This is a genomic window from Oricola nitratireducens, assembly GCF_014904745.1.
GTDB classification, from domain to species: domain Bacteria; phylum Pseudomonadota; class Alphaproteobacteria; order Rhizobiales; family Rhizobiaceae; genus Oricola; species Oricola nitratireducens.
The window spans coordinates 1-113,102 of record NZ_JACZCS010000009.1 but is presented as its reverse complement, the minus strand read 5'-3'; the positions used below and the strand labels follow the sequence as shown (position 1 = coordinate 113,102).

Annotated in this window: 114 protein-coding genes and 2 pseudogenes (1 of these 116 running past the window's edge); 74 read left to right on the top strand and 42 right to left on the bottom strand. The window is 61.1% G+C overall.

All coding sequences use genetic code 11. The features are described 5' to 3' along the window. The 3 genes from IG169_RS06395 to IG169_RS06385 all read left to right on the top strand — a co-directional run. Positions 1–278, top strand: partial view of a hypothetical protein gene (locus IG169_RS06395; RefSeq protein WP_193175335.1) — the 3' portion only. Its footprint begins 97 nt before the window's first position; the window shows 278 of its 375 coding nt (coding positions 98–375); its start codon lies off the left edge, out of view; the stop codon is at positions 276–278. After that, on the top strand, positions 226–654 hold the full coding sequence (locus IG169_RS06390) for an Ohr family peroxiredoxin (RefSeq protein ID WP_193175334.1): 429 nt from the start codon (positions 226–228) through the stop codon (positions 652–654). Before IG169_RS06395 ends, IG169_RS06390 begins: the two co-directional genes overlap by 53 nt. Before the next feature lie 304 nt (positions 655–958). After that, complete coding sequence (locus IG169_RS06385) at positions 959–2,977, top strand: hydantoinase/oxoprolinase N-terminal domain-containing protein (RefSeq protein ID WP_193175333.1); 2,019 nt, start codon at positions 959–961, stop codon at positions 2,975–2,977. A gap of 183 nt (positions 2,978–3,160) precedes the next feature. Here IG169_RS06385 and IG169_RS06380 read toward each other — a convergent pair. The 6 genes and pseudogenes from IG169_RS06380 to IG169_RS06355 form a co-directional block, all read right to left on the bottom strand. Continuing rightward, positions 3,161–3,313: pseudogene (locus IG169_RS06380) on the bottom strand (IS3 family transposase); the annotation flags it as partial. Between the two features lie 518 nt (positions 3,314–3,831). After that, positions 3,832–4,065 (bottom strand): hypothetical protein, encoded by a 234-nt coding sequence (locus tag IG169_RS06375; RefSeq protein ID WP_193175332.1) that lies wholly within the window; start codon positions 4,063–4,065, stop codon positions 3,832–3,834. Between the two features lie 78 nt (positions 4,066–4,143). Continuing rightward, positions 4,144–5,541 carry a dihydrolipoyl dehydrogenase gene (lpdA, locus tag IG169_RS06370; RefSeq protein ID WP_193175331.1) on the bottom strand — a complete coding sequence of 466 codons (1,398 nt, stop codon included), beginning with the start codon at positions 5,539–5,541 and terminating at the stop codon, positions 4,144–4,146. A 4-nt stretch (positions 5,542–5,545) separates the two neighbouring features. Beyond that, positions 5,546–6,877 carry a dihydrolipoamide acetyltransferase family protein gene (locus tag IG169_RS06365; protein WP_193175330.1) on the bottom strand — a complete coding sequence of 444 codons (1,332 nt, stop codon included), beginning with the start codon at positions 6,875–6,877 and terminating at the stop codon, positions 5,546–5,548. An 8-nt stretch (positions 6,878–6,885) separates the two neighbouring features. Further along, positions 6,886–7,899 (bottom strand): alpha-ketoacid dehydrogenase subunit beta, encoded by a 1,014-nt coding sequence (locus IG169_RS06360; protein WP_193175329.1) that lies wholly within the window; start codon positions 7,897–7,899, stop codon positions 6,886–6,888. A gap of 4 nt (positions 7,900–7,903) precedes the next feature. Continuing rightward, a complete protein-coding gene (locus IG169_RS06355; protein WP_193175328.1) occupies positions 7,904–9,136 on the bottom strand; it encodes a thiamine pyrophosphate-dependent enzyme in 1,233 nt (410 codons plus the stop codon). Positions 9,137–9,593: 457 nt separating this feature from the next. Between IG169_RS06355 and IG169_RS24325 the strand changes: the two genes are divergently transcribed. After that, entirely contained in the window at positions 9,594–10,130 is a 537-nt protein-coding gene (locus tag IG169_RS24325) for a DUF1858 domain-containing protein (protein ID WP_343225601.1), read from the top strand. A gap of 6 nt (positions 10,131–10,136) precedes the next feature. Here the strand turns inward: IG169_RS24325 and IG169_RS06345 are convergent, their stop codons facing one another. Next, positions 10,137–10,838, bottom strand: a complete 702-nt coding sequence (locus IG169_RS06345; protein ID WP_193175327.1) for a Crp/Fnr family transcriptional regulator — start codon at positions 10,836–10,838, stop codon at positions 10,137–10,139. Between the two features lie 145 nt (positions 10,839–10,983). Here IG169_RS06345 and IG169_RS06340 point away from each other — a divergent pair, with 145 nt between their 5' ends. The 9 genes from IG169_RS06340 (at position 10,984) to IG169_RS06300 (ending at position 20,677) form a co-directional block, all read left to right on the top strand. Beyond that, positions 10,984–11,427, top strand: coding sequence for a pseudoazurin (locus IG169_RS06340; protein ID WP_193175326.1), 444 nt, complete (start codon positions 10,984–10,986; stop codon positions 11,425–11,427). Between the two features lie 105 nt (positions 11,428–11,532). After that, on the top strand, positions 11,533–11,862 hold the full coding sequence (locus IG169_RS06335; RefSeq protein ID WP_193175325.1) for a hypothetical protein: 330 nt from the start codon (positions 11,533–11,535) through the stop codon (positions 11,860–11,862). 256 nt (positions 11,863–12,118) lie between these two features. Then, complete coding sequence (locus IG169_RS06330) at positions 12,119–14,311, top strand: NosR/NirI family protein (protein WP_210325888.1); 2,193 nt, start codon at positions 12,119–12,121, stop codon at positions 14,309–14,311. A gap of 16 nt (positions 14,312–14,327) precedes the next feature. Further along, positions 14,328–16,247 carry a TAT-dependent nitrous-oxide reductase gene (nosZ, locus tag IG169_RS06325; RefSeq protein ID WP_193175324.1) on the top strand — a complete coding sequence of 640 codons (1,920 nt, stop codon included), beginning with the start codon at positions 14,328–14,330 and terminating at the stop codon, positions 16,245–16,247. A 13-nt stretch (positions 16,248–16,260) separates the two neighbouring features. Next, positions 16,261–17,508, top strand: a complete 1,248-nt coding sequence (locus IG169_RS06320; protein WP_343225600.1) for a nitrous oxide reductase family maturation protein NosD — start codon at positions 16,261–16,263, stop codon at positions 17,506–17,508. Then, complete coding sequence (locus IG169_RS06315; protein WP_210325887.1) at positions 17,505–18,395, top strand: ABC transporter ATP-binding protein; 891 nt, start codon at positions 17,505–17,507, stop codon at positions 18,393–18,395. Before IG169_RS06320 ends, IG169_RS06315 begins: the two co-directional genes overlap by 4 nt. Then, positions 18,392–19,225, top strand: a complete 834-nt coding sequence (locus IG169_RS06310) for an ABC transporter permease (RefSeq protein ID WP_193175321.1) — start codon at positions 18,392–18,394, stop codon at positions 19,223–19,225. Before IG169_RS06315 ends, IG169_RS06310 begins: the two co-directional genes overlap by 4 nt. Then, entirely contained in the window at positions 19,195–19,740 is a 546-nt protein-coding gene (locus IG169_RS06305; protein ID WP_210325886.1) for a nitrous oxide reductase accessory protein NosL, read from the top strand. Before IG169_RS06310 ends, IG169_RS06305 begins: the two co-directional genes overlap by 31 nt. Before the next feature lies 1 nt (position 19,741). After that, the gene (locus IG169_RS06300) at positions 19,742–20,677 is read left to right on the top strand and encodes an FAD:protein FMN transferase (protein WP_193175320.1); all 936 of its coding nucleotides are present in this window, start codon (positions 19,742–19,744) and stop codon (positions 20,675–20,677) included. A 154-nt stretch (positions 20,678–20,831) separates the two neighbouring features. Here the strand turns inward: IG169_RS06300 and IG169_RS06295 are convergent, their stop codons facing one another. The 4 genes from IG169_RS06295 to nirK all read right to left on the bottom strand — a co-directional run bounded on the left by IG169_RS06295 (position 20,832) and on the right by nirK (position 24,528). After that, the gene (locus IG169_RS06295) at positions 20,832–22,052 is read right to left on the bottom strand and encodes an NnrS family protein (protein ID WP_193175319.1); all 1,221 of its coding nucleotides are present in this window, start codon (positions 22,050–22,052) and stop codon (positions 20,832–20,834) included. Continuing rightward, complete coding sequence (locus IG169_RS06290) at positions 22,049–22,444, bottom strand: hypothetical protein (protein WP_193175318.1); 396 nt, start codon at positions 22,442–22,444, stop codon at positions 22,049–22,051. The genes IG169_RS06295 and IG169_RS06290 overlap by 4 nt, the downstream gene beginning before the upstream one ends. Positions 22,445–22,477: 33 nt before the next feature. After that, positions 22,478–23,359, bottom strand: coding sequence for an SUMF1/EgtB/PvdO family nonheme iron enzyme (locus IG169_RS06285; protein ID WP_193175317.1), 882 nt, complete (start codon positions 23,357–23,359; stop codon positions 22,478–22,480). Positions 23,360–23,424: 65 nt separating this feature from the next. Further along, on the bottom strand, positions 23,425–24,528 hold the full coding sequence (nirK, locus tag IG169_RS06280; RefSeq protein ID WP_193175316.1) for a copper-containing nitrite reductase: 1,104 nt from the start codon (positions 24,526–24,528) through the stop codon (positions 23,425–23,427). 599 nt (positions 24,529–25,127) lie between these two features. Here nirK and IG169_RS24200 point away from each other — a divergent pair. The 6 genes and pseudogenes from IG169_RS24200 to IG169_RS06255 all read left to right on the top strand — a co-directional run. Beyond that, a pseudogene (locus tag IG169_RS24200) lies at positions 25,128–25,292 on the top strand (TetR/AcrR family transcriptional regulator); the annotation flags it as partial. Between the two features lie 18 nt (positions 25,293–25,310). Then, entirely contained in the window at positions 25,311–25,739 is a 429-nt protein-coding gene (locus IG169_RS06275) for a TetR family transcriptional regulator C-terminal domain-containing protein (RefSeq protein ID WP_246717185.1), read from the top strand. Beyond that, positions 25,736–26,899: an efflux RND transporter periplasmic adaptor subunit gene (locus IG169_RS06270; RefSeq protein ID WP_246717176.1), complete on the top strand. Its 1,164-nt coding sequence runs from the start codon at positions 25,736–25,738 to the stop codon at positions 26,897–26,899. The genes IG169_RS06275 and IG169_RS06270 overlap by 4 nt, the downstream gene beginning before the upstream one ends. After that, positions 26,896–28,029 carry an ABC transporter permease gene (locus tag IG169_RS06265; RefSeq protein ID WP_193175314.1) on the top strand — a complete coding sequence of 378 codons (1,134 nt, stop codon included), beginning with the start codon at positions 26,896–26,898 and terminating at the stop codon, positions 28,027–28,029. Before IG169_RS06270 ends, IG169_RS06265 begins: the two co-directional genes overlap by 4 nt. Before the next feature lie 4 nt (positions 28,030–28,033). Then, a complete protein-coding gene (locus tag IG169_RS06260; protein ID WP_193175313.1) occupies positions 28,034–28,747 on the top strand; it encodes an ABC transporter ATP-binding protein in 714 nt (237 codons plus the stop codon). Continuing rightward, positions 28,744–29,139 carry a hypothetical protein gene (locus tag IG169_RS06255; protein ID WP_193175312.1) on the top strand — a complete coding sequence of 132 codons (396 nt, stop codon included), beginning with the start codon at positions 28,744–28,746 and terminating at the stop codon, positions 29,137–29,139. The genes IG169_RS06260 and IG169_RS06255 overlap by 4 nt, the downstream gene beginning before the upstream one ends. 35 nt (positions 29,140–29,174) lie before the next feature. On the opposite strand, the gene IG169_RS06250 is transcribed toward IG169_RS06255, so the two are convergent. Continuing rightward, positions 29,175–29,489 carry a DUF6522 family protein gene (locus IG169_RS06250; RefSeq protein ID WP_193175311.1) on the bottom strand — a complete coding sequence of 105 codons (315 nt, stop codon included), beginning with the start codon at positions 29,487–29,489 and terminating at the stop codon, positions 29,175–29,177. Between the two features lie 182 nt (positions 29,490–29,671). Here IG169_RS06250 and IG169_RS06245 point away from each other — a divergent pair, with 182 nt between their 5' ends. Together IG169_RS06245 and IG169_RS06240 are read left to right on the top strand one after the other, a co-directional pair. Further along, positions 29,672–29,821, top strand: coding sequence for a hypothetical protein (locus tag IG169_RS06245; RefSeq protein WP_193175310.1), 150 nt, complete (start codon positions 29,672–29,674; stop codon positions 29,819–29,821). Between the two features lie 49 nt (positions 29,822–29,870). Next, entirely contained in the window at positions 29,871–30,341 is a 471-nt protein-coding gene (locus tag IG169_RS06240) for an RrF2 family transcriptional regulator (protein WP_193175309.1), read from the top strand. A 155-nt stretch (positions 30,342–30,496) separates the two neighbouring features. Here the strand turns inward: IG169_RS06240 and IG169_RS06235 are convergent, their stop codons facing one another. Genes IG169_RS06235 through IG169_RS06220 form a run of 4 tightly spaced genes read right to left on the bottom strand, consistent with a single transcriptional unit; the run spans position 30,497 to position 32,688 of the window. Beyond that, positions 30,497–31,318, bottom strand: coding sequence for a sulfite exporter TauE/SafE family protein (locus IG169_RS06235; RefSeq protein WP_246717173.1), 822 nt, complete (start codon positions 31,316–31,318; stop codon positions 30,497–30,499). 47 nt (positions 31,319–31,365) lie between these two features. Next, a complete protein-coding gene (locus IG169_RS06230; protein ID WP_193175308.1) occupies positions 31,366–31,581 on the bottom strand; it encodes a hypothetical protein in 216 nt (71 codons plus the stop codon). Beyond that, the gene (locus IG169_RS06225) at positions 31,553–32,029 is read right to left on the bottom strand and encodes a DUF488 family protein, N3 subclade (protein WP_193175307.1); all 477 of its coding nucleotides are present in this window, start codon (positions 32,027–32,029) and stop codon (positions 31,553–31,555) included. Before IG169_RS06225 ends, IG169_RS06230 begins: the two co-directional genes overlap by 29 nt. Continuing rightward, positions 32,026–32,688, bottom strand: a complete 663-nt coding sequence (locus tag IG169_RS06220; RefSeq protein ID WP_193175306.1) for a 5-formyltetrahydrofolate cyclo-ligase — start codon at positions 32,686–32,688, stop codon at positions 32,026–32,028. Before IG169_RS06220 ends, IG169_RS06225 begins: the two co-directional genes overlap by 4 nt. Before the next feature lie 75 nt (positions 32,689–32,763). Between IG169_RS06220 and IG169_RS06215 the strand changes: the two genes are divergently transcribed. The 4 genes from IG169_RS06215 (at position 32,764) to IG169_RS24195 (ending at position 35,068) form a co-directional block, all read left to right on the top strand. Continuing rightward, a complete protein-coding gene (locus tag IG169_RS06215; RefSeq protein ID WP_246717172.1) occupies positions 32,764–33,684 on the top strand; it encodes a LysR family transcriptional regulator in 921 nt (306 codons plus the stop codon). Positions 33,685–33,802: 118 nt separating this feature from the next. Continuing rightward, positions 33,803–34,066, top strand: a complete 264-nt coding sequence (locus IG169_RS06210; RefSeq protein WP_193175305.1) for a DUF6455 family protein — start codon at positions 33,803–33,805, stop codon at positions 34,064–34,066. Positions 34,067–34,376: 310 nt separating this feature from the next. Continuing rightward, positions 34,377–34,799 carry a group III truncated hemoglobin gene (locus IG169_RS06205; protein ID WP_343225597.1) on the top strand — a complete coding sequence of 141 codons (423 nt, stop codon included), beginning with the start codon at positions 34,377–34,379 and terminating at the stop codon, positions 34,797–34,799. 17 nt (positions 34,800–34,816) lie between these two features. Then, positions 34,817–35,068, top strand: coding sequence for an RrF2 family transcriptional regulator (locus IG169_RS24195; RefSeq protein WP_343225596.1), 252 nt, complete (start codon positions 34,817–34,819; stop codon positions 35,066–35,068). A 1,405-nt stretch (positions 35,069–36,473) separates the two neighbouring features. On the opposite strand, the gene IG169_RS06195 is transcribed toward IG169_RS24195, so the two are convergent. The 3 genes from IG169_RS06195 to IG169_RS06185 all read right to left on the bottom strand — a co-directional run bounded on the left by IG169_RS06195 (position 36,474) and on the right by IG169_RS06185 (position 39,896). Further along, positions 36,474–36,824 carry a hypothetical protein gene (locus tag IG169_RS06195; RefSeq protein WP_193175304.1) on the bottom strand — a complete coding sequence of 117 codons (351 nt, stop codon included), beginning with the start codon at positions 36,822–36,824 and terminating at the stop codon, positions 36,474–36,476. 76 nt (positions 36,825–36,900) lie between these two features. After that, on the bottom strand, positions 36,901–37,491 hold the full coding sequence (locus IG169_RS06190) for a hypothetical protein (protein ID WP_193175303.1): 591 nt from the start codon (positions 37,489–37,491) through the stop codon (positions 36,901–36,903). A 758-nt stretch (positions 37,492–38,249) separates the two neighbouring features. Then, positions 38,250–39,896, bottom strand: coding sequence for a thiamine pyrophosphate-binding protein (locus tag IG169_RS06185; protein WP_246717171.1), 1,647 nt, complete (start codon positions 39,894–39,896; stop codon positions 38,250–38,252). A 751-nt stretch (positions 39,897–40,647) separates the two neighbouring features. Between IG169_RS06185 and IG169_RS06180 the strand changes: the two genes are divergently transcribed. Together IG169_RS06180 and IG169_RS06175 are read left to right on the top strand one after the other, a co-directional pair. Continuing rightward, a complete protein-coding gene (locus tag IG169_RS06180) occupies positions 40,648–40,800 on the top strand; it encodes a hypothetical protein (RefSeq protein WP_193175302.1) in 153 nt (50 codons plus the stop codon). Between the two features lie 412 nt (positions 40,801–41,212). Continuing rightward, positions 41,213–41,536 (top strand): hypothetical protein, encoded by a 324-nt coding sequence (locus tag IG169_RS06175; protein ID WP_246717170.1) that lies wholly within the window; start codon positions 41,213–41,215, stop codon positions 41,534–41,536. Between the two features lie 380 nt (positions 41,537–41,916). On the opposite strand, the gene IG169_RS06170 is transcribed toward IG169_RS06175, so the two are convergent. Together IG169_RS06170 and IG169_RS06165 are read right to left on the bottom strand one after the other, a co-directional pair. Then, positions 41,917–42,444 (bottom strand): cupredoxin domain-containing protein, encoded by a 528-nt coding sequence (locus IG169_RS06170; protein WP_193175301.1) that lies wholly within the window; start codon positions 42,442–42,444, stop codon positions 41,917–41,919. Then, positions 42,441–42,860: a hypothetical protein gene (locus IG169_RS06165; protein ID WP_193175300.1), complete on the bottom strand. Its 420-nt coding sequence runs from the start codon at positions 42,858–42,860 to the stop codon at positions 42,441–42,443. Before IG169_RS06165 ends, IG169_RS06170 begins: the two co-directional genes overlap by 4 nt. A 424-nt stretch (positions 42,861–43,284) precedes the next feature. Here IG169_RS06165 and IG169_RS06160 point away from each other — a divergent pair, with 424 nt between their 5' ends. The 5 genes from IG169_RS06160 (at position 43,285) to IG169_RS06140 (ending at position 47,284) form a co-directional block, all read left to right on the top strand. Continuing rightward, positions 43,285–43,623 (top strand): hypothetical protein, encoded by a 339-nt coding sequence (locus tag IG169_RS06160; protein ID WP_193175299.1) that lies wholly within the window; start codon positions 43,285–43,287, stop codon positions 43,621–43,623. 4 nt (positions 43,624–43,627) lie between these two features. After that, complete coding sequence (locus IG169_RS06155) at positions 43,628–44,047, top strand: DUF2231 domain-containing protein (protein ID WP_193175298.1); 420 nt, start codon at positions 43,628–43,630, stop codon at positions 44,045–44,047. After that, on the top strand, positions 43,971–44,855 hold the full coding sequence (folE, locus tag IG169_RS06150; RefSeq protein WP_246717169.1) for a GTP cyclohydrolase I: 885 nt from the start codon (positions 43,971–43,973) through the stop codon (positions 44,853–44,855). The genes IG169_RS06155 and folE overlap by 77 nt, the downstream gene beginning before the upstream one ends. A gap of 128 nt (positions 44,856–44,983) precedes the next feature. Further along, a complete protein-coding gene (locus tag IG169_RS06145; protein ID WP_193175297.1) occupies positions 44,984–45,697 on the top strand; it encodes an RNA polymerase sigma factor in 714 nt (237 codons plus the stop codon). Between the two features lie 63 nt (positions 45,698–45,760). Continuing rightward, positions 45,761–47,284: an FAD-dependent oxidoreductase gene (locus IG169_RS06140; protein WP_193175296.1), complete on the top strand. Its 1,524-nt coding sequence runs from the start codon at positions 45,761–45,763 to the stop codon at positions 47,282–47,284. A 105-nt stretch (positions 47,285–47,389) separates the two neighbouring features. Here the strand turns inward: IG169_RS06140 and IG169_RS06135 are convergent, their stop codons facing one another. The 10 genes from IG169_RS06135 to IG169_RS06090 form a co-directional block, all read right to left on the bottom strand. After that, positions 47,390–47,833 carry a CBS domain-containing protein gene (locus tag IG169_RS06135; RefSeq protein ID WP_193175295.1) on the bottom strand — a complete coding sequence of 148 codons (444 nt, stop codon included), beginning with the start codon at positions 47,831–47,833 and terminating at the stop codon, positions 47,390–47,392. After that, positions 47,830–48,153, bottom strand: coding sequence for a DUF6522 family protein (locus IG169_RS06130; RefSeq protein ID WP_193175294.1), 324 nt, complete (start codon positions 48,151–48,153; stop codon positions 47,830–47,832). Before IG169_RS06130 ends, IG169_RS06135 begins: the two co-directional genes overlap by 4 nt. Further along, complete coding sequence (locus tag IG169_RS06125; RefSeq protein ID WP_193175293.1) at positions 48,150–48,383, bottom strand: hexameric tyrosine-coordinated heme protein; 234 nt, start codon at positions 48,381–48,383, stop codon at positions 48,150–48,152. The genes IG169_RS06130 and IG169_RS06125 overlap by 4 nt, the downstream gene beginning before the upstream one ends. A gap of 3 nt (positions 48,384–48,386) precedes the next feature. Beyond that, positions 48,387–48,554 (bottom strand): cbb3-type cytochrome oxidase assembly protein CcoS, encoded by a 168-nt coding sequence (gene ccoS / locus IG169_RS06120; protein WP_193175292.1) that lies wholly within the window; start codon positions 48,552–48,554, stop codon positions 48,387–48,389. After that, entirely contained in the window at positions 48,551–49,354 is an 804-nt protein-coding gene (locus tag IG169_RS06115; protein WP_193175291.1) for a DUF2189 domain-containing protein, read from the bottom strand. The genes ccoS and IG169_RS06115 overlap by 4 nt, the downstream gene beginning before the upstream one ends. Before the next feature lie 168 nt (positions 49,355–49,522). Next, a complete protein-coding gene (gene ccoP / locus IG169_RS06110) occupies positions 49,523–50,416 on the bottom strand; it encodes a cytochrome-c oxidase, cbb3-type subunit III (RefSeq protein ID WP_193175290.1) in 894 nt (297 codons plus the stop codon). Then, a complete protein-coding gene (locus IG169_RS06105; protein ID WP_193175289.1) occupies positions 50,413–50,589 on the bottom strand; it encodes a cbb3-type cytochrome oxidase subunit 3 in 177 nt (58 codons plus the stop codon). Before IG169_RS06105 ends, ccoP begins: the two co-directional genes overlap by 4 nt. Next, positions 50,586–51,317: a cytochrome-c oxidase, cbb3-type subunit II gene (gene ccoO, locus IG169_RS06100; protein WP_193175288.1), complete on the bottom strand. Its 732-nt coding sequence runs from the start codon at positions 51,315–51,317 to the stop codon at positions 50,586–50,588. Before ccoO ends, IG169_RS06105 begins: the two co-directional genes overlap by 4 nt. Positions 51,318–51,322: 5 nt before the next feature. Further along, the gene (gene ccoN, locus IG169_RS06095; RefSeq protein ID WP_343225604.1) at positions 51,323–52,951 is read right to left on the bottom strand and encodes a cytochrome-c oxidase, cbb3-type subunit I; all 1,629 of its coding nucleotides are present in this window, start codon (positions 52,949–52,951) and stop codon (positions 51,323–51,325) included. Positions 52,952–52,976: 25 nt separating this feature from the next. Beyond that, positions 52,977–53,399: an Rrf2 family transcriptional regulator gene (locus IG169_RS06090; protein ID WP_193175286.1), complete on the bottom strand. Its 423-nt coding sequence runs from the start codon at positions 53,397–53,399 to the stop codon at positions 52,977–52,979. A gap of 154 nt (positions 53,400–53,553) precedes the next feature. Here IG169_RS06090 and IG169_RS06085 point away from each other — a divergent pair, with 154 nt between their 5' ends. From IG169_RS06085 to IG169_RS06035, 12 genes are all read left to right on the top strand, one after another. Then, positions 53,554–53,946 (top strand): group III truncated hemoglobin, encoded by a 393-nt coding sequence (locus IG169_RS06085; protein WP_246717168.1) that lies wholly within the window; start codon positions 53,554–53,556, stop codon positions 53,944–53,946. A 21-nt stretch (positions 53,947–53,967) separates the two neighbouring features. Further along, positions 53,968–54,459 (top strand): hemerythrin domain-containing protein, encoded by a 492-nt coding sequence (locus IG169_RS06080; protein WP_193175284.1) that lies wholly within the window; start codon positions 53,968–53,970, stop codon positions 54,457–54,459. Beyond that, positions 54,456–54,794, top strand: a complete 339-nt coding sequence (locus IG169_RS06075; RefSeq protein ID WP_193175283.1) for a carboxymuconolactone decarboxylase family protein — start codon at positions 54,456–54,458, stop codon at positions 54,792–54,794. Before IG169_RS06080 ends, IG169_RS06075 begins: the two co-directional genes overlap by 4 nt. Next, on the top strand, positions 54,791–55,174 hold the full coding sequence (locus IG169_RS06070; RefSeq protein ID WP_193175282.1) for a DUF488 domain-containing protein: 384 nt from the start codon (positions 54,791–54,793) through the stop codon (positions 55,172–55,174). Before IG169_RS06075 ends, IG169_RS06070 begins: the two co-directional genes overlap by 4 nt. Further along, a complete protein-coding gene (locus tag IG169_RS06065; RefSeq protein WP_193175281.1) occupies positions 55,171–56,211 on the top strand; it encodes an NAD(P)H-dependent flavin oxidoreductase in 1,041 nt (346 codons plus the stop codon). Before IG169_RS06070 ends, IG169_RS06065 begins: the two co-directional genes overlap by 4 nt. Further along, positions 56,208–56,909 carry a 5-formyltetrahydrofolate cyclo-ligase gene (locus IG169_RS06060; RefSeq protein ID WP_193175280.1) on the top strand — a complete coding sequence of 234 codons (702 nt, stop codon included), beginning with the start codon at positions 56,208–56,210 and terminating at the stop codon, positions 56,907–56,909. Before IG169_RS06065 ends, IG169_RS06060 begins: the two co-directional genes overlap by 4 nt. Further along, on the top strand, positions 56,906–58,126 hold the full coding sequence (locus tag IG169_RS06055; protein WP_193175279.1) for an NnrS family protein: 1,221 nt from the start codon (positions 56,906–56,908) through the stop codon (positions 58,124–58,126). The genes IG169_RS06060 and IG169_RS06055 overlap by 4 nt, the downstream gene beginning before the upstream one ends. Then, complete coding sequence (locus IG169_RS24440; RefSeq protein ID WP_210325885.1) at positions 58,083–58,445, top strand: NnrU family protein; 363 nt, start codon at positions 58,083–58,085, stop codon at positions 58,443–58,445. Before IG169_RS06055 ends, IG169_RS24440 begins: the two co-directional genes overlap by 44 nt. After that, the gene (locus IG169_RS23820) at positions 58,369–58,779 is read left to right on the top strand and encodes an NnrU family protein (protein ID WP_210325884.1); all 411 of its coding nucleotides are present in this window, start codon (positions 58,369–58,371) and stop codon (positions 58,777–58,779) included. The genes IG169_RS24440 and IG169_RS23820 overlap by 77 nt, the downstream gene beginning before the upstream one ends. 21 nt (positions 58,780–58,800) lie before the next feature. Beyond that, on the top strand, positions 58,801–59,337 hold the full coding sequence (locus IG169_RS06045) for a hypothetical protein (protein ID WP_193175278.1): 537 nt from the start codon (positions 58,801–58,803) through the stop codon (positions 59,335–59,337). 404 nt (positions 59,338–59,741) lie between these two features. Next, positions 59,742–60,149 carry a hypothetical protein gene (locus IG169_RS06040; RefSeq protein ID WP_193175277.1) on the top strand — a complete coding sequence of 136 codons (408 nt, stop codon included), beginning with the start codon at positions 59,742–59,744 and terminating at the stop codon, positions 60,147–60,149. 53 nt (positions 60,150–60,202) lie between these two features. Further along, positions 60,203–61,549, top strand: coding sequence for a hypothetical protein (locus IG169_RS06035; RefSeq protein ID WP_193175276.1), 1,347 nt, complete (start codon positions 60,203–60,205; stop codon positions 61,547–61,549). A 342-nt stretch (positions 61,550–61,891) separates the two neighbouring features. On the opposite strand, the gene IG169_RS06030 is transcribed toward IG169_RS06035, so the two are convergent. Further along, positions 61,892–62,791, bottom strand: a complete 900-nt coding sequence (locus tag IG169_RS06030; protein WP_193175275.1) for a LysR family transcriptional regulator — start codon at positions 62,789–62,791, stop codon at positions 61,892–61,894. Between the two features lie 163 nt (positions 62,792–62,954). Between IG169_RS06030 and IG169_RS06025 the strand changes: the two genes are divergently transcribed. From IG169_RS06025 to IG169_RS06010, 4 genes are all read left to right on the top strand, one after another. Further along, on the top strand, positions 62,955–63,677 hold the full coding sequence (locus IG169_RS06025) for an isochorismatase family protein (RefSeq protein ID WP_193175274.1): 723 nt from the start codon (positions 62,955–62,957) through the stop codon (positions 63,675–63,677). Between the two features lie 45 nt (positions 63,678–63,722). Beyond that, positions 63,723–65,834, top strand: coding sequence for a hydantoinase/oxoprolinase family protein (locus IG169_RS06020; RefSeq protein ID WP_343225594.1), 2,112 nt, complete (start codon positions 63,723–63,725; stop codon positions 65,832–65,834). A 14-nt stretch (positions 65,835–65,848) separates the two neighbouring features. Further along, positions 65,849–67,642, top strand: a complete 1,794-nt coding sequence (locus tag IG169_RS06015) for a hydantoinase B/oxoprolinase family protein (protein WP_193175273.1) — start codon at positions 65,849–65,851, stop codon at positions 67,640–67,642. A gap of 92 nt (positions 67,643–67,734) precedes the next feature. Continuing rightward, positions 67,735–69,237, top strand: a complete 1,503-nt coding sequence (locus tag IG169_RS06010) for an NCS1 family transporter (protein WP_193175272.1) — start codon at positions 67,735–67,737, stop codon at positions 69,235–69,237. A gap of 18 nt (positions 69,238–69,255) precedes the next feature. On the opposite strand, the gene IG169_RS06005 is transcribed toward IG169_RS06010, so the two are convergent. Continuing rightward, on the bottom strand, positions 69,256–70,272 hold the full coding sequence (locus tag IG169_RS06005) for a GlxA family transcriptional regulator (protein WP_193175271.1): 1,017 nt from the start codon (positions 70,270–70,272) through the stop codon (positions 69,256–69,258). A 125-nt stretch (positions 70,273–70,397) separates the two neighbouring features. Between IG169_RS06005 and IG169_RS06000 the strand changes: the two genes are divergently transcribed. From IG169_RS06000 to IG169_RS05975, 6 genes are all read left to right on the top strand, one after another. Next, a complete protein-coding gene (locus IG169_RS06000; protein WP_193175270.1) occupies positions 70,398–71,651 on the top strand; it encodes a sarcosine oxidase subunit beta family protein in 1,254 nt (417 codons plus the stop codon). A gap of 12 nt (positions 71,652–71,663) precedes the next feature. After that, positions 71,664–71,963 carry a sarcosine oxidase subunit delta gene (locus IG169_RS05995; protein WP_193175269.1) on the top strand — a complete coding sequence of 100 codons (300 nt, stop codon included), beginning with the start codon at positions 71,664–71,666 and terminating at the stop codon, positions 71,961–71,963. After that, positions 71,960–74,953 (top strand): sarcosine oxidase subunit alpha, encoded by a 2,994-nt coding sequence (locus IG169_RS05990; RefSeq protein ID WP_193175268.1) that lies wholly within the window; start codon positions 71,960–71,962, stop codon positions 74,951–74,953. The genes IG169_RS05995 and IG169_RS05990 overlap by 4 nt, the downstream gene beginning before the upstream one ends. 161 nt (positions 74,954–75,114) lie before the next feature. Further along, positions 75,115–75,510, top strand: a complete 396-nt coding sequence (locus IG169_RS05985) for a sarcosine oxidase subunit gamma (protein ID WP_428982237.1) — start codon at positions 75,115–75,117, stop codon at positions 75,508–75,510. Positions 75,511–75,596: 86 nt separating this feature from the next. Further along, positions 75,597–76,862: a serine hydroxymethyltransferase gene (glyA, locus tag IG169_RS05980; protein WP_193175266.1), complete on the top strand. Its 1,266-nt coding sequence runs from the start codon at positions 75,597–75,599 to the stop codon at positions 76,860–76,862. A gap of 5 nt (positions 76,863–76,867) precedes the next feature. Further along, positions 76,868–78,280 carry an L-serine ammonia-lyase gene (locus IG169_RS05975; RefSeq protein WP_193175265.1) on the top strand — a complete coding sequence of 471 codons (1,413 nt, stop codon included), beginning with the start codon at positions 76,868–76,870 and terminating at the stop codon, positions 78,278–78,280. 380 nt (positions 78,281–78,660) lie between these two features. Here the strand turns inward: IG169_RS05975 and IG169_RS05970 are convergent, their stop codons facing one another. Beyond that, on the bottom strand, positions 78,661–79,887 hold the full coding sequence (locus IG169_RS05970) for a M24 family metallopeptidase (protein ID WP_193175264.1): 1,227 nt from the start codon (positions 79,885–79,887) through the stop codon (positions 78,661–78,663). Between the two features lie 124 nt (positions 79,888–80,011). Next, entirely contained in the window at positions 80,012–80,905 is an 894-nt protein-coding gene (locus IG169_RS05965; protein WP_210325883.1) for a LysR substrate-binding domain-containing protein, read from the bottom strand. 90 nt (positions 80,906–80,995) lie between these two features. Here IG169_RS05965 and IG169_RS05960 point away from each other — a divergent pair, with 90 nt between their 5' ends. The 7 genes from IG169_RS05960 (at position 80,996) to IG169_RS05930 (ending at position 88,103) form a co-directional block, all read left to right on the top strand. Further along, entirely contained in the window at positions 80,996–81,799 is an 804-nt protein-coding gene (locus tag IG169_RS05960; RefSeq protein ID WP_193175263.1) for a creatininase, read from the top strand. Positions 81,800–81,842: 43 nt separating this feature from the next. Then, positions 81,843–82,961: a polyamine ABC transporter substrate-binding protein gene (locus tag IG169_RS05955; protein ID WP_193175262.1), complete on the top strand. Its 1,119-nt coding sequence runs from the start codon at positions 81,843–81,845 to the stop codon at positions 82,959–82,961. Between the two features lie 66 nt (positions 82,962–83,027). Further along, the gene (locus IG169_RS05950) at positions 83,028–83,873 is read left to right on the top strand and encodes an ABC transporter permease (RefSeq protein ID WP_193175261.1); all 846 of its coding nucleotides are present in this window, start codon (positions 83,028–83,030) and stop codon (positions 83,871–83,873) included. Then, entirely contained in the window at positions 83,870–84,676 is an 807-nt protein-coding gene (locus tag IG169_RS05945; protein ID WP_193175260.1) for an ABC transporter permease, read from the top strand. The genes IG169_RS05950 and IG169_RS05945 overlap by 4 nt, the downstream gene beginning before the upstream one ends. Beyond that, positions 84,676–85,776 carry an ABC transporter ATP-binding protein gene (locus tag IG169_RS05940; RefSeq protein ID WP_193175259.1) on the top strand — a complete coding sequence of 367 codons (1,101 nt, stop codon included), beginning with the start codon at positions 84,676–84,678 and terminating at the stop codon, positions 85,774–85,776. Before IG169_RS05945 ends, IG169_RS05940 begins: the two co-directional genes overlap by 1 nt. A gap of 84 nt (positions 85,777–85,860) precedes the next feature. Next, positions 85,861–86,181: a DUF2478 domain-containing protein gene (locus tag IG169_RS24435; protein WP_428982236.1), complete on the top strand. Its 321-nt coding sequence runs from the start codon at positions 85,861–85,863 to the stop codon at positions 86,179–86,181. A 548-nt stretch (positions 86,182–86,729) separates the two neighbouring features. After that, positions 86,730–88,103: a DNA cytosine methyltransferase gene (locus IG169_RS05930; protein WP_193175257.1), complete on the top strand. Its 1,374-nt coding sequence runs from the start codon at positions 86,730–86,732 to the stop codon at positions 88,101–88,103. A 162-nt stretch (positions 88,104–88,265) separates the two neighbouring features. Here the strand turns inward: IG169_RS05930 and IG169_RS05925 are convergent, their stop codons facing one another. Further along, complete coding sequence (locus tag IG169_RS05925) at positions 88,266–88,631, bottom strand: hypothetical protein (protein ID WP_193175256.1); 366 nt, start codon at positions 88,629–88,631, stop codon at positions 88,266–88,268. A gap of 618 nt (positions 88,632–89,249) precedes the next feature. On the opposite strand from IG169_RS05925, the gene IG169_RS05920 reads away from it, so the two are divergent. Genes IG169_RS05920 through IG169_RS05910 form a run of 3 tightly spaced genes read left to right on the top strand, consistent with a single transcriptional unit; the run spans position 89,250 to position 91,816 of the window. Next, positions 89,250–90,422 (top strand): DNA cytosine methyltransferase, encoded by a 1,173-nt coding sequence (locus tag IG169_RS05920; RefSeq protein ID WP_193175255.1) that lies wholly within the window; start codon positions 89,250–89,252, stop codon positions 90,420–90,422. Next, positions 90,422–91,345, top strand: coding sequence for an Eco29kI family restriction endonuclease (locus tag IG169_RS05915; protein ID WP_193175254.1), 924 nt, complete (start codon positions 90,422–90,424; stop codon positions 91,343–91,345). The genes IG169_RS05920 and IG169_RS05915 overlap by 1 nt, the downstream gene beginning before the upstream one ends. Before the next feature lie 42 nt (positions 91,346–91,387). Continuing rightward, the gene (locus IG169_RS05910; RefSeq protein WP_343225592.1) at positions 91,388–91,816 is read left to right on the top strand and encodes a very short patch repair endonuclease; all 429 of its coding nucleotides are present in this window, start codon (positions 91,388–91,390) and stop codon (positions 91,814–91,816) included. Positions 91,817–92,073: 257 nt separating this feature from the next. Here IG169_RS05910 and IG169_RS05905 read toward each other — a convergent pair whose 3' ends face one another. Next, a complete protein-coding gene (locus IG169_RS05905) occupies positions 92,074–93,072 on the bottom strand; it encodes a DUF4238 domain-containing protein (protein ID WP_193175253.1) in 999 nt (332 codons plus the stop codon). 261 nt (positions 93,073–93,333) lie between these two features. Continuing rightward, a complete protein-coding gene (locus tag IG169_RS05900) occupies positions 93,334–95,760 on the bottom strand; it encodes a DUF4238 domain-containing protein (RefSeq protein ID WP_193175252.1) in 2,427 nt (808 codons plus the stop codon). A gap of 325 nt (positions 95,761–96,085) precedes the next feature. Between IG169_RS05900 and IG169_RS05895 the strand changes: the two genes are divergently transcribed. Then, on the top strand, positions 96,086–97,447 hold the full coding sequence (locus tag IG169_RS05895) for an IS1182 family transposase (protein ID WP_193175251.1): 1,362 nt from the start codon (positions 96,086–96,088) through the stop codon (positions 97,445–97,447). A gap of 282 nt (positions 97,448–97,729) precedes the next feature. On the opposite strand, the gene IG169_RS05890 is transcribed toward IG169_RS05895, so the two are convergent. Continuing rightward, on the bottom strand, positions 97,730–98,173 hold the full coding sequence (locus IG169_RS05890; protein ID WP_193175250.1) for a hypothetical protein: 444 nt from the start codon (positions 98,171–98,173) through the stop codon (positions 97,730–97,732). 225 nt (positions 98,174–98,398) lie between these two features. Between IG169_RS05890 and IG169_RS05885 the strand changes: the two genes are divergently transcribed. Next, a complete protein-coding gene (locus IG169_RS05885) occupies positions 98,399–99,163 on the top strand; it encodes a hypothetical protein (RefSeq protein WP_193175249.1) in 765 nt (254 codons plus the stop codon). A gap of 190 nt (positions 99,164–99,353) precedes the next feature. Beyond that, complete coding sequence (locus IG169_RS05880; protein WP_193175248.1) at positions 99,354–99,737, top strand: hypothetical protein; 384 nt, start codon at positions 99,354–99,356, stop codon at positions 99,735–99,737. 402 nt (positions 99,738–100,139) lie between these two features. On the opposite strand, the gene IG169_RS05875 is transcribed toward IG169_RS05880, so the two are convergent. Next, positions 100,140–100,772, bottom strand: coding sequence for a GNAT family N-acetyltransferase (locus IG169_RS05875; RefSeq protein ID WP_210325882.1), 633 nt, complete (start codon positions 100,770–100,772; stop codon positions 100,140–100,142). 21 nt (positions 100,773–100,793) lie between these two features. Next, entirely contained in the window at positions 100,794–102,077 is a 1,284-nt protein-coding gene (locus IG169_RS05870; RefSeq protein WP_193175247.1) for an MFS transporter, read from the bottom strand. Positions 102,078–102,133: 56 nt separating this feature from the next. On the opposite strand from IG169_RS05870, the gene IG169_RS05865 reads away from it, so the two are divergent. Continuing rightward, positions 102,134–102,505, top strand: coding sequence for a hypothetical protein (locus tag IG169_RS05865; protein WP_193175246.1), 372 nt, complete (start codon positions 102,134–102,136; stop codon positions 102,503–102,505). Between the two features lie 459 nt (positions 102,506–102,964). Here the strand turns inward: IG169_RS05865 and metH are convergent, their stop codons facing one another. Continuing rightward, on the bottom strand, positions 102,965–106,759 hold the full coding sequence (gene metH / locus IG169_RS05860; RefSeq protein WP_343225591.1) for a methionine synthase: 3,795 nt from the start codon (positions 106,757–106,759) through the stop codon (positions 102,965–102,967). Between the two features lie 427 nt (positions 106,760–107,186). Between metH and rnk the strand changes: the two genes are divergently transcribed. From rnk to IG169_RS05830, 6 genes are all read left to right on the top strand, one after another. Next, complete coding sequence (gene rnk, locus IG169_RS05855; RefSeq protein WP_193175244.1) at positions 107,187–107,609, top strand: nucleoside diphosphate kinase regulator; 423 nt, start codon at positions 107,187–107,189, stop codon at positions 107,607–107,609. Between the two features lie 140 nt (positions 107,610–107,749). Further along, positions 107,750–108,295, top strand: a complete 546-nt coding sequence (locus IG169_RS05850; RefSeq protein WP_193175243.1) for a GreA/GreB family elongation factor — start codon at positions 107,750–107,752, stop codon at positions 108,293–108,295. A gap of 93 nt (positions 108,296–108,388) precedes the next feature. After that, a complete protein-coding gene (locus IG169_RS05845; protein WP_343225603.1) occupies positions 108,389–109,822 on the top strand; it encodes a D-amino acid dehydrogenase in 1,434 nt (477 codons plus the stop codon). After that, positions 109,819–110,925, top strand: coding sequence for an alanine racemase (gene alr / locus IG169_RS05840; protein WP_193175241.1), 1,107 nt, complete (start codon positions 109,819–109,821; stop codon positions 110,923–110,925). Before IG169_RS05845 ends, alr begins: the two co-directional genes overlap by 4 nt. A gap of 455 nt (positions 110,926–111,380) precedes the next feature. Continuing rightward, entirely contained in the window at positions 111,381–112,058 is a 678-nt protein-coding gene (locus IG169_RS05835; protein ID WP_428982235.1) for a trimeric intracellular cation channel family protein, read from the top strand. A gap of 492 nt (positions 112,059–112,550) precedes the next feature. Then, positions 112,551–112,691 (top strand): hypothetical protein, encoded by a 141-nt coding sequence (locus IG169_RS05830; RefSeq protein WP_193175240.1) that lies wholly within the window; start codon positions 112,551–112,553, stop codon positions 112,689–112,691. Positions 112,692–113,102 lie beyond the last annotated feature (411 nt).

Sequence of the window (113,102 nt, the reverse complement as noted above, 5' to 3'; positions counted from 1 at the left end):
CGCTTATCCGGGACGACTTTGACCGATGCCACCCCGGCGACTCTTTCGACAATCTGAAGAACCGTGCGCGCTTTTCGAAAGAAGATCAGGGTCTGCTGCGTGACTGGATGGCAATAGCCGCAGGGAGAGCCAGGCGATCTTTGCAGGATCCGAGAGCTCGAGGAATTCATGGGCGCGCCGACCGGCGACGGTGTCCGGATACATACGCGCCGAAAGGGAAAAGGAATGCCAAAGAAGATCTCGTACACCGCAACGGCGAGCGCAAAGGGCGGACGTGAGGGCCAGGTGCGCAGTGACGACGGCATACTGGACGAAAAACTGGCGGTCCTGGTGCAAATGGGTAGGCCGGGAGGCACGCTGACAAATCCGGAGCAGTTGTTCGTAGCGGCTTATGCCGCCTGTTTCGAGGGAGCGGTGCGGCTCATTGCCAGGACGACTAATGTGGCAATTGGGCCGGATTCGAGAGTAACGGCGAATGTCGGGGTCGGCGTGCGGGAAAAGGGCGGGTTTGAACTAGCAGTTACGCTTGAGGTTTTCCTCGACGGTGTCGACGAAGAAATCCAATGGCTGCTCGCACAAAAAGCCCACGAAGAAATTTGCCCGTGTTCGCACACGACGCGAGGGAACGTGGAGGTGACGATTAAGGCCGCTTGACTGTTGTCGCCCGAGCGACAGGACATTCACCGTAGACCAATTCGAGGCGGGCGTAGATCTCTCCATCTCCCACCCCGCCCGCCCGAAGTCAGGGCGCCTGGACACATGACCCTCTCCCGGCGCCCTGACAACCTTTTTCAGTCACGCGGTCCTGCAAACGGTCAGCGTAGGGACGAATATGCATCACTTTTCCCGAACATTGCGATCAAGCGGGACCCACCAGCCGAAGTCAGGACGTACGATGGCGAAATCGACAAGTTGACAAGGTGTTTCTCGCGCAATCCCGGACAAGGTGGCTGAGTAGATGAACTCACGGATGGCGATGTCTTCGGCACTGTATCTCGGCATAGACACCGGCGGCACTTATACCGATGCCGTGTTGTGGTCCGAAGCCCTTGGTATAGTGGCCAAGGCCAAATCACTGACCACGCGCCACGATCTGGCCGAAGGTATCGCAGGTTCTGTCGAGGCGGTCCTGCGGCAAGCGCTCATTGAACCCGGCGAAATAAAGCTCGTGTCGATGTCGACGACGCTGGCGACAAACGCTCTGGTCGAAGGCCAGGGCGGGCGCGTAGCGCTGGTGATGATTGGCTTTGATCAAGCCGATTTCTTCCGTGACGGTCTGTCCCAGGCACTTGGTTCCGATCCGGTTTTTTTCTGCCCGGGGGGGCATGATGTTCACGGCGAACCCAATGAACTTGTGCTGGAAGATTTTGCGGCGGAATTGCCAACGCTCGAAGCCCGGGTAACCGGTGTCGCCGTGGCCTCCTATTTCGCCATCCGCAACCCCGAACATGAGATCGCTGTGCGCGAATTGATCCACTCGCGCACCCGACTACCGGTGACCTGTTCGCATGAGCTCTCATCGAAACTGGGAGGGCCGCGAAGAGCGCTGACCACGCTCCTGAATGCCCGTTTGCTCTCTATGATCGACCGATTGATCATCTCCACGGAGGGATTTCTGGAAAAGCGGGGAATTCTGGCGCCTCTGATGGTGGTGCGGGGTGACGGCGCGCTGGTCACAGCAGAATTTGCCCGAACACGGCCGATCGAGACAGTCCTTTCCGGACCGGCAGCCAGTCTGGTGGGGGCCCGGCACATGACCGGCCTGGATGATGCTGTGGCATCCGACATCGGCGGGACTACGACCGACATCGCCGTTCTCGATGGCGGACGTCTGCGGCTTGATCCGGATGGTGCCACCGTCGGCGGCATGCGCACCATGGTTGAGGCCGTAGCCATACACACATTTGGCCTCGGCGGGGATTCGGAAGTCTCGCTCAATGAACGCTCGTTGGCCTCGGATTTTATCCTTGGTCCGCGGCGGCTTATACCGTTGGCGCTCGCTGCAATGAAGCATATCGATGTCATCCACAGCGACCTGACCAGACAGCTGCTTAACCCAAACGCAAGCAGGCTGGATGGCCGGTTCGTGCTGCGCACAGGTGTGCCAGACAGCCTGGCCGTTGGTTTGACGTTGACCGAGACACGGCTCTATGCGGTAATTTCGGAAGTTCCAATCGCCCTTGATCGACTTGTCGTGTCAACTTCGCAGATCGCCACGATCAATCGCCTGGTTATGCGCGGACTGGTGCATATCGTTGGGCTGACGCCATCAGATGCCGCCCACGCGCTCGGACGACAGGACAATTGGGAGCCTGTTGCTGCAAAGATGGGAGCTGAATTATTCGCGCGCAAACGGAACGGGGAGGGGCATCGTATCGCGGAAGATAGCACCGCCCTGTCAGTAGCTATTCTTGAGGCGGTCACCCGACGTTCTGCGGAAGCCGTTCTTGAAACCGTCTTTACCGAAGACGGACTGGATGGCAGTGCCTGCGTCTCGCATCACTTGGTTCAGCGCGCGGTTGACAGGACTGGAGGCATGGCCGGATTGGTCGTCGCGCTCGACCGACCGGTGATCGGCCTCGGCGCATCGGCATCACTCCACTATGCCGGCCTGTCTCGCTTGATTGGCAATGAGTGCCTTAGCACCGAGCACGCTGACGTAGCCAACGCATTGGGAGCGGTTGTCGGGCAAGTGCAAATGGCGGCGGAAGCTCGTGTCAGTCAGCCCGAGATTGGGCTTTTCCGTCTCAATTCCGGTGCGCGCATTAATGACTTCGAGACGGAAGGCGAAGCTATCGCTGCCGCCGAAGCCCATGTAAAGTCTGTTGCTATTGGCCTCGCCGAGCGCGCGGGAACCGATCAGGCAAGGATTGAGATCGTTCGCGCCATCAAAGTTGCCACAATTGATGGCGAGCGCAGTTTCATCGAAGCTACCATCCTGGCAACAGCTACAGGGCGACCGCGCATCGCTTCCTGATGCGGCTCGCTGTTGCTGCCCGGCAACGATACGGAAATCCGTTCCGCATTTTTTTGGAAACGACAGCGCTGGTGCATGCCGGGATAAACATTCGGCCCGGCTTTGTCAGAGGAAATTTCTGGGTGGGGCAGGGCAGGCGCCTACTGCGCCGCACCGGGATTTCCGGAGGCTGGTTGAGATAAGCTACGCGGTCATGTCCCAGGTTTCCAGAGCTGCGTAGAAGTTCGCTTCGACCCCTGCGGGCGGGATGCTTCCAATGGGTTCCAGCAGTCGGCGGTTGTTCAACCAGTCGACCCATTCGAGTGTGGCATACTCCGCGGTGTCGAAGCTACGCCAGCCGACCTTGGTCCAGCCGTGGAGTGCCCCGAGGTCCGCGAGATAGGAGGCGAACGCCCTCAGGATATCCCGGGCTCTGGCCTCGGCCAGAAAGCCCGTGGGATCGTAATCTTCAAAGGGTCCGCGCATCCGCTCGGCTGCGAGCGAAACCGCGTTCTCGAAGGTTTCTTCGAACCAGGAGCCGCGTTCGCCGCGTGGCGGAATGCTGATTTCCAGTTCTTCGTGCATGGGCCTTCCTTGTCGTTTTCGTTAGCTGTTGCGGAATGGTTTCGACCTGACGGAGGAACGGTCGACCGGAAGCCGGATGCCGCCAATGCCGGATATCGTCGTGAATTCAGGATTGGCGGGAGAGTGCTCCTTGTCGCGGCACACGGGTGCGCCAGGAGAGGACGCGGGACCATTCGCAATAGTACATGCCGAATTCCGCCCAAGGGGAGGAGCTTGAATCGGCACAGCCGCTGGCCGCTACCACAATGAGTTCGTGAACGATCAGTCGGAGGCGATCGCCGCGCGTTGCGCTACAGGCCTCCGGCATAGATCCCCTCCGGCAGCAGCTGCTCGAGCAATCCCTCGGCACGCTTCACCAGGACCCGCTTGGCTTCCATCAGACTGGAATACTTGATCCGCAGGACGAGTTCGCGGACGCGGACGTAGCCAAGATACTGTCCCGGGTCGATCGCGACGATGGCGCATCGCGCGGCGTGCTCAGTTTCGCGGGGATGATCTTGGCGGGTGATGTCAGTCCAAGGCATCGTGCTCTCCATCGAATTTTCGCAAATCGGACGGAATTACAACCTCCTGATATCACCTAATTCTTTTAGGTCAGGCCCTCAATTGTGCAGTGCGTGGCCCAGTGCGCTGAGCGCGGCTTCCTGGAAGCCTTCGCCCTGCGTCGGGTGAGCGTGCATGGTGCCGGCGATATCTTCCAGCCGCGCGCCCATCTCGATTGCCAGCGAGAAAGCGGTCGACAGTTCCGAGACGCCGGAACCGACTGCCTGGATGCCGAGAACGAGATGGTTGTCCGTGCGCGCCACCACCCGGACGAAACCGCTTTCGCCGCCTAGCGTCATCGCGCGGCCGTTTGCGCTGAACGGGAACTGGCCAATCCTGACTTCGCGGCCTGCGGCACGAGCCTCGTCGGGCGAGAGCCCCACCGTGACCAGTTCCGGATCAGTGAAACACACGGCGGGAATGCACCGCTTGTCCCATATCCGATTATTGCCGGCAACGATTTCGGCGACCATCTCGCCCTGCGCCATCGCGCGGTGTGCCAGCATCGGCTCGCCGGTGACATCGCCTATGGCGTAGACCCCCCGCATCGCGGTGCGGCACTGTTCGTCGATGCGGATGAAGCGGCCGTCCATGTCGAGCACCAGTTCCTCGCGGCCCCAGCCTTCTGTGACCGGCTTGCGCCCGACCGTCACCAGCACCTTGTCTGTCTCGACACGCGCCTCCTTGCCGTCGCTGGTTTCGACGAGCAACGCGTCGCCGCTGGCAGCCAGTCCCTTTGCCTTGGCCGACAGCATCACATCGACGCCGAGATCCTTCAGTCGGCGAGCGACAGGCTTTGTCAGTTCGGCATCGTATTGGGGAAGAATGCGGTCGAGCACCTCCACAACCGTGACCTTCGCGCCGAGCTTGGCGAAAGCGGTGCCGAGTTCGAGCCCGATATAGCCGCCGCCGATGACGGCAAGCTTTTCCGGGACCATCGAGAATGAAAGGGCCTCGGTCGACGAAATGACGGATTTACCGAACGGAAGCCCCGGAATCTCCACGGGTGCCGATCCGGTGGCGATGACGACGTTCTCGGTGTGGATGATCTGGTCGCCTGTCTCTGTCTTCACCGCGATCGTCTTGCCGTCGCGAAATACCGCGCGCCCCGCGACGATCTTTACCCCGGCCTTTTTCAGCAGGCCGGCAACACCGTTGGTGAGCCGCCCGACGATGCCGTCCTTCCATGCGACCGATCCGGCGAGATCGACCTTCGGGTTCGAGACGGAAATGCCGAGATGCCCCCTGTCGGCAGCCATGGCGCTGGCGTAGGTGAATTCGTTCGCCACATGGATCAGCGCCTTGGAAGGTATGCAGCCGATATTGAGGCAAGTGCCGCCGGGCTTTGCCATTTCGACAATCACCGTGTCTACGCCAAGCTGCCCGGCGCGGATTGCGCAGACATAGCCGCCGGGCCCGGCACCAATAATAAGGAGCTTGCAGGAGATTTCCTTCATGGCTTCAATCCTCTACGAAGATCATTGCCGGGTTTTCAAGCAGCGTCTTCAGGCGCTGGACGAAGACTGCCGCATCCCATCCGTCGATAACGCGGTGATCAAACGAAGAGGAGAGGTTCATCATCTTTCGCGGCAGAAATTGCGTACCGTTCCAGACGGGCCGCACCATGATCTTGTTCACTCCGATGATCGCCACTTCCGGATGATTGATGACTGGGGTCGTGACGATGCCACCCATTGCCCCAAGCGATGTAATGGTGATGGTCGAACCTGACAGGTCCTCGCGCGTCGCGGTGCCGTCGCGGGCGGCCTCGGTGACGCGTGCAAGTTCGGTGGCGCATGACCATATATCTCGTGCCTCGGCATGGTGTACTACCGGCACCATCAGTCCAGGCGGTGTTTGCGTGGCGATGCCGATATGCACGCCGCCATGCTGATGGATGATGCCTGCCTCGTCGTCGTAAACGGCGTTGAATCCCGGTTGTTTGGCGATCGCATTGACAATAGCGCGCATCAGAAATGGCAGTAGGGTGAGCTTAGGGCGGTTGCCTGCTTTCGCCTGGTTGAGGGCGTTGCGCAAATCCTCCAGCGCCTCGATGTCGACTTCCTCGACATAGGTGATATGGGGAATGCGCGACTTGGCAAGCGCCATCTTCTCGGAGATGCGTCGGCGCAAACCGACAACCTTGATATCCGAGACGGACGTTTCGCGAGCCAGCATCGGGGCACTCGTGGACTGCCCGACCGACAGAAACGCGTTTAGATCCTCATGCGTGATGCGACCTGCCGGACCGGTGCCGGCAACCTGTTTGAGATCGATACCGGATTCGCGCGCCCGCAGTCGGATTGCGGGCGATGCAACCGGCTTTTCGCCAGCGGCGCGTGGCGCTCCGTTCGCGCTGGGGCGAGATGCCCCCTTCGAGCTTACGGGCGGCCGGAGAGCCGCTTCACCCTTCGCCGCCCCTTGCTCATCGTGTTTGGTGGCTGGTTCAGAGGAGCGTGTGTCTTCCGGTACCACTTTCACATTCCGGGCGGGGGCAGTGGGCGGGTTATTCCGTTGGGCCGCCTCGGCCGGCGCTTCCTGCACGTCGTCACTCGCCGTCTTCAGCCGGATCAGCGGCGATCCGACAGCGACGGTGTCGCCAATTTCGGCGCCGAGCCACGCCACTTCGCCATCGACGGGAGAGGGAATCTCGACGGTCGTCTTGTCGGTCATGACGGCGGCGAGCACCATGTCCTCGCGCACTTGATCGCCGACCTCGACATGCCACTCCACGAGTTCGGCCTCGGCGACACCTTCGCCCACATCGGGCAGCTTGATCGTGTGTTCGCCCATGGCGGGTACTACGCCTCCATCGTTTCGACAAGCGCCTGGCCTACGCGGGCGGCACCAGGGAAATAGTCCCATTCCTGCGCATGCGGGTAGGGCGTATCCCACCCGGCGACGCGGGCGATCGGCGCTTCGAGATGGTAGAAACAGTGTTCCTGGACCAGGGCGACAAGCTCCGCGCCGAAGCCCGATGTCAGCGTCGCCTCGTGCACGACAACGCAACGCCCGGTCTTCTTCACCGAGGTCGTGATGGTGTCCAGATCGAGCGGCAGTAGTGTGCGTAGATCGATCACTTCCGCGTCGATGCCGGTGTCCTTGGCCGCGGCCTCGGCGACATGAACCATGGTGCCGTAGCCGAGCACGGTGACGGCGGTGCCTTCTCGGCGCACGACGGCCTGGCCGAGCGGAATGGTGAAATGCCCCTCGGGAACATCACCCAGCGGATGCTTCGACCATGGTGTTACCGGCTGGTCGGGGTGTCCCTCGAAGGGACCGTTATAGAGCCGTTTCGGCTCCAGGAAGATTACTGGATCCGGATCCTCGATCGCCGCCATCAGGAGTCCCTTGGCGTCGTGCGGATTGGAGGGCACGACCACTTTCAGGCCCGATACATGCGTGAACAGCGCTTCCGGGCTCTGGCTGTGGGTCTGGCCGCCGAAGATGCCTCCGCCGGTCGGCATGCGCACGACGATCGGGCAGGTGAAGCCGCCGGCCGAGCGGTAGCGTAGCCTGGCTGCTTCCGACACGATCTGGTCGTAGGCGGGGTAGACATAGTCGGCGAATTGCACCTCGACGCAGGGGCGCAAACCATAGGCCGCCATGCCGATCGCCGTGCCGACGATGCCGAGTTCGGAGATCGGAGCGTCGAAGCAACGGCTATTGCCGTATTTCTGTTGCAATCCCTGTGTGACACGGAAGACACCGCCGAAGTATCCGACATCCTCGCCATAGACGATGACATTCTCGTCGCGCTCCATGGATATGTCGATGGCATTGCGGAGCGCCTCGATCATGGTCATGCGCGGCATGCGGCTAGACCCCCGCCTTCTGGCGTTGGCGCCTGAGATGCGGTGGCATCTCCGCATAGACGCCTTCGAACATGTCGCGCGTCGATGGCTTGCCGCCCGAATGGAGCGTGCCGTGCTTCTCGGCCTCCTTTTGCGCCTGTATCACGGTGTCGAGCACTTCGGCTTCCGCCTGCTTGTGGCGTTCCTTTGTCCATTTGCCGATCCTGATCAAATGGTTTTTCAGCCGTATTACCGGATCGCCCAATGGCCAGGCATCGGATTCGGTCTTGGGGCGATAAGCCGAAGGATCGTCGGAGGTCGAATGCGCGCCGACCCGATAGGTGACATATTCGACCAGCGTCGGACCGAAATTGGAACGCGCCCGCTGGGCCGCCCACTTGGCCACAGCATGAACGGCCAGATAGTCATTGCCGTCGACGCGCAGCGAGGGAATGCCGAAGCCGTGGCCGCGCGCCGCGAAGGTGCCCGAGCCGCCGCGCGCAATGCCTTGGAACGTCGAGATTGCCCATTGATTGTTGACGATGTTGAGGACGACCGGCGCGCGGTAGGTCGAGGCGAATACCAAGGCGGCATGGAAATCGCTTTCGGCTGTCGAGCCGTCGCCGATCCAGCCCGCCGCGATCCTGGTGTCTCTCTTGATGGCCGAGGCCATGGCCCAGCCGACTGCCTGCACAAATTGTGTGCCGAGATTACCGGAGACCGAGAAGAAGCCATGTTCCTTCGAGGAATACATGATTGGCAGTTGCCGGCCCTTGAGCGGGTCGGCTTCATTGGAATAGATCTGGTTCATCATTTCGACCATCGGATAACCGCCGGCAATCAGCAGGCCGGCCTGGCGATAGGTCGGGAAGTTCATGTCGCCGGGCTCCAACGCGCGGCGAAAGGCGCAACTCACAGCTTCCTCGCCCATATGCTGCATGTAAAACGAGGTCTTGCCCTGGCGCTGAGCCATCTGCATGCGTGCGTCGAAGGCCCGCAGCGTCATCATGTGGCGCAGGCCTTCGAGCAGTTCGTCCCCGGTCAGCGAACCCGCCCATGGGCCGACGGCTTCGCCATCGCGATTGAGCACGCGGATGATCGAGTAGGCGAGGTCGCGGATTTCCCGCGGGTCGATGTCGACCGCAGGTCGCTGCACCGAGCCGGCCTTGGGGATTGTTACCTTCGAGAAATCCGGCATGCCGCCCGGCCTGACCTCCGGTTCCGGCACGTGAAACGACAGTGGGCGACTGTTTTTCATCCTATCTCCTCAGGTTGAGGATCTCCTGGCAATCCATCGAGGTGACAAACAGTGCGGTTATCGATGTAGAAAACATCTCTCAACATCGCCGATTTCGAAAGCTTTAGCATAAAAAGCGGCAATTGATCGCCAAGTTCTTTTCAAAAGGCCTTTGGAATCAAACTCCTCATATTCGGTATATGCAAGGAAATTTGCCGCGGGCCGAGAGCTTCATGAAGTGCCCGAAGGCACCAATCCATGAGCTTCGCGAACATGTTCTCGACCCTATGGCGTTGCCTATATAGCGATGCGCAGTTGGTTGTAGGCAGCCGGCGCGCGGTGGGATGTGCGGCTCGCCGCAATATGGCGAGCGTCTCGGGATTGCGCCTGTAGCGTATCTGAGAGTTCAGTTACTTGCCGTCTTGGTCAATCCTTTCAGAGAACGCACCCGAACCCGCGTCATCCGGAACAGACGCGAATGCAGTTCTATGGGGACGTGCCAAGCAGTCCTGGACGAGATTCGAAATCAGGCCGCTACTGTTCTAGCGGCGGCTTCGCGCCCCAGGTCGGAAGTTCGCGTTCTAAATTAAATATCCCGAAAGCGGTCATTGGCTATGCCCAGTCGGAAGTCGAGGAAGGGCGGGAAGGGGACATTCGCTGCAGGCCGAACCAAGGCTGGCAATTTGCCAAGAAGCCGACTTTCGGATTGCAGCAGCCACAGCCCGATCTGTTATTTCTTTGTCCCCGCACAAAGTCTGCGACTCGCACTTCCTGCATGTTCAAACAGGAAGGCGAGGAGAACGTGATGAAAAGCAAGCAGACGATCGATCCCGACATGTTCATGGACGACATCATGCGGCAGTGGCCGGAGACCATCGGCGTGCTTATCCGGAATCGGATGCTGTGTGTCGGCTGTCCAATCGCCCTCTTTCATACCGTAACGGAAGCCTGTGAAGAGCATGGCGTAAACGAAGAGACCTTCGTACGGGAACTGGTGGCAGTCATTCCCGCCTGACAAGTGTCATTTCCGATGGTGGTTTTCCGCGATGAGTAGAAGCTTGTGCGGGTTTCTTACAATCACTTTCTGACGTCCGCCGCGCACGATACCCTCGTCTTCCCATGCGCTGAGAAGCCGGCTGACCGTGTGGAGCGTCGTTCCGGTCATTTCGGCAATGTCCTGGCGCGTTATCGGGAAGTCGATCTCGATGCCGTCCACCGTCTTCCTGCCAGCCTGCTTGACCAGTTTCAAAAGCGCGTTGGCGATGCGCTGCTCCACCTGTGCCGTCGACATCTCCATAACGCGTGCCTGTGTATCCTGCAGCCGGTTGCCGATCGTCTCGTAGGCGCTCGAACCGATCGAGGGGAAGCGGGATAGAAGTTCGGTCCATTCCCGATTCGGCCAGCAGAGCACTACGCAATCGATTGCCGCTATCGCACTGGCCGGAAACGTCTTTCGACCCATGGCGACCGCGATTCCGAACAATTCGCCCTCGTTGATGTATCGTGCGATGACTTGGTGTCCGTCCGGCGCGGTCCTGACAACCCGGATATGCCCCGAGAGCAGGAAATAGAATGAATGCGCCTCCTCTTCCTGTTCGAACACCGCCGCGTTCTTGGCGTATCGCGACGAACGCGCGTCTCTCAGGATGCGGTCAAGCGCCTCGCCATCGAGATCCTGAAACGGTGGCATTCCCGAAATCAACGATCTGTCGAGCATCGGCATGGGTTTCCTGCGCCTCGCGGGTCCATCATTTCATTCGGTGCTTTTTGTTTCCAGTTTGCGCCAGCACAAATAGCGCCAATCAGGTTTGAGGTAACCCCATGTCAACGACCTAGGCGGTGAAAACAAGCACTGAAAGGAAAGAACGATGAAACGGACGATCGCAATAGTTGCGTTGGGAGCTGCATTGGCGCTGGCCGGAAACGCGAACGCGGCGGAGCACGAGGTCCAGATGCTGAACAAGGGCGAGAAGGGGACGATGGTTTTCCAACCCGACTTCGTAAAGGCGGAGGTCGGCGACACGATCCGTTTCGTGCCCACCGACAAGGGTCACAACGTTGAATCCATCAAGGGGATGCTTCCGGATGGAGTGCAGCCGTTTAAGGGCAAGTTCGGCAAGGAAGTGGTCGTGACCGTCGACAAGGAAGGCGTTTACGGGGTGAAGTGTTCGCCGCACTACGCAATGGGCATGGTCGCTCTGATCGAGGTGGGTCAGCCGCCCAACGCCGAACAGGCGGCCGCCGTCAAGCATCCGGGCAAGGCCGGAAAAACCTTCGCCGAACTGTTCGGCCAGGTCGTCGTTTCCAACTAGGGGCATCACGGATGGCGGCGCGAGGCCACGGGCTGGAGGGCCGATTCCTCCGACTTTTTCTGATCTAGGCTGCATGTGCCTGGTCACGGCGATGGAGGCAATTCCATGCTCGAAAACTACATAAACTCCCTTCTCGGGACAGCTGGTCGGATCATCGCTGGGGCGGACGAAGTCGAGGCGGCGGCCATGCTGTTCGAGGCAGCGCTGGTGTTGGATCATGACTGGCATCCGTCGGCGATCCTGCGGTGCGTGCGCTCGCAATTGGTGGCCGACGGCCTTAGTCGCGGAACGGCGGAGGCAATGCTCCTCCAGGCAACCCGCAAACGCTTGGATTTACTCGACTTGACCTTCGCTCGGAGCCGTAAGGCGCGGCTTGGCCGACAGTCGTGCAGCCTTTGTCCGGGCGGTGCTGCACACCCGGGGAATTGGTCATGACAGTACGCAGAAAGGCCATCGTTGCGGGCTTGCTGATGTCACATCCAATCGGATCCGAGGCGCGCGCGAGGTGAGGGCCGAAGCCCGCGCGAAGTAGTGTCAATAGGGCAGGGTTCAAACCAAATGACCTTGGGCAGTCCATGTGCGGTTCAGTAAGGGATTGTGTAAGCTGGTTTGCTTCCTTTCGGGACTTGACTAAGGTCAAAGTCGGCCAAGTTTCGAATTGTGATGTCCTTGCGAATTTAGCAGAGAACCGATGAGCGTCATGTTTGTTTTCTCAACTGCAAGATGCAAGCGGTGGTTTGCAGAGTGCGTGCTGGCCTGCTTTGTTGTGGCTTTTGCCGCCATACCGGGACAGGCGGCGCAGATTTCGCGTTTCCTGCAGAACCTGTCGCCGGCCGAACTGACGGAGGGTGCTACCGGGTTCGGTGCCCTGCGTGACGACATTCCGGCCGTCCCCATACTCAAGGGTTCCGAGGTGGTCGGTTACGCGTTCCTGACATCCGATTTCGTGGGAACGACCGGTTATTCTGGCAAACCAATTCATATCGTCGCCGCTGTTTCCAACGATGCGGTGATCACTGGCGCCGTACTTGTGGAACATTCCGAGCCAATCGTTCTGGTCGGCATCCCGGAATCGAAGGTCCGCGCGCATATCGCCGGATATACCGGGCTAGACCTGCAGGCCGAACTGGCCGCTGGCGGCAGCGCGCATGATCTCGACATCATTTCGGGCGCGACCGTCACGGTCATGGTGATAGACGATTCGATCGTCCGCGCCGGCATCATCGTCTCACGCACTCTTGGCCTTGGGGGGCTGGCGCCTGAACAGAAGGCGGCCGGACTAAAGTACGAGATCGTGCAGGAAGCAGGCGAGGCGCGGGACTGGGAGGCGCTTGCCGGGGATGGTTCGATCCGGAGCCTCAGCCTCGACATTGGCCAGATCAATGCCGCGTTCGAAGCGACAGGCGACAAGAAAGCGATCGCGCGGCCAGAATCGGGCGACGCTTCAGATACGTTCATCGATATGCGGGCCGCCCTCGTCAGCATACCAACGGTCGGTCTCAGCCTGCTGGGTCCCAAGGAATACGCCAACCTCCAGAAATGGTTGCAGCCGGGCGAACACGCGATCCTGCTGATGGGACGCGGACGTTACTCCTTCAAGGGGTCGGGTTATGTTCGCGGCGGGATTTTCGACCGGATACACCTGATCCAGGGTGATGCGGCGGTGCGCTTCAGGGATCGCCTACATCGGCGCGTGGGTCATATCGCGGCCGCGGGCGCGCCCAGCTTCAGCGAAATCGACCTGTTCAAGATTCCGTCCGATGCGGGTTTCGATCCGACCGAGCCGTGGCGGCTGCAACTTCTGGTGCAGCGCCAGATTGGCGCAATCAAGAAATCGTTCCTGACCTTCGATCTCGGTTATCAACCGCCAAAGAAATACCTCCACAATGTCACCGCGCAGACACAGCCGGTTGTTCCCGTCACGGACAGTTCGAGGGAAAGTGCCGCGAAGGCGGCATTGTGGAAACGCATCTGGCGCGACAAGGCGCCGGAGATCGCGGTGCTTCTCGCAATGCTGGGTATACTGACCGCGGTATTCTTCTTCCAGATGTTTGTCACCAAGTCGGAACGGTTCGTATTCTGGTTCCGGATCGGCTTCCTGTTGATGACCCTGGTGTTCCTGGGATGGTATGCCAATGCGCAGCTCTCGGTGGTGAACCTGATGGCGCTCGGCAATTCGCTCGCGACCGGGTTCAGCTGGGATGCTTTCCTGATGGACCCGCTAACGTTCATCCTCTGGTTCTCGGTGGCGGCGGCGCTGCTGTTCTGGGGTCGCGGTGCCTATTGCGGCTGGTTGTGTCCGTTCGGTGCCTTGCAGGAACTGCTAAACCGCGTGGCGAAGCTCCTGCATATCCCGCAATTGACGCTGCCGTGGGGGCTGCATGAAAGGCTTTGGGCGGTCAAGTACATGATCTTCCTCGGCCTGTTCGCGCTTTCGCTCGTATCGCTTCCCCTGGCTGAACATTATGCGGAGATCGAGCCGTTCAAGACCGCGATCATCCTGAAGTTCGACCGCGCGTGGCCGTTTGTGGTTTTTGCCTTGGCGCTGCTCGGCGCAGGGTTGTTCATCGAGCGTTTCTACTGCCGCTATCTGTGCCCACTGGGCGCGGCGTTGGCGATACCGGGTCGCTTGCGGATGTTCGACTGGCTCAAACGCTATCCCGAATGCGGACGCCCCTGCCAGACCTGCGCAAACGAGTGCTTTGTTCAGGCAATCAATCCGATCGGTGAAATACAACCGAACGAATGCCTCAACTGCATGCACTGCCAGGTGCTCTACCAGAGCACCACCAGATGTCCCGTCGTTATGAAAAAAATGAAGAGACGCGAGGTGATCAAGAAGAGCAACGAACAGTACGAACGGGCTCTCGAAAAACGGCAATGAGCAAAGGAGAAATGCCATGTCGACGAACGAAAAACCATCTGGTCTAAACCGGCGCGAACTTATGAGCACACCGGCCAAGCTGGCCTTGCTAGCCGGAACAGGCGTGGCAATGGGCGGTGTGGGTGCGTTGTTGCAGCCGGTGTCGGCGCACGCGTCCGAGGGGCCGAGTCTCGCCCCCGGTGAACTGGACGACTATTACGGTTTCTGGTCATCGGGCCAAACCGGCGAACTGCGCATATTAGGTTTCCCGTCAATGCGTGAGCTGATGCGGGTACCGGTGTTCAACCGTTGCTCTGCAACCGGATGGGGCCTCACAAACGAAAGCCTGAAGGTTCTGACAGAGGGTCTGCTGCCTGAAACGAAGGAGTTTCTCGCCAAGCGCGGCAAGGTGACATACGACAATGGCGATCTGCACCACCCGCACATGTCATTTACCGACGGCACTTATGACGGGCGCTATCTGTTCATGAACGACAAGGCAAATACCCGCGTGGCGCGGGTGCGCTGCGACGTGATGAAGTGCGACAAGATCCTTGAGGTGCCGAATGCCCACGACATCCACGGCCTACGTCCACAGAAATATCCGCGCACCGGTTACGTATTTGCCAATAGCGAACATGAGGCGCCTCTGATCAATGACGGCAAGATCCTCGACGATCCGTCACAATATGTGAACGTCTTCACGGCGATCGACGGCGACGCGATGGAGGTTGCTTGGCAGGTGCTCGTATCGGGCAACCTCGACAATTGCGATGCCGACTACCAGGGTAAATACGCCTTTTCGACCAGCTATAATTCGGAAATGGGTATGAACCTGGCGGAAATGACGGCAAGCGAATTGGACCACGTCGTGGTTTTCAACATCAAGGCGATCGAAGCCGGCATCGCTGCGGGCGACTATCAGGACCTCAACGGTGTCAAGGTTCTCGACGGACGCAAGGAAGCCAAGTCGAAATATACCCGCTATGTTCCGATCCCGAACAGCCCGCATGGTATCAACACTGCGCCGGATGGCGTGCATGTCGTTGTCGCCGGCAAGCTGTCACCGACTTGTTCGCTGATCGACGTGCGCAAGCTCGACGCGCTGTTTGACGAGGATGCCGACCCGCGGTCCTGTATAGTCGCCGAGCCGGAGCTTGGTCTCGGACCGCTTCACACCGCCTTTGACGGCAAGGGCTTTGCTTATACGACGCTTTTCATCGACAGCCAGATTGTCAAATGGGACATGGCCAAGGCGGCGCGGGCCTACGCCGGAGAGGATATTGACCCGATCGTCTCCAAGGTGGATGTGCACTACCAGCCTGGCCACAACCACACGACCATGGGCGAGACCAAGGAAGCAGACGGCAAGTGGCTGATCTCGCTGAACAAGTTCTCGAAAGACCGATTTATCAATGTCGGCCCGCTGAAGCCGGAGAACGAACAGTTGATCGACATCTCGACCGACGATTTGAAGGTGGTGCATGACGGTCCGACATTTGCGGAACCACATGACGTGGTGTTGGTGCGCCGCGACATCGTCAACCCGCTTCAAATCTGGAGCCGCGATGACCCGATGTGGGAAGACGCGCGCAAGCAGGCCGAGGCAGATGGCGTCGTGCTGGAGGACGGTGCCGAAGAGCCGATCCGCGACGGTAATAAAGTACGCGTCTATATGTACTCGACGGCACCGATTTTCAGCTTGGAAAAGTTCACGGTGAGGCAGGGCGACGAGGTGACGGTCTATGTTACCAATATCGATGATGTCGATGATCTGACCCACGGGTTCACGATTAGCAATTACGGTGTCGCGATGGAGATTGGGCCGCAGGCCACCGCGTCGGTAACGTTCGTCGCGGACCGTCCCGGCGTTCACTGGTTCTACTGCCAATGGTTCTGCCACGCGCTGCACATGGAGATGCGCGGCCGTATGCTGGTCGAGCCTAGGGACGCTTGAGTTGATACGCTGCGTGACTCTGCTGCTGCTGGTCCTTTTTGCCGCTCCGGCCTGGAGCGCTGAAAGGCTGGTGCTGGCAAAGCCGGGCGCGCTTCCTGAAGCCGTGGCGGCGGCCGAGGCGGGGGATACCCTCCGTCTCGCTCCGGGCTTCCACGATGGGTCGGTCGTTATCGATCGGCCCCTCACGATTGAAGGCGAGAGTGGTGCCCGTGTCGATGGCGGCGGGCAGGGTTCGGTCTTTCTGGTCATAGCGCCGGACGTGACGATCCGCGGGCTGGAATTAACCGGTTCCGGTTCTTCTCACGAGAACATCGACAGTGGTGTCAGGCTTCTGAAAGGTGCTGACAGGGCCCGTATCGAGGACAACCGCCTGGAAGGCAACCTCTACGGTGTCGACATTCACGGCGCACACGACGCATTGGTCCGGGGCAACGTGATCCTGGGACGGCGCGATCAACGCATGAACAGCCGTGGCAACGGCGTTTATGTCTGGAACGCGCCGGGCTCGAAGGTAATCGGCAACGACATCCGCTGGGGGCGCGACGGGATATTCGCCAACACGTCGCTCGACAACGAGTTTACGGGCAACCGGTTTCGCGACCTGCGTTTCGCCGTCCACTACATGTACACGCATGACAGCGTTGTTGCCGACAATGTCAGCATCGGCAATCACCTCGGCTATGCGGTCATGTACTCACACAATGTGACCATCACCGGGAATGCATCACTCAACGACCGCGATCACGGGATCATGCTCAATTATGCCAATGACGGGTTGGTCGAGGGCAACCTCGTTCGTGGTGTTCAGGATCGCTGCCTGTTCGTTTACAACGCACACAAGAACACGATCAGGGACAATCGTTTCGAGGAGTGCGGGATCGGAATTCATTTCACCGCCGGGTCCGAACGCAATGAGATTCTTGGGAATGCATTCGTCCGCAACAGAACTCAGGTCAAATATGTCGGCAGCAAATGGGTCGAGTGGAGCGATTCGAAGGGCGGCAACTATTGGTCGGACAACGCCGCGTTCGATTTCGACGGCGACGGAATCGCGGATGCCCCCTACCGGCCCAACGACACCATGGATCATGTCTTGTGGACCCAGCCGGCTGCGAAACTGCTGCTTGGCGCACCGGCGGTGCAACTGGTTCGCTGGGCGCAGCGGGCCTTTCCGGCGCTCCTTCCTGGTGGCGTGATCGACAAGCATCCGCTGGCGGAGGCGCCGGATATCAGAATACGAGAATGGGAGCTCGGCGGATGAGCCTCGAGATCACCAACGTGACGCGCCGATACGGTGAGGTGACGGCCGTATCCGATATCAGCCTTTCCATGGCTCCGGGTGAACGGGTGGCGCTGCTCGGCCACAATGGCGCGGGCAAGACCACGTTGATGAAGATGATCCTGGGGCTGACGCATCTGGACGAGGGATCAATCAGTGTGTTCGGGGCGACCCCCGGCAGTCATGCCGCTCGCTCGGCATCTTCCTACCTCCCCGAGAACGTGGCGTTTCATCGGTCATTGACCGGCCGGGAGCAATTGCTGTTGCTGGCCCGCCTGCGCGGTGTCGGGCGCAGACCTGCGGACGAATTGTTGGAGCGCGTCGGACTTCACCGCGCCGCGGACCGGAGGATAGCGACCTATTCCAAGGGAATGCGCCAGCGCCTGGGTCTGGCCCAGGCACTACTTGGCAAACCGCGTGTGGCTGTTCTGGACGAACCAACCTCTGGGCTCGATCCCATTTCGCGCGGCGATTTCTACAATCTGGTCAATGAACTGTCGTCGAACGGAACAGCCGTACTGCTCTCCTCCCACGCCCTCACGGAACTCGAAGCGCGGACCGATCGGATCGCCATATTGCTAGAGGGCCGCTTGGTAGCTAACGCGCCGCTTGCCATGCTGCGTTCACAGGCCCGCCTGCCGATCCGGCTTCGCGTGGCCGCGCGGCCCGAAAAGTCGGACGAAGTGGCAGACCGGCTGGGCGCGGTGCGAACCAGCGGCCGATCAATTGAAATCTCCTGTCTGCAGGACGAAAAGCTCGGCCATCTGGGGCGCATCGCGGCACTGGAATCGCTGATCGAGGATGTCGAGGTCGCACCTCCAAGCCTGGAGGACCTCTACCGATACTACAGCGGCGGTGGTTCGATATGAGAGCGGTATTTGCCATTGCCGGTGCGGAGCTGAAGATCGCACTACGTAACTTTTGGGTCGCGCTCGCGGTCGGACTGACTGCCCTTTTCGCGGCGGTGCTGACATTCGCCGGTTCGGGTCCAACAGGCACGCTGGGTGTCGACCTGCTGACCGTTGCGGTTGCCAGCCTCACGACGCTGACCGTTTATCTGGCGCCACTTATCGCTCTGCTTCTTGCCTTCGATGCCATTGCGGGCGAAGCCGATCGCGGAACGCTCGCCCTGATGTTGAGCTATCCCGTCTCGCGTTTCGCCATTTTAGCCGGAAAACTTTCGGCCCATCTGAGCGTGCTTGCCTTTGCGCTGGCGATCGGTTTCAGCCTGGCCGGAATCATGGCCTGGGGGATCGACGGTAAGGCGGGGGGCGTGTCGGAAACAAGCCTGTACGCCCTGCTCCGGCTGTGGTGGACCGCAGTGTTGCTGGGTGCGGCATTTCTCGGTCTCGGCTACGCCATCTCCAGTCTGGCGCGGCAGCCCGGGGTCGCGGCGGGGCTGGCGATCGGGCTCTGGCTGGTGTTTGTCGTGCTCTACGATCTTGGCATGCTGGGCGCGCTCGTGGTCGACAATGGCGGATTCTTCACTCGGCAGGTCTTCCCCTGGATGCTGGTCGGCAATCCCGCAGATGCGTTCAGGGTAGTCAACATGCCGACGGGCGAGGCCGTCGCGTTGGCCTCGGGGGTGGGCGGCGCGTCCAAAGCAGTTTCACATGTTGTCGCCCTTGCGGCCCTGGTGACTTGGTCGTTTGGTGCATTGGGCCTCAGTTGGGCGGCTTTCAGGAGGATCGAGTCATGAGAATTCCCGTTGCGATCCTTCTTTTCGGATTTGCACTTTCCGGATGCCGTGACACAAACGGGACCGAAACGCCGGACCCGGTTAAGCTCAGCGAGGATGCGGTCGGCCATTACTGCCAGATGTACGTGCTCGACCATTCCGGGCCAAAGGCGCAGATACATCTCGCCGGCCAGCCGGCACCGCTTTGGTTTGCCCAGGTGCGTGATGCTGTCGCGTTTATCCGGGAGCCGGAAAAAACGGCAGAAATCACTGCGGTTTATGTCAACGACATGGCGCGCGCGGCCAGCTGGGAGGATCCCGGTATCGACAACTGGATAGTGGCGGGCAAGGCGACATACGTGGTCGGTTCCGACGCGACCGGTGGGATGGGTGCACCCGAAGTCGTGCCTTTCGGTACCGAGGATGCGGCGAAGGAGTTCGCAGCCAGGCATGGCGGCGATCTCATGCGGTTGAACGACATTCCAGACGACGCGGTGTTGGGTGCGGTCGACATGGAACACGAGGAGGGCAGTTAGGATGAGCACCAGTTTTAATCGACGCCGGTTTCTCCAGATTGCTGCCGCGGCGACGCTTATGCCCGAGACCGCCTTCGCTGCGGGCAAGGCCTTTCGCTGGCACGGGACATCACTCGGTGCGCGGTCTTCAATGTTTCTCGTCGGCGTTGACCAGATACGTGGGCGGGAGATCGCTGTGCGCGTGCAGGCGGAAATCGATCGGCTCGAATCGATCTTCAGCCTTTACCGGGCGGACTCCGCGGTTCGTACGCTCAACGAACGTGGCCGGCTGGAGCATCCGCCGAGCGAATTGCTCGAGGTTCTTTCGCTGTGCGGAGCGTTGGCGGCGATCACCGACGGCGCATTCGATCCGACCGTGCAGCCCGTATGGCGTCTATACTCCGAATGCATGCGGCGAGGCCGAGAGCCTTCGTTCGCCGAACTGGCGCAGGCATGCCGTTCCGTCGGGTGGAGCAATGTCGCCTACGGACCGGACGAGATCGGGTTCGAACAACCGGGCATGGCGATTACGCTCAACGGGATTGCCCAAGGCTATATCACGGATCGGATCGCCGAAATGTTGCGCGCGGAGGGCCTGAGCAATTTGTTGATCGACATGGGCGAGATTGCCGCCGCCGGAGAACATGGCGACGGTTCGCCATGGCAGGCCGGAATCGCCGACACCAAGGGCCGCATCGTCCGGCGGATTCAGCTCCGCAATCGGGCGCTCGCGACTTCCGCGCCGAGCGGGACCGTACTCGATCCAGCCGGACGGGTTGGTCACATTTTCGATCCAAGGACAGGCATCGTGGCCAAACGTTGGAACCTGATCTCTGTTTCCGCGCCTACGGCCGCCATCGCCGACGGTCTCTCCACGGGGTTTTGCGCGCTGTCTCGTCCGGAGATTGGGGCAGTGCTTGAATCCTATGTGCAAGCAAAGGTTGAGACGATAATCTGAAACAAGAGCGCGTGAGAGCGCCCGCTACCGGCGCTGTGCGAGCGCAAACTTCCGGCAGACCGGAACTCGTTGTCGGGGCGTTTCTCGGAAGGGCCATCTGGAGCCGGATCCACCGAGCCGCTAAAGCACGGGCCCTCCGGCGCAAGAGCCCAAGTCAGGCTGAAGCTCTGCGCTTGCACAGGATAGGGCCGTATCTGCCCGCGAACACGAGGAACGCCCCGCTCCACAGCACGCCACCTGTCATCAGCAGCGGCAGGTACTGGAACGGGAGAAGCGGTGCCGCTACCCGGAAAAGGGCACCCAACGTCACGAGGATGTAGATCGCCACCGTCCACCCGTCGGCTTCGATGGCCCGTCCGGTATGGCCGAGGCTCGCCCTGGTCATGACGGCCAGCGTCATGGTGCCGATCGCGCCCGTCGTCAGGGCGTGCAGGGCGGCTGTAGCCGGAAAGACCCCGGGAACGAGAATGCCCAGGCCCAGCAATGCGATCGCGACGGCGAGCCACAAGTAACCCGCGTGTAGGATCGCTACGATCGGTTCGCCGAGTGTCCGAAAACCTCTCCAGCGCAGCATGCGGCCCCCGAGAAGAGTTCCTGACAATGCAAGTAAGATCCCCGTGGCGGACCAGTCCGGCAGGAATGTCCACAGGACCATCGCCATCGCCGTGGTCGCGAGCGCCGCCTTGTCCGGCAGCCCGAATCTGGCAGGAAGCGAAGGGCTCCCCTGCCTCGCCAGCCAGTTGCGCGTGAAGCTTGGAACGATTCGCCCGCCGATTAGCGCGATCAGCATTGCGACCGTACCGAGACCGAGCCGAATGCCGATCCCGTCGAGACCGAAACCGACGTTTTCGAGGTGATGCAGGGCGTTGGCAGTCGTGAAGAGCGTGAGCATTCCGGCGACAGGCGCGTTCTTCCAGTTCCGGCCTGCGATCACCTCGCGCCAAACGGCAGCAGTCAGGGCGACAGGAAAGGCCAAGTCTATCGCCATGACTATCGGCGACGGCTCCGCGCTGTCGCAGGCGATGCGCCCGGCGAGCCACAGGCCGATGAGCACTGCCAGCGGCCACCCGCTCAACGGCAGCCGACCCGTCCAATTCGGGACCGCAGTCAGAATGAAGCCGGCGATGACGGCGCCCAGATAACCAAAGATCATTTCGTGCGCGTGCCAAGAGACCGGAACGGTGTGGAACAGCACAAGCCAGGCGGGAATCATCACGCCGGCCTGAAGCGCGGCCGCGAGGAAGAAGGGCCGGAATCCGTATTGCAGGATCGGAGGCATGGCGGATATTAGCCCCCGCCCGTCACGGCCTGTCGCTGCGGCGGCTCGCTGGCGGCGCAATACTGAGCGGTCGGGATGGTGTTCGGTACTGGTCATTGGACGCTGCCTTCGTGCCGAGCGCGGCCGCTGAAGGTCAGCAGACGGCTGAACGAGGCTCCGCGACTGGCATATTCCGCGACATCCTCGAACAGACATGCAATTTCCTCGAAAGAGGAGAGGTCGCGTTCGTCCGCCGTGAGTTCGTCGATCTCGGTGAGCAGCACCATGACGATTGCGATCGCGTCGCGCATCTTGCGCGCATCCTCAAGTGCGCCTAATCGGCGGATTTCGTCGACTTTCTCGAAGATGCGTCCGGCCTCGTCCTCGCAACGGCAGTCAAGGCCCGCGTCGGCCAATCCCTGGCGCAGTTTCTCGACGAGCGAGAACTCGCCGTTGTAGAAGTCTTCATCTCGCTGATGAGTGATTCTTCGATCCCTTGCACGCATCATTCTCGCTCCTTGCGATTGTCTTTAGGGCTTCTGTCACCGGGAAAGGACGTTCGCGATCGTCCGTCCGAGCCGGGCCAGGCGGGGAAAGCGCTGGTCGTCTCGCACCAGTCGGAAGCCAAGATGGTCAGGAGGAGTGCCGACGGCGCAGCCGCCACTCATCCCCTCCCGAATCAAGTTGGTCATGTAGGCCCGGTGCAATCCCTCGGCGATGCGGATACCGCAATTCTTGTAAGGGTTGCCGACGACGTTGCCGTCCTGATCCTGCTCGGTTCGCGTATAGCAGGCAGAGGTCCATTCCCAGACATTGCCGCCGAGGTCGTAGACCCCATTGCTGTTCGACCCGAAATAGCCTGCCGGATGGAGAACGGGATCTGGCTTGCGAGCAAGCAGCACCTGCTCCCGGTAACGTCGAATCCATGCGATTGCAGGATTGGAAGGTTCGTCGGCCCGGCTGAAAACCTCTCCGGCGAAGCGCTCCGCGGCGACGTAGGCCCATTCCTCGGCCGTCGGGAGCCGCCACCGCTCGCCTGTCCGGTCCGAATACCAGTCGGCATAGGCGCGGGCATCGAGGAAGTTCACCCCGATCACAGGCGCATTCGTATCAGTCGATCGCCTGTCGGGAAGTTCGCATCGTTTCGCTTCGACGCAGCCGAAATACTCGCCGAGGGTGACTTGGTACTTCATGATCTCGATCGGTCGATCGAGCATGACGGCCCTGTCTCCGGGATCAAACTCGACCCCTCTCGCGATGAATTCTCCCGTCGGTTCGAAGTCAAATTCGGCCGGAGCTACGATCACGGTCGCGGTCGAAGGCTGAGAAACCGGAGTCTGCCACCATGCAAGCCCGGCTACGGCCGTGGCAATGCCAACCGAGGTCGCGGCGGCCGCTTCGATCCATGGATGGCTGAATGACATCTCGTCCTCTTGAGAGACTGTCGGGCCGGCACAGGATGCCGGGCCGCTGCCGAATAAGGTGGCGATCAGTTCGTCGGGATTGGCCCAGGAGCCTCAACCTGCTTCATCAGGTCGTCGTTCCAGTCACCCTCGACCACGAAGTGCGCGGTCGCGCCGAGTTCCACTGCCTCGATGAGGTTGTGGTTGACGTAGGCGTAGATGCCGGGCTGAAGGAAGGTGTAGGTAGCCGCGCCGGCAGACCCGCCGCGGATGAACCAGGTTTCCAGGTTCTTCGCGGGCGGATTGGCGAACTTGCCTTCTTCCCATACATGGTCACCATGGCCGCCGATCAGGTGGGGACGAGTGTCGCGGTTCGCCTGTGAGTGAACGATCAAGACCGTCTCGCCGACTTTCGCCTTCATGGCGTTGTCGCCGGTGAGGGCATCCCTGGCACCATTGAACACGACATGGGTCGGCACGAGGCCGCGCATGACCTCGACGGTGTCGGCATAGGAATCGCCGGGCGACTCGTAGGTCTTGAAATTACCGTCCTCATCGCGCGGGATGTAGAAATCGTTCTCGCCGATATAGAAGATCTTGTCGTAGCGAACAGGTTCGCCCTTCTCGTTCTTAAGGCCGTCGCGCGGCAGCACCATGATCGCGCCGCTCATGCCGGAAACCACGTGCCACGGAATCATCGCGCCGCCAGGCGCGCAGTGGTAAACAAAGGTGCCCGAGCGTGTCGCCTTGAAGCGCAGCTTGGTCTGTTCGCCCGGATTGATGAGCGTCAGGGCGCCGCCCCCGAGGCCGCCGGTCGCTGCGTGGAAATCGATATTGTGTGGCATCGAATTGCTGGCCGGATTGACCAGCGTAAGTTCGACATAGTCACCTTCATGAACGACCATAAGCGGGCCGGGGATAGAGCCATTGAACGTCATGCCCTGCAGGGTGGTGCCTTCGTCGTCGATAACGACAGGCTTTTCCTCGATCGTCATTATGAATTCGACGACTTTCGGGCCGCCCTTGGCAACCTGATCGTGTGCATGCACATAAGGCGGCGCGACCAGCGTCACCTTCTCGTGCGGAAGAGAGGCGATGTCCGTCGTTTCGGCTGCTGCCACTGCGGGGGGCATTGCGGCGACGACTGCGGCAACGCCGGCGGTCATCATGGCTTGTCTTCTCGTCAACATCTCCGTTCTCCTTGTCATCCCTGGTTTGGATGGCGAGGTTTTATGAGACGGTTCACTTGCCTTCTTTGTGTTTGCGCAAACTGCTGGCGAGAAGGGTTCGTTCATGACATGGGCAAGGGCGCTTCATGTCGTCAGCGAAGTGGCTAACGCCCGCGGATAGTCCGCTCCGGATAATCAAAGGAAATTGATCACGCACGGCGAGAATATGATTGAAGATGAGCGCTTGGCGTCGACCGAGAGGCAGTCGCGCATTCAAACATGGAAGGAAGCGTTGCTACCTACTCATTCACCCAGGGCGAGGAAAGAAGAACGCGTGCTGAGGCAATCGCGGCAATGGAAATTCCGGCGGAACTCGAGAACATCATGCAGGACGAACGCGATCCGCCGTAATCTGACGAATTCGCTTGCCTGTACGAATCCGCAGCGGATTTCGCGATCCGCGGCGTCCGAATCCCGTCGAAGGTCGCGAACATGTCCGCGTGCGGGCACACCTAACTCCTTGTTGAATACGCGATGCCGCTGCTTCCATTCGGACATCTATTGACAACACGACTCTACCTTATTAGTTAGTGATCAATAACTAACTAAACGGGCTTGATATGGTGCGAAAATCCGCCGACGAACGCAAATCCGAGATCGTGATGGCCGTGCTACGCCTTGCCGATGAACTTGGGCCCGACCGGTTGACGACGCAATCGATTGCTGACGAGGTCGGTCTGACCCAACCGGGAATCTTTCGCCATTTCGCGACGAAACAAGCGCTTTGGCAGGCAGTCGCCGAATTGATCGCGGACAAGATGAGCGCAGCCTGGCAGGATGCGCTGTCCAGCGGGGATGACCCGCGGGAGCGGATCAAAAGCCTGATACTGGCGCAGCTCAAGCAGATCGAAACTTATCCGGCGATCCCCGCAATCCTGTTCTCGCGCGAACTGCAGGCGGACAACGAACCGCTGCGGAAGGCATTGCTTGGCGTGCTGGCACGGTTTCACGCGACCATCACGTCCGAACTCGCCGACGCGAGAAAAGACGGAATTTTCCGCCGAGACCTCGATCCGAAAGACGGAGCGATCCTGCTGATCTCCCTGGTCCAGGGGTTGGCGATGCGATGGTCGCTCGGGGCGCGCACGTTTTCGATGGAAGCCGAGGGGAGGCGCCTTCTCGACGCGCAGATCAAGCTATTCCAGTCCGGCCCTGCGGGAGCGACATCATGATGCGCCGAAGAACCCGGATCCTGCTCGGATTGGCCATCGCATTGGCCGTAATCGGCGGCGGTTACTTATTTGCCAATGAGCGCCCCCTGCTCGTTCCGGTCGTGACACCCGAGGAAGACGTCGCGGTTCGCGTCTACGGGCTTGGCACCGTCGAAGCGAGGATCGTTTCAAAAGTAGGATTCGAGGTAGGCGCGGCGCTGACCGAATTGGCGGCAGACAACGGTGACACCGTCCGCAAAGGCCGGATTCTGGCCCGATTGGACTCTGCGGAACAGGAGGCCAAGGTATTGCGCGCCAAGGCTGATTTGGCGGCGGCGGAGGCCGGGGTTGGCAAGTCCGAAGCGGTCATCGTGCGAACGAAGGCGGTTCTTGCTCAGCGCGAGGCAGCCAATGCGCGTCAACAGGAATTGGTGGGCCGCAGTGCGATCTCGACGCAAACGGCCGAAGAAGCGCAACGGGATGTGAACATCGCCGCGGCCGATCTCGCTGTTGCGCAAAGCGAACTGGACGTGGGGAAGGCCCGGGTCGCAGATGCGCGTGCGGCGCTTGCCTTTGAAACGGTGCAACTGGAACACCACGTCCTCAAGGCGCCTTTCGACGCCGTGGTCGTCGAGCGCCATTCCGAGGCGGGCACCGTCGTGCATGCCGGTGATACGATTTTCACCCTGATGGATCCCCGGACCGTATGGACCCTGGCGTATATCGACGAGGAGCGAGCGGGCAGTCTCGCAATAGGCCAAATCGCGGAGATCCGTCTTAGGTCATTGCCGCATGAGGTTTTCTCCGGATCGGTTTCGCGGATCGGCATCGAAAGTGACCGCGTGAACGAGGAGCGGCGTGTATGGATTACATGCGACGTTTGTCCGCCAACGGCGTTTCTCGGCGAGCAGGCCGAAGTATGGATTACGGTTGCCGAACTCCCCAACGCCCTTCTGGTGCCTGAAACCGCGATAGAAGGTTTCAATGGGCATCAAGGCCTCGTCTGGGCGGTGCGCGGCGGCAAGCTCAGCAAAGTCCCGCTGCTATTCGGCCACAGGACGGAGGATGCCCGCGCGGAAGTAGAAAGCGGCCTTGCGAACGGCGCGGAAATCGTGTCAGCGCCGGTGAAGGGATTGACCGAGGGGCGTCTCGCGCGCGCAACGGGCGGGAGCGAGCAATGAATCTTGCTTACCGAGACGTGCGGCACAACCTTTTTCGCTTCGTTTTGACATGCCTTGGGCTTGGCCTGTTGATGTCTGTCGTTCTGGCGATGATCGGCATCTACAACGGGCTCGTCGCGGATGCGCTCAATTTGGTGAAGGCGCCGCAAGCGGACCTGTGGGTCGTCGAATCCGGCACCAAGGGACCATTCGCCGAAGCCTCCAGGATCCCGGAGGACACGAGGGAAGCCGTGGAAAGGCTGCATGGTGTCTCCGAAGCCGGAAACATAACCTATCAGACTGTCGAAGCCCCCTTTGCAGGGAAGACATTGCGCCTTTACGTCATCGGCTATGAGCGGGATCGTCCCGGTGGTCCCGGCGACGTCGTCGAAGGCCGCAAAATCGTGCAAAGCCATTTCGAACTAGTCGCCGACCGCGATACCGGTTTGATCCCGGGGGATACCATCCGGCTCGGACGCAACCGGTTCAAGGTCGTCGGGCTGGTTGAAGACACAATGAATTCCGGCGGTGATCCGGTGGTCTTTGTCACACTGGCCGATGCCCAGACGCTCCAATCCCAATTGGCTCCGCCAGCGGCGCGAGTCCAAGCAGCACGCGGCGCCAGCGCGGAAATCGCGAAGACCGTCGCGGCCGTAGTCGCACGCCTTGATGCGAATGCCGACATAGACGCCGTGGCGCGTACCGTGCGCCAATGGAAACATTTGTCAGCCATGACGCAAGCGGACCAGGAACAATTGTTGATTAAGTCCGTTGTGGACAGGGCGAGGCGTCAGATAGGCCTGTTTCTGGGAATTCTCCTGACGGTCTCCGCCGTCGTCATCGCGCTGATCATCTACACGATGACGATGGAAAAGCTCAAGCAAATCGCCACACTGAAACTGATCGGCGCACCGGATCGTACGATCGTCGGCTTGATCGTTCAGCAGGCGATTGCCCTTGGCATGGTCGGGTGGGCGTTCGGCCTTGTCCTGATCACGCTGACTAAGGACGGCTTTCCCCGCCGCGTCCTTCTTGAACCATACAACGCTGCGGTTCTGGCCGGCATCATCCTGGTTGTTTGTATCGCGGCGAGCGGTCTCGGCGTGCGGGCGGCACTGAAAGTTGATCCGGCGACGGCAATCGGGGGATAGGAAAATGTCCGGGCAGACGCGCGACGCAATCGTCGAAATCAGGGGACTGTCGAAGCACTATGGCGAAGGACACACGCGAGTCGATGCGCTGCGTGATCTCGATCTCACCGTCCGCGCAGGGGAGGTCGTTGCATTGCTGGGCCCTTCCGGTTCGGGCAAGACAACGCTGTTGAACATCATCGGGTGTATTGTCGAACCGACGGTCGGCAATATCCGGCTTGACGGCGAAGAGGTCTATGACAATCGCTGGCTGCGCGGTGATCTGCGACGGCTCCGGCTTGACAAGATCGGCTTCATTTTCCAGTTCCACAACCTGCTGCCGTTTCTCAATGCCCGGGACAATGTGGCGGTGGTGCTGCGACTGGCAGGCAAGTCCGGACCCGAGGCACAGCGACGAGCCACCGAACTGCTTGATTACCTGGAGGTTGGAAGCCGCAAGGATTCGATGCCTGCGCTGCTCTCCGGCGGGGAGGCGCAACGTGTTGCGATAGCGAGGGCGCTCGCGAACAGCCCGCGGATCATCCTGGCTGACGAACCGACTGCCGCCCTCGATTCAAAACGAGCGGGGATCGTCATGGACCTGCTCCGCAAACTGGCCGCCGAACACGACGCCTGCATCATTGCCGTAACCCACGACGAGAAAATTTACGATCGGTTCGACCGACTTTTCCATCTACGGGACGGTCGGCTCGACGGTGCGGAGGGCGATCAGAAATGACCGAGAACCGTCAGCGCTTGAAGGCATTGAAAGTCTCTGGCGCGATTGCGATTATTTTCGGGGCGTTGACCATAGCCGCAGGCGGTCGTGCGCTCTTTGGCGGTGCCGCGGCACGAGCGGCGGTCGGCGATGCGGTGCCTTTCGTGCTCTGGTTCAATTTCGCTGCCGGCTTCGCATATGTGGCAGCCGGAACCGGGTTGTGGTCGCTTCGGCGTTGGGCGAGCTGGCTGTCAGTGCTTATCGCCGGAGGCACGGCACTGGTTCTTGTCGCATTCGCGTTGCACGTCTTCCTGGGCGGGGCTTTTGAAATGCGTACAGTCGGAGCCATGTTCCTTCGAACATTCGTGTGGGCAGCGATCGCTGTAGTTGCAATGCGCCACCCGACACGGTGAGCGCGATCGACGGCCGAACCCGGGGCGAATATCTCCTAAGTGCGATCGCGCCTGAGAGCTGGAGGAAGCGGACGATCGCCGAAGTTGATGACAGAACGCCCCATTACCTTGCCCGAGGGGTCGACCAGTATGCGCGCGCGCCTCCCATTGAAGAAAAAGGTCAGGCGGAATTCTCCTTCATTTTCGTCGATGCCCTTTTCGCACAGACTCGTTATCGCCTTGGCGCGCAGGAGCTCTGGAATATCAGCTGGTTGGACACCGAGCATCGGTGCCAGCGTCCGGCAATCGACGGTCAGATCTTTGTCGTCAACTTCCACCAGCATCGCCCGCTCTGTTGTCTTTCCGGACATTGGGAGTTCGCCCTTTCCACCACCTATGCTCGATGAGCCCCATTTTCGCGTCGTCGCTCGCGCTGCCGAATTGCCCTCGCAAAATAAGATATATTGTATATATATCTTTTATCAAGTACAGCTTCGGCGACGCTGAACGCGACGAGCCGTTGCGAAAACGCGAACAAATGTGGAGAAGACCGATGACACTCGATGACGGAAGCGCCGCAAAAGCGGGTATCGCCACTTACAAATCCGTTGATGCCGAACAGGAAAGAACGCTGCTTCCGATGCTTGTCATCGGCCTCGTTCTGGCCGTTATAGGCGCCTTGGCGATAATGGCCTTTGTTTGATGGTTAGCGCGGACCTTCAGGGCCGAAACCAGTCAGGGACAGCGGTCCCATGCGACTGACTACATTTTCCGATTATGCGCTGCGGGTGCTCATGTACGCCGCCGCCGAGGCGCCCCGACTGATAACGATCGACGAGACCGCGGCGATCTACAACATCTCGAGGGCCCACCTGATGAAGGTGGTCAACCTTCTGACGAAGGCCGGCTATCTGCGGGGAGTGAGAGGCCGATCCGGCGGCTTCACATTGGCGAAACAACCGGAGGACATCAACCTTGGCAGTGTGATCCGGGTAACCGAACCTGATTTCGCTCTGGTGGAGTGCTTTTCACCCGACAATGAGTGTGCCCTGTCGAATTGCTGCCGTTTGCCCGGCCTCCTCAACGACGCGCTTGGCGCTTTTATCGCGGTTTTCGACCAGCATACGCTCGCGGACATAGATGTCGGTCGGGCGCGCTTTGCTGTGTCGAATACAATAAAGCTGAAGCGTCGTGGCCCCACTGCCATTTCGCAAACCGCATAGAAATTGCGGCACCAGGTTCGCCAAGATGGGGCCGATCCTCATGTTACCGTTCGAAGGCGACTTCGAGCCGATGTGGAGGAGGTGACGGTCAGGCACATTTTCTCGATGGATCAACTGGTCGTCGTCTGAGTCTGTGCTTCAACACAGTTCGCAACTCAACTCATTAGCCTGAAGAAGAAAATCGCGCTCATCGACACCCCCACAGCAACCACAATGCCGCGAACGACCAATCTCGGCATCGCCCGGGCGATCGGCGCGCCGACGTATCCTCCGAAAGTCGATCCGACCATCATTAGAGCCGCCTGTGGCCACTCGACCAGTCCGGCCAAGGAAAACGCGGTTACGGACATTACCGAGATCGCGAGAGATAGCCCGTTCTTGAGTCCGTTCATTTGATGGATGTCTGTCATCCCCCACAGGGCAAAGAGAGCGAGCAAAACGATGCCCAAGCCACCGTTGAAATATCCTCCGTAGGCGCTGACGAGAAACAGCAGCATTGCGCCGTCCGACCTAACGGTGCGGCTCCGGGTCATCGCCCAGGATCTGATGGATTCTCCGAAAAGGAACGTGAGCGTCGCGCCAAGCAAAAGAAATGGTATAATGAAAGAAAACGCCTCGTTCGAAGACACCATCAACAGCAGGGATCCGGCTAGCCCGCCTGCGAGTGTCACGGAGACAAGGCGCAGTAGCCGGCCAACTCCGATCTTCGCGAGTTCTCCGCGAAACCCGGCCGCGCCGCCAAGATAGCCCGGGAAGACCGCAACCGCGCTTGTGGCGTTTGCAATGACCGGCGGCACTCCGGTGAAGACGAGCGCCGGAAACGTCAGAAAAGTGCCCCCTCCGGCGATCGTGTTCAGAATTCCGGCTGCGAACGCAGCGCACAGGAGCAGAAAAGAGTCGACCATGAACTTGCATTCGCGCCGGACCAGAGTGGAAGCAAGTCCGACGGAGAGCAACCTCTTCTCAAACCACAGCAATTCGCGATTTCGGTGTCAATTGTGCGGGGGCCGGTTTCGGCTTGGTTTCAGTGCTCCACTGATAGCAGGATTGCACCCGACAGCCACATCAGGATGCCGGTGGCGATGATGCCGCCGCCGGTTCCGGGAGTCATGAAGGGCAGATGGTTCTCACCTGTCGACGCTTTTCCGGCGCAGTAGAAAACGATGCCGAGGAGAGCCAATCCCAGCCCCGCCAGCAGCAGTTTCTCGCCGTCATGCAAGCTTCGCGTTTTGCCAGCCACGGTCTTTTCCTCCTTCGAAGTTTCGGGAAGTCTCCTGGTCAGACATGCGAACGGCTTGATTGTCCTCGACGTCTGCCGCTGATGCGCTGCACGCCGACAATTGCCGTTCCAGGTATTCCTTCAACGCGACGGCGTTGTTCATTTCGTCGTTTTTCGCACCGTAAACGAGGGTAACCGGACCGTTCCGGAGGCTCTCCAGGATTCGCGTTGTCTCCGGCTTCTTGCCGTCCAGTTCCCGGAAATAGGCCGTCCGGAACACGTCCCATTTCGCGGGATCATGGCCGAACCAGCGCCGGAGGCCGGAACTGGGCGCGATGTCTTTCGCCCATTCGGCGATACGCAGGCGTTCCCGCGCCATCCCTCGCGGCCAGACGCGATCCACCAGTATCCGCTGTCCGTCGGAAATCCGTGCCGCGCGATAGGCGCGCTTGACCCGGATGCCCGTCATCGGGGCCGTTCCCATTGCTTGTCGCCAAGGATTATCCAGTCCAGCGGCACGTCGTGCGGTTGGGGAAATATGGTGTCGATTTCGGCAACCGGATGGCCGACGCCTATCGTCAGCGCGCGGTGGGGGAGGTTCGCGAGTGTCCTGTCATAGAATCCGCCGCCATAGCCCAGACGGTAGCCTGCACGGTCCGCACCGACGACAGGAGAGATCACGATTTCCGGAACGAGTGGCCGGTCCGCCGCCGGAACTGGGATATTCCAGACGCCGCGCTCCATCCGGCAACCCGGTCGCCATTCGCGAAACACAAGCGGCTCACCTTTTGCAACGACGACGGGCAGAGCAATCAGGGCTCCCTGTCCGGCGAGATCCTTCATCCAGTCCCGCAGGTCCAGTTCGCCGCGAAATGGCCAGTAGAGACCTATGACGGCGCGCGGAAACACGGTTGTCAGCCCGGTCAACGCCGCTGCTACCCGCTTCGCCACGGCCACGCGTTCCTCGACCGGGACAGCGAGACGCGATGCGATCAGCCGGGCACGTTCTCCCTTTCGCCAGCGCGCGACATCAATCTGCGTCTGAGGATCAACGGCCTCGAAGCCGTTCCAGCCCGCTTCAAGTTCGTGAGCGAAACAGGGTGGCGATGAAACAGTCGTATTGCTCATTGCGGATGCTTTCCTGCTACCGCGGGAGTCGAAAGCGCTTCCCGCGCATTTCGCATTCTCCTCCAGCGTCAAATATTGCGAAAGCGAATTTTAATTGTAGATAACATCGAAAATAGCGATACATTGAGTTCTGCCATGAACATCGAACAAGCCAGGACTTTTCTCGCGGTGGCCGATACCGGCAGCTTTGTTGCCGCTGCCGAACGACTGCATGTGACCCAGTCCACGGTGAGCGCGCGCATCGGTGCGCTGGAGGAAACGCTTGGCGCAAGACTGTTCGTGCGCAACAAGTCCGGCGCTACGCTGACCAATTCCGGCGGGCGGTTTCTGAGATATGCCGGCCAGCTCGTGCGCACCATGGAACGCGCGCGTCAGGACATCGGGTTGCCGAAACAGTTCCGGGACCGCGTCGTCATCGGGGCCAGGATCGGTCTTTGGGACGGCGCGATGGTGGATTGGTTTGCCGAACTGCCTTCCGTATACCCCTTCGTTTCATTCCGTGCGGAAATCGGCTTTGAGCCGGAACTTATGCAGGGGCTGGTCGAGGGACGCATCGACATAGGCGTCATGTTCACGCCCCAGCGCAGACCCAATCTCACAATCCGCCCGTTACTTACGGAACACCTCGTCATGGTGACATCGGCGCCGGACGGCCGTATGCGGCCGGAAGCCTATATTCATGTGGATTGGGGGCCGGAATTCGACAACCAGTTCAGCGCCAGCTTTCCCGAATTCCCGGGGCCGGCGATCACCGTGAACATCGGATGGCTTGGCCTGCAGAACCTCAAGCGGAATGGCGGATGCGGGTATTTTCCGCGCCGTCTTGTGGAGCGTCGGCTTGCCGAGAAAACACTGTTTGTCGTTCCCGATGCGCCGGTTTTCGAGTTGCCCGCCTGGGTGATTGTTCGAGAGGACCGCAGCGAGTCGCTGATCGATCCAATGGTCAGCGGGCTCGTGCAGGCCGTTTCCGGGCCGACCGCGCCAGGAGAGCGATGAGAGAATACAAAGTCCGGTCGACAGTGACAAACATTGTCGCGTTTTCCTTGTTCTGGAACAAAGACGAAATCTCAGCAGATGCGACTCTTTCAAAGCGATGAACTCGGAGGAGCGCATAATGGGTATCTTCACCAAAATTACCGAAAGAATGGATCGCCAAGCTCATTTGATGGGCGCGATGATGGAATGTCTGGATGTCGACATCGAGGCGGCGGGAACGGAAGCCGCGGGCGCCAGGTTGGAGCGTGCTGCCCGGTCGTGCCTGATATGCCGAGACAGCGACAAATGTGAACGCTGGCTCACACATAGTTCGGCGACCGGTGTCGAAGCGGAACCTGAGTTCTGTCCCAACAGATTGTTTTTCGCCACCCATCGAAGATAGCCATATCCTTTTGTCAAAGGCTTCCGTCTCGTGCGCAGGCGGCAGCGGACTGTGGCCGGAGCTAGTTGGGCTGCGCCTGCAATGTGCGCTGCTCCCTCGCACGGAAACGGGTTTTCCTGCCATTGGCGATCCGCTGACAGGTTCCGTGTTGCCGTGCTTTCCCGGTTATCCGAGATCCTTGGCGCGTGTATCAGGGCGCAGGGAGGTGCGCACTGGCAAACCGGCTTGTGGCAGGGGCGCGTTTTGCGTTGCGGGTGACACCATATGGCATTAAAGTGATATTGAAAATACCACTTATGGAGCGCTGATCGTGAATGTGAGAATCGAGCAAGCCCGGCCGACACAGGAAAAGCCGCTGAGTGATGAAAGCGTAGACAGGGATTTCATCGGGCGATTGGTGCGGGAATTCTATCGACGCGTGCGTTCAGATGCCAGGCTCGGTCCGATTTTCTCGCGCGAGATAAAAGGCGATTGGGAGCCGCATCTGGAGAAGATGACCGAATTCTGGTGCTCCGTTATTCTAAAGACCGGAAACTATTACGGACGCCCGGTTCCGGCCCACACGAAACTCGCGGACATCACCGAGGATGACTTCCGTATATGGCTCGGAATCTTCGGGGAAACCACTCGCGACATCTGCACGCCGGAAGTTGCGCGTGTATTCAATGAGAGAGCCGAGTTGATCGCGAGAAGCTTGCAATACGCGATGTTTTTTCGGCTACCGGCGGCCTGACAGCAGTTGAATATTTTATGCGGATGACATCCGAGACGGATTATGCGCTCAGAATGCTGATCCATCTCGCTGTGGGCAATGGCCGCCCGTGTACGGTCAACGACGTTGCCGAACGTTTCGGCCTGTCTCGCAACCACCTATTGAAAGTGGCGGCGAGGCTCCGCAAGTCCGGACTCATCGAAGCGACCCGCGGACGGGCCGGTGGCATACGTCTTGCGATCGTTCCGGCGGACATCAACCTTGGCAGCGTCATCCGTCGGATGGAATAGGATTTCGCGCTGGTCGAATGTCTGCAGGAGGACGGCGGAGCATGCCTGATTTCTCCGTCATGCCGCTTGAAAACAGTGGTGAACGAAGCGCTCGAAGCTTGGCTTGCGGTCTTCGACAAGTACACGTTGGCTGACCTTGTGCGCAATGAAAGGGCGCTCTACGCACTCCTCGGCGCGACTTGGGAGCCAGATAATCTTGGGGGCTCCATTCCGACGGGGCCATAGAAACTCCAGCAAGAACCTAGCCAAATGTTCCAGAATACGGGCTTGTGGGGATGTGAGCAGTGACTTTCGATTGCTCGTTAAGTCCCGCGTTCGGCGGTCAATGGATTCGACTTGGGGGCGCGAAACGACCATTGAACGAATAGCTCTTTGATGTTGGCTCTGGGCCGAGAGCGCCAGTTCCAAAAGCTTGACCGGATGCCTTGGTAGAGCCCGTCAGCGAAATTGGTGCGATCGCGTCGCATTGCCCGCTATCGATATTCTGAATGCCGGAAGCCCCAGTCCGCAATCGACCCCACCCCGGCCATTCGCCCAACTAGCAGTGAACAACCGCTTGCTCCCCGGCATCTAACAAGTTCAGCTGCTGCAATCAGGCCAGGCTCATATGAGCACTGTCTCGAGCCATGAGCGATGATCAAGGTCGTGTGGGGTTATCGGGAAGACGGAAAGCTCTGCAGCGCGATTTGTCAGGTGCGACTGACTTTTGTCCTGCCCGCGGGTTTCATTTCTTTGTTTCATGCGCCGCCCCCACCGATGGTCTGACCATCGGCCGCAACTCCGCGGTCGGGGAGGGCGGCAGGATGATGTCCGGTCTTCCGCGTATCGAGAGGACGCTATGATCGCCAACCCTGTTTGGTGGGAACCCGAAACCGTGCTGGAGGACTGGGCGATCGCCCTGACCGCCTCGGGCAGTGCACATTTCCTCGGCATCCGGAACGGCGGACGCAACGGCCGCCTGTCCACGGAGATCGCCGAGTTCGATCTCCAGGGGGATGATCGGCATGACGCAGAGCGGCCGCCGCTACGCATTGCGAGGACAGCGGCGCGACTTCATGGCATCGTGCTGTGGACGATGCTGCGGGGGCCGCTCCGGCGAGCCGATGCCGGACTTCAATTCCGCAGAGGAACTCGAACTCGCATTGCGGCCGGCCGCGAACGCGATGAAGTCCTGAGCGACCGTATGACGGGCTTGGCGATGTCGCGAGGGCCCGGCGTAGATCCGGACCGCCACCACCCGAGCGCGCCCCCGACCCCTCAGTGCGCGCGTTCGTTTTCCAGTTGGCTCGAGTGTCCGATCGGCCGCGGGATCCAGACGAAGCGCGTGCGGCTGAGCCGCGGTCCGGATGATCGGGATAGGCATCGGTGGATTCCACCGATGAACCTGATCGGTCGATCAAGCCCGTCAGCCGGACGTGGCGGAACTGGTCTTCCCAACTGTCTCCAACCGTTTCGCGAACGAATCCTCGAGATCGCGCCGGATCAGCACGACAAGACGCTCGCGCATGACGCTGTCCGTAGCCGCCCAGCCGACCCTGGTCCAGCCGTTCAGTGTCCCGATGTCCGCGAGATAGGAGGCGAACGCCCTCAGGATATCCTGGGCTCTAGTCTCGGCCCGGCAGCCCGTCGGATCGTGATCCTCGAAAGGCCCGCTCATCCGCTCGGCCGCGAGCGACACCGCGTTCTCGAAGCTTTCTTCGAACCAGGAGCCGCGTTCGCCGCGCGGCGGGATGCTGAATTCCATGTCTTCGCGCATGGGCCTTCCCTGTCGTTTTTCGTTTTCTGTCGTGGAATGGTCCCGATCTTTCGGGAGGCAGCCTAGCCGCATCGCGCTACAGGCCTCCGGCATAGATGCCCTCCGGCAGCAGCTGCTCGAGCAGGCCCTCGGCGCGCTTCACCAGGCCGCGCTTCGCCTCCATCAGGCTTGCATACTCGATCCGCAGGACGAGTTCGCGGACGCGGACGTAGCCGAGATACTGTCCCGGATCGATCGCGACGATCGCGCATCGCGCGGCATGCTCCGCTCGTTCGAACCGCGCGACCAGCCGTCCGTCCTCCTCCCGCCACCTGGAACTGGCTTCGGAGGCATCCTGTTCGGAAGGAACGGTCGAAGGTGGCATCTCCGCCATCCTTTCCTCCTCGAACTCTGCTTCCAGATCCCATCCCGCGATCACCGCCGGGCCGGTGTAGTATCCGGGCGGGGAATGCCGCTTGGCGGCGGCCACCGCGCCGCGCTTGGCGGCGGGAATGGAATCATATGTGCGTGTCGACTCCCAGACGGGATCGCCCGTGCGCGCATCCGACACGATCGCGTCGAAACCGCCGTCGCGATTGCTGGCGACGAGAAGCTCGAAACTGTCCCAGAAGGGGGCGCGGTGAAGGTCGGCGGCCTCGTCGTGCTGCCAGACGATGTACTGCGGCATGGGGGAAACTCCGTTGGTTGGAACGTGATGACATTGGTGCGTGGCCGCCGTCCCGAAAAAGGCTGATCCGGTTTCGCGGGGCTGGCAACCCCCTTCGTCACGGTCCGGATTCGAGGGGCGGCGGATGGTCTCGCGGAAGCCGCGCGCGGCGAACGATCCCGGTATCCCCGCAGGAGTCAGGCGGCGCCGTGCGCATCTGCGTTTGCTCCGAAGGGGCTCCGATCCGGCGGTCGGCGCGATTCCCCATGGTTGCGGTGTTCGGGATTTTGCCGCCGACCAGAGTCTCAGAATTCCCGGTTTTCTGGGGCATTTATCGGGCAGGGCCGTCCACCTGTCCCGTTTGCGTTGTATAGTGAGGAAGAGGTCTCCTTTCCGCCGGGCGCTCGGCGGATGTGTCATCACGCTTCGCGCGCACGGCCGGAGCAACAGCACCCGCCTTCGGCGCTCTGGTCCGGCGTTTATGGAGTTGAACCTACGCGTTCGCGTCGCCGAGGATCGCGCTTTGGCCTCGCCGCAATCAGCTCTCCGTGTCGTGATTTCGGCGGCGGTTCGTTTTCGGCAGACGCGTAACTGAGAATTCCGTTGCTCGTCTTTTCACATATCTGGAAAAGCGCTACAAATCTTGGTGATCGTGAACATACGGAAACCGCAACTCGATGGTTGGCGGCCCAGGGTCTTGAACAAATCTGACCGCTTCGCGTGCCAGGATCGCTTTCTCGTCCGCAACCATCAAGAAATGGTGCGTTGTCGTGTCGGTCTCACAATCGCATCCGTGGCACGTCGTTCGGGTCGAGCCGCAGTTCGATCAGCAATGGGCACTGACGCGTTTCGATCGCCTTGATCGCGACCTCCAGTTCATCGTCCGATCGCACGCAAATGCCCTGTCCGCCGAGTGCCGTTGCCACGTCGGCGAAGTTTGGCCAGTCGAACTGGGCCAGTCCGGGATCCATTTTCCGGTCCAGGAACTGGATATGTTCGGCGCCATAGGCGGAATCGTTGCATATGATGACGATCAGGTCCTGTTTCAAGCGAACGGCCGTGTTGAACTCGTTCATCCCGCCCATCATGAAACCGCCGTCCCCGGTGAAAAGCACGACCAAGCGGTCCGGTGCGGCAAGGCCGGCGCCGATCGCCTCCTGGAGCCCCAAGCCGATCGAGCCGAAATTCGCCGTCACGAGAAAGCTTTTCGGATCGGGCGCGGAAATCCGGCACCAGACCTCGGTCATGAACCGGCCGCCATCCGTCGTCAAGATCCGGTCCTTCGGCAGAATCCGCTCCAGGCGGTCCAGAGCGTAGACATAGCTGACGAACCCCGGCTTCGCTTTCCCAGCCTGGCCGCGCGGATAGCCCGTGAGAGACATCATGTCCAGCTCTTTGGTGAACCCGCTGGGGGGAATCTCCGCCTCGTCCAGCCAGTAGACGATATTGTCGGCGGTCAGACCGGCATCTGCCACCAGTGCCGCGTCGGGATGGAAGTTCTTGCTGACTTCCGCGACCGTATCGTTGATCTGCACGACGCGCTTACCCTTCATCAGCGCGCCCTTGTCGGTCGTGAAATGATGCAGGCTCGCACCGAAGCAGGCCACGCAATCGCTGCTGGCGATGACATCGTAGGCCGCAGGCGTGCTCAGCGTGCCGAAGATGTCCATGTTGAAGGGATGCCCGTTGAAAAGCCCCTTTGCCTTGAGCGTCGTCGCCAGCGGCGCCTCCAGCCGGTCGGCCAGACGGATCAGCTTGTCGCGCGATCCGACGGCTCCGCCGCCCGCGAGGATGATCGGCCGCTTCGCCGAGGCGATCATGCCCACAGCCTCGTCGAGATCTTCTCCTTCGGGGACATAGGCGGGGGCGGAAAACGCTCGAAACACAACCTTCTCGTGAACGACCTCCCTCCACATGAAGTCGGTAGGCATGTTCACCACGATCGGGCGCTTCTCGACGTGGGCGCGGTAAAAGGCGTGCGCGATATCATGGGCCGCGGTTTCGGGTGCGCGCATCTGTTCAAAGCCCGCGCCGGTTACCTTGACGAGCTCCCGCTGATCGATGTTCTGCAGGTTCTGCGGGTTCATCACCGGCGTGTCGCCGGCGAGCAGGACCATCGGGATGTGGCCCCGCGCGCCCTCGGTCAGCGCGGTGACGCAATTGGTCAGCGCCGGCCCGTGGGTGACGGTCGCCACCCCCATATTTTCCGAGACATGGGAATAGGCGAGTGCCATCAGGACCGCGCTCCCCTCGAATGCGGTTGGAACGAAGGTTCCTCCGCAGGAACGCACATAGTAATCGACCATGAAGAGGTTTGCGTCCCCCATCAGGCCGAACATCGTGTCGATGCCATGGTCAACGACGGATTGGGCAATCGACCGATGGGTAAATCGTCTTGCGTCGCTCATGTCCTTTGCCCCATTCATCGCTTTTCCGTGTTCAACTATCCGTCCAAGCGGCTCCGCTTCACTGCAACAGCGTGAAGGAGATTGGCCCAATCATGGCTTGGAGGACCATGCCGATGGCGCATTTCTATTGGATCTGCATGATCCAGATAACAGGGAACCGATTCAAGATGTATGCAAAAACGGCGCAAAACAACGCATACTCCGGGGTGCGCCCCCGGGGCTGGATTATCTGGCCGTTGGCCGGAGCAAGACTCCGACAGTGGGAGCCTTCTCGCCCTCGGTAGAGGGTGGGGATGAGGGGCGTGGACCTGTTTGGACGGGGCAGTCGAGCCGTTTTCGTCGATGGCATGAGCCGGCGTGAGGCCGCTTGGGTGTCTCCCGACGGCGCGCGGGATGTCCGACGTTGTGGTCGGCGCAATGCCGGGGCATGGCGTTCGGGATATCGCAGTCGGAATAAGCCATTGAATCCTCGGTTCCGCGCGGCTTCCGATGCCCGGGGCTATCCGCCTTTCCCGTTTGCGTTGTATAGTAGGAAAGAGGTCTCCTTTCCGCCGGGCGCTCGGCGGATGTGTCATGACGCTTCGCGCGCACGGCCGGAGCAATGGCACCCGCCTTCGGCGTTTCGCTCCGACGTTCCCGGATTTGAAACCTCCGCGTTCGCGTCGCCGAGGATCGCGCTTTGGCCGCGCCGCAATCACGTTCCCGCGCGGAAGAGCCGATCGAGTGCCGCAAGCCAACCGTAATCTCCCGGAGCGCAGGCCGATCGCGCATGCCCGGACAGAATGTTTCGAAACCGATCGCCTTCGCCGGCGCATCGTTGACCATCTCCGACGATCATCCGGAAACGGCGCTTGCGCCGGCCGCGGAACGGCGTCAGCATCAGATCGTGGCCGCGAACGCTCCGCCGGACAGGCGGTTCTGAAACGACCACTCCCTGCCTTGGCAGGAGTCAACCGCCGAACAGGTGGAAGCCCGCGCGGACAGGCATTGCCGATCCGTCGCGTCCCCTGCATCGGCAGGGATCCGGAGGGGGAGCGCTCGCGCTCCCCTTTTTCTTTTCCAGGCCAGGCCTCGTTGCCGCGGTTCGACCCCTGTGGCCTCAATCGCCATCCTCCGATATCCGCCGCCAGCTTTCCGTTTCTTGGACTCCGTTGCCTCTGCCGGCGTAGCCGACTTTCCGCCCAGCCGCGCCTCTCGCGCAATTGGGTACTCGACGTCGGTGGGGATTCGGACAAGCATTTCTCCATGAGGGGCCTTCGCGAGGGACGGATGAGACATGATAGCGGTCTAAGGCCACCGATACTCCAACGGTACGCGGAGGCGGGGCATTCCCCGTGGTGCTCGATGGGATCGCGGTCACGATCTACGCCCGGCTCGACGACAGGAAGCGGGCGGCGACGGTGATTGGCGCGCTCCTCACCGGATTGACCGGGAGTGCGTGGATGCGGGCGGTGCTGCGCCAAGGCGCCATCGTGCTCGCCATGCTCCTGTTCCTTCTCGCACTTCTGCGCTCCGGCGAGCGGGCCGGACGACTGGCCGAACGTCTCGAGACCATTGAGAAAACCCATGATGCTCAACGACGGATGCTCAAGGCGGTGGCGCGTCGCCCTCGTTCTCGCGGCGATCTGGCTGAGCGGCTGCGCGACGGTCGGCCATGACGGAGGCGGGGTCAGGAAGTGCCCGCCCGTGGTCGAGCACATCCTTGAGTTCCGGACGCGGACGACCTTGGGACTGGCTCTGCTGCCGGATGGTTCGGAGGTCACCGAGATGTTCAGCGACTATGCGATGATGCGGGACCAGGGGCGAGCGTGCCGATGACGCAAGCAATTCGGGATCGCCTGTGTGGGTAGCTTGCCGTGAACAGAACTCCCGAACGCCCCCCACTTCAGGTTTGCTGAGTATGACAGCGTTACGATACAGGCAGAAATTCAGATGTTAATCACATCGCACACGGCCTATTCATCTCCATTCCCGATCTCGCCGTAGCTCCGCACTCCATTGGAGCTGTCGCCCGATTTGCGGCGCGAAGGGGGCCATTCTACTCGGCAACCTCCTCTATCCGGCCGAGGGTCAAGATCTCTTCGACAGGTGGTAATGCCGCCAATACCGCGGCCGAGACATCGTCTGTTGCCGGGGCCGGTCCTTTCCAGCCAGGATCTCCCGGGCGGCCCACGACGATCCGGCCGACCATCGCAGCCATCTCGTGCGGAATGCAATAGTAGTCGTAGACCCCGGGTGCCTGTAGCACCACCTCGGCACTCTCTCCGGGCAGGAGGAAATCGGTGTCCCAAGGTTCGGCGGCGGCGGGTATCCTTCGCAATCGGTCGAAGTTGGCCGGATGATAGGCCGTGGCGGTATGGCTGTTTCCTTTGTCCCGGTTGACGAAGCGCACGGTCGTCCCGGGCGCAACAGCCAGGGCTTTTGGCGCGAACCAGATGTGTTCACCCCGTGCGGTACCACGCATCTCGATCACTTCGACCGATGCGGCCCGAAGCGCGCGCGGAAGGAGGAGGGCGGCACCAAGGCCGCCCCCCAACGCAAGAAACTGTCGGCGTCCGGTCATCATTCTGCCAGACGTCCCTTGGCGTCGGCATCATGGTAGAGCACGATATGGGCATGCGGCTTGTCCACGCCCGGATGGCCTGCATTGTAGTAAATGTCGACACTGCTGACCGTGTGGGAGCCGATGCCCAGTCCGTCATAGGCGGTGCCGTTTTGAAGATCCTCAAGCGGGGTCATGTAGATCGTTGCCGACAGCTTGCCGTCATGATCGTAGGCAAGGAAAGGCCCGGCTGGCAGGGTCTTGGGATCGACGAAAAGCGTGCCGAGACCGGGTATGAATTCGGGCAGAGGCAACGCGTCGCTGACTTGCACATAGGGTTCTCCCGGAGGTGCTGCCTTCAAAGCTCTTTCGTCATGAGCGAAGGCGGGGGCGGTCGCCAGCAGCAATGCGGTTACCAGCAGGGATGGCAAGAATTTCATGATGTGTCCTTTCCGATTTTTTCGAGAGCCGTTCAAAGGTGCTCGAACCATTGGATGCAAGCAGGCTGGAAATGTTCCCGGAACCTCTCGGCGTGACTTGGCGACGAAGTCGGCGATGCCGATCGATCGGTGGGAGCCACGCAATTCGGAAACACCTGGTTGCATCCAGTTTTCTTACGGCCCGGGCATGGGAGCAATGCCTTGCGCGACATGTCGGTAAAGATGGCCGTGACGCGAGCCGGCGACGTCGATGGCATCATATTCCAAGTCGGAGTGCGAGATTTTACGCACTTTTCGGGAACGCAGCGCACCGTAGTCGCATCGAATGGTCAGACAGGCAGACGGTGGGCAAGGCGATCAATGGGCGGGAACGCCTGTCACGGCTTTCGGCCACTAGCCAGCCCCAAACCGGAAAGGAGCCGACATGATCATTTACGCCGTTATCGTATTCGCAATCGCCGCCCTCGGGGGGCTCTTTCTTGCCGGGCATGTGCTGCGCGACAGGCTTGCGCCCTGGGCAATCTCGCTCTTGCACGCCGGCCTCGGTGCCCTGGGGCTCATCCTGCTGATCGCGGCATTGGTGCAAGGAGCAGCGTCGCAGACCGCCCTGATAGGTTTTGTGATCCTGCTGGTGGCGGCGCTTGGCGGGTTTTTCCTCGTGTCGTTTCACTTGCGTAAGAGCCTGCCGCCCAAGGTCGTCGTCGTGGTCCATGCCGGCATCGCTGTGGTCGGGTTTCTGACCATTCTGTCCCAGGTGGTCTGACGCCATGCGCCATCCGTTGCACCCCGCACTTGTGCACTTTCCGGTGGCCTGTTGGTCGCTTGTGGTCGTTGCCGATTTCACCGGCCTCTGGCTCGGACAGACGGCCTGGAGTTGGTCGGGCGGGCTGCTCGCCGCCGGTTGCGCGATGGCATTTTTGGCCATGCTGGCCGGTTTGGTCGAGTTGTCGCGTGTGCCCGAGGGTGCGCCCATGAGGGATGCCTGGGCGCACATGGGCGCGATGCTGACCGCGTTCACGTTCTTCACGGCGCGGCTGATCCTGCGGCTCGACCATTTGCAACTGTTCGCGCCGGATACGGTTTCATTTGTGCTCGATGCCGGTGGATTCATTGCCCTGGCCGTTGGCGGGTGGTTCGGCGGGCGACTGGTTTACGGCCACGGCATCGGGCGAGACCGATCCGAATGAAAACTGTCTATCACCACTCATGGCACCGGTAGGCCGTGTACAACAATCCGACGGCCGTGCATGCCGAGCGCCAACAAGGAGTTTCATCGTGCTGAATACAATGTCTGCCCCCACTTATATCTGTGACGACACGTCCGCATCGAGCCGGATCCAGGCGCGGCTCAAGAATGCCGGGCAGGCGTTCCGGGCCAATGACAACATTGCGGCCTTCATCGAGGACGGCGAGTTGGACGAACTACGCCTGGAGGTCGAGAACCGGATGCGCGACGTACTGGACGCGCTGGTGATCGACACCGACAACGACCACAACACCGTGGACACCGCACACCGCGTGGCGAAGATGTTCATCGACGAGGTGTTTGCCGGCCGCTATCGTGCCGCGCCGCCGATCACCAGCTTCCCAAACGTCTCGCGGCTAAACGAACTGATGATCGTCGGCCCGGTCACCGTGCGCAGCGCCTGCTCGCACCATTTGTGCCCGATCATGGGAAGGATATGGATCGGTGTCCTGCCGAACGCCGACGCGGAACTGATCGGATTGTCGAAATTCGCGCGCCTTTGTGATTGGATCATGAGCCGGCCGCAGATCCAGGAAGAGGCCGTAATCATGCTGGCCGACGAACTGGAACGCCGCACCCGGCCCGCCGGGCTGGCGATCGTGATGGAAGCCGATCATTTCTGCATGCACTGGCGCGGGATCAAGGACGACCAGCCGGTGATGACCAGCTCGATCATGCGTGGCGCCTTCCTGAAAAACGAATCTTTGCGGCACGAATTCCTCGAACTGCGAAATCGGGGGCATCGATGATTCAGATGAACGGAATGCAAGAAAGCTCCCGAAAGACCGCCTGCGCATTTCGCCGCCGCAATTCAGATGCTGGACACAAAGCGCCGGCGCGGGTGCCGATTGCACTGCTCGAAGGACAGGAGGGGTAAATGCAAGACGTCGAATACAAAGCTCCAGTTTTCTACTCGAGAGATATATCGGATGTCGAATTGGCGAAGCTCGGAGCGCGAGGAGACGGTGTTGCCTTCGAGGCAATCATGCGCCGCCACAACCAACTCCTGTTTCGCACGGCGCGCAGCATCGTCCGAAACGATGATGAAGCCGAAGATGTCGCCCAGGAAGCCTGGATGCGGGCTTGGAGAGCGCTCGCAAGTTTTCGCGCCGAGAGCAAGTTGTCGACATGGCTGGTCCGTATCGCGGTGAACGAAGCGCTAGGTCGGCAGCGTCGAAAGAGAGCGCAGATCATTCCCCTGGAGGCAGCCATGATGTCGACCGATACCGACACCCAATCGGCACTTACCGAGATGCCGGACCGCGGTCCGGAGCAATCTCTCGAGCGGGTGCAGGTCCGGGCCCTCATCGAGGCCCGCATCGACCAGTTGCCTGAGATGTTCCGCAGTGTCTTCATGCTGCGCGCGATCGAAGAGATGAGCGTGGACGAGGTGGCGGAAGTCCTCGAGATCCCTTCAGCTACGGTGCGAACGCGATATTTTCGCGCCCGGGCCCTATTGCGAGAAGGCCTCGCGCAAGAGGTGGACTTTGCAATCGGAGAAGCCTTCAGTTTCGCCGGCGAGCGCTGCGACGGTATTGTGGCGGGTGTCATGGTCCGTGCCCGGGCGGAAGGTCTTTGCAAGGACGATTGACGGCCAATGGGGGTCGCGACTTCTGCCGCCCCACCGACCGAACCAGACAAGAGGAGAAACGCCATGGCCGAGCCACTCGACAAGAACAAGGGCCCCGATCTCACCAAGGGGATCACGCTCACGGATTTTGACGGCCGGCAGATGCTGCTGGGACATGTGGGTAGGGCCTCCGTGCTGCTTGCGCATGTCGGCGACGAGGTGCTGGCGGTCGATGCCAGATGCTCGCATTACGGCGGCGCGCTGGAAGATGGCCTACTCCGAGGCGATACCGTGCGTTGTCCTCTGCATCACGCCTGCTTCTCGCTGCGAACGGGCGAAGCGCTCCGCGCGCCGGCCTTCGATGCGCTGTCCCGCTGGTCGGTCGAGCGCGACGGCGACCGGATCGTCGTCCAGGAGAAAGCCCGATCCGTGCCGGTGCGGGCTGCCAAGGTCTCAGAGGGACCGCGGGCCATCGTGATCATCGGTGCCGGGGCGGCCGGGTTCGCCTGCGCCGAAATGCTGCGTCGGCGCGGCTACGAGGGGGTGTTGACCATGCTCAGCGCGGATACGGATGCGCCCTATGACCGTCCGAACCTTTCCAAGGACTACCTGGCGGGCGATGCCCCGCCCGAGTGGATGCCGCTCAGGCCGGACGCATTCTACCGGGAGAACGCAATCGATTTGCACCTCGGCGTTTCGGTCGCCGCCATCGACCGAGAGGCGCGCAATGTCGTGCTTGACGACGGGCGGGTGTTCGAGTTCGATCGGCTGCTGATCGCGACTGGGGCGGAACCGGTCCGGCCGCCTATCCCCGGGGTTGATCTCGCGCATGTATTCATGCTGCGCAGCTTTGCAGACGGGCGGGCGCTCGCCGCTGCGGCGGAGAGAGCGAAATCCGCGGTGGTACTGGGATCGGGCTTCATCGGGCTCGAAACGGCGGCCGCGCTTCGGTTACGCGGGCTGGAGGTGCATGTGGTGTCGCTTGATGCCCGGCCACTCGAAAAGGTGCTCGGGCGCGCGCTTGGCGATTTCATTGCCGGTCTGCATGAGGAACATGGCGTCACGTTCCATATGCAGACCTCGATCAAGGACATCTCCCCCGATGCGGTCACGCTGGGCTCGGGTGCCCGGATCGAGGCGGATCTGGTGGTCCTTGGTGCCGGGGTCCGCCCGCGCACCGCGCTGGCGGAGGAGGCGGACCTGCCCGTCGATCGCGGGATCCTGGTCGACGAGCGCCTGGAAACGCCAGTGGCCGGCATCTACGCCGCTGGCGACGTGGCGCGCTGGTCGGGGGTACAGGACGGCGTAACCATGCGGATCGAACATTGGGTGGTGGCCGAGCGTCAGGGCCAGGTCGTGGCCGAGAACATGCTGGGGGCGAACGAGGCTTTTCGCGACGCGCCGTTCTTCTGGAGTGTGCATTACGATGCCACCATCCGTTACGTCGGCCATGCCGAAGCCTGGGACGAAACCGTGATAGGCGGCGACGTAGCCGCTCGTGATGCCAGTGTCAGCTACCGCCGGGGCGAGCGAACGCTGGCGGTCGCCACCATCGGCCGCGATATCGAGGCACTTGAGCAGGGGCAACGTCTGGTCGCGGCGGAATGACGACGGCGGCTGCCTTGGAGCGGTCCGGCCGAGCGCGCCGCAAGTTTGGGCGGCGCACCGTCGAGCGGTTGATCGGTACATGGGTGCCCAACCATGGCCGTGCGATCAGCGGTATCCTATACCCATGACGTAATCCATCAGGACGCTTTCCTCATGTTCCCTTTCATCGAGCAGCGCCTCGAGAATGTCGCGCGCGGCCAAAACGCCTAGAGGACGCCTTGCGAAATCGATTACCGGCATGTGCATGAACCCGGTCTGCTTCATCCGGGTCCAGACTTCCTCGACAGATTCGGAGGGTGCGCAAGTTTTCACATCTGCGGTCATCGCCGTTTCGACGGCCTCGGTACAACTGCAGCCCGTGCAACGACTGATGCGGCTGACAATGTCGGTTCGGCTGACCACGCCCACCACGGCACCTCCCGCACCGAGCACGACGATCAGGCGGGTCTGTGCGTGATCGAACGCCTGCGCGGCGGCGATCAATCGCGCGGATCGGTCTACCGTCACCAGGCGGTTGCCTGCTGTTTCGAGAAGGGTTTTGGATATCATGGATCCTGCCCCTCTCCATGCGGCATCGTCCCAATGTCACGAAGCCGCGCAGCAGGATTTCGTTGTCTTGGTCTGATCGGAAAGGTCGCCTTCTGGAGGACTGCGCCCTCTTCGTCGATGATAAACCGGCATGCGCGGTTGCCGTGGTGGAAGGTCAGACGCCAGCGTCCGGCGTCTTCGTCCACGCCGGCATCGCAGCGCGATGTGATGGTGCCATTGCGCATTCGGGTCTTGATTTCGTCCTGCGAAAGGCGGAACGCGTCCGCCAACAGCGCGGCATCGATGACAAAATCCCCGGCCTTGTGTTCAATAGATGTCATGATGCGTCTCTCCAGTAGCCGTTTGCCGCCGCCACGGTGGCGAAATGCGTCGCCACAACCTGACTCGATGCGATCAGGGTGTCGGCATCCTCGGCATAGACGGGCCGCAGCCTGTCGCGTACTTCCGCGTCCGGCTGGGTCATCTTGATGGCGACGCGGGCCAGTTTGACGGCGAGGTCATAGCCCTCGGCGGGCGTCGTCGTGATGAGGGTCGGCAGCCAGTTCTCCATATTTTACTCCTTCTCGTCGGCAGTGACTTGCGGTCCGGTATCGGTCGAGATGACGCGCCAGGCGGCGCCGTCCAGATCGTCGAACTGATCGTGGCGCAGCGACCAGATGAAGGCGACGAGGCCGATGGCTCCCATGCCGATCGACAGCGGGATGAGGGCGATGAAGCTCATGACCTGGCCTCTGCCGGACCAATCGCGCGCCAGACGGCCCAGGTTCCATGACCGAGCACCGGATAGATGATGATCAACCCCAGAAGTCCCGTTGCCGCCGACAGGACCAAACCCGCAGTCACGATCGCCCCCCAGGCCAGCGCCGGGCGGAGGTTCTGGACCGTCATGGCAAAGCTGATGCCAAGCGCCGTCAGCGCGTCGCGCTTCTGGCTCATCAGCATCGGGATGGAAAACAGACTAATGGCGAAGGCGAAGGCGGCAAAGAGTCCGCCGATGATCGAGCCGACCGCGATCAGCGTCCAACCGCGCGGGGTGGTCATCACATTCACCAGCGCGTCGTTCGCCCCTGGAAATGGCGCCAGCCCGAAGAAAAGGGCATAAAGCAGATCGGCCGCCCGTAGCCAGAACAGAACGAGCAGCCCCAGCATCAGCCCGGCGTAGGCGAGTTGTCCCCCGGACGCGGGCCGCACAAGCGTCATCGCGCGCAATCGGACTGTGCGGCCGGCTGCCAGCAGACGGCTCTTTTCGTAGAGTCCAATTGCGAGGAATGGCCCGACAATCAGAAAGCCGGCGAACGCCGGCAGTGCCAAATAAAGCAGACCCGCCTCATGCAATCCGGCCAGCACAGCGAACGAAAGCACAAATACGAATAGCCCATAGGCCAGGCTCGGCCCCGGGGTCTGCCGGAAATCGCGCCACCCCTCACCGAGCCACCCAATGGCCGCGTGAGTCGGCAGATTGCGGGCGAATACAGCCGGGGGCCGGCGCGGCGAATGAAGGGCGGGTAGCGGTTCGAGCATGGCGTTCTCCTCAACAGACGTTCTTTGCGGGCGGTCTGTCCGGCGCAGGCGCGATGCAGCGGCTTTGAGACTGCACGGCAACCGTAATCAAATGTGCATTCGCCGCCACGAACACCGCCGCGAGCAGGACCGCGCCGAGGATCGCGAGGCGTCTTTGATGCGCAGCATTCATCGCCCGTCCCCCGCATTGCCGCCGTCGTTCAGACGCGAGACATAGATCGCCAGCATGTTGATCTCGGCCGGGCTCAACCGCCCCTCCCAAGCGGGCATCACGCCTTGGCGTCCTCCCCCGAGCGTGGCGAGGATATCATCGCGGGTTCCGCCATAGATCCAGTGATCGTCGGCCAGCACGGGCGCGCCGATGCCAAGGCCGCCCGATCCGGCATCGCCGTGGCAGGCAGAGCAATTCTCGGCGAAGATTGCCGCACCATGGCTGTCAGGATCGGCGTTGCCGGACGACAGGGCCAGCACATAATCGGCCACTGCCGCGACTTGCTCGCGCGTCAGCAGTCCGTCGCGACCGAATGCGGGCATCTGGCTGAAACGGGTGTCGGTATGGGGGCTGTTGATGCCATAGCGGAGCGTCTCGGCGATCGCCGCGGGGTCGGCACTCCACAGCCAGGCGCCATCGGCGAGGCTGGGGAAGCCTGGCCCGCCAGTCGCCTCGACGCCATGGCAGGCGGCGCAATTGTCGGCAAAGAGGCGCGCCGCGGCAGGCATTGCGCGCGCCATCAGTCCCGGATTGGTGGCCAGCGAGGCAAAGTCGGCGGACGCGAAGGGCACCACCCAATCGGCTCTTGCCTGTTCAAGGTGCCGGTAGTTCTCGACCGCCATACGTCCTTGATCCAGCCCCAGCAGCCCACGCGTGTAATCGCGTCCCAGCGGCCAGGCGGGCAACAGCACCCAGGCGACGACAGAGTACGCGAAAGCCAGTGACAAAGCCCAGATCACCATCCGGGGAAAGGGAGTGTTGAGCTCGCGGATTCCGTTCCAGTCGTGGCCGGTCGTCTCATGGCCCGTGATCGGGTCGATCTCGACCTCATGGTGGGACTGGCGACTCATGTCCAATGCTCCGGTTGCCGCGCGGCGCAGTCGGGCAGGATCGAGCGCGCTGCGCGCTCTTGCGCGGCGCGGGCCGAGGGGCGGTAGGCCAGCACGACGACGATCAGGAAGAAACCCATCAGCCAGATCAGGCCGAATGTCTTGGCTATGATTACGAGGGTGCCATGACTCATCGTGCCGCCTCCTGCCCAAGTGTCTCGTAGGCGGCCCTGGTCAGCGTCCCCAGCGATTGCAGATAAGCGACAAGCGCATCCATCTCGGTCAGCCGCGAGGTGTCGCCGTCGAAGGCGCGAATGGCCACCGTCTCGCCATAGCGCTCGGTGACATTGGCCGCGCCGTCGCTGTCGGGCCGCGACTGGGCCAGCGCGTCACGGCCCGCGTTGGCGACCATATCCTCCGAATACGGAACACCGAGAAGCGCGAGCGTCGCCAGTTCGGCGGACAGGATGTCCGTATCGAGTCGGGCGGTCAGCCAAGGATAAGCCGGCATGATCGAGGTCGGGGCAACCGCGCGCGGATTGATCAGATGCGCCACATGCCAGGCATCGGAATATTTGCCACCAAGCCGCGCCAGATCAGGCCCCGTGCGCTTGGAACCCCAGAGCATCGGATGGTCGTAGGCGGATTCGGCCGCCAGCGAATAGGGCCCGTAGCGGTCGATCTCATCGGCCAGATGGCGCACCATCTGGCTGTGACAGGCATAGCAGCCCTCGCGGATGAAGATCTCGCGCCCCGCCAGTTCCAGCGGCGTCTGTGGGCGCAGGTCATCGGGAATGGCGACAGTCTCGTCGATTGTGAAAAGTGGCGCGATCTCGACCGCACCGCCGATGGAGGCGGCGACGATGATCCCCACAACCAGCCCCATCGACAGTTTTTCCAAATTGTAGTGAAGGCGCAGCATCCGGGTCACTCCGCTGGCTGGGGGGCAAGTGGGCGATCCGTGGCCGTGGCCCCTTCAGACGCAGCGCGCATCGTTGCCCGGCAGTTCAGAGCGCAGATCACAGCACCGGTCAGGAACAGCGCGCCGCCGATCGTGCGCAGCAGGTAATAGGGTGCCATTGCCTGAACCGATTGCAGGAAGCTGTAGCTGAGCGCGCCATTGGCATCATAGGTGCGCCACATTAGACCTTGCGTAATGCCCGCGTTCCACATCGAGACGACGTAGATCAGCGTGCCTGTCACCGCGAGCCAGAAGTGCCATTCGACCGCGCGCGGCCAGGCCATCGTCTCTCGTCCCCAAAGCTGCGGCACCAGTGTGTAGATCGCACCGAAGATGATCATCGCCACCCAACCCAGCGTTCCGGAATGAACGTGCCCTACAGTCCAGTCGGTGTAATGCGACAGCGAGTTCACGGGGCGGATCGCGAGGAACGAGCCCTCGAATGTCGACAGTCCGTAAAACACTGCCGCGACGAACATGAAACGCAGCGTGGCGTCGTCGCGCACCTTGTGCCAGGCGCCGTTCAGCGTGGCGATGGCGTTGCCCGCCGAGGCCCAGCTTGGCACCAGCAGCATGACCGAGAAGGTCATCCCCAGCGTCTGCACCCAATAGGGCAGCGCGGTGTAGTGCAGGTGATGCGATCCCACCCAGATGTAGAAAAAGACGATGCCCCAGAAGCTGACGATCGAGAGACGATAAGACCAGATCGGCCGCCCCGAGCGGACGGGCAGAAAATAGTAGAGCATCCCCAGAAATCCCGCGGTCAGGAAGAAGGCGACCGCGTTGTGCCCATACCACCACTGCACCATCGCATCCTGCACGCCGGCCCAGATGGTGAAGGATTTGGCCCCCGCAAGGCTGACCGGCAGCGCGATGTTGTTGACGATGTGCAGCATCGCCACGACCAGAATGAAGGCCATGTAGTACCAGTTGGCGACATAGATATGCGGCTCGGCCCGACGGGCGAGCGTGCGCAGGTAAAGCACGAAATACGTGACCCAGATCACCACAAGCCAGATATCGGCATACCATTCGGCCTCGGCGTATTCCTTCGACTGGGTCGATCCCATCAGATAGCCCGTCACCGCCCAGGCGCAGAACAGGTTGAAGCCGATAAGCACCATCCAGGGGCTGATCGCATCTGCGAGCCGTGCGCGCGACGTGCGTTGCAGAACATGGAACGAGGTCGCAATGAGCGCATTGCCGCCAAAGCCGAAGATAACGCTCGTGGTGTGAACCGGGCGCAGGCGGCCGAAGCTGGTCGCGGGCCAGGGCGGCGTGGCCTCTGGCCAATAAAGCAGTGCCGCCACCCAGACGCCGACACCCATGCCGATCAACGCCCAGCACAGCGTCATGACGATGCCGAAGCGGGTCGGTTCGTCATAATAGCGCCGGGCGCGATCGGCCGGGGCATCGGGATCGTAAAGCGCCCCGCCGAGGGCAAACAACAGGGCCAGACCAAGCGCCATCGCCATTGCGCCGTGCACGGCCATCGCCCCGTGCCGCGCCGCTGCAGCCATCGCAAGGCCCAGAAGGGCGAGGGCCACCGAGAGGGCAAGGGCGACCTGACGCTCGGGGATGCTGAGGGAGCGGATCATGGAAGCGTTCCTTGCATCTTGGTCATGCCGGGGAACCTTCCAACTGCGGCAGCGCAATGTCAGCCAGGGTCGCGCGGTCGAGACTGGCAAGGAAGGCGGCCTCGGCACTGCGCAATCGCGCCTTCAGGCGGCAGCAGCCGGTGATCGTGCAGTCACCGCCATCGGCCCCGAAACACTCGACCAGCGCCTGCCCCTCTTCTAGCAGGCGCACCACTGCGCCGAGGCTCACCACCTGTGGCGGACGGGCCAGCGTCGCGCCGCCGCCGCCGCCACGCCGGGTGGCGACGATCCCGCCCTGCGCCAGGCGCTGCATGATCTTGGTCAGATGGTTGCGCGAGAGGCCGAACTCCTCAGCCAATTCGGCGGTTGAGAATGCACGGTCCGGTGCGCTGGCCATGCGCATCAGCATCCGAAGGCCGTAATCCGTAAATGAGGTGAGGCGCATTGCCGCCCGGGCTCCGATGTAATGAGTATTTACAATACCTATTAACAGGACTAGACGTGAATGCAACCCCGATCATCTGGACCCCGCTATGGCGCACGATGCTTCTCCCCTTTCGTCCATCCGCTCGGCCCGCCCGGCGCTCACAGCCGAACTCATGGCCAAGACTGGTCTGGACGAGGTCCGGCTGACGGCACTTGTCCATCGCTTTTATGACAAGGTGCGCGCCGATCCGGTGCTGGGGCCGGTCTTCGCCGAGCGCATCGCCGATTGGGATCCGCACCTTGCGCGGATGGTCGATTTCTGGTCCTCGGTGGCGCTGATGACTGGCTGCTATCACGGATCACCCGTGGTTAAACACGTGCGCCTGCCGGTGACGTGGGCCCATTTCGAGCGATGGCTGGACCTGTTCCGCGAGACCGCCACCGAAACCTGCCCGCCCGCGGGCGCCGCCCATGTCGTCGAGCGCGCCGAGCGCATCGCGCGGTCGCTGAATTTCGCCATCGAGGACGCGGCGCGCGACAGCGAAGCCGTCATCCCGAGACTTTGACCGCAGCGATAGGAGGCTGACATGACACAAGCTGTTCAATTGACCGATCCGGCAGAACTGACCCGCTATATCGAGACGCGCTATCACCGGACTCACCGCGAACAATTGCCGAACCTCGCGGCGCTGGCGCTGAAGGTCGAGAGGGTCCATGGCGGTGCCGCGGGCGTACCCGCCGGTCTGGGCGAGCTGCTGCAGCGATTGATTGGCGAACTTGAAGTGCATATGAAAAAAGAGGAGCTGATGCTGTTTCCCGCGATCCGCCGCGGCAGAATGGCGGGGATCGAAAATCCGATCGCGGCGATGCGGTCCGATCATGACGACCACGGCGCCGAGATCGCGCGTATCCGTCTTCTCACCGACAACCTTACGCTGCCCGCGGGCGCATGCCGTTCCTGGACCGCGCTTTATGAAGGACTTGCGGGATTCATCGATGATCTTGAGTCGCATGTGCGGCTGGAAAATGACGTGCTGTTCCCACTATGCGAGCCTGCCACCCCTCAGGTGCTCCCATGACCGGTTTTTGCTTCCCCAAAGCCACCCGCGCCCATGCCGAGCGTCGCCGCGCACTGTCCCCCGATGCCGACGCTGCTTTTCAGGCGTTCTCGAAGGCGGTGTTCGCGGAGGGCGCGCTGGATACGCGCACCAAGCAACTCATCGCCGTGGCGGTTGCGCATGTAACGCAGTGCCCCTGGTGCATCGAGGGACATGTCAAGGCCGCCGGTCGCGCCGGCGCCAACTCGGCGCAGATCATGGAGGCGATCTGGGTTGCGGCCGAGATGCGCGCCGGCGCGGCCTTTGCCCATTCCGTCAAGACGCTCGATCTGCTGGCCGACGAGGAGCGGGAATGACCGGCGACGCGAGTATCCGCATCGCGCGCGCCTATGACGAGGCCGGCGATTCCGATGCCGTACGCATCCTGATCGACCGGATCTGGCCGCGCGGTGTATCGAAGGAAAATCTGAAGCACGACGACTGGATCAAGGAGATCGCGCCGAGTTCGAAGCTGCGCAAATGGTTCGGCCACGACCCGGCGAAGTGGGAAGAGTTCCGCAGACGCTATCGAGCCGAATTGGACGAAAGCCCTGATACCGTCGAGCAGTTGCTCGATTGGTGTCGGAAGGGGCGGGTGACGCTGCTTTATGGTGCAAGGGACCGCGAACACAATCAGGCCCTGGTGTTGCGCGCCTATCTCGCTGAATGGCTGTCTTCGGAGAGTGGCGCGCCATGACGATATCGCCCACCGCCCTGCGCACTCCGCTCTGCGACACCCTCGGATGCGACGTGCCGATCCTGCTCGCGGGCATGGGCGGCGTGTCGCGCTGGGAACTGGCGGCGGCCGTGGCCAATGCTGGCGGATACGCCATGCTCGGCATGGTGCGCGAAGACCCCGACCTGATCGCGAGTGAGGTGGCGGCTCTGCGCGCGGCGACGGACCGGACCTTTGCGGTGAACCTGATCCCGGCGGCGACCGATCCGGGGCTGCTCGACCGCCAGATCGGCCGCTGTATCGATCTGGGTGTGACCGACTTCACCTTCTTCTGGGACGTCATGCCTGAAGTCGTGACGCGGGTGAAATCGGCCGGGTGCAGGGTTCTGTATCAGGTGGGCACCCTCAAGGCCGCGCGCGAGGCCGAGGATGCCGGGGCGGATGTGCTGATTGCCCAAGGCGTCGAGGCGGGGGGACATGTGCATGGCCGCCTCGGCGCTTTCGTGCTTCTGGAGAAAATCCTGCGGAAGGTACAGGTGCCGGTTGTCGCCTCGGGTGGTATCGCTACGGGCGCGGGGCTGGCAGCGGCGCTGACCATGGGGGCGCAGGGCATACAGTGCGGCACGGCGTTTCTGGCCACGACCGAATCCTTCGCCCATGACTATCACAAGGAGCGCGTGGTCGCGGCCCAGGCCTCCGAAACGGTGCTGACCGACATCTTCGTTCTTAACTGGCCCCCGCAGGCGGCGGTGCGCGTGATCGCCAACAGCGTGACTGCGGCGCTTGGGTTTGATCTGCTGGGCCATGACCCGACCAGCCTGCCGCGCGAGGTGATCGCGCATGAGGATGGCCAGCCGCGGCTGCGCTTCAGCACCGACTCCCCGCTGCGAACCACAACGGGCGATCTGGAGGCGATGGCGCTTTTCGCCGGGCAGAGCGTCGGCGCGATCCGCGATGTCGTTCCGGCCGCCGAGCGCATCCGGCGCATCATGGCTGAGGCAGAACGCTGCCTCGTTAGACTCGGGGCTCTGCCAAAACGAAAGGGAGGGTCCACATGACCGACCCGGACGGACCGAAGGATGCCATCGGCGGCTACGCCTCGCCACCCTGTCTCGCGCATGAGATCGGCCCGGCATATTTCGAACCGCTTGCGGTCGATCAGCAGCAGGCGACTAACGTGGCGCGCTGGCGCAAGGCCGAACGCGCGCGGCTTCTTGCCCAGCGGTCGGCACTGCCCGTGGCGGTGCGGCACGAGGCATCAGAGGCCGTTGCCGAACAGCTAGACCGCCTGCTGACCGCGCGCTATGGCAGCATCGACGGGCTGACGATTTCCGCCTGGTGGCCGATCAAGGCAGAACTGAACCTGCGGCACTGGCTGGAGGGCGTTGCCGCGCGAGGCGCGCGTGTGACGCTTCCGGTGGTGGTGACACCTGCGGCGCCGCTGGTTTTTCGGTTCTGGATGCCAGGTTGCCGGATGGTGCAGGGGTTCTGGAAGATCCCCGTCCCCGCCGACGGGCCGGAGATGGTGCCCGATGTCACCCTCGCGCCGGTGGTGGGGTGGGACGATGCGGGCTTCCGCCTCGGCTATGGCGGGGGTTATTTCGACCGGACGCTGGCCGTTCTTCGTCCTCGCCCGTTCGTGATCGGTGTCGGGCTTCAGGTCGCGCGGATCCCGACGATCTTTCCTCAGCCACACGACATTGCAATGGATGCCATCGTGACCGAGACCGGGTCGCAAACGGGGTCAGGCGCATGATCACCTCGGCCGAGAAGATGCGCGCCTGGACCGGCGCGGCAATCCTGAGTTTCGGTTTCCGGCCCTTCTTCCTGGTTGGGGCCGTCTGGGCGGCGCTGGCGATGGTGATCTGGGTCTGCCTGCTTGCCGGGAAGGACCTCTTGCCGACGGGTTTCGATCCCGTTTCTTGGCACGCGCATGAAATGCTGTTCGGCTATCTCGGCGCGGTGATTGTCGGCTTTTTGCTGACGGCGGTGCCGAACTGGACTGGCGGCTTGCCGGTTGTCGGCTGGCCACTGGCCGGGCTGGTGGGGCTGTGGATCGCGGGTCGCGTGGCCATGGGCGTGTCGGCGTATCTGCCGTCGCTACCCGTTGCACTGGCGGACCTGGCACTGCCGTTGGCGCTGTCCGCCTTTCTGGCACGCGAGATCATCGCGGGGCGCAACTGGAAGAATATGCCCGTGCTGGCACTGCTGGCGGGCTGGACCATCGCCAACGCACTGTTCCATCTGGAGGAGGCGCGCGGCGGCTATCCCGCGCAAGGCATCGGGCTGCGGATCGGCCTGGCGACGGCGGTAATGCTGATTTCGCTGATCGGCGGGCGCATCGTCCCAAGTTTCACGCGCAACTGGCTAGCTCAGCGCAAGGCAGTGCGGCTGCCGGTTCCCTTCGGCAAGGCCGATGGCGCGGTGCTGGGGCTGACGGGCCTCACACTGACGCTCTGGGTCATTGGGCCGGATCGTCCGGTGACGGCGGTGGCCTGTGGCCTAGCCGGGCTTGCCCATCTTTGGCGGCTGGCACGGTGGCAAGGCGTGCAGACCGGGGCCGAGGCGCTGGTCTGGGTCCTGCACGCGGGCTACGTCTTCGTGCCGCTGGGCTTTCTGGCAATCGCGGCGGGGCAGCTCGCTCCCGAAATGGGGCCTGCGGCACAGCATGTCTGGATGGCGGGGGCGGTGGGGCTGATGACGCTGGCGGTGATGACGCGGGCGAGCCTTGGCCATGCCGGGCGAGCCTTGCACGCGACCAAGGCTATAACCGCGGTCTATCTGGCGGTGATCGTTTCGGTTCTGGCGCGGCTTCTGGCCGGTCTGATGCCAGGGGAAAGCTGGCCCCTGCAACTGGCCGCAGGAGCGTGGATCGCGGCCTTTGGCGGGTTCGCCGTAATCTATTGGCCGATCCTTTCGCGCCCGCGCAATGCTGGGCGGCAACCCATGCGCGCGCCGAACGCGGGCGAATGAGCGTGGCAGGCTGGGGGAATATGCCGCCGCCTTTGCGGTGTTCCTGCTGATCCACGCCGTACCTGTGCGCCCTCCGGTCAAGCCGTGGCTTGTGGCCAGTCTGGGTCGCGCGGGCTTTGGGATGGCTTATTCCGAGCTGTCGGTAGCAGTGTTGGTCTGGCTGATCGGCGCGGCGGCACGCGCGCCATATGTCGAGGTCTGGAAGCGTGCGGAATGGCAGAACCACGTCACCTTGGCCGACGATGACACTGGCTGTCCTGATCCTTGCACTGTCAGCGTTCACGCCGCATCCCTTTTCCTTTGGCTGCTGGCGGAATGAAAGATTCGATCCGGCGCGTCCCGGCATCGTCGGGCTGGTGCGGCATCCAATCCTGGCCGCACTCGGGTTCTGGGCATCGGGGCATCTAGCCCCGAATGGCGATCTTGCGCACGTGCTGATGTTCGGGGGATTTGCGGCCTTTGCAGTCCTTGGGATGGTGATGATCGACAAGTGGTGCCAGCGCAGCATGGGCGTCGAGGCTTGGCAGCGCTTGTGTCCACCGGTGAATCTCCGCTATGCGGGAGGACCGTTGCGGTGGTTGGCCGCAGCGGTCCTTCTTGCAGGGCTGATCGCGCTGCATCTCGTGGTCATCGGCCTGCCCGCCATCTGGTAGGCCGGAGGTTGATGGGACCCCATGGCGTTGTGGCCGCCGTATTGCCGGGTCAGAGAAGGTTTGACATCAGGCCCAACCCCTCCGCCATCATCCCTGTTGCGAACACGCACAAGCGCCCATCGCGGGGCGGAAAAGTATCTTGTCGATGATCTGTCGAGCGCTGCGCTCGTCGGCTCGCGGCTGAATGGAATTCTGCTGAAGATCGAGGCGGGCGAGACGCTGACCTTCTCAGCGCAGGGGTTTTTGACCTCCAGCGGGCTCGTCGCTCTTCCCGCCTTGGCTACCGGTCAGATCAATCGGCGCATCTTCGATGAGGCCGCGAAGGGTGAGCGCTCAGACCGTATCCAACGGGCGCAGGAAGATGCCTACAGGGCGGCAGCCGAAGAAGCCCGAAGAACCGAGGTAATGGATGTGGCGATCAAGGCCCGCTTCGCCGCCATGGAGAATGACCCCGTCAGCATCAGACCGTGGCCGCGAACGCTCCGCCGGACAGGCGGCTCTGAAACGATCACGTCCCCGCCTCGGCGGGGGTCAACCGCCGTACAGGCGGAAGCCTAAGCGGATTCGCTGGTTCGATCCGTAGTATCCCCTGCGTATGCAGAGATCCGGAGGGCGAGCGCTCCCCTTTCCATTGTCGAAGGCCGCGACGAAGCGCAGCGGTCGGGTCTGTTCCCGCAAGCCGCAATCACTATCCGTCTGGCATCCTCCGTCGGCTATCCGTTTGACCCTGCGGCTGCTGCCCACGCGCGTGGACGCATCGGATCGCCGCGACACTCTCGCAACTGGGCCCTCGACGCCGACACGGATTCGGACAAGCATTTTTCCTGAGCCACCTTCGCGAGGGACGGATGGGACATGCAGGCGATCACCGGAGACCGATGCTTCCGCGGCGAGAGGATGCGGCGCGGCCTTGGTCGAATGCACGGCGCGTCGGCATCGTCCGCAGATCGAGGACTCCGAAGATGACGAATTCCCGCAACACGACGGATCCGTCCATGTCACCCGCCCAGTCGCTCGCGGCCGCCGCGAGGCGGTCCGCGAAGACGCGCTACGGCCTCGGCCTTTCCGGCCTCGACGCGAGGGCCGCGAGGGACATGGCGGGCCGCGACGCCGTGGAGGCCGCGCTCGCCGCGCTGCGGGAGGTGGCGAACCGCGATCCGGACCGCGCGCGGCTTCGCGACGGCCGGGGCTTCGCCAGATGCGACATGCCCCTCGGCCACGCGCTGGCATCCGCGCCATCGGGAGAAGTTCTCGGGCGGCCGTCGTTCGCCCGTCTCGCCATGGACCTCGCGCGAAAGTACCGCCGCCAGGTGCCGAACGCGCTCGCCATGCGCATGGGGCTGACCGACCAGTACGACCTTTTCGACTGAGCACCCGCGACCGCAACGAGCGCCGCCGAACAACGACGAGGATCCAGGACCGAATGAGCCAGAATCCCGAAGCCTTCGACTACCTGAGGAAGCAGGCCTACGGCTATGTGCATCGGCATGGCCGGGACAGGGTGGGGCTGTTCGCCTTCTGCCGCGAGAAGATCGACGAATGGCGGACGGGCGAGGGAGCGGGGAGCAACCTCGACGACGACGGCGCTCGGCGGCTTGCGCGGTCGGTCGCCAAATGGACGGTCCGGCGATACAACCCGCCGCGGCCAAGGCACGAACGATCGCGCGAGCAAAGGGCGGCCTGCCTGCTGGCGGCCCCGGCCGCGCTGGAATTCGCGGAAGAGAGTTACGGCAAGGCGACCGTCCGCGGTGCGGCCCGGATCGCGGGCCTGTCGAAGAGCACGCTCGGCCGCCAGCTGAACCGCAATGGCATCATGCCGATGCGCGACCGGATCATCGCGGCCATGCCGAAGAAGGCGCGCGACCTCGTCCGCATCCTGGACGAGACGCAGCACTGCGAGGGGACGTGCGTGCTGCGCCTCGACGATCTCTGCAGCGCGCTCTGGGACGGCATCGCCCCGCGATCGGGGATTCCGCTTCCGGCATTGCCGCGCTCGACGCGGTCGACACGTAGGAAGCGCATGCGCGGCTACCTCGATGCCGTCTCGAGAGCGGGCCTCGGCTACCGCGCCTGGGTCGTGGGCGACCATGTCACCATCCGCCGCGGCCGCCGCTTCCGGCGCATCAAGGACATCCCGCTGCTGGTCGAGGACGCGACGGCGCGCGGCCGTGTCCGCGAGGTTCGGCTGCCCCGGCCGGAAGGCCTCTTCTGGGAGGACCGCTGGGTGCGGGCCTTTGTCGACACGCTGCGCCTCGGCTGCGATCCGCATCCGATGCACTGGGAGGACCTATTGCCGCTCCTCGACCTGATGCGGCTCGCGGGCCGGGGCCTGCTCGATCCGTCACCGCTGTTGCCGTGGATCCGGCGGGCGATCGACTACTGGGGCGAACACGATTTCCTCCGGGCGCTCGATCGGCTGGCGGCGAAGATCGAGGACCGGACGGTCAAGGAGCAGGCATGGGGCATCGTCGGCGTGTTGAGCGCGCTTCATCAGGCATCCGGGAGATGTGCTCGGGACTTCGCCATCATCGAGCTCGAATGCGCGCTGCCGTTCCGCGACGCGCTCCGGCGGGAGTTTCCGGAGAGCCACGCCAGGGTTCGCTGGATCCAGGAGAGCGTGTTCGGGGCGACAAACGATGTCGTCGAGGCCCTGGCGCGATGCTCGCGGCTGAGTGCGATGGAGGCGGCGGGGGAGTGGGCGCCACCATCCGAAAGGGAACTGGAGCGATTTCGATCGTCCCCGGCGATGGCATCGACCGCCACAACGTAACTGCTCCGTTAGTTACGATTCGAGATCTGGATTCGATTGCTCCGAGGGCGGTTTGGGATAACGGAATTTTCCGTTACGATTTCAGCGGCTTGACGCAGCGTGATCGCGAATTCCGGGCATCCGCATCGAATCGTCGGTCTACTGAAGCGTCGATGTCTGGCGGCTGGGAGGTTCTCGTCCTCTAAGCCGCTACGCTTGAAATCTCGAGATTGGTGCTCTGGGAAACGCGTGGGTTCGGTGACTTGCGTTCGGTGAGACATTTGTGGACTGCCTTCCGATCATTCGACTTAGGCGAAGAGGTTATTATCGGAAGGTCGTTGCGGCTAGAACGCATTTTAGCATCTAGTGTCGCGCGGGGAGGTTCTTGGCCACCTCGACGAATGCTCGAACCTGTTCGCTATGATTGGACTTCTTCCAAGTCAGAACCGTACGACTGCGGAACTGGGAATGAACGATCGGACGCACCTCGACCGAGCGGCCAAGAAATCCGATCAGGCTTTCGGGATATACCGTGATACCCAAACCGGCCGCCACCAGGCCCAGAAGCGCAAGAGTATTCGATGCTTCTAATCCGACTTGCAATTCGATCCCTTCCGCGTTGAAGAGATCATTGAGCCTCCTTCGATACTCCTCCCATTCCCGCATGTCGCCGAGGATTAGGTCCTGTTCGGCCAGATCCGTCGGCGAGATGCTGAATTTGCGCAGCAGCGGATGGTTAAGCGGGGTGACCACGTAGAGTGTCTCGGATGAGAGCATGACGCTGTTGTAGTCTGGATGCTCGAAGGGGCCGATCATATAGCCTAGGTCAACCTCGTCATTGGCAAGTGCAAGCTTCTGCCCCTGCGTGCGGATGTATTGCAGTGCCACGTCGACATGCGGATGAGCCTGACGGAACCGGGCGACAGCCGAGGGCATCAATTCGGTCGCCGCGAAAGCCATGTAAGCAATGCGCAAATGCCCTGCCTTGCCCTCGGCGATGCGCCGGGCACCTTCAATCGACTCCGCATAGCGGGTCAGAAGGTGGGCATTGTCCTTGTAGAAAGACTGTCCCGCTTGGGTCAGGGCCACTTCGCGCGTGGTGCGTTCGAGGAGCTTGAAACCGATCGAGTGCTCGAGTTTTTGTATGCGCCGGGTCAGGGCTGATTGGTCCAAGTTCAGACGTTCCGCGCTGCGGCGGAAGTTCAGTTCTTCCGCGACGATCAGGAAGGAATGGATGGTATCGAGACCCGGCGCATTGGACATTTTCACACTCTTTGTTGATGCAAATCTCGCAATAATAAAGGCTCACACGGCAATTCCGGGCCGTCAAGCGGAAGTGCAGTATTGAAACCGAGCGGCAATTGCGCCGCGGGGCTTTCACACCCCCGAGAGGGGCATGCCGCGCCAAATCACACAGGAGAACGAGATGAAAGACGTGGATCACAAGGAACTGGATCGGCTGCTTCAGCAGGCTTTCGAGGTTGCTTCCGAACTCTACCAACAGCGTGGCTTCCAGCGCCGCGTCGGTTTCGGCAAGCGCCCGGCGCTGGTGAGCGTTGACCTCGCCAATGCCTGGACGCGTCCCGGCAACCCCTTCACCTGCGATCAGGACAAAATGGATAATGAGATCATTCCCGGAATGCAGAAGCTTCTTTCTGCCTGCCGCGCCAACGGTCATCCGGTTATCCACGTGACGACGGCCTACGAAATCACCGACCGCAATGCGTCCTTCACCGATATGGGCCTGTGGCACAACAAGATCCCGGTGGATGTAGTCAATTTGGCCGACAAAGATCTGTGGGCGATCGACAGCCGCATCGCGCCGATCGAGGGAGAATACACGCTGTTGAAGAAGCGCGCGTCCTCGTTCCACGGAACCGAGCTGGCGGGCATTCTCCGGGCGAACAACGTGGATACGATTCTGGTCACTGGTGTCACTGCTTGCGCCTGCGTGCGTCAGACGATCTGCGACGGTATCGCTGATGGTTTCCGCACGATCGCGGTGAAGGAAGCGATTGGCGACCGCGTGCCGGGCGCCGTCGCCTGGAACCTCTTCGACATCGACGCGAAGTTTGGCGACGTGCACACGGTCGACGAATGCGTCGATTATCTCAATACGGTCAACGGTGCCGCCGCCGCGGCCGAATGACCGATACCCCGGAAGCCTGCTGGGCGATGTGTCCAGCAGGCTAACGTGGCAACAGACGAAATCGGGAGGATCGATATGGCAAGAATTGGTGTGGATGTAGGTGGGACAAACACCGACCTCGTGCTCGAGTGTCCGAAAGGAGTCTTCTATCACAAGGTTCCGACGACGCTGAAGAACCAGTCGATCGGTGTTGTTGAAGGCGTGCAGGGCATCTGCAGGATGGCCGGGATCGAACCGGCCGAGGTAGAACTGATCGTGCATGGCACGACGACCGCGACCAACATCACCATTGAGCACAATGGGTCCGAATGCGGGATGCTGACCACGGAAGGATTCCGCGACATACTGCATATCGGGCGGCACAAGCGGCCTTACAACTTCTCGCTGCATTTCGATGTGCCGTGGCAAAGCCGCCCGCTGGTAAAGCGCCGAAACCGGATCGCCGTTGCCGAGCGGATTCTGCCGCCTTCCGGCGCGGTCGAGAAACCGTTGGACGAGGATGCCGTCCGCGCCGCCTGCGCTGTGTTCAAGAAGCGCGGAATCGGCTCGGTCATCATCGGCTTCATGTTTGCCTTCCTCAACGACGCGCACGAGCTTCGCGCCAAGGAAATCGTCCTTGAAGAGATGCCCGATGCCTATGTCACACTGTCATCCGAAGTGGCGAACGTGATGCGCGAGTACGAACGCTTCTCCACCGCCGCGATGAATTCCTATGTCGGACCGAAGACCTCTTTCTACCTGCGCGATTTGGAGTCGAAGCTTCGGGAGGCCGGGGTGTCATCGAAACTCCGGATCATGCAGTCGAACGGGGGTGTTTCCACGGTTGAGAGCTGCGCCAAGCGTCCAATCCGTATTCTCATGTCCGGACCCGCCGGAGGGGTGATCGGCGGCGCGTCGGAAGCCCAGATGGCGGAGGTGTCGAACATCATCACCGTGGATATCGGGGGCACGTCCGCGGACATTTCGACCATACCCGGCGGGACCGTCAAGATCATGAACCCGCGCGACACCTATGTATCCGGCCACCCGGTATTGACGCCAATGATCGACCTCGTGACCATCGGGGCCGGCGGTGGATCGGTCGCCTATATAGACGAGGCGGGCGGATTCAACGTGGGTCCACGCTCGGCGGGATCGGAGCCGGGACCCGCGTGCTATAGGCGCGGGGGGGGCGAGCCAACCGTGACGGACGCGCAGATCGTACTGGGGCGGCTTGACCCGGACATGGCGCTTGGTGGCGATCTCAGCCTTGATGCGGAACTTGCAAGAAAGGCGGTCGAGGAGAAGATTGCAAAGCCCCTTGGCATGTCGGTGATCGAAGCCGCGCTGGGGATCATCCGGATCATCAACAACAACATGGCTTTGGCTATTCGGTCGAACTCGGTCGCCCGCGGCATCGATCCGCGCGAATTCTCGATCATGCCCTTTGGCGGAGCCGGGCCGCTGCACGGTGTCGCGTTGGCCGAGGCAATGTCGGCGCGAGACGTGATCGTGCCGGTTGCGCCCGGGATCACCGCGGCGGTAGGTCTTCTGAAAACCGATTTGCAATACGAGCATACAGAAGCCGTGATCGTGGAACTGAACGCGGCGAGCGACAATGACCTCGATCGGATCAACGGGGCCGTCGCCGTTCTGCGCAACCGGGTGCGGGCCGAGCTTGATGCTGACGGCATCCCGCTCGATCAGCAACGGCTCAGCGTGGTCGCCGAATGTCGCTACCACGGTCAAGGGTTCGAACTGCGTGCCGACATGCCGGACGGCTCGGTGACAAAAGGAAACAAACACGTAATCACCGACAGTTTCCACGACCAGCACCATCTCGATTACGGCTATAGTTACCGCGAGGCGGAGGTGGAACTGATAACGCTTCGCGCCATCGGCACGGCCGCGGTCCGCCGGATCGACATTCCGAAGATCGCGCCGACGGACGGCTCCAGCCCCGATCGGGCGCTGATGTTCGTGCGTCCCACCACTTTCGATGACGGACGGACGCTGGAAACTCCGCGTTACGATCGCACGAAGCTGATGGCGGGCGACGAGCTCGAAGGACCGGCGATCCTGATCCAGCATAACTCCACCACGCTCGTGCCACCCGGTTACGTCGCCGAGACGCTTGATTACGGCAATACGCGCATCCGCCCCGTCGGCGTGGTTTGAGGAGGAACAAGAAAATGAATGTCATGACAAAATCCCAACCCGTCGTCGTTGAGGTGGATCCAATCACGCTCCAGGTGATACGCGGGTCCTTCGAAACGATCGCCGAAGAGATGGGTCACGTCCTTTACCGAATGTCCTTCTCCTCGATCATCCGCGAAAGCCAGGACTTGGGCGCAGGACTGTTCGATACCGATTTCAACACGCTGTGCGAGTCGGAATCGACACCGATGCATATCGGCTCCATCCCGGGCTACCTGCGCGGTATTGCCCAAACGCTCGAAGATGAGGAGTGGTACGAGGGTGACGTGGTCGTCCACAATCACCCCTATTTCGGATCGTCGCACACGCCCGATCTTGCAATCGTGGTGCCAGTTTTTCTGAAAGGGCGCTTGGTAGGATTCGCCGGCAACACAGCGCATCACGTCGATATTGGCGCGGCGACACCGGGGCTCATTATCGATGTACCGGACGTTTTTGCCGAAGGGATGTTGTTCGCGGGCACCAAGCTTTACCGCAAGGGCGAGCCCAACAACGCAATGTGGAACTACATTCGCCGCAACTCCCGCGCCGCCGAGCAACTGGTGCGTGACATCGAGGCACAGGTGGCCTCGGCCCGGCTCGGGGCAAAACGGTTCGTCGAGCTCTTGGAGAAATTTGGCGAGGAAACGGTGTTTGCCGCAGCCAACCAGTTGATGGACTATGCCGAACGCATGACCCGCCAGCGGATCAGCGAAATCCCGGACGGGGATTACACCGCCGAGGGGTGGCTGGACGATGACGGACGGAACCGTGATCAACGATTGAAAGTCAAAGTGACGCTGCGCGTGCGTGGAGACGAGGTGGAGGTCGATCTGACCGGCTCCGCCGACCAGACGCCCACCGCGTACAACGTGCCGTTCGAGGGATCCACCAAAGTTGCCGCCTATGCCGGTTTCCGCAAGCTGCTGTTGGATTCCGCCACATCGGAGGTGCGCGTGCCTTCGAACGAGGGTTCGTTCCGTCCGATCAAGGTGACCGCGCCGTCGGGCTCGATCTTCAATCCCAAGGCACCGGCCTCTGCGGAGGCGCGGTTCACCCAATGCAACCGGATGATCGACCTTATCATCCGGGCGCTCGCCCCGGTGATGCCGGAAACGGTGATCGCTGGATCGTCCGCGTCAATCAGCTTCGCCGCTTATTCCGGCTTGCGCCCCTCGGGTGACTATTGGGTCTTCCTCGAAGTCAACGAGGGTGCCTATGGCGGAAGGCCGAGGTCAGACGGGCCGGACAGCATCGACAATCTGATGGCCAACACCCGCAATAATCCGCTCGAAGATCTGGCGATGCACATACCAATGATTTGCGACCGTTACGAACTTCGCGATGACGTTCCGCCAGGTGCCGGCGAGTATCGCGGCGGTATAGGTGTCGTGAAGGCGCAGCGAGTGCTGACACCGGCCTTTATCACACACGAATCCGAGCGTCACACCGATGCGCCTTGGGGCATATTCGGCGGCACCGACGGCGCGGTTGGCAAGTGCCTGATATACAATAGCGAGAATCCAAAAGAGGTGCGCGAAATGCACTCCAAGTTCTCGGGTCTCGCGGTTCAGGCGAATGATGTGATGGCGTACTACAGCCCGAACGGCGGCGGTTATGGCGACCCGCTCGATCGCTCCGCGTTAAGGGTATTGGAAGATGTGCTGGACGGTTTCTGCACTGTCGAGCACGCGCGTTCGGTCTACGGCGTCGTGGTCAATCTCGAAACCGAAACCGTCGACATGGCTGCCACGGAAAAAATACGCGCGGCGATGCAACTTCATTCCTGACCGCCGCGGCGGCCATTCGCATGGCTCTGAAGCAATCCGCGGCAATCGATCCTTCTAGCGGACGAATCCAAACAAGAACTGGGGAAAATGTCATGGCTTTAGCAGATCAAATCCTGGCGGCCGAACACGAGCGAAACGCGCTTGTCGAGGAGTCGATATTGCCCGTCCAGTTGAACCAGCGGCCCATCGGTCTTTTGGGCTACGCTTGGATCTGGGTCGGCATCGCAGTGATTATCGCCACCTATTCTCTTGGCGCTTCCGGCATCGGCGGTGGTGTCGGGCTAGGCGCTGTGATCCTGACGATCCTCCTGGCCAATGTCGCGATCGGCGCCTTCATGGTGCTGACGGCCGATATCGGGACGGAGCATGGCTTATCTTTCGCCGTGTATCTGCGCGCGCCATTTGGCGTACATGGTACACATTTGCCATCCATCTCGCGCGGGATCGTGGCGGCGATGTGGTTCGGAATCCAGACCTATCTCGGCGCGCTGGCCTTGAACGGGATCGGTGAGTATTTCCTGGGCTTCTCCAACTGGTTCGTTTGGTACGTGGCTTTCGGTGTTTTGCAAGTCGCGAATACCGCCTTGGGAATCAAGTCGGTCGAACGGTTGGCTTCGTTCGCCGCACCCGCGATTATCGCCATTTCGGTATGGATGTATTTCACGCTTGAGGGGATCGCCACGACCAAGGGACTGAACATCTGGAACTTCCGCGGCGAGGGCCAGATGTCTCTGGTTGTGTTGTTCGTGGCCAATTTGGGTTTCTGGTCGACGCTGGCGATCGACATTCCGAATCTGACACGTTTCGTCAAGACGAAGCCCGGCGCCAGGGGGTTCTTCGCCCGAAACCGTAACATCTTCCTCGCGCAACTCGTTGCGTTGCCGGCAACGCAGGCGATGATCGCGGGTATTGGCGCGGTCTCGTTCATTGCAACCGGCAATTGGAACCCAGTGGAAGTTATCCAGGGACAGGGGCAAGGCTTGTCATTGGTCGTGTTGCTCGCGCTGGTTGTTCTGGCTCAGTGGTCCACCAACAACTCTGCAAACCTCATTCCCTCGGCTCTGACGTTCATCAATCTTGCGCCGCGACTTATCAACTACAAGATTGCCGTGGCATTGGCGGGTATCGTCGGCACGCTGTGCTTCCCATGGAAGATCCTCGGCAACCTCTTCGTGTTCCTCGGATATTACGGCGCGTTTCTCTCCGCCATCGGCGGAATAATGGTGGCGGATTATTATGTACTCAGAAGACGTCGCCTGAACGTGCCGGAGCTATATTCGCTGAGCGGCCAGTTCCGCTATGCAGGCGGGTTCAATATTGCCGGCCTCGGTGCATGGGTAATCGCGGGGGGTATCGCGGCATTTTATTCGCAATACGCCTTCCTGATCGGTTTCCCGCTTGGCTTCGTAATCTACCTCATACTTATGAAAGCCGTGGTTCTTCCTACAAATCCGCAGGCAGAGATAGACGGTGGCTTTTCCGACGCATATCTCGCTACATCAATGGGAAAAAGTTGGACCTATCTTGGAAACGGGCGGTTTGACCGCATCACGCCCGATGCCGCGGGGCAGGGGATAGCCCGCGAAGATCTGTAACGCGTAATTCAAGAATGATCACCGGCCCGCCAATCGCGCGGGCCGGTTTGTTTTTGTGACGTGGTTCTTTCGCTCCTGGCGCCACGCCTCGGGTGTCACTCCTTCGATAGCGCGGAATACTCGTATCAGGTGCGAGACATCGGCGAAGCCGGTATCGTTTGCGATTTCGGTGACCGATCGTTCACTGCGTTCCAGAAGTAGCCGCGCCTGAGCCAGACGGATCATCTTCCCCGCTTCCGAGGGCGTGATACGAAGCGCTGTCGTGAAATGTCGCTCAAGTTTTCTTCTGCTGACACCCAACCGCGCCGCGAGATCGGTAACAGTCAAGGGTGTGTGGAGTGTTTGCTGCATCGCAAGCAGCGCCTTCTTAACAAGAGCGTCTTTGGTGGTTAATTCGAGAGGGAGCCCTGGCTGCGCCTTTTCTCCGGCCAGTGCCTCGTCGATAATCATTATAGACAGGCTCTTCTTCGCCGCCGCGCGACCTACATGGCTGTCGACTAAAAATGCAGCTAGATGGGCGGAACTGACTCCACCCGAACAGGTCAGTCGTTCTCGGTCCACCACGAAAATTTGATCCGATACCGGTCGCAAGCCCTCGAACTGTTCCAGAAAGTCATCGTGGTGAAACCAGCTGACACAGCAGCGATAGCCGTGCATCAATCCGGCGTGGTGCAGGATGAACGCGCCGGTGCAGACTCCCACCAATGGGATGCCCGAATCCGCCGCGCGATTCAGAAAGGCCACGTATTCCGGGTCCAATCGCTCCAATTCCTCCATCAATCCGCCGACGACCACGATGTAGTCAAAGCGCGAAGGTTCGCCGAGCCGTTCGTCTGGCTGCACGGGAATTCCGGAGCTCGAAGTGACGGGGTCCATCGTCGCCGACAGTACCCGCCATCGGCAGAGTATGGGACGCGAGCGGTCTCCCTCATCCGCCGCCAGGCGCAGCACGTCGACGAAGTTGGCGAAGGCGGACAGCGTGAAACGTCGGGCCAGAATAAAGCCGATGCGCAAGCGAGGGATTTGGACATTCATCGTTGATTCATTTCGAAAACGTGACGCAATTATAACGCCAAACTGACGCATACATACAGTGAAAAATCCTTTCCTCTGGCATCATGGCGCATTGATTAGGACCGCCCGGCCCGGAGGCTACGCCAATGACCCATTTTTCCGCCTTGTCGCTTTTGAGAAACGCGCTGACCGGTCACAAGAACTGGGCCGAGCAATGGCCCGACGCGCAACCGAAAAGCGAATATGATGTCGTCATCGTTGGCGCGGGAGGGCACGGCCTGGGAGCGGCCTACTACCTGGCGAAGGAACACGGCATTACCAATGTCGCGGTAATCGACAAGGGATGGTTGGGCGGCGGCAATACCGGGCGAAACACCACTATCATCCGCTCCAATTATCTCTATGACGAAAGCGCCCGGCTTTATGACCATGCGCTCGATCTCTGGGACGGGCTCAGCCAGGAACTCAACTACAACGTCATGTATTCCAAGCGCGGCGTGATGATGTTGGCGCACAACGTGCACGACGTGCAGTCGTTCCAGCGCCACATTCACTCCAATAGACTCAACAGTGTGGACAACCAGTGGCTTACACCGGGGCAGGCAAAGGAGCTCTGTCCACCGCTCAACATTTCGAGTACCGCCCGTTATCCGGTCATGGGCGCGGCGCTCCAGAAACGGGCTGGCACCGCCCGCCACGATGCGGTGGCATGGGGATATGCGCGCGCCGCCGCGGCACGGGGTGTCGACATCATCCAAAACTGCCCAGTCATCGCCATCCGCCGCGGAGCTGATGGCGCCGTCGCGGGAGTGGACACCGCCAAGGGATTCATCAAGGCAAAAAAGGTGGCGGTTTCGGCGGCCGGGCACACGAGTGTCGTCATGGAGAGCGCGGGCGTGCGGATGCCGCTGGAAAGCTATCCGCTCCAGGCCCTTGTCAGCGAGCCGGTCAAGCCGGTCTTTCCCTGCGTTGTTATGTCCAACACGGTGCATGCCTATATCAGTCAGTCGGACAAAGGCGAGCTCGTAATCGGTTCGGGCACTGACCAGTACACAAGCTATTCGCAGCGCGGTGGATTGCCGCTCATCGAGCACACCGTGGCCGCGATCTGCGAAGTGTTCCCGATTTTCAACCGAATGCGAATGCTGCGCAAATGGGGTGGCATCGTCGATGTCACGCCCGACCGCTCGGCCATTCTCGGCAAGGCGCCGGTCGAGGGTCTCTATGTCAATTGCGGCTGGGGAACGGGCGGCTTCAAGGCAACACCGGGTGCCGCCCATACATTGGCCTGGACCGTGGCGAAGGACGAACCACACCCGATCAACGCCCCCTTCACGCTGGAGCGCTTCACGACCGGGCGCTTGATTGACGAGGCGGCGGCGGCTGCCGTGGCGCATTGAGGAGGAAGAGTGATGTTGCTGATCCATTGCCCCTATTGCGAAGAAACTCTGCCGGAGGCCGAGTTCGCCTACGCGGGCGAGGCGCATATTGACCGCCCCGCTGATCCTTCAGCGCTCTCCGATGAGGAATGGCGCGATTATCTGTTCATCCGCTCCAACGTGAAGGGACCGCATTTTGAACGCTGGCGGCATGTTCATGGCTGCGCGCGTTTCTTCAATGCGGTGCGCGATACCGTGAGTGACAAGTTTATGACCACCTACAAGGCGGGCGATCCCCGCCCCGACCTGACAGCCGAGGAGGCCGCGCAATGACCCGGTTTCGCGTAGAGGGCAAAGGCCGCGTCGAGCACGCCGAGCCTGTCAACTTCACTTTTGATGGACGTACATACACCGGCCTGCGTGGGGACACGGTTGCCTCGGCCCTGCTGGCCAACGGCGTGCACCTGATCGGTCGCAGCTTCAAGTATCACCGCCCGCGCGGTACCGTCACCGCGGGTTCGGAAGAACCAAACGCGCTGATCAGTACGAGCAGGGGCAAGGGCCGATACGAGCCCAACACCCGCGCGACCGTGCAGGAGTTGCGCGAGGGTTTGGTGGCCGAGAGCCAGAACAGATGGCCAAGCCTGAATTTTGACATCGGGGCCGTCAACGACAAGGCCTACATGCTGTTCTCCGCAGGTTTCTATTACAAGACCTTCATGTGGCCCAAGAGTTTTTGGAACAAGGTTTACGAGCCAATCATTCGCGCCGCCGCCGGCTTGGGCGTGTCACCCGGCGAAGAGGATCCCGATCGTTATTCGTCTCGTTATTTACACACCGACATCCTCGTGATCGGCGCGGGTCCCGCGGGAATCGCCGCGGCGAAAAGCGCGGCGCAGTCGGGCGCGCGTGTCACGCTAGTGGACGAGAACCGCGAAATCGGCGGCGCGCTACTATCCGACCCCCGCGTGAAAATCGACGATATCGGGGCGTGGGACTGGCTTTCCGCCCAGCTCGTCGAACTGGAGGAACTTGGCGTGCGGCTGATGATGCACACCACGGCGATCGGATATTATCACCAGAACATGGTCGGCCTGTGCGAAAAACTGACCGACCATCTCGACGAGTTGCCAGAAGGTGCCCCGCGTGAACGCTTATGGCGCGTGCGCGCGGGGCAGGTTGTGCTCGCGCAGGGCGCTCTGGAAAAACCGCTCGTATTCGACGGCAACGACCGTCCCGGCGTGATGCTGGCGGGCAGCGCGCAGACATATCTCAACCGCTATGGCGTGCGGGTCGGAGACGAGGCTGTCGTGGTTACCAGCCATGACAGCGCTTGGTACGGTGCATTCGACCTGGCCGATGCTGGTACGGAGATCACAGCCATCGTCGACACCCGCGATACGCCGCGCGCCGATCTAGCGCGAGAGGCCGAACGCCGGGGCATCCGCTTGTTTGCCGGCCACACCGTGACCGGCACGGCGGGACGCCTGCGGGTCAAGTCGGTGCGTGTCAACCCTGTGAGGGACGGTCGCGTCGGCGCGGCTGTGACCGTGCGGTGTGACTGTCTTTTGATGTGCGGAGGCTGGACACCATCACTGCATCTCTTTTCCCATACCAAAGGCAGTCTGAAATGGGACGAGAGCCAAAACGCCTATTTACCGGATCACAGGTCCGAAGCCTGCCACATTGCCGGGGCCGGGCGCGGCCTCTGGAGCTTTGAAGCGGCGCTGAACGATGGCGATGTCGCCGGCCGCGCGGCGGCGGAGGCCGCCGGGTTCGAAATCTCGGACCACGCGCGGTTCGCCGTCGCGCAGGATCGACCCGGAACCGGTGTCACGCACAAGGAATTGCCGACTGATCGCGACGCGGGCAAGGCGCGCGCCTTCATCGATTTCCAGAACGACGTGACGGCCAAGGACATCCGGCTCGCCGTACGCGAGGGGATGCGCTCGATCGAGCATGTGAAGCGGTATACCACCAACGGAATGGCGACGGATCAGGGCAAGATGTCCAACATCAACGGGCTCATGATCGCCGCCGATGCCTTGGGCGAGGCACCGCCTCGTGTCGGGCTGACGACCTTCCGGCCGCCCTATACGCCGACCACCTTTGGTGCCTTCGCCGGCTACCACAGGGGTGCGACCTTCGAGTTGACGCGTAGGACCACGATCGATTCCTGGGCCGAGGAACACGGAGCGGTCTTCGAGCCGGTGGCCCAGTGGCGCCGGGCCTGGTATTTCCCAAAGGTCGGCGAGAGCATGGATGCCGCCGTATTGCGCGAATGCACCGCCACACGCAACTCCGTCGGGATCTTCGATGCGTCCACGCTCGGCAAGATCGAGGTTGCGGGACCGGACGCGGCGGAGTTCATGAATCGCATGTATACCAATCCCTGGACGAAGCTGGCACCGGGCCGCACCCGCTATGGTCTGCTTCTGGGCGAAGACGGATTCATCCGCGACGATGGCGTGATTGGACGGATCACGGATGATCTGTTCCATGTCACCACGACGACGGGCGGGGCGGCCCGCGTGCTGAACATGATGGAGGATTACCTCCAGACCGAATGGCCCGACCTCACCGTCTGGCTAACCTCGATGACCGAGCATTGGGCGGTCGTCGCGCTCAACGGTCCCAACGCGCGCAAGGTATTGGAGCCGCTGGTCGAGGGTCTCGACATCTCTCATGATGCATTCCCGCATATGTCTGTGGCTGATTGCAAGGTGTCGGGTCTGCCCGCGCGTCTCTTCCGGCTGAGCTTCACCGGCGAGTTGGGATTCGAGATCAACGTGCCCGCGCGCCACGGTCCGACGCTCTGGAAAGCGCTGATGGAGGCGGGCGCAGCCCATGATATTTGCCCGTACGGAACCGAGGCGATGCATGTCCTGCGCGCCGAGAAGGGCTACATTATCGTAGGTCAGGACACAGACGGAACGGTAACGCCGGAGGATGCCGGTCTGAACTGGGCGATCGGCAAAAAGAAGCCGGACTTCGTGGGCAAACGCTCACTCGCACGCCCTGATCTCGTCATGCCCGGCCGCAAGCAGCTTGTCGGCCTGATCACCGAGAATGGCGCCAAGCTCGAAGAGGGCGCACAGATCGTGCTCGACCCGAACCAACCCAAACCGATGAAGATGGTAGGTCATGTCACCTCGTCCTATCGGTCGGCCGCGTTGGGTCACCCTATCGCCATGGCGTTGATCGAGGGCGGGCGGGATCTCATGGGCGACATTGTTCATGTGCCATTGCCCGGCGTCACGCACAGGGCGCGTATCACCGATACCAATTTCTATGACCCCGAAGGCGCACGCCTGCAGGTCTGAGGAGGCCGATCATGACCACCCAGAAACACAACGACACCGACAGATCGGCCGTTATGATCCGCATCGAGGAACTGGTCCCACAGGCACGCTTTTCGCTGCGTGTTCGATCTGAGCGCGCGCGGGTGTTGAGCGAATCCCTCGGCCTCGCATTGCCGGTTCGCATCGGCTCGGTCGAGCGAAAGGGCGAGGTCGAGGCTCTTTGCCTTGGCCCCGACGAATGGTGCGTCCTTGCGCCCGATAAACGGCGCGACGCGCTCATCGAAGCCTCCCGTGCGGCATACGCAAAGATTCCACATGCGTTTTGCGACGTGTCAGATCGCGAGGTTGTGCTGCGGTTGAGCGGTCCGGAGGCGCTGACGGCTCTCACGACGGGCATCGCTCGCGACATTGAATCGATGGAGGTCGGCAGCGCGGCGCGCACGGCTTTCGATACAGCGACGGTGATCTTGTGGCGGGACGACGAAAACAGCTTCCGCATGGATGTCTGGCGCAGTTTCCTGCCACATGTCCGGGCCTTGCTCGATCTTGCCCAAGCTGAGTTCGCGGCGGGTCTCTAACCTTCCATCTGACTCGGACAATCGCTGCTCGTGGTGAACCCAGCCACCGTTCAAGTCCGATTTACGCCATAGAAAGGAATGCACGCATGCTTGATGCCAATATCGGGAATCTGCTCACCGACACGCCTGTGGCCGTCGCCATCGATCTTGAACTAAATCGTCAGCAGAACCAGATCGAACTGATTGCGTCTGAGAATATCGTTTCGCGCGATGTGTTGATCGCGCAGGGTTCGGTCCTGACCAACAAATATGCCGAGGGTTATCCGGGCCGCCGCTACTATGGCGGCTGCGAGCATGTGGATACCGTGGAGGACATCGCTCGCGACCGGCTCAGGACGCTGTTTGGCGCGGCCCATGTCAATGTTCAGCCGCATTCGGGCGCGCAGGCCAATCAGGCGGTGTTCCTCGCTCTGCTTCAACCGGGCGACAAGATAATGGGTCTGTCGCTCGCCCATGGCGGGCACCTCACGCATGGTTCGCCTGTTACTATGTCGGGCAAGTGGTTTGAGGTTGTCTCGTATGAGGTGGAGCCCGGCAGCCATCTGATCGACATGGAGAAGGTGCGCCAGATCGCATTGGCGGAGAAGCCACAATTGATAATCGCGGGTGCCTCGGCCTATCCGCGGCATCTCGACTTCGCCACCTTCCGCTCCATCGCCGATGAAGTGGGCGCATATTTGATGGTTGATATGGCGCACTATGCGGGGCTAATTGCGGCGGGCGAGTATCCCAATCCGATCCCGCACGCTCATATCGTCACTTCGACGACGCACAAGACGTTGAGAGGTCCGCGTGGCGGCATTGTTCTGACCAATGACGAGGTGCTCGGCAAAAAGATAAACTCAGCGGTGTTTCCCGGAAACCAGGGAGGGCCGCTCATGCATGTGATTGCGGCCAAGGCGGTTGCCTTCGGCGAGGCGCTGCAGCCGTCGTTCAAGAATTATGCGAAAGCTGTGATCGCCAATGCCCGGGCCTTGTCCGAAACGCTGAAGGAGGGCGGGGCAGGCATCGTTTCGGGGGGCACCGACAGCCATATGGTTTTGGTCGATCTGCGCCCATTTGGTGTCACCGGCAAGATGGCGGAAATCGCGCTGGAGCGAGCCGGATTGACCTGCAACAAGAATGCCATCCCGTTCGATCCCGAGAAGCCCTTCGTGACATCCGGTATACGGCTCGGTACCTCGGCGGGGACGACACGCGGCTTGCGGGAAACGGAGTTCCGCGCTGTGGGCGGGATGATCCTGCGGGTGCTGCGCGCCCTGTTGAAAGACGAAGAGGGAAACGGCTCCGTCGAAGCGGAGGTCCGCGCGGAGGTCGAGAAGCTCTGTGCCCGTTATCCTATTTACAGCTAGGCTCCATGTTCATATCGGTCTTTGAAATATTCAAACACGGCATCGGCCCGTCGTCCTCGCATACGATGGGACCGATGGTCGCCGCCGATCGTTTTCTCGACGAGCTGCGCGGTGGGGCCGAGCCGATCCCCGGCGCGGATCGGCCCGCCCATCTGCGCGCGCGGCTGCATGGCTCTCTTGCATTCACGGGCAAGGGCCATGCGACGGACCGGGCGGTCATGCTGGGGCTTTTGGGCGCCCGCCCTGATACGCTTGACCCGGATGCCGCCGATGACATGATCGAGAGGCTTTGCACGGAAAAAACCTTGCGGCCCGAGGGCCTGCCGGAATTGGCCTTTGACCCCGCGGCCGATCTCGTTTTTGACTACGGACCGCCGTTGCCTCTTCATGCCAACGGTATGGTGCTGGAGGCTTTCGATACACGAGGTAATTGTTATCTGAAATCGATCTACTATTCGGTCGGCGGCGGCTTCGTTCTGACCGAGGCCGAGTTGCGTGCCGAGCGTGCCGCATCTGGAGGCGGATTGCATGCGGTCAAGGAGACGCGCGGCTATCCCTTTCCGTTCGGATCCGCCGCTGAAATGCTGGAGATGGCTCGCGCCTCGGGGTTGAGCATCGCGGCGATGAAGCGATGCAATGAGCAAGCCAACGGGGTGGAATCCCTCGATGCCGGCCTCGATGCTCTGGCCGAAGCCATGAACGCCTGCATCGACCGCGGATTGAGAACCGAAGGGATATTGCCCGGCGGATTGAAGGTAAGGCGACGTGCCAATGGGATCCATGTACGCCTGCGGGAAAGGCGCTTCAGCAACCGGCGACCGCCTCATGAGATCAATGATTGGCTAAGCGTCTACGCCATGGCGGTGAATGAGGAAAACGCCGCCGGCGGCCGGGTCGTGACGGCACCGACGAATGGGGCGGCGGGCACGCTTCCGTCAGTGCTGCGCTATTGGCAGGATCATTGCGATGGTGTCTCCGATGCACGTCGGCGTGATTTCCTGCTTACCGCCGCCGCGATCGGCGGAATAATCAAGTCCAATGCGTCGATCTCCGGAGCCGAGGTTGGCTGCCAGGGCGAAGTCGGATCCGCCTCTGCGATGGCCGCGGCGGGTTTATGCTCCGCACTCGGCGGAGGTAGCGAACAGATCGAGAATGCGGCGGAAATCGCATTGGAGCATCATCTTGGGATGACCTGCGATCCGGCGGGCGGGCTTGTACAAGTGCCCTGTATCGAAAGGAACGCGCTTGGCGCGATCAAGGCGGTATCCGCGGCATCACTAGCGTTGCACGGAGATGGCAGGCATTTCATGCCGCTCGACAATTGCATCAAGGTCATGTTCGAAACCGGCCTCGATATGAGCGTAAAATACAAGGAGACATCGACAGGCGGGATCGCTGTCAATTTACCGGAATGCTAACGGCCGAATATCGCCAATACTTGTCTTGATGGCGAACAACTTCAGGAACATTAACGAAGTTGGTGTACGGAATGTGGGATGACCGGAGAAATTCCGCGGCAATGTGTACCAAATGAAACGGCAAGCATCATGGCACCGCGACCGACCGAGAGCCGCGCGGCCGATTTATGTTAAAACGGAGATGGGCTGTCGAGTGAGGGGCAGCGCCTGCTTTTCTCGGGTTTCCGGTATTGGTCCGGAGGTAGTACGAAGCGCCGTACCGAACAAGTACAACGTATCCTTGGCGATTAATCCTGGCGGCCATCAGCGCGCATACGGTGACCAGCATCAAACTGATGCTGGTCATCGACGCGGCAATCTTCAAAGTCCGTCGGACTCCTCTATTTGCCAACGACATTGTGTTCAGGTCCGTACGGGAAACCAGTGATATTCTCGGCTCCATCGTTCCCGATGACCAGAATGTCGTGCTCGCGATATCCGCCGGCACCGGGCTGCCCCTCAGGAATCATGACCATCGGCTCCATGGAAACTACCATTCCAGGCTTCAATTCGGTATCGATGTCTTCACGAAGCTCCACGCCGGCCTCGCGACCATAGTAGTGGCTTAGGACTCCAAAGCTGTGGCCATAGCCAAAGGAGCGGTATTTGAGCAGATCCCACTCACGATACATCTCGTTCAATTCCTTTGCTATGTCCATGCAGCGCGCCCCGGGCTTGATCAGCTGAAGCCCGCGTTCGTGAACCGCGACATTCTTTTCCCAGATGTCGAGGCTGGCATCGTCGACGGTTTCGCAGAACAGCGTTCGTTCAAGCGCGGTATAGTAGCCGAAGATCATCGGAAATGTATTGAGGCTGAGAATGTCTCCAGACTGAACCACCCGGTTGGTCACCGGATTGTGGGCACCGTCCGTGTTGATCCCGGACTGGAACCATGTCCAGGTATCCATCAGTTCGACAAAGGGAAATGACTTTGCGATCTCTCGGATCATCGCGTTCGTGCCAGCGATCGCGACTTCGTGCTCAGGCACACCGGCTCTCACGGCATTCGCCACGGCATGACCGCCAATGTCGCATACGCGCGCGCCTTCCCGGATGAGCTTGATCTCCTCGTCGGACTTGATGGTTCGCATCCACATGGACGGTTGACCAATGTCCACGAATTCGACTCCGGGAAGGGCATCCTGCAACTGTTGCCGATAATCCAACGATACATGGTCGAATTCGATCCCAATTCGCTTGGCACCCTTCGTCAGCTGCTGCGCCGCACGATAGAAATTGTCGCGGCGCCAGTCTGTATACGTGATGTTGTTGCCGAATGTGCGGCGCCACGGCTGACCTCCGTCGATGCCAGCGGAAATGGTGGTGGCGTTCTTTTGATCGATCACCATCCCGTACTTGCGGCCGAAATAGCAATACAGCCAGCCCGAGTAATAGTTGATGCAGTGATAGGAAGTGAACAACGCCGCGTCGACGCTGTTTGCTTCCATCCATTTGCGTAATTCGTTCTGGCGTCGAGCCATTTCATTATCGGAAAACGGCGAATAATCCTTCTCGCCATTATGCCATTCCGTCACGTGGAGCATATTGTTGAGCGTATCGTTGAGCATGCTGCTTCCCCTTCGCTGAAGTCGAGACGCATCTCGCTACCAGCAAACAGGATTTGAAAGAAATTAATAGAACTGATCCAATCATTAGAATCCGAAATGTATGGATATTTCCCTCTGGTCCCGCTCATGCCCGCGAATATGTTGGTTTACGGAAAGCGCTCACGCCGTTCGCGATCTGGTCGATTAGCTTCAACGCGGCATCGGATGCCTTTACGTGCTTGTAGAAAAGGCCAACGTGCAGGTTTGCCAGGAGTGGGAAGCCCTCCTTCGGTGACAAGACGCGCATCCCAGGCAGGAGTGTCTTCTTTGTAAGGGCGGTCACCCCCATGCCGTCGAGAACCGCGTTTTGAAGCGCCGAGATGCCGGGACTCTCGAAACATATCCTCCATTCGCGCCCTTCCGTGCTCAGGGCTTCAATCATGCGCTTGCGATAATAGCACCCTTCCGGGTGCGCGATGATCTGGACCGGTCGTTCCAGGCTGTAGTGATAGTCGCGGCCGCAAACCCAAAACGGGCGCTCGGACCAGTAAAGCGAAACATATGGCGCGGGCATCGCGTCGGTGATCGCGATCGCGAGATCGAGGTCGTCGGTGTGCAGGCTTGACAGGATATCCCTGCTCCAATTGCAGCGGACATCCAATGAGACCTCCGGATTGGACTTGGCAAATTGAGCGATGACGCGTTGGAAGTAGCCGATGGCATAATCTGTCGGAAGCCCAACTCGAAGTGTGCCGAGAAGTTGGGCGCGCTGAAAGTTGGCTACCGCTCGGTCATTCATCCGCAGTATTTCCCGAGCGTAGCCGATAAGGGTCTGGCCATCTGATGTGAGCTCTAGTGTTTTGCCCGTGTGCTGAAGCAGTTTTGCCCCAACCAAGCTTTCAAGCCGCTTGATCTGCAGGGAAATCGCCGGCTGCGTCCTGCCCAATATTTGACCGGTCTCCGTGAAATTTCCGAGATCCACCACCGTGACGAATGTCCGGATAAGGTCGGTTTGCAGATTAACGAATTGCCGCATCATAAATATCCTTTATGCGATCATTCGTACTATGAATTTTCCAGATGAAGCAAGCGGGATTAAGTTTTACTCGATCGCTCATTAGAGGCTGCCATGATTTCAGATACAGTTTTCGCCGCCGAACTTGCCTGGCCGGATTACCAGCGGCGCGTACAGGGTGGGGCCGTGCCCATTCTTATTCCGCTGGGCTCCATGGAGCAGCACGGACATCACATGCCAATGCACGTGGATGTGCTCCTGCCAACCGAATTCGCGCGTCGGGCCGCCAGTGAAATTGGCGCGCTGGTCGCGCCGCCGTTCACATATGGCTACAAGTCGCAGCAAAAATCCGGGGGCGGGAACTTCTTTCCCGGCACCACCAGCCTCGACGGCGTGAGCTTGATCAATGCCCTCAAGGATGTGGTCAAGGAATTCGCTCGCCACGGGATTCGCAATATTTGCATCGTAAATGGTCACTTCGAGAATTCGTGGTTCATCGTCGAGGGGATCGATCTTGCACTTAGGGAACTGAAATGGAGCGGGATCAATGATGTCAAAGTGGTCGTGCTTTCCTATTGGGATTTCGTTGATCAGGCATCCATTGAAAAGATCTATCCCGACGGCTTTCTCGGTTGGGATATCGAGCATGGTGGTGTTTTGGAAACCTCGCTAATGCTCCTGCTCCATCCGAACTTGGTGTCGCTGCAAAACGCGGTCGAGCATGCCCCGGCGACTTTCCCGCCCTATGATGTCTACCCATCCAAACCTGAGTGGACACCGGCGAGCGGCACGCTGTCATCTCCCAAGGAGGCAACCGCCGAGAAGGGCGAGATCTTGCTGGAGGTCTGCACGCGCGGGATCGTCGCGGCGTTGCGCAAGGAGTTCAATTTCGAAGGCGATGTTGTCGCGGCGGAATAATCCGCCAAGACAGGAGGCACAATTCGCAAACAAGGAGCTAAGCATGGCATCTAATCTAATCAAACCGAGCCGCAGGGAGTTCATGAAAATGACCGGTGGCGCCGCGCTGGCGATGCCTTTTCTGTCGATCAGAGCATCCGCGCAGACCGTGAATCTGTCGATGTTGGCTTGGTATGGCCATGCCGAGCCGGATATCGTTGGTGAATTCGAAGAGGCCAACAATGTAAAGTTCACGCCAAAATACTATACCGGCGGCGATAACATGCTTGGCCTGATCGCCCAATCACCGGCCGGCACATACGATGTGATCCTCTCGGATGCCGAGTATGTTCAACAGTTGAACGCGGCGGGCTATATCGAAGAACTTGACCCTGAAGACTACCACTTTGACGACTACTATCCAGAGTTCCAGAAGTTTCCGGGTCACTGGAAGGACGGCAGGCTCTACTCGGTCATCACCCGATTCGGATTCCTGGGTGTCGCCTACAATACCGATGCCTTCACAGAGCAGGAGGCCGGCACATATGGGCTCTACTGGGACGAACGCCTGGCTGGAAAGCTGGGTCATTTCGACTGGCATCTGCCCAATCTCGGCCAGATCAGCCTCTACAACGGCAATGCATCGCCGTACGATATCGATGATGTCGTCTGGGAGGCGCTGAAGGAGAAGACCATGACCCTCCGTCCGCAGGTCGGCGGCTTTCTCGACTACGGCGGCACGTTCTCGTCGCTGAAGAATGGACAGATGCTTGCCATCGCGGGAATCGGGGACTGGATAACGGGAACGCTCGAGAAGAACGGCGCTCCCGTGCGTTCAGTTATTCCGAAGGAAGGCGGTCTCCAATGGACCGAATCCTTTTCCATCGGCAAGGGCTCGAAGAATCAGGAGATGGCGAAGAAGTGGATCCAGTATATCACTTCGCCCGAAGGCCAGGCCAAGTCGGCTGATATGGCGGCATATCCGGCGCTTATCCCAAGCAAGGCCGGCTGGAAGGTCCTAAACGAGAACAACATGGCCGAGGCCAAGCGCCAGAACATGGTGCTGGGCGAGCGCAATGTCATGGACATGATCCGGGAAGGTCGTATCCAGTATCGACAACTGCCCGTTCAGCAAAGCCTCGAAACCTGGAATGACTTCTGGACCGACTACAAGGCAGCCTAACATGCCTCCGCCGGGACCGCTCTCCCACGGTTCCGGCGGCCATTCTCACGACAAGGCCGATAATCCATGTCCAAACGTCCAAGCCTTTTCTCTCTGGTCTTGTCGCTTCCGTTGCTGATCTGGCAGCTTGCCTTTTTCCTGTTTCCGCTGCTGTTTCTCGTCGCGATCAGCTTCTGGACGGTGCGCAACTTCCAGATGCAGCCCGATTTCAATACAGGAAATTGGGTGCGCATATTCACGCGAAGCGCTTTCTGGGACGCTTACCTGCGGACATTCTGTCTCGCGGCGGCTAGCGCGGCGATAACCAGCGCAATTGCGTTTCCGGCCTCTTACGCGATCTCATTCAAATTGTCTGAACGTGCGAGGCGGTGGCTCATATTTGTTCTGATTATTCCGTTCTTTACCAGTTATCTTGTCAGGGTCTATTCGTTGCAGGTGTTTCTATCGGATGCCGGCATCATCAATGCCTTGCTTGGCAAATTTGGCATCGGTCCGTTTCCTTTGCTGAACTCGACCTTCGGCACTTTGGTCGGCATGATCACTCTGTGCTTGCCGCTGGTCATATTGCTCCAGCTGTTCAGCTTGAATTTTGTAAACAGGGATCTCGTCGAAGCGGCTCACAATTTGCGTTGCGCGCGCTTCAGGACCGTTTTCCTCGTGATCGTGCCATCCGCGAAGGTGGGGCTGGTGATCGCGGCGCTTTTCGCCTTCATTCTTTCTTTTGGCGATTTTGTTAGCCCGCTTTATCTCGGTGGCGGCAACCCGCCGACCCTTTCCATCATGATCACCGACATCACTAAATCAGGTCAACAGTGGCCACGCGCGGCGGTCGTCGCGCTGACCATGATTGGCACACTTCTAACGGTTGCATTTCTTTCAATCAGGTTCGCCTACCGGGAGCGCGGGGAATGACCGGGAACAGGAACATTGTAATCAATGGCTTGCTGAAGCTGCATATCTTGGCATGCCTAGTGTTCATTTTCGCGCCGATCATCGGCAGCTTTGTTTTTTCGCTGAATTCGGATCGCTTTCCGTCGTTGCCGCTAGGGCATTTCTCTTTGCAGTGGTATCGGCTGATCTTGGAAGACCCGTTCGTGTGGGCCGGATTTTTCAATACCGTTTTCGTCGGTGCCATTGTCGCGGTGATTGCCACGACACTCGGATTCGGTGGGGCTTACACAGACTTTCGTTACAACTTCATCGGAAAGAATGCCTATCTCGCTTTGGCCTTGTTGCCGCCAACGATCCCGGTGGTAATCATGGGCCTTGCCATGCTGGCCTTCCTGTCGCGTATCAGTCTATCCGGCGGCACGTTTTCAGTGATTATTGCGCATGGTGTTATGTGCAGCCCCTTCGCCATGGCCATAATTCGGCTTCGGCTTTCGCAGATGGATCCGGATCTCGAGGCCGCCTCTTGGAACCTGGGGGGCAACGAATGGGCAACGCTGCGACATGTGATCATGCCTTTCACGAAACCAGCAATCTTCGCAGCGCTTTTCATAACGATGGCGGTTTCATTCGACGAATTCGCGGTGGCATGGTTCGTTTCCGGCCTGCACGAGACGCTTCCCGTCAAGATCTTGGGCTTCCTGCAAGGTCAGGTAAGCCCTCGAATAAACGCTATCGGCTCGCTGGCGTTCCTGAGTTCGATAACGCTGATCGTCTTCGCTCAAATGCTGATGCGCAACCCTTCAACAGGGCCCGTGGAAAAATGATGAACGATCAAATGACGACCAACTCAATCGTAAAACTCGACAGCGTTGTTAAGAAATTCGGAGACATTTTCGCCGTTGAACGTGTCGACTTCGAGATCGGCCGCGGCGAGTTTCTCGCAATCATGGGTTCTTCCGGATGCGGCAAAACAACGACATTGCGGATGCTGGCCGGATTGGAAGACCCGACCGATGGCGATATCTATCTCGACGGAGAACGAGTGAATGGCAAGGCGACTTGGGATCGTGACACTCCCATGGTGTGGCAAAGCCTTGCGCTGTTTCCGTTTCTGACCGTCCAGGAAAACGTCGAGTTCGGTTTGAAAATGCGTGGTGTCAGCAAGGTTGAGCGCATCGAGCGGGCACGCAGATGGCTCGAAAAGATGCAAATACTGGAGTTCGCGAACCGCAATATCTCACAATTGTCAGGCGGCCAGAAGCAGCGTGTCGCGCTTGCTCGGGCGCTCGTGACCGAACCCAAGATTCTACTTCTCGACGAGCCGCTTTCGGCCCTCGACGCGCATCTAAAGGTCCGGATGCAGTCGGTCTTGTCCAGCTTGCAGAAAGATCTCGGCATCACATTCGTTTATGTCACGCACTCAATGTCGGAAGCGTTTTCGATGGCGGATCGAGTGGTCATTATGAGTCGTGGAAAAATCGAACAGATTGGCACTCCGCAAGAAATTTACCGGGAGCCGCGCAACCGCTTCGTTGCCGAATTTCTTGGATCCGCTAACATTTTTACTGGAGCGTTGAGCAGAAAAACTGGCGTTTACTGGACGATTGAAGCCCCCGATGGCTCGTTTGAAATCAATGCAGGCAAGGTGACAAACAAGAATGAAGGCGATTCCGTGACATTTATAGTCAGCGCGGAAAATATGAATGTCAGGCCCACTGGATCGCAACCCAATGGAATTACGGTGACAGTAGTCGGAGAGGAATTTGTGGGAGCCACCGCGATATTATTCGTTGAAACCGAGTCCGGCGCGGAACTCAAAATCCAGAAAAGCCACGACGAGTTTTCGTCGTTGGATACGCGCCCAGGTTCGAAACTTGCCGTTCATTGGGATCCCGACCATTGTCACGTGCTGCCGGGTGAGTGATTTTGCACGTAATTCATGATCAGTCCCGACGGGGTGGTCGGTGTTAATGGTTGGTATCTGACCGACCTGTAAGCCAGCGAAACGATGCCTTCCGTGCCGGCGTGCGACATGCGGCATCGAAATCTACTCGGAGCGCGAGGTCCATGGTGTCTCTCACTTGGGATCCGCATCCTTTCCAATGGTGAGGTTATCCGCATTTCTCAGTCTCTTGGTCCAGGCTTAAATAGCTGTCGTCTCGACTCCCCCGCACTCGATACTGCGGTTGCGGTCGTTGAGGAGCAGATGTCATGCAATCCGCATATTCTGGTCATCAACAATTTCAGAAAACACGAGTGTTCGGGTCGCAGTTTCCGCGCTGTAATCGCAAATGCGCTGATGCGCGACATTCCTGTGATGGTGGGCTGAGCCGCTTGAAATAAGCCGCCTTTGAAGAATTCACCGCTGGACAGCGAGGTGCTCGAGCGCTGGTGTCTGAGCAAACTGAATGGCTAGGTTAGACAGTGACACAGGCAGGCCCACCCACTCCAAAGTTATAGAACCAGATCGTTGTAGATTCTTAGCGGAGCACACGATGTGACCAACATCCGGATATGTCTGTGCGTTTATGAGTCCATCACCTTGAGCGGCACCCGAGCTGATTGGATCGGCAGAGATTCCCAAACCAAGGTCTTAATGATTCAAGATGTCTGCGGAGGATAGCGGGAAACGTAACTGAATGGCCAGTTGCCATACAGAAGAATTTACAAGGCGCATTCCGGCGCTCTCTGCATAACGGAGTTTTCCGTTACGATTTCAGCGGCTTGACGCAGCGTGATCGCGAAATCTGGGAATTCGCCGCCGGATTCGAATCGCCTATCCGCCGACATGTCGATGTCCGGCCGCGGGGACGGTCCCCGCGCGGCATCGGCGCCCTCCTCGGCGGCCCCGGCCGCACCCTCGGGAACGGAAGCGACATGAGAGCGGTGGAGCTCTTCTGCGGGGCCGGCGGCATGTCGCTCGGCCTGCGAAGGGCAGGATTCGAACTTGTCCAGGCATACGATGCCTGGGACCGGGCTGTGGATGTCTACCGCGCCAATCTCGGCCCGCACGCGCGCGAGGCCGACCTCAAGGACATCTTCTCGATCGGCCCGGAACTGGCGCGGCTCGCGCCCGACCTGATCTGCGGCGGGCCGCCGTGCCAGGACTTCTCGGCGGCCGGTCGGCGCGAGGAGCGCGAGAATGCCGCCCTGACGCGCGCCTTCGCCATGCTCGTCGCGGTCGCCCGTCCCCGCTGGTTCGTGATGGAGAATGTCACGCGCGCGCTGAACTCGGATGCGTGGCGCGAGGCGAGGGCGATGCTGGTCAGGGCGGGATACGGCCTGACCGAATGCAAACTCGACGCCTCCCTCTACGGCGTGGCACAGCGCAGGCGGCGGCTGATCGTCATCGGCAGGCTCGGCGAGGCCGACGGCTTTCTGCAGTCGGCGATCCGCAACGCGGCATCGGAGACCGCGATGACGGTCCGCGATCTGTTCGGTGACCGCAGCCCCGAGGCGATCTACGTGCATCCGCGCATGCCGGGCAAGAAGGGGCTGTGGAGCGCGGACGAGCCCGCGCCGACCATGCGCTCCTCGTCGCGGCGGCCGATCCCGGCCGATTACGAGCCGCATCCCGATGATGCACCGCTGCTCGAGAAGGGTGCCTTCTTCACGCGGCCGCTGCACGGGGGCAGGGGTGTGCGCGTGTTGGACGAGCCGGCGCCGGCGATCGTGCGGACCTCGCGCGAGAGGCCGAGGGCGAGCTACATGACCGAGCCGCACCCGAACGATCCCGTCCATCCGGCGGATGCCGCCGTGCTCACCCAGGCCCAGGTGTCGCGCATCCAGGGCTTCCCACCCGGCTGGGACTGGTCACCCGGCCGCACGAAGCGCGACATCGACCAGCTGATCGCCAACGCGGTTCCGCCGCCGCTCGCCGAGGCGATCGGCCGCGTGATCCTGGCGCGCGAGGCGGGCGAGACCATTCCCGCCCTGGAGGGCCGCTTCGGCCAGTGGCTGAGGAGGCGGGGCCTTTCGCCGCAATCGGTCCGCAACGCGAAGACGCGGGTCAACCGCGCCCGGCGGCTGCTGGCGGGCCGGACATTCGCCGATCCGGCGATGGAGATCGCGGCGCTGGAGCGGGTCGGGGAGTTCCTCTCGCTGCCGGTCAAGACGCAGTCCGACCTGCGGTCGGCGCTGCGGCTGTATCGGGAATGGCTGGAGGAGAAGGCCGAGCGATCGGCGAGGAATGCCCCGAAGACGGCTCCGGAACCGATCGGGGAAACCGGGATGTCCGCCGCGGCCGCCTGATCGGATATTGCGAATTGAAGATGTCGGGTTCCGCTATCGACGGGACTCGTCAAGGCGTGCCTATGGGCGGTGACCGCTCAGTCCTTTCACGGCGGTTACGGTGTCGGAGGATGATGAATCGCCGGAAAATATCGGCATTTCACCCGCTCCTCACGCCCGCCGCTAGACCCGCGCCACTAGACCCAGGCTCGGCCGCCAAGGTCTGCTTGCCGACACTGGGCGGCCGGGGTGCTCGAGGTTCCGCACGGCCAACCGCAGGCTCGCGATCGTCTCCTCGAGTTCGACGAGATATTCCGCCAGTTCCCTGCTGCAGGGAAATTTTGTCATCCTCGCGCGAACGGCGGCCTTTCGCTGCCATTTTAGCTCGCGTTCCCAGCGCGCGTTGCATTCGTCCTCCCAGCGCGCCAGTTCGTCTCCGTGGGCTTCAAACCCCTCCGCCGCGCAGAGGTCAAAGCTTGGGTCCGCCCGCCATGCCGCCTTGAGCTCCTCGATTTCCCACCGATCTCTGATACCCGATGCTTCGGTCATTGCCGTTTCCTCGTCCTTGTCATCGGCGCCGCCAAGGCGCGATGATTCAGGATGGGCTGAATTTTTCGGAGGCGCCAAGTGGGTTTTGCAAAAAAATTCGATCACGCGTTGTCAACAATTCAGTGTCCATCCCGTCACGCTATCCATCGCATGCGGTGCCATCGGATTGATGTTGTGGCCTCCGATCGCGCGGACGGGACGATGAAATCGCCCCCGAAAAACCTTGCATCGCGAATTGCCGATGCGTTCCCGGCGGTCCGGGCCGTGAGGCCAAGGTCTTCGTTTCAGTTGGAACCGATCGCATGTTCGGCGTTTCCGAAACGCATCGGAACCGGAAACCGATTAAAGATTAACTGGTTAGGGACAACTCATGTTGGGCTTGTCCCGTTTGCGCAATATAGTGAATGAAGGGCATTCGGGTGCGACCCGCATGCGCCCCTTCAATGTCCGTGCGGGCTCGGTGCCGCATCCTTAAGGGTTGATCAACATTTCGATGCGAACTTCGTTCCCGAAACGTTCTTGCAATTGGAGGGTGTCTCGGATTCTATCTGTGCGCAATCGAATCGCGGGGATTGCGAATCCCCGGCGCGCGGTAAACCGTGCCTTGGCGGAGGTGGAATGCGCAGCATAGAACTCTTTTCCGGATGCGGGGGGTTGGCCCTCGGCCTGGCGCGGGCCGGGTTCGAGCATCTTTTGCTGGTCGAGCGCGACGGTCCCTCCGTGCGAAACATGGAGCACAACGTCGAACGCGGTGTGAAGCATGTTGGGCACTGGAAAGTGCATTCCGGCGATGTCCGCGAACTGAAGTGGGCGGACAAGGCCCCAACCGTCGACTTCGTCGCCGGCGGGCCTCCGTGCCAGCCCTTCTCCATCGGCGGCCTCCATCGGGGGGAGGAGGACGAGCGCGACATGTGGCCGGAGGCGGTGCGCGCCGTCCGGGAGATCAAGCCGAGGGGGTTCCTGTTCGAGAATGTCCGCGGGCTCCTGCGCCCGAAGTTCTCGGAGCATCTCGAGTGGATCCGTCTGTCGCTGACGGAGCCGTGGCTCGCGATCAAGGACGGCGAGGAAAGGGCGGCCCACCTGGATCGGCTCAGGGCGCAGGAGAGCGAGGCCACCTACCACGTGCGCGTCGTAAAGGTGAACGCGGCCGACTACGGCGCGGCGCAGAAGCGGCACCGCGTCCTGTTCATCGGCATCCGGCGCGACCTCGTCGACGCGCTGGAGCCGCCGTCGCCGACCCACTCGCGCGAGCGGCTGTTGTGGGACCAGTATGTCGGCGGCGAGTACTGGAGGCGGCACGGACTTGAGCCGTCGGCCTCGGGACCCGCCAACCCGATCGACGCGAGGACTGTCGCCTCCCTGAAGGCGGGCGGGAAAAAACCCGGCGGGCGGCCCTGGCGAACCGTCCGCGACGCGCTCGCGGGGCTGGGGGAGCCGGGCGCGCGGGACGATATTTCCAATCACGTCTTCCAGCCGGGGGCGAGGTCCTATCCCGGCCACACGGGCAGCCCCATCGACGAGCCTGCCAAGGCGCTCAAGGCGGGCGTGCATGGCGTTCCGGGCGGCGAGAACATGATCGCTTTCGCCGACGGATCGGTCCGGTATTTCACCGTGCGGGAGGCGGCGCGCCTGCAGGGGCTGCCGGATGACTACGAGTTCGTAGGTTCGTGGACCGAGAACATGCGCCAGCTCGGCAACGCCGTCCCGGCGGAGCTGTCGGAGTACTTCGGCAATTATCTCGCCGGCATCCTCTCCGCCGCCTCCGGGAGCGCGCGGGGCAAGGCGGCCTGATGTCACGCAGGGGCAAAGCTCGGAAGCCGAGGCAAACGGAGATAATCGAGGGTGTCCGCGCCCACCTCGAGGAATTGGAGGGCTTGGCATCGGGTCTTTCGAACGTGGCGTCCCGGAAGACACGAGAGCTGCTTGTGGGTGAGGTTCGCGAAGACCTCGCCAGAGTTATTTCGTCCCTGGATCCCATAAAGGAGCCTAAAAGCTTCTTCGACCCAGCCGATCCCGAGACCGCTGGTCGGCTTGTAGCCATGGCTCTTCTCGCGCAGCCTCGGGTTCCACTCGGCCGCATCCCGAGGTCGTACGGAAGCGGGGTGTATGCGATATACTATAATGGACGTTATCCAGCCTATCTGGGTATCAGCGGAACCGAGATGCCTATATACGTTGGGAAAGCCGATCCGAGTTCCACGGTGGCCGTGTCTCCAAGGGAACAAGGGGACAAGCTCTATGGTCGTCTAGCCGATCATAGAAAAGCCATCCGAACGGTGGAGAAGTTCGCGCTCGATCACGGCCTCCCGAACCCGCTTCGGGTCGAAGACTTCGAATGCCGACGGCTCGTGACCGCGACGAATGCCCAATTATTCGCCGAAAAGCACCTGATTGGAATCTTCGAACCCATTTGGAACAAGGATACGAATGTCTGCTGGGGCATCTCGAAGCACGGAGATACAGAGGGAAGAAGCAACAAACGGTCGCCTTGGGATGTCCTGCATAAGGGGCGCAAATGGGCGATGCAGGAAAAGCTTGAGGACTCGCGGTCCGAAGAACGAATCCTCGAAGACATCAGGAAGCATACGGAGGCGAAGCCTGCATATACGGACAGAGACGAAATCGTGGAGGCGTTCCTGTCAGCCTTCGCTCAGGATCCGCTTCTCGATAACGAATCCGATGCGGAAGACGATGGTGGTGACGACGAGGGGTAGCCGCCCGCTTCACTCCGATTACGGGGGAGGGTTCATCTGCTAGTGTCTTTCGACAGACACCTCGTCGACCCGGCCCGCAGCGCGCAGATGGCGCGCGTCCGCGGCAAGGACACGAAGCCGGAGATGGTCGTACGGCGGCTCGTCCACGCGATGGGATACCGCTATCGGCTGCACCGCAAGGATTTGCCGGGCAAGCCCGATCTCGTTTTTCCGCGTCTTCGGAAGATCATCCAGGTCCATGGGTGTTTCTGGCACCAGCATCCCGATCCGGCCTGCCGACGGGCGCGCATTCCAAAGACCCGTCGGGAGTTCTGGGTGCCGAAGCTCGAGGGCAACGCGAGACGCGACATCGAGAACGAGCGGGCGCTGCAGAAGCTCGGCTGGGACGTTCTGGTCGTGTGGGAATGCGAGACGACACCCTCGCGGCGCGAAGAACTTGTCTGGAAACTGGAGGAGTTCCTCGGATCGTAGAGAGCTTGGGCTCCGTTTGTCCGTAGGTGTGATGAATAACGATCGCGCGGGAAGCGGGCTGGAGAATCTGGGGCGAATGACCGAAACGGGGCCGCAAGGAGACTGTCCGGTTTAGGGTACCGGACATCGGGAAGCTGACACTCGTTCGCAGAGTTCGTGTGCCCAGAAGAGAGCAACGAGCTTGCGGCTAAGACGACTGTGTCGAGCCGCATACTGAGGTGTGCTAGCCGCAGGCGCCCACAAAGGCTGATCCTGAGCTAATTGTCTCGGCCGATGAAGCGGTTGAGCCTGCGATTTCCTTCGAGCGACTCGCTGTAGGGGCGGCGGCTGGAAATCCCGGCGGCGCCACCCTTCCCCCAGCGATTATATTGCGACAGATCGTCGAGCAGTGGATCAAGCCAGTTATGGCGATGATACTGGAACTTGCGATGCTCGCCGTGTCGGAAGGCATCGGCAATTTCCGGCTTCTCGTCTCGGTAGAACAGGAAGTCGCTGGCGTAGACTTGCGTGATCTCGTTCAGCTGCTCGACTTCGTCCGCGCTGAGCCGCAGCGTCACGAGGCGCGGTTCGGTCGGATATTGCATCGGGGACATATATACGATCGTCGCCGTCGGCAGGATCGGTAGCACTAGCTTGAGGCCGGAGTTAAGCCCGTCTTGGGATGCGGGGAAATTGTGGAGGAAGCCGTCGCCAGCGATGAATTCTCGTTCGTCGCTAAACAGGATCGCCCAACGGCCGTGCATCATGCGCTTGCGATAAGCGTCATACAGCCCGCGCTGGTTCGCCGCGATCAGGGTCTTGTCGGCGGTCGGATCGGTCAGGCCGAAGCCGCGGCGATAATATTCGGTAGTTCGCTTGATCGAGGCGCGGATGCTCGGGCTGCGGGCCAGCAGCGAGGCTGTAACGCGAGCGATCTGCGCCGCGCGCTGGTCGGGTAGCGGCTGCGGCGAAATGCGTTCGACCATCGATCGCTCAGGCACCGCAAACGCAGCTTCGAGCGTCGCCAGCCACTGTACGAACGCAGCCATTTCTTTGTCGGGCTCGTTGAAAATCGGTTCGAAAGTCGAATCCCACGGACCGCCCATCCTCATGTGATGTGCATTGGTGATTGCGCCGAACGCGCCCGGAGGCGCGCGGTGGACGGTTCCATTCGGCCGGGTCACGGAGACCATACCATCCGCCGCTGCCCAATGATCAGCCAGGGTTCGCGGCCACCAATGGTGCAGTTCGGTCTTGAGCGGCGGTTTCTGCTTCATTGTTGCTAGCTGGGGGCACGACCGATCGATGTCGAGGCATAGTGGGCGGTGTCTCGCGCGGCTCCGGCAGAAGACGCGGGGGGCTATTGGTTGGCTCCAGAATGATATACACGGAGCAAGCGATAGTACAAAATTCAGCGCCTGGAGAATGCGCAGCCCTTTTAGGGCTGATAAAGGCCGTCCGCTTACGCGGTCTCGGCTGACCGAAGCAGACATCAAAATGTATAGCCCCCATAGTGGATGCCTTCTCTAAGCTGCCGATCAAGGGGCATCAACAGGCTCTATGAAGTAAGCCGCCGGAACGCTCGACAAGTGCTTCTCCGAGCTCGACATCAAAAGAAGTCGATTGACGGTGTTGTCCTGAATACCTTCCAGCGGCATGGCGCAAGAAATGCGGCCGTGATTCACGGGAACGCCCACCTTCTGCAGATCTTTTTGGGCTGTTAAATGCGTCCTGGCGAACCGACTTATCAACTGCGCCTCGCGATTGGGTTTCGTTCCGCGCTCTTTGAGATTGGAAATGTACTTGAAGAGATCTCGGAACAATTCCGGGTAACCCGAGACGGTCTTATTCAAGGCCGCTGCCACGATGTCCGTCGCGCTCCGCGGGAACGCGAATTTTGAGCGCTCTATGTTGGTCACGAGCGGGGCGAGACCGGGAGTTGTGGGCTTGTACCGCCGCCGGATGGCATCCTGCACTTCGCTCCAGCGGAACGGACTATCCGTGACAATGGAGGCACCCGTAGCCTGGGCCAAATACATCGTCATTTCGAAATTCGGTGCGAGCTTGAACATATTCATCTGCCCACCACCTTCTCCACCTTCCAGCGAGCCCTCCTGGAGCACGGCCAGGGGATCATCCTCCCGCATCCGCAAGTTGGCGCACATGACCGCCTCGACCTCCTCCTCACTGAGGTCCGGGTTCAGTTTACGGAGCCGTCTGCGCATCACCTCAGGCGGCATAAGCATGATGCCGCGCCGGTTGTCCTCTTCGATGGTCTTTTGCAGGCCGGGGTCATGCATCGGGCCGAACCGCGGCGCTCGAGCCCGTGCCATGCTCATCATCTGCTCGCGGAGATGGAAATCGAAGTCGCAGGGGTCCGGTATGAGGTTGACCAAGCCGTAATCCACGAGCGGCATGACGTTCAGGAAGAACAAGAGCGTTTTTAGGAACTCCTGCCGATAGGACTTCGGGTTGCCGGTCGGGTTCATTTCCTTCTTCATTATTCCGGGGTGGACGAACGGGTGTGCCACAATCAGTTCGCCGAAGTACAGGGGGGCTGCCAAAGCGAAGTCCGAGATCGATGACGGGTGAATAGACCCTGTGTAGACAGCGCGAGCCTCGCCATCGGGCTTGGGTAGCAGCGCGAGCAGATCGGTATCGAGCGGCCATAGCCCTTCGTAGAGACTATAAATCTTGCCGATCTTCTCATCGGTTAGCTCGCTGCGAATCTGCACCCAGTCCTTGCCGGATTCCAGCTCCAGCACGTTTACAATGGCGTTTTGGAGCATCAGATTGCGCTCGCGGATGCTCTTTTCGTTCCAGGCCGGGCGCAGCGCCTCAGGCTTGGATTGGCAACACTCTTTGAACGATTTTCCGCGCCCACACCCGCAGTAGTCGCCCGAACGCAACGGCTTGTCCGGTCGCTTCTTGATCAAGAATTCCCGCGGTTTCTCGGTCCTGCCGAACTCGTCCTGGTAGTGTACGTCGCCGCTCTCGTACTTAACGAATATCTCGCCGCCGAACTTGAACAGCCCAAGTTCCGGCGGCAACAGCGTTTTCCGGAGCTCGCTCCACGGCCGTGTCACGGTCCGTTCCGGGTACAGCCACTCTTTGCGCCCGCCGCCGATGTAGCGGCGCGCGCGCTTCTTGATGATGAAGTTGATTTCGGTGACTTCCTGCGCGGTGAGCTTCCGCTCGCGGATAAAAGAGTCGATCTTGGTTATGGACTGCCGGTAGTTGCGAGCGAAGGTCCTCTTCAGGAGCGGGTCGATGCTCGGGTCCTCCGCATACTCCAGATTCGTCAGAATTAGGCAGTGGTCGCGGTCCATCGGGTAAAGCGTCTGCGACCCCCGCAGCGCTATTCCGGGATCAAGTGGATACGTGCACGCGCTATCCGTGGGAGGGACCGCATGGTTGTAAATCGTCACCGGATGGTCGCTCGTAATGAACTTCACGTCGGAATCTTTAGCAGAGACGATCTCGCGCACGCCGCTGATCCAGATCGTGCAGTGCAGCATGCGGATGCCCTGCATCTCGATCATCAACTCGTTCTGCGTAAGTTCAGGGTATTGGGCCCTAAGCCAGTCTAAGCCCTTCGGCGTGCGGATTTTCTGATTATCGAGAAACTCGAAGAAGTCTTGAAAATGGTCATGCCACTCGCGCATGTCCGTGCCTATGAAGGCACGGACCGCTTGCGATCCCCTGGTGTCGACATCGCCGAAGAGGCGGCGCTCGATCTCATCGTTGACCGACGTGCCGAAGAACGTGGAATACAAATCCGTCTGAAAGAATGCTCTGGAAGTCGGCGTGTCGTTCCACGCGCCATTCTGGGTGATGACGCGTCCGTCGGGGAGGACTTTTTGGTCCGGAGTCATGTCGACATAAGCAAGCGACTTCCGACCGGGCTCGAAGAAACCCTCCTGATACCATTGCGGTACGTAGTGGTTATCTCTCGTGACCGACATCGCAGTGATCCGTTCAACAAAGCGTTCCGCAAATGCATTTACTTAACTTTTTCGGCTATCGTCGATCGGTGAATACTTATCATCCACGGCAAATGACACTCTGATGGGGTGGCGCTTAGGTTAGCGCTGCCGCCTTTTTTGAAAATTCATCTGTCGTTGCGATGTATATGGTTCTCGCGCTCGTCGGACAACGAACGGCAGCTTTCGGGACTAGATCGAGATCTATCGAACGACCGACTTGGGGCGGATACTGTTGAAAAACTCGCCTTGATTGCCGGTTCCGCTGCTGATTCAATTTCCCAATTGATTTGGGAGATTGTCGGCGATGATGGGACCGAAGAAGGAAACGCAGGCGGCGTTGTTCTACGAGTTCTCGCTTGAGGATCACGTTCCAGCAGATCACCTGGTTCGTGCGATTGACCGGTTTATCGCACTGGACGCAATACGTTCACATTTGGCGCCGTTCTACAGCACGATAGGCCGCCCTTCGATCGATCCGGAACTGATGATCCGGATGCTGCTGGTCGGCTATGTCATGGGCATCCGGTCGGAGCGGCGCTTGTGCGAAGAGGTTCACTTGAACCTTGCCTATCGCTGGTTCTGCCGGCTGGACCTGACCGATGCGGTGCCGGATCATTCGACCTTTTCCAAAAACAGACACGGTAGGTTCCGCGAAAGCGATCTGTTTCGGCAATTGTTCGAGGAGGTTCTGTCCCGTTGCATCGTCGAGGGACTTGTCGGCGGAAGCAGCTTTGGAGCGGACGCTTCCCTGATCAAGGCGGATGCCAGCCGCTATGCCAAGGTCGAGCGTGCCGACTGGGTCGTTCCGGAAGCGGTCACGCGGGCCACGCAGGAATATCTCGATACGCTGGATGATGCGGCATTCGGCGCATCCACGCCGGTTGAACCCAAGGCGCTCTCACCGGCTGATCCGGCAGCCCGCTACACCGGTGCCAACGGCGACAGGCCCTTCTTTGCCTATTCCACCAACTATCTTGTCGACCTCGACAATGCTGTCATCGTCGATGTAGACGCAACCGCGCCGATCCGGCAGGCCGAGACTGGAATCGTCCAGGACATGATCGTGCGAACGCGGGAGCGCTTCGACCTGCATCCCGATATGCTTGTCGCTGACACGGCCTATGGGTCAGCACCGATGCTTGGCTGGCTGGTCGATGAGCAGGGCATCGATCCCTACATCCCGGTGATCGACAAGTCCGAACGCAAGGACGGCACCTTCTCGCGGGACGACTTCACCTACGATCCCGGCACGGACGCCTATACCTGCCCGGGCGGCAGACAGCTCGTGCAGTTCCGCCGAACCTACACGACGCCTCGATCAGGCGTCGATGCGGAAGGAATGATGCGCTACCGGGCCAGCAAGAAGGATTGCGACCTCTGCCCGCTCAAACCGCAATGTTGTCCGAAAGAACCCGCTCGGAAAATCCTTCGCTCCATCCATGAACATGCCCGCGACCGGGCACGCGATATCACCAAGACCGATGCCTATGTGACCGCAAGCTACGCCCGCAAGAAGGTCGAGATGTTGTTCGCGCACCTCAAACGAATTCTCAAACTCGATCGGTTGCGTCTTCGAGGACCAAACGGAGCAAAGGACGAGTTCTTGATGGCAGCAACAGCCCAAAATCTTCGCAGATTGGCGAAGCTGGTTCCAATCCCGGCGTAAGAAGGAAGCCGGGTGCGATCTCGGCCTTCCAATCGGGCAGACAAAATAGCCAGTTTTTCAACGGTATCGGGCGCAAAGTTGCCGTTCAACGAGCAACTCTTCGGTGTCGGAATTGGTCCGACACCGAAATGAACAAAGTCCGCAGGCCGACCTCCCGTGTCGGTTCTCGGGAACAACGCGAACGAATGCCAACGTCACCTCGGTAACGGACATTTCCGTTACGCGCCTGGCGCTTCCGATGGCGCATCGCCGTCTCGTTTGCGGTGCTCGTTTTGGGTGAGCCTAGGCGGCCCTTGCCGAGTAGTTCGCCTCGAATATATCGAACACGGATACCCCGAGTGCGGGGTCGCCAAGCTTGCCATGCCGCTCCTCGAACTCCTTCAGGGAGATCGTTGACGCGTTCGTTGAGAGACCGACATGGTTCCAGACATCTTCGAATGTCAGGTATACGCGCTCGATCTTGCGCGTATCGGGATTCCTGCGGGCGAGGCTCGGCGATTTGTTTCGCTCGTAGGTGGCGATGCGGCGGGAAATCTCCAGCGCGTTGCGTTCCGTGATCTCGTTGAATCCGCAAACTACGGAATGACTGACCAGGGCCTCGGTAACCGGATGCCAATCCCAACCTTCCCTCGGGCCATCGCGGCCATCGGGGTCGGTGCTGATCTGATGATAACGCTCTTCACCCAGCCTCTTGATCATCTTGGTAGTGTACCAGCGCAGCGACATGGTGCCTCCTTTCGCTTTCAATAAAGCCCATCCCTACACTCCGCCGACGACTCAATCTTTCAGGCCGTCGTTCGAATTTGAGGCATCCGGGAAACGCATCGTTTGGCCACCCGGATTCCGTCGGGCTTCTCGCTTGCGAAGGCATCGCTTTCACTCGTCGGCGACGGCTCCCGAGGCCAGGCATGGTTGAACGGGTGTCGGGAACACGTTCGTTGGGAGCAGCACATGGGTAAGCAGCGGCGATATCTCGCCAGATGGGCCCTGATCATGGCCGGAGACAAGGGCCCGATCCTCGCAGGATGCGAGCCGGACGGAGCCGAATACCGCACCTCCACGCCTCTGGTCGCGCTCGATCCCGTGTCCGGGACCGCCGTGACGGCTTCCGGCCGTCGGTACCGCCTTCTGGGCGATCCGGACCCGCGTTACGCCCTGGAGGCACTGAACGCCCTGTGGAACACGGACGGGGTGGAGGTGCGCGTTGTCGGCATCGACGAGGCAGTCCGGCTGGTCGCCGGCAACAGTCCGTTCGACCGGTCCGTGGAGGAGCAGGCGGCCATCGACGCATGGAAGCTTCCCAACGTGGCCGGCCAGATCAGGCTGCTCATGCTGCGGCGAGGTCTGGATCTCGAGCGGGCGGCCGAGGCCGTCGGCCTGGAGCCCGACAGGCTGCGGTCGTTGCTGGACGGCTCCGCCGAAGGCTGGACCGCCGGGGAGGCCGACCGCGTGTTCGATGCTCTGGCGGCGAGGGGGACGGCGGACACGGGCCAGGCGCTCGTCAGGGCGGACATCTCGGCGTCGATCCGCAGGCGCGTGCGCGACTTGGGGCTGTCGGTCGAGGCCGCCGCCGGGATCGTCGGGCTGGATATAGGGGCCATGCGCGGCATCGTGGAGCGCGGGGAAACGCGCGGGCTGAGCATCGAGCGGCTGGACAAGGTCATCGAGGCTCTGGACGAGGCGGGCGAGCGATATGGCGGCGGCATGGAAATGTGATCGCTCGCCGGCGGCCGTCACGGCACCCCGTTCCGCCTCCGAACGAGATCGATGAAGGCGGGCGCGAGGCGGTCTGGACATCCGAGGAAATCCGTGCGCCTCCTGTTGTTGCGACGGCATTCAACCCGCCGCTGCGGATCCCCGTTCCCGGTGGGCGGGAACGCGTGCAATTCAGGGAGTTTCAATCCGGATGGGTACCTTCATCGTCAATTTGGCCCCGTGCTATTTCCGTTTTCGGGGCATCGAGATCGTGGAGCATGACGGGATCGTTTCCTTCGTCGTCGAGTTCATGGCCGGAGAATACGCGGCATATTGCTTCGGGATCGAGGAAGGGCCCGTCCGCGTTTTCAATTCCTCCGACGAACAGGAATATCCCTCGACCATTTCCGTCCATTTCACGCCGGGCGGGAAGGCCGAGGAAACAAGGGTCGTCGCCGTCGAATACGATTACGATCACGTTGAAAAATGGGAGGCGAGCCAGCGCTGGTTCGATACCGACCACGACGGGTGGCTCCGTGATTTCTTCGAGCGGTGGGCCGCGCGCCACCGATCGGCACCACGCGCCGCCGCCTAGGACACTGGCGGAGGCCGCAAGGCCCGCTGCTCTCGTTCCCGGATTGGTCCCGGTGCCACCAGTCTCGGCGCGGTCGATGCAGGATTTCAACCGCGCGCGGGATGGGGCCGATGCCGGATGCCGCCGGCGAACGGACTTGTGACCTTCCGCGATCCGAAGCGGGCCGCGCTTCTTCGGAATGCGGCGAGGGAAGGCGTTCGACATTTCCGCTCAGCGACTGACTGCGGAAGGTCAAAAACTTCAACGAGTTGCATACGGTCCGACGGTGGCTTGTCCCGTTTTTGTTGTATAGTGAAAGGGTAGGGGCTTCAGCGGTGCTGGCCGGAGCGGGAGAACTCCGGGCATCCGCCACGGTCGGAGATGCCGCTCCGCTATGGACGTTTCGGTCGGTGGCCATGACGATTACCAGAATGCGGGATCGTTCAGCGCCTCGACGCAGCGCGAGGGGCCCTTCAGCGGTGTCATCTCCCGATCGGTCAGCGACTGGCCGAGCCAGCCTTCGGGGTGTTTCAGTTTGAAGGGCGCTTGAGCGAACGCTTCCGTGATCGGCGCGAAGCCCACCTTCGAATAGTAGCCCGGATCGCCATACGTCACGGCGATATCGATACCGGTCTCACGCAACGCGGCGAGGCCATCGGCGAGGAGCCGTTGTCCGATCCCCTTGCCCTGATGGCCGGTCGCGACGCCGACGGGCGCGAGGACGAACACCGTCCGGTCATCCCGGTCGTAGGTCAGCCGCGAAAAGACGATGCCGCCGACGATCGTCCCGGCCTCCTCGGCGGTGAAGACGAACAGGTCCCGTTCCGCCGTGGTGCCGAGAAGGTCGCCGTGAACAGGTCGACGATCTCCTTTTCCCGCCCCTTGAAAGCTGTCGAGAATTCCATTGCTTCTTTTCCGTTGAACAGTATCGCGGCAGCCGGCCTCTTTGCTCGCCCGTGGCCGTTCCGCGGGTGATCGCCCATTCTTGTCTCGAACGGCCCTGTCCCGGGCTAGGTTCTCCGGGTGGCGCGGCGGCATCCGCGCGGGGCGAGGCATTGCCGTCCTTGGCGGCATCGGTCATGCCCGACCGGCCGCGCGGACCTTTCGCGGCGCGGCCATCCAGATGCTGACGACGGATATGCCGGAGGCGAGAACGCAAAGCCACCAGCCGGGGCGGTAGCCGCCAGAAGCGTCGTCGATGATGCCGAGCGCAAGCACGCCGCCGGCGGCACCGAAATTTCCGAACAGCGAGAGGATCGAGAAGATCTTCGCGAAGTGCCTGCCGGAAAACACCTCGGCGGGAATCGCGCCGTAAATCGATGCCATCCCGTATCCCAGGAGCCCCTGTAGCGCGACCATGACATAGATGAGACGAGAGGATTGCCCGAAATTCACGGTGGCGAGAAGGATCGCGGCAAGCCCGAAACCGCACTGCGCCAGCGTCCAGGCGGTTTCGCGTCCGAACCTGTCCGAAAGGGCACCCAGCGCGATCTGTCCGCCGATGCCGAACAGCGCGACGAGGCCGAGCGCCGACGCCGCCGTCACGGAATCGATGCCTTCGCGCAGGAGGAAGTTCGTCTGGTGAATCTGGATCGCGTACCAGACGAACAGGCCGCAAAAGAACGCGCTGCCGATCCACCAGAAACGGGCCGTCTTCATGGCGCGTCCGAGAGTCCAGTCCGTGGAAACCCATTCCCGGTCGACGATGCCATCCGAAGAGCCGTGGTCATCCGCCTTCGCGGCCCCCGATCCGCCGTCCGGACGAAGCCCCATGTCCTCGGGACGTTTGCGCTGGAAGAGCAGGTTGAGGGGAAGGATCGCGACCAGCGTCAGCAGCGCGATGCCGAGACAGGAGGCGCGCCAGCCGTGCGTGTCGATGGACCACTGCATGAGCGGGAGCAGGGTGACCGCGCCAACGCCGACGCCGGAAAACGCGATGCCGACCGCAAGGCCGCGCCGTCGCACGAACCAGTTGGGCAGGAACATGGAGTGGCCGATGTAGCTCATTGCCATCGACCCCATGACCGCCAGAAGGCCGAGCGACAGGTAGAGGCCGACCGGAGAGCCGATCACGACCGCTCCGGCGTAACCCGAGGCAACCATGACGGCTCCCATCGGAATGGCGATCCTCGGGCCGTAACGGTCCATCACGGCACCCAGCACTGGCACGAACGCGGTCGAGGCGACGAAACCCAGCGAGAACGGCCCCGAGGTCGTCGTGGTCGTCCATCCGAGTTCCTTCGAGATGTGCGGCAGCAGCAGCGAATAGCCGGTCCGCGCGTTGACCGCGACGGCCATGGTGACGAACGATATCGCTACCACTACCCAGCCGTAATAAACGCTTCTGTCCTGAGCATTCATGGATTGCCTCCTCCGGGGATTGCCATATCCGTCGGGAGGCCAGGTGGGAAGACCGGGTGTTTGCATGGCGGGATCGGTCCCGGCCGAAGCAAAACCCCGTTGATGTCCGTGCCGATCTGACCATAACCGACACCGTTAGAAGCTATCTGCAAATTGCTTCCAACGATGATCTCCCCACCTTTCCCTTCCGGGCGGCTTCAATGCCTGCCGATGACATCGTTGCGCAGGCGGTTCGCCGACAGCATCATCATCCTATCGATAACGAACGACAGGGGGCGGCGATGGAGCCGGATACGCGGACGGAACCGGAACTGAGGAGGCTACTGCGGCTCCTCGCGAATCTGGATGACAAGGATCTCGCTTTTCTCGGTCGCCGGATCAGGGCGGCGGAGAACAGGATCGCCGCCGATCGGAGGAGGGGATACTGACGGGTCCACGACCATCGCCGGATGCCATGGTGGCGGAACCGTAATCCCGCCGCGTCCGACGCCGAGCCGAGCGTCGAAACGCGCCTAGGCGTAACTGACGATGCCGTTACGGAGAGCGGCGTGGCGAGCGACGGCGGCGGTCGTGTCGGCCTCGTCTCCGGCGGTGGCGGAGTATCGTGTAAGGCACCCGCGCCAATCCAGAGCAGAGCGGTTTCGACCTGCCATGGTCAATGCATCACGGTTACGGCCCCTTTGCGACGACGGACTCCGCGCCTTCGTGGGGCCTGGTGGCTGCTAACCGGATGCCCATGGCGCGATCGATCGAGATCCAGGACCAGTGGCGCCATTGCGGAATCCCGCCATCGTGCGAGATGGGGCAGGTATGGGTTTGCGGATAACCCGGGAGGGCGCTGCCAATTCCTGGCTCTCAATGGCCGTACGCGCCGCAGATCAATTTGCTCATTCCGCTGCTTCGGCGACGGGTGCCGGAACATAGTTGAGGATCGGCCCCAGCCAACGTTCGATGTCTTGCATTGGCATGTCCTTTCGCGCGGCGTAATCTTCGACCTGGTCTCGTTCGACCTTGGCGACCCCGAAATAATGGCTCTCCGGATGCGCGAAATATAACCCCGACACCGACGAGCCCGGCCACATGGCGAAACTCTCGGTGAGTTGCACGCCGATCCTATCCTCGGCATCGAGCAGGCGAAACAGCGTTGTCTTTTCGGTGTGGTCGGGCTGGGCGGGATAGCCGGGCGCGGGGCGGATGCCGCGATAGCTTTCCGTGATCAGTTCCCCCGGTGAGAGCGCCTCGTCCTTGGCATAGCCCCAGTATTCAGTGCGGACGCGCTCGTGCATGCGCTCGGCGAAAGCCTCGGCGAAACGGTCGGCCAATGCCTTGACCATGATCGAGGAATAGTCGTCGTTTGCGCGCTCGAAGCGTTCCGCGATCGCCGCCTCCTCGATGCCCGCCGTAACGACGAAGCCGCCGAGATAATCCGCCTTTCCGCTGTCGGTCGGCGCGACGAAATCGGCCAGCGCCATGTTCGGCCGGCCGTCGCGCTTCGAAAGCTGTTGGCGCAGGGTGAAGAAGGTCGCCAAATCGTCCTTTCGCTCGTCATCGGCGTAAAGCCGGATATCATCGCCGACGGCATTTGCCGGCCAGAAACCGATCACCGCCTTCGGCGCGAACCATTTCTCATCGATGATCTTCTTCAGCATCGCCCGCGCGTCGTCGAAAAGGGCGCGGGCGGCGGATCCCTGTTTGTCGTCCTCGAGGATCTTTGGATAGCGTCCCTTAAGCTCCCAGGTCTGGAAGAAGGGCGTCCAGTCGATGTAGCGGGCGAGTTCGGCCAGGTCCCAGGTTTCGAAGACACGCGTGCCGAGGAATGACGGACGCGGCGGCTCGTAGGACGGCCAGTCTGTCCTAAACGCGTTTTCGCGGGCACGCGCTAGTGGCAGGCGCCGCTTCTCCGCCTCTGAGCGGGCGTGGGCATCAGCTACCTTGCGATATTCGGCGCGAACGGTATCGACATAGCCGGGCCTTGCTTGCGGCGACAGAAGGCTGGATACGACGCCGACCGCGCGGCTGGCGTCATTGACATGGACGGCTTGGCCGCGCGCGTAACGCGGATGGACCTTTACCGCCGTGTGCACGCGGTTCGTTGTCGCGCCGCCGATCAGCAGCGGGATGTCAAAGCCCTCGCGTTCCAGTTCCGAGGCGACGTGGACCATCTCGTCGAGGGACGGCGTGATCAGTCCCGACAATCCGATGATGTCGACTTTCTCCTCGCGCGCGACCTCGAGAATCTTCTCGCACGGCACCATCACGCCGAGATCGATGATCTCGTAGTTGTTGCAGGCGAGCACGACGCCGACGATGTTCTTGCCGATGTCATGAACGTCGCCCTTGACGGTCGCCATCAGGATCTTGCCGGTGCTGCTCCTGTCGCCGCCGCCGTTGAGGCGCTTCTCTTCCTCAATGTAGGGGAGCAGGTGGGCGACGGCCTGTTTCATCACGCGAGCGGATTTCACGACCTGCGGCAGGAACATCTTGCCCGAGCCGAACAGATCGCCGACCACATTCATGCCCGCCATCAGCGGGCCCTCGATAACCTCGAGCGGCTTGGCGGCGGCCAGCCGGGCCTCCTCGACGTCGGCGTCGATATGGTCGGTGATGCCGTTGACCAGGGCGTGCGAGAGCCGCTTCTCGACCGGCCATTCGCGCCAGCCCAGGTCTTTCTCGCGCGCCTCGCGCCCGCCCGTCCCCCTGTAGCGCTCGGCGAGGTCGAGCAGCCGCTCGGTCGCGGTACCGTCGCCCTTCGGCTCGCGGTTGAGCACCACGTCCTCGCAGGCCTCGCGCAGTTCCTCGTCGATCGTCTCGTAGACGGCGAGCTGACCGGCATTGACGATGCCCATGTCCATACCGGCCTGGATCGCGTGGTAGAGGAACACCGCATGCATTGCTTCGCGAACGGGTTCGTTGCCGCGGAAGGAGAACGACAGGTTAGACACGCCGCCCGAGACGTGGACACCGGGCATGGTCTGCGTTATCTCGCGCGCGGCTTCGATGAAGGCGCGGCCGTAATCATCATGCTCCTCGATGCCGGTGGCGACTGCGAAGATATTGGGGTCGAAGATGATATCCTCCGGCGCCATGCCGGCCTTTTCCGTCAGGAGCTCGTAGGCGCGGCGGGAGATCTCGACCTTGCGTTCCTTCGTATCGGCCTGGCCCTTCTCGTCGAAGGCCATGACGACGACGGCGGCGCCATAGGCTCGGCAAAGTTTCGCTTGCTTCAGGAACGCGTCTTCGCCCTCCTTCATGGAGATGGAGTTGATGACCGGCTTGCCTTGGACGCATTTCAGGCCAGACTCGATGATCTCCCATTTTGAGGAATCGATCATCACCGGCACGCGGGCGATGTCGGGTTCGGCGGCGACGAGGTTGAGGAAATCGATCATCGCTTTTTGCGAATCGATCAGTCCCTCGTCCATGTTGATGTCGATGATCTGGGCACCGTTTTCGACCTGATCGCGCGCTACGTCGAGCGCGGTCGCGAAGTCACCGGCGGTGATCAGCTTGCGGAACTTCGCCGAGCCGGTGACGTTTGTGCGCTCGCCTACATTGACGAAAGGGATGTCCTCGGTAAGCGTGAAGGGCTCGAGGCCCGACAGTCGCATCAAAGGCTTCACCTCGGGAATCGGGCGCGGCGGGTATTTGGCGACGGCAGCGGCGATAGCGGTGATGTGTTCGGGCGTCGAGCCGCAGCAGCCGCCGACGATGTTGACCAGCCCTTCACGCGCAAAGCCATCGATTTGGGCCGCCATCGCTTCGGGGCTTTCGTCATATTCGCCCATCTCGTTGGGCAGGCCGGCGTTGGGATAGGCGCAGACCAGCGTGTCGGCGACGGCGGCCAACTCCGTGAGGTGCGGCCGCATGGCGTTGGCGCCGAGCGCGCAGTTGAGCCCGATCGTCAGTGGCCTCGCATGACGTACCGAATGCCAGAAGGCTGTCGGCGTCTGGCCCGACAGAGTCCGGCCGGACAGGTCGGTGATCGTGCCGGAGATCATGATCGGCACTTCGATGCCCTTTTCATCGAAGATCTCGAAACAGGCGAAGATCGCCGCCTTGGCGTTGAGTGTATCGAAGATGGTCTCGATCAGGATCAGATCCGAGCCGCCGTCGATGAGGCCGCGCAGTTGTTCGCCATAGGCATGGCGCAGATCGTCGAAGGTGACCGCCCGGTATCCCGGATTGTTGACGTCGGGCGAGATGGATGCCGTGCGGTTGGTCGGACCGAGGGCGCCGGCTACGAAGCGCGTCTTGCCGTCCTGCTTCTCGGCGCGAAGCGCGGCGCGGCGGGCGAGCCGGGCGCCGTCGCGGTTCAGCTCGTAGACCATCCCCTCCATGCCGTAGTCGGCTTGCGCGATGCGCGTCGAGGAGAAGGTGTTGGTTTCGAGGATGTCCGCGCCGGCCATCGCGTATTGATAATGGATCTCTTCGATCGCGTCCGGCTGAGTCAGGATAAGGAGGTCGTTGTTGCCCTGCTGATGGCAGGCACAACCGCCGAAGCGTTCGCCGCGGAAATGATCCTCGCCGAAACCAAGCCCCTGGATCTGGGTGCCCATGGCGCCGTCGAGGACGAGAATTCGCTCTCGCGCGGCTTTCCGAAGCTCATAGCGCGAGTCCGGTCTTTTCGATGTTTCCAACGGACCGAACAGCGCGTCCACGGAGACGTGCGAATGTGACTTCACCAATTTGCACCTCATGTTGACGGTTTTTCGTCACATAAAGATATGTTTATGTCAACATGCGCTTGGTGAGGCATCTGAGCACTGAAGGCGTGGCCGGTGAAATGATCGGTAGAAGCCCGCCTCAAATCTATCGTTCATTTCGACCGACCGCGTCATTTCCGCTTATTCGATCTTGCGTCTTGACTTTACGTCGAGATTTTCCCACCTCTGGTGACATGTTCATTTCCAGCCGCCTCACCGAAATCATGAACAGGGTCTGCCCGATCGCGGGAATCTGACCCCCGGCCGGTCGCGTCGCGCCCCGGTCGAGGGGTAGGCGGATAGGCGAGACCGCCCAAGTCGGCCCAATCCGCACAGCGACCATTTCACGACATTGATGGATCCGGCATCGCGCAATACGCGAACGCCTTATTTCGAGGAGGTCGACATGGCCCCCGTTGCCGCGAGAATTCGCAAACCAACCATTACCCTCGGTCGGACGGACCACGACAAGCTGACGCGTCTCGCGGAAACCGTTCAGGCGGGCAACGCCGAAGTCGTCGATGTGCTGTTTTCCGAACTCGACCGCGCGGGCATCGTTCCCGATGCGCGCCTGGCTGAGGACGTCATACGCATGGGCTCGCATGTGCGATATGCAACGGAGACGGGAGAGGTTCGCGAAGTGACCCTGGTGTATCCGGGGCGGGCCGACATCTCCGCCGGCAGGATATCCATCCTCACGCCGATCGGCGCGGCCCTGATCGGCCTGTCCAGCGGACAGTCCATGGACTGGCGCGCGCGGGACGGACGCGTTCACCGCCTCGTGGTGCAAAGCGTGGGCGTGTCGGAACCGGGCGGACAAGGGCAATGACCTTGCCATCGCGTCTCGCGCTTTTCGGAGGCTGCCTGCTCGCAGGATCGTAACCCCTGCGCCTCCGTCCGGCGGCCAGGGGACCCCATCACATTCGTAGTTCACGACCGTGCCCGACAAGGGCCCGCTGGAGATTCACGATGCGACACGATACCTGCATTCTCACCACCAAGGACTTTGCGATGCTTGAGGCATTGCATGACCGCTGTTCCGCGACATCCGGAAAGTGGCGCGCGCTTCTGTACCGCAAGTTGGATACCGCCAATATCCTATTCCGCGATGACGTTCCGCCGAACGTCGCGACGCTCAACAGTCGGATCTGCTTTCGGGTCGACCACGGCGATGCCGACACCCGCGTCTTGTCCCATGACCGGATGACCTTGCCCGTCGGCCTTCTGCTGCCGTTGACGAGCCTGCGGGGCCTCGCGCTTTTCGGATTGCGGGAGGGGCAGGCGATCAGCATCGGCGATGACGAAGGCAAAACAGAGCACATCCTACTCGAGAGGGTCCTCTATCAGCCCGAAGCGGCGCGCATGGAACGGGAAGAGGCATCGCGCGCCTCCTTGCCCGCTTCCCGGCGCGCCGCGTTTCGAGTGGTCTCGGGCGGACTGGATGTCTCGCCATCGTTCGATCGTCCAAGGCCCTTCTCCGGCGGTTCCGGAGATCCGGGGCCGTCGGCGGCGTGAGGCGGGGCGCAATCATGTTCACGGTACCCTCTTATCCATCGGCGAAGCGGCGCCGCTCGTCTCGTCCGGTGAAATCTTCGCCGCGATCGTCCCATTCCTTGCGGCCGTCGCGCCTGGAGACCGGCCATTGCCAAATGCCGATATCCGCCGTCACGCGGATGGCTGTCCGGGCGCGGTCGCCGCGCGCGGCTGCCCCGAGATCGCATTCGGGAAAATCACGACAACAACGGGCGCAATCATGAGCGCGGCCAATTTCAGGAGCTTCATCGCATGAAGGTAGCGGTTCTGGGGGGCGGGGTGATCGGTGTCACCACCGCGTACTATCTCGTCATGGCCGGCCACGAAGTCGAGTTGTTCGACCGTCGGGCCGATGTCGCCGAGGAAACGAGTTTCGCCAATGCCGGACAGGTGTCGCCCGGTTATTCGTCTCCATGGGCGGGACCGGGCATTCCGCTCAAGGCCTTGAAATGGCTCGCCATGCGCCACGGTCCCCTGTCGATCCGACCGACGCTGGATATCAAGATGTGGCGCTGGATGCTTGAAATGCTCCGCAACTGCACGGCCGACCGGTACGCGCTCAACAAGTCCCGGATGGTGCCGCTGGCGGAATACAGCCGTGATTGCCTGCGACAACTGCGGCGGAAGACCGGCATCGAATACGACCAGAAAAACCAGGGAACGCTCCAGCTCTTCAGGACCCGGCGGCAACTCGATGGCGTCGCCAGGGACGTGGAGGTTCTGCAAAGGCTCGGAGTTCCCCACCAGGTCCTGAGCGAGAAGGAATGCCTGCTGACCGAGCCCGGACTTTCCGCGTCCACCGTGCCGCTGGCGGGAGGCTTGAGGCTTCCCGACGACGAAACGGGCGATTGCCGGATGTTTACCAGGGAACTCGCCGAACTGGCGGGGCGCGAGGGTGTCCGGTTCCGCCTGAACAGCGAGGTGACGGGCATAGCCACCGATGGCCACAAGGTCTCCGGTGTTGTTCACGGCGGCATCATACGCATGTTCGATGCCTGCGTCGTCGCGCTCGGTTCCTGGAGCCCCGCGCTCCTGGCGCCGCTGGGCATCATGATTCCCGTCTATCCCGTGAAGGGGTACTCGCTGACGATCCCGGTCGCCGATCCCGAATTCGCGCCGGTTTCCACCGTCATGGACGAAACCTACAAGACGGCGATCACTCGGCTGGGCGGCAGGATCCGCGTGGGGGGAACCGCCGAACTCGCCGGGTTCGACCAGCGGCTCAGATCCGGAAGAAGGGCGGCGCTGGAACATTCCTTTGGGCAGCTGTTTCCGGCGGGTGGCGACATGCGCGCCGCGATGTTCTGGACCGGTCTTCGACCGATGACGCCGGACGGACCTCCGCTGGTCGGTCCGACGGGTATCGACGGGCTCTACCTCAACACCGGACACGGCACGCTGGGCTGGACCATGGCCTGCGGGTCGGCAAGCGCTCTCGCCGATCTCGTCTCCGGACGTGAACCCTTGATCGACATGCGGTCGCTTTCCATCAGGCGGTACAGGACATGAACGGACAGGCGCGGTCCGGCGCGGTCCTGTCGGTCGACCTCGACGCGCTCGCCGCGAATTACCGGACGTTGTCGACGATGGCCGGCCCGGGCCGATGCGCCGCCGTGGTCAAGGCGGATGCGTACGGACTCGGAGCGGGTCCCGTCGCGCGCCGCCTGACGGAGGAGGGTTGCGACACCTTCTTCGTGGCGACACTCGGCGAGGGACTGGCGCTGCGCGCGATGCTCGCCGACGATGTCGGTATATTCGTATTGAACGGGATCCCGCCGGGCGCGGAAACGGAGGCCGTCAAGGCAAATCTGGTGCCCGTTGTGAATACCATGGGAGCGATCGAGCGCTGGCGTCGCGAGGCGCGTCGGCAAGGCGCTCCGCTGGACGCGGCGGTCCAGGTCGATTCCGGAATGACCCGGCTGGGCTTGTCGAAGGAGGATGTCCTGACGATCGCGGGGAATCCGGATCTGCTGTCCGGCATTCGCCCCGTCTTGTTCATGAGTCACCTGGCCTGCGCGGACGAGCCGTCAAGCCCGGCGAATATGGCGCAGTTGAAGGCGTTTCGCGGCTTGCGGTCTCTCTTCCCGCAAATCCCGGCATCCCTTGCCAACTCGTCCGGGATATTCCTCGGTCGGGAGTACGGATTTAATCTCGCAAGGCCGGGAGCGGCGCTCTACGGCATCAATCCGGTTCCCGGGGCCGACAATCCGATGCGGCCCGTGGTCTCGTTGAAGGCGCGGGTGTTGCAGGTGAGGGAGGTTGGCGAGGGTGTCTCCGTCGGATACGGCCATCGTTACCGCGCGACGCGGGACCGGAGGCTGGCGGTGATCTCGATCGGCTACGCGGATGGCTGGATGCGTCATGTCGATCTGGGGGCGATTCACGGCAAGAAATGCCTGCCGCTCGCGGGGCGGGTATCCATGGACAGCATCACCGTCGATGCGAGTGGCATCCCGCCGGATCGTTTGCGTGAAGGTGACCAGTTGGATCTGATCAACGGTCGGCAAACGGTGGATGCGGTCGCTGCCGCCGCCGGTACGATCGGTTACGAAGTCCTTTGCGGGCTGGGGCAGCGGATTGCACGCGAGTATGTGCATTCGCACGGGAATTAGGTGGAGACCGCGGGTGCGGAGCCGCTGCGTGATCTTGGGCACCGGGTTGGTGGAGACAAGACCGCTGCCAACCCGAAGCCGCTAGGCCATGACCACCAGCGGGGAAGCCCATTTCACGTTTTCATAGAGGTAGATTACATTTTGTTTCCGGGAGCGTTTTGGAGAGATTTTCCGCTTGAAGGAAAGAAGCATCAGGGTGGCCGCTCCGGTGCTTCGGGCCGTAGGTGGGACAGCGGTGGATGAGCGTGGCTCGGGTTGTGGGTCGAAGCTCCGCAATACTTCCCTTAGCATCCGTGACGGGGTTGCTGCGAAGTGAAGACCTCGTTCAACCGGTGTCGGTAGATGGCAAGACTGTAAATTGGCCTTCGATGGGCGGCTACGTCATGCTGCTTCGCATGTGAGCCCCCTCTGTCATTGGCCGTCGCAATACTGTTCCCACTGGGGAGGATTGAAGATTGGAAAACTGGCTCGACTTCGGCGGCCTACGGCAGTTGTTGACAACCATGGATCTTCTCTCGGCCATCGTGTTCGCGATAACCGGCGCTCTCGTCGCGTCGCGAAAACAGATGGACGTGATCGGCTTCATGTGGCTGTCCGTGGTGACCGGTGTCGGCGGGGGCACGGTGCGCGACCTGCTGCTGGGCGTTCCCGTCTTCTGGATCGAGAGGCCGAGCATCGTGATCGCCTGCCTCGCGACGGCGGCGGTGCTGCATTTCACGTCGCACCTGTTCCAGTCGCGCTACACGCTCATCCTCTGGTTCGACGCGTTCGGCATGGCGCTGGTCACGATCGCCGGAACCGCGAAAGGCCTCGACATCGGCACGGCTCCGGTGATCGCCGTCGTCATGGGGGTGATTACGGCATCCGTCGGCGGCATCATCCGCGATATTCTCGGCCATGAGCCTTCGATCATCCTGCGCCGCGAAATCTACGTCACGGCATCCGTTTTCGGAGCATGCGTCTATGTTCTGACGGTCAATCTCGATGCCGGGCGCGTTCCCGCCGCCGCCGCCGGTCTGGCCGCGGCCTTTTTCGCGCGGGTGCTCGCGATCAGTTTCGGCTGGTCGATGCCGACGTTTCGGCCGCGTCCCGGGCGGGATCCCGTCGACACCGACAAGGACAATGATGACTGAGCGGCAAGGCGGAATTCCGTCTCCGACGCGGCGACCGACGTGGCATGTGGTGGGTGATATTATCCACCATTCGATGTAATCTGGATGCTGTGCCTCCCAGTTCGTCAAACGGATGCGTTCGAAATTTGCGAGCGACAGAAGGCCGTCTGAAGCCATGGTTTCCAACGGCTTCGCCAGAGCGTGGATGCTGTTTGTCCCGTCTGCGTTGTATAGTGAGAAGATCGGTTCATTAGATCGCGGCATGGCGGCTTCGGACGCATGATGCCGCCCCAATTGCGATCTAGTTATGGCCGCTCAAGGTGGTGGCCATAACCGCTACTGTCAGTTCGGAATTTAACTGTAGCTGCCACCGTTGGAGGCAATTTGCGAATGCCTCCAACGGCGGTCTCCCGTCTTATACCTTCCGGTCCGTTTCAATGCCTGCCGATGACATGATTTCGTCGACAGTATCATCATCCTATTAACAACGACCGATAAGGCGCGGCGATGGAGTTGGATACGCTGACGGAACCGGAATTGAGGAGGCTCCAGCGGCTCCTCGCGAACCTGGGTGACGCGAATCTCGCTTTTCTCGGCCGCCGGATCAGGGTGGCCGAGAACAAGGTCGCCGCCGATCGGAGGAGGGCCGATTGACGGGGCCGCGTCCTCCCATGCCGAGCCGAACATCGAAACGCGCCGACGCGTAACTGATAACGCCGTTACGAGGAGGGCATTGACAGGCGACGGCGGCGATCGCATCGGCATGCCCCCGTCGCTGGAGTCAATGCCCCGCGGTAATCGCCCATCGCCATGGAGCCATCGGTTGCCAGGCGTTTGGGCCAATTTCGCGGATCACGCGCGAAGGCGGTCAGGGGTTGTGACTGGCCGCGATGGTGGCGAAGGAGGGAGCTGGGAAGGTTTCATCTTTTTCCCCGCGTCAGTTAGACTAGCAGGCATTCGTTTCACGGCGGCTTTGCGCCCCATGCACGAACCCGCTTCGCGGGAGAGTCGCGGGTGGCGAGATAGCGTCATAATTATTGGCTTCGGCCAAGACAGGCCTGATCC

Bases quoted from the DNA above. Each gene is read 5' to 3' on its own strand.
- IG169_RS06390 (WP_193175334.1), top strand. From the start codon at position 226: ATGCCAAAGAAGATCTCGTACACCGCAACGGCGAGCGCAAAGGGCGGA.
- IG169_RS06385 (WP_193175333.1), top strand. From the start codon at position 959: ATGAACTCACGGATGGCGATGTCTTCGGCACTGTATCTCGGCATAGAC.
- IG169_RS06375 (WP_193175332.1), bottom strand. From the start codon at position 4,065: ATGCCTTGGACTGACATCACCCGCCAAGATCATCCCCGCGAAACTGAG.
- lpdA (WP_193175331.1), bottom strand. From the start codon at position 5,541: ATGAAGGAAATCTCCTGCAAGCTCCTTATTATTGGTGCCGGGCCCGGC.
- IG169_RS06365 (WP_193175330.1), bottom strand. From the start codon at position 6,877: ATGGGCGAACACACGATCAAGCTGCCCGATGTGGGCGAAGGTGTCGCC.
- IG169_RS06360 (WP_193175329.1), bottom strand. From the start codon at position 7,899: ATGCCGCGCATGACCATGATCGAGGCGCTCCGCAATGCCATCGACATA.
- IG169_RS06355 (WP_193175328.1), bottom strand. From the start codon at position 9,136: ATGAAAAACAGTCGCCCACTGTCGTTTCACGTGCCGGAACCGGAGGTC.
- IG169_RS24325 (WP_343225601.1), top strand. From the start codon at position 9,594: ATGCAGTTCTATGGGGACGTGCCAAGCAGTCCTGGACGAGATTCGAAA.
- IG169_RS06345 (WP_193175327.1), bottom strand. From the start codon at position 10,838: ATGCCGATGCTCGACAGATCGTTGATTTCGGGAATGCCACCGTTTCAG.
- IG169_RS06340 (WP_193175326.1), top strand. From the start codon at position 10,984: ATGAAACGGACGATCGCAATAGTTGCGTTGGGAGCTGCATTGGCGCTG.
- IG169_RS06335 (WP_193175325.1), top strand. From the start codon at position 11,533: ATGCTCGAAAACTACATAAACTCCCTTCTCGGGACAGCTGGTCGGATC.
- IG169_RS06330 (WP_210325888.1), top strand. From the start codon at position 12,119: ATGAGCGTCATGTTTGTTTTCTCAACTGCAAGATGCAAGCGGTGGTTT.
- nosZ (WP_193175324.1), top strand. From the start codon at position 14,328: ATGTCGACGAACGAAAAACCATCTGGTCTAAACCGGCGCGAACTTATG.
- IG169_RS06315 (WP_210325887.1), top strand. From the start codon at position 17,505: ATGAGCCTCGAGATCACCAACGTGACGCGCCGATACGGTGAGGTGACG.
- IG169_RS06310 (WP_193175321.1), top strand. From the start codon at position 18,392: ATGAGAGCGGTATTTGCCATTGCCGGTGCGGAGCTGAAGATCGCACTA.
- IG169_RS06300 (WP_193175320.1), top strand. From the start codon at position 19,742: ATGAGCACCAGTTTTAATCGACGCCGGTTTCTCCAGATTGCTGCCGCG.
- IG169_RS06295 (WP_193175319.1), bottom strand. From the start codon at position 22,052: ATGACCAGTACCGAACACCATCCCGACCGCTCAGTATTGCGCCGCCAG.
- IG169_RS06290 (WP_193175318.1), bottom strand. From the start codon at position 22,444: ATGATGCGTGCAAGGGATCGAAGAATCACTCATCAGCGAGATGAAGAC.
- IG169_RS06285 (WP_193175317.1), bottom strand. From the start codon at position 23,359: ATGTCATTCAGCCATCCATGGATCGAAGCGGCCGCCGCGACCTCGGTT.
- nirK (WP_193175316.1), bottom strand. From the start codon at position 24,528: ATGTTGACGAGAAGACAAGCCATGATGACCGCCGGCGTTGCCGCAGTC.
- IG169_RS06270 (WP_246717176.1), top strand. From the start codon at position 25,736: ATGATGCGCCGAAGAACCCGGATCCTGCTCGGATTGGCCATCGCATTG.
- IG169_RS06265 (WP_193175314.1), top strand. From the start codon at position 26,896: ATGAATCTTGCTTACCGAGACGTGCGGCACAACCTTTTTCGCTTCGTT.
- IG169_RS06260 (WP_193175313.1), top strand. From the start codon at position 28,034: ATGTCCGGGCAGACGCGCGACGCAATCGTCGAAATCAGGGGACTGTCG.
- IG169_RS06255 (WP_193175312.1), top strand. From the start codon at position 28,744: ATGACCGAGAACCGTCAGCGCTTGAAGGCATTGAAAGTCTCTGGCGCG.
- IG169_RS06250 (WP_193175311.1), bottom strand. From the start codon at position 29,489: ATGTCCGGAAAGACAACAGAGCGGGCGATGCTGGTGGAAGTTGACGAC.
- IG169_RS06245 (WP_193175310.1), top strand. From the start codon at position 29,672: ATGACACTCGATGACGGAAGCGCCGCAAAAGCGGGTATCGCCACTTAC.
- IG169_RS06240 (WP_193175309.1), top strand. From the start codon at position 29,871: ATGCGACTGACTACATTTTCCGATTATGCGCTGCGGGTGCTCATGTAC.
- IG169_RS06225 (WP_193175307.1), bottom strand. From the start codon at position 32,029: ATGACGGGCATCCGGGTCAAGCGCGCCTATCGCGCGGCACGGATTTCC.
- IG169_RS06220 (WP_193175306.1), bottom strand. From the start codon at position 32,688: ATGAGCAATACGACTGTTTCATCGCCACCCTGTTTCGCTCACGAACTT.
- IG169_RS06210 (WP_193175305.1), top strand. From the start codon at position 33,803: ATGGGTATCTTCACCAAAATTACCGAAAGAATGGATCGCCAAGCTCAT.
- IG169_RS24195 (WP_343225596.1), top strand. From the start codon at position 34,817: ATGCGGATGACATCCGAGACGGATTATGCGCTCAGAATGCTGATCCAT.
- IG169_RS06195 (WP_193175304.1), bottom strand. From the start codon at position 36,824: ATGCGCGAAGACATGGAATTCAGCATCCCGCCGCGCGGCGAACGCGGC.
- IG169_RS06190 (WP_193175303.1), bottom strand. From the start codon at position 37,491: ATGCCGCAGTACATCGTCTGGCAGCACGACGAGGCCGCCGACCTTCAC.
- IG169_RS06185 (WP_246717171.1), bottom strand. From the start codon at position 39,896: ATGAATGGGGCAAAGGACATGAGCGACGCAAGACGATTTACCCATCGG.
- IG169_RS06180 (WP_193175302.1), top strand. From the start codon at position 40,648: ATGCCCGGACAGAATGTTTCGAAACCGATCGCCTTCGCCGGCGCATCG.
- IG169_RS06170 (WP_193175301.1), bottom strand. From the start codon at position 42,444: ATGATGACCGGACGCCGACAGTTTCTTGCGTTGGGGGGCGGCCTTGGT.
- IG169_RS06165 (WP_193175300.1), bottom strand. From the start codon at position 42,860: ATGAAATTCTTGCCATCCCTGCTGGTAACCGCATTGCTGCTGGCGACC.
- IG169_RS06160 (WP_193175299.1), top strand. From the start codon at position 43,285: ATGATCATTTACGCCGTTATCGTATTCGCAATCGCCGCCCTCGGGGGG.
- IG169_RS06155 (WP_193175298.1), top strand. From the start codon at position 43,628: ATGCGCCATCCGTTGCACCCCGCACTTGTGCACTTTCCGGTGGCCTGT.
- IG169_RS06145 (WP_193175297.1), top strand. From the start codon at position 44,984: ATGCAAGACGTCGAATACAAAGCTCCAGTTTTCTACTCGAGAGATATA.
- IG169_RS06140 (WP_193175296.1), top strand. From the start codon at position 45,761: ATGGCCGAGCCACTCGACAAGAACAAGGGCCCCGATCTCACCAAGGGG.
- IG169_RS06135 (WP_193175295.1), bottom strand. From the start codon at position 47,833: ATGATATCCAAAACCCTTCTCGAAACAGCAGGCAACCGCCTGGTGACG.
- IG169_RS06130 (WP_193175294.1), bottom strand. From the start codon at position 48,153: ATGACATCTATTGAACACAAGGCCGGGGATTTTGTCATCGATGCCGCG.
- IG169_RS06125 (WP_193175293.1), bottom strand. From the start codon at position 48,383: ATGGAGAACTGGCTGCCGACCCTCATCACGACGACGCCCGCCGAGGGC.
- ccoS (WP_193175292.1), bottom strand. From the start codon at position 48,554: ATGAGCTTCATCGCCCTCATCCCGCTGTCGATCGGCATGGGAGCCATC.
- IG169_RS06115 (WP_193175291.1), bottom strand. From the start codon at position 49,354: ATGCTCGAACCGCTACCCGCCCTTCATTCGCCGCGCCGGCCCCCGGCT.
- ccoP (WP_193175290.1), bottom strand. From the start codon at position 50,416: ATGAGTCGCCAGTCCCACCATGAGGTCGAGATCGACCCGATCACGGGC.
- IG169_RS06105 (WP_193175289.1), bottom strand. From the start codon at position 50,589: ATGAGTCATGGCACCCTCGTAATCATAGCCAAGACATTCGGCCTGATC.
- ccoO (WP_193175288.1), bottom strand. From the start codon at position 51,317: ATGCTGCGCCTTCACTACAATTTGGAAAAACTGTCGATGGGGCTGGTT.
- IG169_RS06090 (WP_193175286.1), bottom strand. From the start codon at position 53,399: ATGCGCCTCACCTCATTTACGGATTACGGCCTTCGGATGCTGATGCGC.
- IG169_RS06085 (WP_246717168.1), top strand. From the start codon at position 53,554: ATGGCCAAGACTGGTCTGGACGAGGTCCGGCTGACGGCACTTGTCCAT.
- IG169_RS06080 (WP_193175284.1), top strand. From the start codon at position 53,968: ATGACACAAGCTGTTCAATTGACCGATCCGGCAGAACTGACCCGCTAT.
- IG169_RS06075 (WP_193175283.1), top strand. From the start codon at position 54,456: ATGACCGGTTTTTGCTTCCCCAAAGCCACCCGCGCCCATGCCGAGCGT.
- IG169_RS06070 (WP_193175282.1), top strand. From the start codon at position 54,791: ATGACCGGCGACGCGAGTATCCGCATCGCGCGCGCCTATGACGAGGCC.
- IG169_RS06065 (WP_193175281.1), top strand. From the start codon at position 55,171: ATGACGATATCGCCCACCGCCCTGCGCACTCCGCTCTGCGACACCCTC.
- IG169_RS06060 (WP_193175280.1), top strand. From the start codon at position 56,208: ATGACCGACCCGGACGGACCGAAGGATGCCATCGGCGGCTACGCCTCG.
- IG169_RS06055 (WP_193175279.1), top strand. From the start codon at position 56,906: ATGATCACCTCGGCCGAGAAGATGCGCGCCTGGACCGGCGCGGCAATC.
- IG169_RS24440 (WP_210325885.1), top strand. From the start codon at position 58,083: ATGCTGGGCGGCAACCCATGCGCGCGCCGAACGCGGGCGAATGAGCGT.
- IG169_RS23820 (WP_210325884.1), top strand. From the start codon at position 58,369: ATGACACTGGCTGTCCTGATCCTTGCACTGTCAGCGTTCACGCCGCAT.
- IG169_RS06045 (WP_193175278.1), top strand. From the start codon at position 58,801: ATGGCGTTGTGGCCGCCGTATTGCCGGGTCAGAGAAGGTTTGACATCA.
- IG169_RS06040 (WP_193175277.1), top strand. From the start codon at position 59,742: ATGACGAATTCCCGCAACACGACGGATCCGTCCATGTCACCCGCCCAG.
- IG169_RS06035 (WP_193175276.1), top strand. From the start codon at position 60,203: ATGAGCCAGAATCCCGAAGCCTTCGACTACCTGAGGAAGCAGGCCTAC.
- IG169_RS06030 (WP_193175275.1), bottom strand. From the start codon at position 62,791: ATGTCCAATGCGCCGGGTCTCGATACCATCCATTCCTTCCTGATCGTC.
- IG169_RS06025 (WP_193175274.1), top strand. From the start codon at position 62,955: ATGAAAGACGTGGATCACAAGGAACTGGATCGGCTGCTTCAGCAGGCT.
- IG169_RS06015 (WP_193175273.1), top strand. From the start codon at position 65,849: ATGAATGTCATGACAAAATCCCAACCCGTCGTCGTTGAGGTGGATCCA.
- IG169_RS06010 (WP_193175272.1), top strand. From the start codon at position 67,735: ATGGCTTTAGCAGATCAAATCCTGGCGGCCGAACACGAGCGAAACGCG.
- IG169_RS06005 (WP_193175271.1), bottom strand. From the start codon at position 70,272: ATGAATGTCCAAATCCCTCGCTTGCGCATCGGCTTTATTCTGGCCCGA.
- IG169_RS06000 (WP_193175270.1), top strand. From the start codon at position 70,398: ATGACCCATTTTTCCGCCTTGTCGCTTTTGAGAAACGCGCTGACCGGT.
- IG169_RS05995 (WP_193175269.1), top strand. From the start codon at position 71,664: ATGTTGCTGATCCATTGCCCCTATTGCGAAGAAACTCTGCCGGAGGCC.
- IG169_RS05990 (WP_193175268.1), top strand. From the start codon at position 71,960: ATGACCCGGTTTCGCGTAGAGGGCAAAGGCCGCGTCGAGCACGCCGAG.
- glyA (WP_193175266.1), top strand. From the start codon at position 75,597: ATGCTTGATGCCAATATCGGGAATCTGCTCACCGACACGCCTGTGGCC.
- IG169_RS05975 (WP_193175265.1), top strand. From the start codon at position 76,868: ATGTTCATATCGGTCTTTGAAATATTCAAACACGGCATCGGCCCGTCG.
- IG169_RS05970 (WP_193175264.1), bottom strand. From the start codon at position 79,887: ATGCTCAACGATACGCTCAACAATATGCTCCACGTGACGGAATGGCAT.
- IG169_RS05965 (WP_210325883.1), bottom strand. From the start codon at position 80,905: ATGATGCGGCAATTCGTTAATCTGCAAACCGACCTTATCCGGACATTC.
- IG169_RS05960 (WP_193175263.1), top strand. From the start codon at position 80,996: ATGATTTCAGATACAGTTTTCGCCGCCGAACTTGCCTGGCCGGATTAC.
- IG169_RS05955 (WP_193175262.1), top strand. From the start codon at position 81,843: ATGGCATCTAATCTAATCAAACCGAGCCGCAGGGAGTTCATGAAAATG.
- IG169_RS05950 (WP_193175261.1), top strand. From the start codon at position 83,028: ATGTCCAAACGTCCAAGCCTTTTCTCTCTGGTCTTGTCGCTTCCGTTG.
- IG169_RS05945 (WP_193175260.1), top strand. From the start codon at position 83,870: ATGACCGGGAACAGGAACATTGTAATCAATGGCTTGCTGAAGCTGCAT.
- IG169_RS05940 (WP_193175259.1), top strand. From the start codon at position 84,676: ATGAACGATCAAATGACGACCAACTCAATCGTAAAACTCGACAGCGTT.
- IG169_RS24435 (WP_428982236.1), top strand. From the start codon at position 85,861: ATGCCTTCCGTGCCGGCGTGCGACATGCGGCATCGAAATCTACTCGGA.
- IG169_RS05930 (WP_193175257.1), top strand. From the start codon at position 86,730: ATGAGAGCGGTGGAGCTCTTCTGCGGGGCCGGCGGCATGTCGCTCGGC.
- IG169_RS05925 (WP_193175256.1), bottom strand. From the start codon at position 88,631: ATGACCGAAGCATCGGGTATCAGAGATCGGTGGGAAATCGAGGAGCTC.
- IG169_RS05920 (WP_193175255.1), top strand. From the start codon at position 89,250: ATGCGCAGCATAGAACTCTTTTCCGGATGCGGGGGGTTGGCCCTCGGC.
- IG169_RS05915 (WP_193175254.1), top strand. From the start codon at position 90,422: ATGTCACGCAGGGGCAAAGCTCGGAAGCCGAGGCAAACGGAGATAATC.
- IG169_RS05905 (WP_193175253.1), bottom strand. From the start codon at position 93,072: ATGAAGCAGAAACCGCCGCTCAAGACCGAACTGCACCATTGGTGGCCG.
- IG169_RS05900 (WP_193175252.1), bottom strand. From the start codon at position 95,760: ATGTCGGTCACGAGAGATAACCACTACGTACCGCAATGGTATCAGGAG.
- IG169_RS05895 (WP_193175251.1), top strand. From the start codon at position 96,086: ATGATGGGACCGAAGAAGGAAACGCAGGCGGCGTTGTTCTACGAGTTC.
- IG169_RS05890 (WP_193175250.1), bottom strand. From the start codon at position 98,173: ATGTCGCTGCGCTGGTACACTACCAAGATGATCAAGAGGCTGGGTGAA.
- IG169_RS05885 (WP_193175249.1), top strand. From the start codon at position 98,399: ATGGGTAAGCAGCGGCGATATCTCGCCAGATGGGCCCTGATCATGGCC.
- IG169_RS05880 (WP_193175248.1), top strand. From the start codon at position 99,354: ATGGGTACCTTCATCGTCAATTTGGCCCCGTGCTATTTCCGTTTTCGG.
- IG169_RS05875 (WP_210325882.1), bottom strand. From the start codon at position 100,772: ATGCCTCGCCCCGCGCGGATGCCGCCGCGCCACCCGGAGAACCTAGCC.
- IG169_RS05870 (WP_193175247.1), bottom strand. From the start codon at position 102,077: ATGAATGCTCAGGACAGAAGCGTTTATTACGGCTGGGTAGTGGTAGCG.
- rnk (WP_193175244.1), top strand. From the start codon at position 107,187: ATGGCCCCCGTTGCCGCGAGAATTCGCAAACCAACCATTACCCTCGGT.
- IG169_RS05850 (WP_193175243.1), top strand. From the start codon at position 107,750: ATGCGACACGATACCTGCATTCTCACCACCAAGGACTTTGCGATGCTT.
- alr (WP_193175241.1), top strand. From the start codon at position 109,819: ATGAACGGACAGGCGCGGTCCGGCGCGGTCCTGTCGGTCGACCTCGAC.